We start from the raw sequence: 115,343 nt of genomic DNA, 5'->3' as shown, positions 1-115,343 counted from the left end.
GCACCATCCAGCGGCGCTGAAAACCCAGGTGCGCAAGGTGCAGAGCAGCAGGCTGGAAATGCTAGTCAGCAGCAAGCAGCAGCTCAGCAGCAAACTGGTGGAGGAGCAGCAAGCGGTCAAACTGTAGAGCTGCCGACGATCAAGCTTTCTGAAATTGCGGATATTAAAGTAGTAAAAGATGCAGAATCGATCTCTAGAACGAATGGAAAAGACAGCATCGGTCTGCAAATTGTCAAAGGCTCTGATGCCAATACCGTGAGTGTGGCAGAAGAAGTGACAAAAGAGCTTGAGAAATTCAAAAAAGACAACAAAGGAATCAAAGTAAGCACGACATATGATCAAGCAGAGCCGATTAAAGAGTCTGTCAGCACAATGCTAAACAAGGCAATCATCGGAGCAATCTTTGCGATCATTATCATTATGTTGTTCCTTCGAGATATCAAATCAACATTAATTTCGGTCATCTCCATTCCGTTATCTCTGTTGATTGCTGTTTTATTATTAAATCAGCTTGATATTACATTAAATATCATGACACTTGGTGCCATGACCGTCGCCATTGGACGTGTGGTCGATGACTCGATTGTGGTCATAGAAAATATCTATCGACGAATGGCGTTAAAGGATGAACCGTTAAAAGGCAAAGCACTCGTCAGAGAAGCCACAAAAGAAATGTTTATCCCGATCATGTCTTCGACAATTGTGACCATTGCGGTATTCTTACCGTTAGCATTAGTAGGTGGAATGATTGGTGAACTATTCATCCCATTTGCCCTAACGATTGTGTTTGCTTTACTTGCTTCACTGCTTGTCGCCATTACGATTGTTCCAATGATGGCACACAGTCTATTTAAAAAGAACCTGTACGGCACAGCGAAAAAGGTAAAAGAGCATAAACCAAGCAAGCTTGCTGGCGGTTATAGACGTGTACTCAATTGGACACTGAACCATAAATGGATCACATCAGGAATTGCCATTCTTATGCTTGTTGGAAGCTTATTCTTAGCACCACTTGTCGGTGTCAGCTTCTTACCACAGCAAGCAGATAAGACGGCGATGGTAACATATACACCTGAACCTGGACAAACGAGAGAACAAGCAATCGATGAAACGAAAAAAGCAGAAGAATATTTGATCAAACGTGACCATGTCAATACTGTTCAATATTCACTTGGATCTTCAAATGCGCTTACAGCAAGTGTAGGCGGCAACTCTAACGGTGCGTTATTCTTCGTACAATATGATGAAGACACGCCAAACTTTGATAAAGAAAAAGATAAAGTGGTCAAAGCCCTGCAGGATAAAACGTCTAAAGGGGAATGGAAATCACAAGACTTCTCATCTGCTGGTGCAAGCAATACAGTAACGTACTATGTCTACGGTGACAAAGTAAGCGATATTGAAGGCACAGTAAAAGATGTCGAGAACATCTTAAAAGATGAGAAAAACCTGAAAAATGTCAGCACAAGCTTATCTGAGAAATATGACGAATATACGTTTAATGCAGATCAAGAAAAACTGGCGAAGCTGGGTCTAACTGCTTCACAAATCGCTCAAGCGATTGCTCCTCAAAATAGTGAAACAACACTGACGAAAGTCACAGAGGACGGCAAAGAACTTGATGTGAAGCTTCAAACCGAAAAAGACGAATATAAGAGCAAAAAAGATTTAGAAAATAAAAAGATCACAACACCAACAGGACAAGAAGTCCGGATTGGTGATGTCGTAAAAGTAAAAGATGGTACGACAGCAAATACGGTGACAAAACGTGATGGAAAAATCTACGCAGAAGTGTCTGGTGACATGACAACAGACAACGTCTCAAGTGTGACACAGGATGTTCAGAAGAAAGTCGACAAGCTTGATGTGAAGTCTGGCGTAACGATTGACACAGGCGGCGTAAGTGCGGATATTGAGGAATCCTTTACACAGCTTGGACTTGCAATGCTTGCAGCGATTGCCATTGTGTACCTCGTTCTCGTCATCACATTTGGCGGAGGTCTTGCACCATTTGCGATTCTGTTCTCCCTTCCATTTACGATTATTGGCGCACTCGTTGGATTGTTTTTAGCAAAAGAAACCATCAGCTTAAACGCCATGATTGGATTGCTCATGCTGATCGGGATCGTTGTGACAAATGCCATTGTGCTGATTGACCGCGTCATTCATAAAGAAAAAGAAGGTCTTTCAACAAGAGAAGCTTTACTTGAAGCAGGTACAATAAGATTACGTCCAATCTTAATGACTGCACTTGCGACGATCGGTGCACTGCTGCCACTCGCATTAGGATTTGAAGGCGGAAGCCAGATCGTATCAAAAGGACTTGGCGTGACCGTGATCGGCGGTTTAACAAGTTCTACACTTCTCACATTGGTCATCGTCCCAATCGTGTATGAAATTTTAAGCAAGTTCAGACGTAAGAAAAAGTACGCTGAAGAAGAATAAGAGGGAGCCCCGCTCATTGGCGGGGCTTTCAGCGTCTAGACAAACCCTCATTCCTTGTCAGTCCTGTGCTCCGGTGCTCACGAATGTTCAATTCGCTCCGCTCCGGTGCTCGTCCTTCCTAGACTTCAAAGGTTTTCTATCACGCTGAAAAAAGACAAAGGACTAAAATAAAGATCATTTTAGCCCTTTGTCAATAATCTGGAATCCCCGTTCATTAGCGGGGATTTTTTATGTTGAAATCTGACAAACAGCTTTTCTCATGAGCTCTTCAAATGCTTGGAAAAAGGCATCACGATCGACATGGTCAATCACTTGTATTGACTTTCCATCTGGATGTTCTTCTGTACGTCCTTGCTTTGGCGTCTCGGTATAAACGATCGCGCCCACTTCCTTTGAACGGGTAAATGATGAAGAAGCAAGTGTCATCGTTGTCAGCACGTCCCATAGGTAATAGGTCGAATTCGTTTCATGATGAATGAGCGGTGGACAAAAGGCGTAGCACTGACCAATAAAATCAATTCCAATGTGAGAACGAAGGGAAGCCCAGCGCTGACGCACATCAAGTGTAAGCGGAACTTGATTCGTGCTTTCAAGTGCGACCATTTCAATAGGAAAGCGTTCCTGGAAGACAGTGCTGACAGCATAAGGATCCCAAAATGCATTCCATTCTGCTGTCCCATCATGCTCGGGTTCCTCAACATTGCCTTTTTCAAGAAACGTACCGCCCATCCACACCAATTTTTCAATTTTATTAGAGATTGAAGGATCTTCTTCTAAGGCGCGAGCAAGGTCTGTGAGCGGACCTGTAAAGAGCAGCGTGACAGGTTCTGCTGCCTTTTTAACGGTTTCGATTAAATGAAGGTGTGCTGGAAGCTTGGACACTTTTGTATCCACAATGCCTTTCTCGTTTAGAATAGGTAAGGCATCTACATAAAAAGCATGCATGCGCCACTCTTTCGGAAAAGGATTGACGCCTCTAGAATTTGAAGCAGCGATTTCAATTTCATAGGGGCTAAATCGATCAATGATTTTTTGAGACGCACTGAGAGCAGGCTCTAAATAACAATCAGCAGGAATCACAGACGTCCCGATCACTTTCAGATGTTCCATTTGAAGGAGAAGAAATAACGAGACGAGGTCATCAACACCGCCATCATGATTAAAATAGACAGGCTTTTTCATCGCATACCATCCTTTAGAGCGTTTTCTTTTATCTTATCAGAATGCTTTCTTGTTGAGTGAAATGTGACAGGAGATTTCTCATATTAGCTGGTTGTTCTGTTGCCATTTTCAAATCTCATAGTATAATTAAAGGTTGTTAGTGGTGAAAATAGATTGCATAATGAATATAGGATGATGATGAATGAAACGTGCTCGAATTATATACAATCCGACATCTGGGCGTGAACTCTTCAAGAAGAATTTGCCGCAGGTTTTGCAAAAATTTGAACAAGCTGGCTATGAAACATCTTGTCATGCAACCACATGTGCAGGAGATGCGACACAAGCAGCTGAAAAAGCTGCACAGAGAGACTTTGATTTAATTGTAGCAGCAGGTGGAGACGGCACGATCAATGAAGTCGTCAACGGACTAGCACCGCTTGAAAAAAGACCAAAACTAGGAATCATTCCTGTTGGAACAACAAATGACTTCGCAAGAGCACTTGGCATTCCACGAGAAGGTGTTTTAAAAGCGACAGATGCCATTATTGATGGTGTAGCGAAGCCGCTTGATATCGGTAAAGTCAACGGCCATTATTTTATTAATATTGCAGGCGGCGGCCGGTTAACAGAGCTCACTTATGAAGTGCCTAGTAAGCTGAAGACAATGCTTGGACAGCTTGCTTATTATTTAAAAGGCATGGAGATGCTTCCTTCTATCCGCCCGACAGAAGTCGAAATTGAATATGACGGCAAATTGTTTCATGGAGAAATCATGCTGTTTCTTGTTTCACTCACAAATTCAGTAGGCGGCTTTGAAAAGCTAGCGCCAGATTCCATTTTAGATGATGGAATGTTTGACCTGATTATTTTAAAGAAGGTCAATTTAGCAGAAGCCATTCGAGTAGTCAGCCTTGCACTACGAGGCGAGCATATTCATGATAACAATGTCATCTACGCAAAAGCGAATCGCGTGAAGGTAGATGTAAAAGATAAAATGCAATTAAATTTAGATGGCGAATTCGGCGGCATGCTGCCAGGTGAATTTGAAAACCTGTATCGTCATATAGAATTTATAGTGCCAAAAGCAACAGCTGAAAAAATAGGGTAGAGATTGAACTTGGTTCCTTATGGCGCCAAGTTTTTCTTTGCAAATGAGGTGATAAAATTGGTGAAAATGAAACCGCCTGTTGAAAAGAATGAATACTACAATGTAACCTTCGAAGACTTAACGCACGAAGGTGCAGGTGTAGCGAAAATTGAAGGGTTCCCTGTCTTTGTACCGAATGCCCTTCCTGACGAACAAGGGAAAATCAAAGTCACACGTGTCAAAAAAGGATTTGCTTTTGGACGACTCATGGAGCTGACAAAGGAAAGTCAGCACAGGCAAGATGCGCCATGTCCTATCTACAAGCAGTGCGGAGGCTGTCAAATTCAGCATATGAGCTATGAAGGCCAGCTGCTATTTAAACAGAAACAAGTAAAGGACGTTTTAGAGCGGATCGGCAAGCTTGATATGAGCCGTGTAAAAGTTCATTCTGTACTAGGCATGGAAGACCCTTGGAATTACCGAAACAAAGCACAAGTTCCAGTTGGCGAACGGGAAGGCGGACTTGTTGCAGGATTTTATCAGCAGCGTACCCATGAAATCATCGATATGAAAAAATGTTTGATCCAGCAATCAGAAAATGACGAAGTGGTACAGGCGGTAAAAGACATATGCAATGCGTTTGGCATTAAAGCATATAACGAAGAGCGGCACAAAGGCTGGCTGCGTCATGTCATGGTTCGCTACGGTATTGCAACAGGTGAAATGATGGTTGTGTTTGTCACTAGAACGGCTGACTTTCCGCAAAAGCAGGAGGTGATTGAGCAGATTATAGCACGCTTCCCACATGTTCGGTCAATTGTGCAAAACGTGAATTCAAAGAAAACAAATGTCATTTTCGGAGATGAAACGACCGTTTTATGGGGAGAAGAATACATTTATGACACGATTGGCGACATCAAATTTGCCATTTCAGCCCGCTCGTTTTATCAAGTGAACCCAGCTCAAACAAAAGTGCTTTACGACAAAGCGCTTGAATATGCAGAGCTGCAAGGTGAAGAAACCGTGATTGATGCGTATTGCGGAATCGGTACGATTTCCTTATTTCTCGCCCAAAAAGCAGGCAGAGTATATGGCGTAGAAATTGTGCCAGAAGCAATTGAAGACGCAAAACGCAACGCTGCCTTAAACGGAATCAACAACGTCGAATTCGCAGTCGGTGAAGCAGAAACCGTCATCCCAAATTGGTATAAAGAAGGCATCAAAGCAGATACCCTCGTCGTCGACCCGCCAAGAAAAGGCTGTGACGAAGCACTGCTTGACACCATTTTAAAGATGAAACCAAACCGAGTTGTGTATGTTTCCTGTAACCCCGGGACGCTTGCTCGTGATTTGCGTATTCTTGAAGAAGGCGGGTATGTGACAGAGGAAGTGCAGCCTGTGGATATGTTTCCGCATACGAGTCATGTGGAGTGTGTGGCAAGTCTTGTGATTAATCATTAATGTATTGAAAGACATCCCGATTTCGAGAAAAACATCGATATCAGGATGATGCATAGGCTTTCTGCTGATAGCATCTATGGTCCAAAGATTAAAGCAGCAGTGTTAGAAAAGCGGTATAAAATAATATCTATGAGTAAATAGCCCCCTGTCCTTTATTGGATGGGGGGCTATTCTTCTATGTTCTTTTGATTTTTTTGATCAATCGCAGAGGATATGATATCAAGTCCGATATATAGAAAGCTAACAAAGAAAGATAAAATTAATACACCATTTCCCCATATAGAAACTTCAACTATCTCCATATTTAGTACATATTTAATTGAAAAGTAAATAAGAGCCCACGAAGCAAAAAATTCTAAAATATAAGTTATCCATTTTGGGACCTTCAATAAAAAAATGATTCCCTTCCCTATAAATAAAACTATAAATGACCAAAAAATCACGATAATGCTAACTAACAACGAAAAGGTCATCAAAGAGAAAAATGAATCATAAGTAATGTATTCACCGAAAAGAAAATTCACTCCCAATGAGACTAGATAAAGCATAACAGTTGGAAGGGCAATAACGAAACTTAGGGAAAAAAATATTAGTAAAATAAGAAGAACGGCAGCAATAGCGCCAGGGGCTTCATCTACAACGTTTTTCTTTCTGAAAAAAGTATAGAGTATGATAGACACTAAAAGGAGTATTAAAAAAGTCAATGAAATCACGTAAGAAAAAGACATGAATACCTCCATAAAAAAGCGCTATTAGAAACTAATAGCACTTGTTATTTAGATAAGATTAACGATGAACTTTGCCAAAGTTTTAGCAACATCTTTAGGAGCGCCTATTTTAGTAAAAGCTTTTATGAATTGTTTTTCCGTCCACTTTTCCCCTTTATCCATTATATTTGCGATTTTGGCAGAATTCTTTCTGATCCAAGCAGCAGCCTTTGGATTAAAGGGTTTCAATGCTTTTGACAGTAACCATCCACCAGAACGTAAAGCACCTCTGAAAGCTTTATATGACCACGAAACAACACCTTGAGTAGAAACATCTCCATTTGTTGTAGCTTGAGTTGCTAAAGAATTGGATTGGACAGGGCTGGTACTGTTATTTGTCGCGGCTTGTTGTAAAGAAGTTTTATACACCTTCGTATGTAATGGTCCTGTTGATTTAGCCGGATCTGCTGCAAACGCAGTAGTCGCACCAAGACCGGAAGTTAATAAAGTTGCGCTTAGTAGTACAGGAACAAATTTTTTTCTAAAAGTCATGTTAATTTCGCCTCCGAAAATTTAATGAAGAGGCTGCTTATAAAGCTAGAAAAATCTTGTTGTTTAAGCCTCAATTATAAAATACATCTTAAGAAAATCCAGTGAAATATGTCTTAAATCCGTATAGGTCTTTTATATAGGATAATCACTCCTTTCTACATGTATACAAAAATTGTAACAGCAACCGTATTAAGGATAAATGGTATCTTTGTACTGTATTTTTTGCAATGTGATAAATTCGTGTATCTATTTGATTTTTATGGAAATTGCGGTTTCTTTTCGGTGTGGAATTATTCTGAAAATGATAATATATGTCATTATAGGGAATGGCAAGGAAGGGGATGGCAGGAGTGGAGAAAATTCTTTCTTCTCAAGTTGGTATCTTGATAAATGATTGGTATAGATTTATAAGAACATTCAGCGTGCCGGATGCAGAGATTTTAAAAGAACAGATTGAAAGAGAAATAGAGAACATGGAAGAGGATCAAGATTTACTACTTTATTATCAATTAATGGAGTTTAGGCATCGACTCATGCTTGAGAGTCTTGAGCCTATTGAAATGAATCAACAACGCCCCACTTTACCCAACTTACTCAAAGAAATAGAGAACAAACAACCTCATGTCAAAGGAACGCTTGACTACTATTCAAACTTCTTTAGAGGTATGCACGAATTCCATCACAAGAATTATGTTGCTGCTATAAATTTTTATAAGATTGCTGAAGAACATTTAAAGAATGTACCTGATGATATAGAAAGAGCGGAATTTCATTATAAACTGGCCGATGCTTATTATCGTATTGATCAACATTTCGTATCATTAAATCATTTGGAAAAAGCAAAAGAAATGTATTCAACGAGCGAGTTTTACAAAGCGAAAGTAGTCGGTTGTAATATCAAATTTGGAGCGAATATGTATGACTTATACCGTTTAGATGAGGCAGAATCTTATTATCGGAAAGCCTTGAGTTTGGCTCAAGAGCTTAAAGAGGATACAGCACGAAGAATCATTGGTGTAATACATCATAATATAGGGTTAGTCAAAAAGAGGGCGGGGAAAATTGAAACCGCAGAAAATGAATTTCAAAATTCAATTCAAATTAAAGAACACGCCGAAACGGTTTCGGGAATTAGAACTCTTTATATGTTGTCATGGGTATTCTACGATCAAGGTAAAAAAGATGAAGGAAATCAATATTTTATTTGTGGCATAAATAGAGCCAGCCTCGCAGACGATCAAGAATATATAGCTAAATTAAAAATCATTTATGCACTTTTTGAAGAATATAATCAATTGGAGGTAAAAGAAAGCCTCGGTTATTTAGAAAGTAAACATCTATGGCAAGATGTTGCAGAGTTATCAGAAAAACTTGCAGATTATCATTATCAAAAAGGGAATTTTGAAATGAATAGAGAATATCTAAAAAAGACCATTAAAGCTCAACAACAAATACTAAAAATGGCGGAGGCGTTATGATGAAAAAGTTATTTATCAGTTTAACAATTTTTTCTGTGTTATTCGCTGCCGGTTGGTCACTTGATAAAATTATTACTTCTAACACTTATCATGTAACAGAAAAGGCAATTACAATTTAAAAAGCCCTGCATAGGGCTTTTTTTATTTGAATATCTTTTTCATTAGTTTGCTGGATGCTTTACTTACTGCCCATCGCGTGAACACATTTCTTAGTAAGAACGGCGTTTACGTCTCCTCAAATTTTTGATATTTTATAAAGTGCTGATAGTATTTTGTTCATTTTATACTCCTTTTGCGTTGAATCCTAACTAAAGTATATAATGATAAAAATTGCTGAAAGAATTTACAGAAGGACATGCCCATAAGGCGCTATGTCATGAGAGGAATTGGATGAAAGATGAGTAAAAATTTCTGGCGTGATTTACCACGGCCATTTTTTATATTAGCACCAATGGAAGAAGTGACAGATGTTGTGTTTCGTCATGTTGTGAGTGAGGCGGCGAGACCTGATGTGTTTTTTACAGAGTTCACGAACAGCGAGAGCTATTGCCATCCGGATGGTATTCAAAGTGTGAAGGGGCGTTTAACCTTTACAGAGGATGAACAGCCGATTGTTGCTCATATTTGGGGAGACAAGCCTGAAAACTTTAGACAAATGAGTATTGGAATGGCGGAGTTAGGGTTTCAGGGGCTTGATATTAATATGGGCTGTCCTGTTCCGAATGTCACGCAAAACGGGAAGGGCAGTGGCTTGATTCTTCGCCCAGACGTTGCGGCAGAGCTGATTCAGGCTGCAAAAGCTGGGGGATTACCTGTCAGTGTGAAAACGAGACTTGGTTTTACAGAGGTCGATGAATGGCGCGGTTGGCTCAGACACATATTGGAGCAAGACATTGTGAACTTATCGATCCATCTTCGTACTAGAAAGGAAATGAGCCAGGTGGATGCGCATTGGGAGCTTATTCCTGAGATTATAAAACTGCGTGATGAAGTAGCACCTGATACTCTTTTGACCATCAATGGTGATATTCCTGATCGTCAAACGGGCTTAAAGCTCGCTGAGCAGTATGGAGTGGACGGAGTGATGATTGGGCGCGGGATTTTCCATAATCCATTTGCCTTTGAAAAAGAACAGAAGGAGCATACGAGTGATGAGCTGCTAGGCCTTTTAAGGTTGCATCTTGATCTACATGATCAATATTCATCACTAGGCTTGCGTCCATTCAAGGCACTGCACCGTTTCTTTAAGATTTATGTGAAAGGATTCAGAGGAGCGAGTTTCCTAAGAAATCAATTAATGAACACATCATCAACAGATGAAGTGCGTGCAATGCTGGATGAATTTGAAGCGAGAAATAAAGAACAATAACGATTGAAAAGAGGAGGAGAAGCCCTTCTCTTTTTTCTATGAATAGGACTATTAAACTAGTCGTCTCAAATGGTAAGATAAGATAGAAATAACAATTGGAGGTATTTTATTTGAAATCATTTTGGGATAAAGACAGAGAAAGTGAAGAGACATTTAAGAAAATCAATGAGAAAGGAATTGCAAAAGCGGAAAAGAAGCTAGGCGTCATCCTGCCTGATACATATAAGAAACTTATTCTTGAACAAAATGGCGGTTATACCTTGCATAATGCTTTTCCAACGGACCAGCCGAATGGATGGGCAGAGGATCATGTGTCATTTGATCATTTAAGAGGAATTGCTAAAAATGAAGGCATTATGGATAGTGATTATTTAATAGAAGAATGGGAATTGCCTGAGGGACTTGTGCTGCTTTGTGGGGATGGTCATACGTGGATTGCATTGGATTACAGAGTAACAAAGGAGCATCCGCCCATTCATTACTTTGATCTAGAATATGAGACGGATTTCAAATTAGCGGATTCGTTTGATGAATTGCTTGCTGGGCATTATACTGCTGAATAACATTGAGCAGTCATCACTTATTTCAGAAAAATATTTTGGTGTTTTTTGAGAGAGACAAAAGTGTCTCTCTTTTTTATGAAGCAAAATGAATTATTTCACCACTTCACCCCAAAACTGTACCTGTTATTTTTAAGTCCTATTATTCAATTGGTTCCTTTTCCACTCACTAAATTTTCTGACGATAATATCTACCACAATGTAAAATGGCAGAAAGCTGGAGTTGTCCACTTTGTTATACAAAGGAAACGGGGTGCTGCTTACATAGATGTTAAACATGGCATTTTGCGCAAGGAGGTTATTCCTCAATGTGGTCATGCTGATAAATTTGATATGTCTCGTTTTCACCAATTGAATGATTTCATCTAAATTCTTCGATTCGCCTGATAAAGAAATGATAAATAAAAGGTCATCCTCACCAAATTCAACGATTCCATCTGTTAAGTCTCGCTTACTTCGCAAAACTTGAGATTTCTTATGCAATGACCATAACTGTCGTTGTACATCATTGGCCAAATCGAGCTGAGCTGTTCCTGTACCATAAATATAAATATACGGTGCGCGATCAATCAGTTGATTTAATTGATGAAAGTCCAGCTGTTCCATATATTTCCTTGTCTGCTGGATATCTTGATCGAGCAGCTTCATTAAATCTTGTGTTGTTTCTTCAGTATGATTATTCAATTTCACATAAGACTTTAAGTCACTGTAGCCGTCGAAGCCTATTTTCTTGGCAAGCCGATGGATGGATGAGATGGAAGTATGAGCATAATGAGCAAGATCCTGAATTTTCATTGTCTTCATTTCTTCAAGGTGATCGTGAATCGTTTTAATAATGTGCAGATCATTCTTATTTAAATCTTCGAAGTATTCATTTACCAACTTGTCCAATATCATGCGATGTGCCCTCCAACATGAAAATATTTTCTTCCTGTGAAAATATAATCTAATGTTACAACTTGATTTCTAAATACGTCAAACCTATTGGTTTTTGAAAGCGCTACCTTTACAGTGGTCTTATGGATCAAACAAAGGGGTTATGCTTATGAATGCAATCAAGCGATTTGGCAGTGCTATGGTAGTTCCTGTACTTTTATTCGCATTTTTTGGTATTGTTGTAGGCCTTGCGACTTTATGTAAGAATCCAGCGATTATGGGGGAAATGGCTGCAGAAGATACGATGTGGTATAAGGTTTGGGCACTGATTGAAAGCGGGGGATGGACGATTTTCAATCATATGGAGCTGGCATTTGTGATTGGCTTGCCCATCTCTCTTGCAAAAAAAGCGCAAGCACGTGCTACGCTCGCAGCTTTGATGATTTATCTTGTGTTTAACAATTATATTCATGCTATTTTGACACTTTGGCCGTCCACTTTTGGTGTTGATTTATCGCAAGGTGTCGAGAATGTAGCGGGTGTAAAAGAAATTGCGGGTATACCTACGCTCGATACAAGTATCATTGGTGCGGTTATGATATCTGGAATCGTGATTTGGATCCATAATCGTTTTTATGATCAAAAGCTGCCTGAAATGCTCGGGATTTTCCAGGGGCTTGTATTTGTTGTCATCATCGGATTCTTTGTAATGATTCCTATTGCTTTTATCGTTGCTTTTGTATGGCCCTATGTTCAGCAAGGGATTCAATCTCTCCAAGGGTTCATGTCACAGTCTGGATATATTGGTGTCTGGCTGTTTCATTTCTTGGAAAGGGTGTTAATTCCAACAGGACTTCACCATTTTATTTATACACCTTTTGAGTTTGGTCCAGCGGCTGTAAATGGGGGGTTAAAACCATATTGGATTGCTCACTTAAATGAATTTGCGACCTCAACTTCCGATTTGAAAAATCTTTATCCATACGGATTTTTACTGCATGGAAATATTAAGATGTTCGGCTGTTTAGGGATAGCTCTAGCGATGTATTTTTCTACCCCGAATGAAAATAGAAAAAAGGTTTTGGCATTGGTGTTACCCGCCACATTAACAGCAATATTTGCCGGAATTACAGAACCACTTGAATTTACATTTCTATTTCTCGCGCCTTATTTATTTGTCATACATGCACTTCTTGGAGCCACAATGGTGACAATCATGAATATGTTTGGTGTTGTCGGAATGATGGGTTCCGGGCTTATTGAGATAGCTGCATTGAACTGGATTCCGCTCTCTTCAAATCATGGAGGGGTTTATCTGATCCAAGCAATGATTGGATGTCTATTTACAGCATTGTATTTTGTCATATTTAGATGGATGATTGTGAAATTTGATATTCCATTACCAGGTCGAAAACATGAGGAGGAGACTAGGCTATATACAAAACAAGATTATGAGAATGCTAATAAAAAGGGTCATGACAAAAAGGAAGCGCCCGTTTATGCGTCTGAGTATGAAGAGAAAGCCGTTTATTTCTTAGAAGGCCTTGGCGGTAAAGAAAACATTAAAGATGTGACAAACTGTGCCACGCGTCTGCGTATTACAGTGTTTGACCCTAGCTTGGTGAAAGATAGGGAATACTTTACAAAAAATAAACGGGCACACGGAATGGCTAAGAGTGGTCAAAGCATTCAAATCATTGTTGGCTTAAGTGTACCGCAAGTGAGAGAGTCGTTTGAGACAAAACTTTCATTAGATTGAAAAAGGAGCTGGATATCATGAAAAAAACATTTAATATTACCATTGCTGGAGGCGGAAGTACATTTACACCAGGGATCATTTTGATGCTGTTAGACTATCTAGAGGAGTTCCCAATTCATACAATTAAACTCTATGATAATGATGAAGCTAGACAAAAAACGATTGCAGATGCATGTGAGATTATGTTAAAAGAACGAGCACCAGAAGTGCGATTACTGGCAAGCACGGACCCAGAAGAAGCCTTTACTCAAGTCGATTTTGTGATGGCACATATCCGTGTCGGCAAATATGCAATGCGTGAATTAGATGAGAAAATTCCATTGAAGCATGGAGTCGTCGGACAGGAAACATGCGGTCCAGGCGGAATAGCTTATGGAATGCGGTCCATTCCAGGTGTATTAGAACTTGTCGATTATATGGAAAAATACTCACCTGAAGCTTGGATGTTAAACTATTCTAACCCTGCAGCGATAGTAGCAGAGGCAACACGTAAGCTAAGACCGAATGCCAAGATTTTAAATATATGCGATATGCCAATTGGAATCGAAGAATTGATTGCAAAGAATTTAGGCTTAACTTCACGTAAAGAACTAGAAGTAGATTACTATGGTTTGAATCATTTTGGCTGGTGGACAGATATTAGAGATAAAGCAGGAAATAGCTTAATGCCTGAGGTGATTAAGCATGTAAGCCAGCATGGTTATGCAACAGATGGAACATCTGAACTAGAACAGCAGAAGAGCTGGAACAGCACGTTAAAAAAGGCTAAAGATATTCAAGCACTTGATCCAAAAACGGTACCGAATACGTATTTGAAATACTATCTATTTCCAGATGAAGAAGTGGCACATTCAAATATAGACTTCACGCGTGCCAATGAAGTGATGGAGGGGCGAGAAGCTTTTGTTTTTAGTGAATGTCAGGCCATCATTGATAAAGGGAGTGCGAAGGAAACAAAGCTAACCATCGATGAACACGCTTCCTATATCGTTGATTTAGCAAGAGCCATTGCTTTTAATAAAAAAGAACGGATGCTGATGATTGTAGAGAACAATGGCGCCATCATGAACTTTGACCCAACAGCCATGGTCGAAATTCCTTGTATCGTTGGCAGCAGCGGTCCAGAAAAATTAGTGGTTGGAGAAATTCCTAGATTTCAAAAAAGTCTCATGGAGCAGCAGGTTGGCGTAGAAAAATTAGTAGTAGAAGCATTTGAAGAAGGTTCCTATCAAAAACTATGGCAGGCCATCACATTATCGAAAACGGTGCCGAGTGCTAAAGTAGCAAAAGATATATTAGACGACTTAATTTTGGCAAATAAAGCTTTTTGGCCAGAGTTAACATAACATGAGAATAAGCAATATGGGCGTTACATCGCTCATATGCTTATTTGTTTTTTCAACCATGTATTCCGCTTTTTTTGTGATGGCGACAAAGCGGTTTTCACTGGGTACTAAAAGACCCCCTCGTCAAAAAGGGGGTCATCATTTCCTTACTCTGCACTCTCCTCAACCTCACGGCTATCCTCTGTTTCACCAATATAAATTGGACCGTTTGCGTGGTCGAGTCGGATTGGCCATTCGTATGGAATTTGAAGTCGTTTAGCAATACCTCTCCAGAATTTTGTAGAATCATATTCGAATTCTTGGAAGTCTTTTAATAAGTCTTTGTAAGACGAGCCATCAAATTGAATGAACATGTCTTGAAGGCGCATGAACGCGACATGTCTCACTTCTAATGCTGCCGCAGCTTCCATTTCTTCTTCTGTTGCTTCACCAATGATTGTTCCTGCGGGCGGAAGCATGTCGTATACGTTAAATTCCTCTTCTTCTTCGTGTGCTGCATTGTGCTGTTGATCTGACATTTTTTTCACTCCTTCTAGTTTTCATCAAAATTTTATTCGTGCTTACCTTTATTATCGGAAGAAAATGCGAAATGTGGAATGAAAAAAGAAGCAGATCCACAACACTTGCTTTTTCTTCTTGAATCTTTTATGATCAATTACAGATATAAAAGGTCTATAATAGATAGAAAGGAATGTTCCTATGAAATATTCTAAAGCGACCAACTATGCACTTCATACGATGGTGTTTTTAACTCTTGCGCCGAAGGGGAAAGCAATTGGCGTTGAGCCTCTTGCTAAAATGCAAAATCTTTCACCCACCTATTTATCTAAAATTTTAACAAAGCTTGTAAAGGCAGGATTGATTGAATCAACACCTGGTGCAAAAGGTGGTTACGCCATTCTGAAAAAGAAAGAGGACATTTCATTTTTAGACGTCATTCAAGCGGTAGAAGGTCAAACCAATTTATTTCGTTGTTCTTTAGAACATGATTCTTTCATGCCTCATGATGGTTGTTTGATTGAACAAGCCATGCAGGATGTTGAAATGAAAATGCAGGAAACGCTAAGTCAAAAGCGGTTAGTTGATATCGCTAGCCAAATTGAGCAGACAGAAAAAAATCCATTTTTCAACATGTGATTTTTTTTGAATAAATTATAGATATTAAGAATCTTTAAAGTCTTGAATAAAAAGGAGAGATTTATATGCTATTAGATTGTGCCATTATTGGAGGCGGGCCAGCCGGATTAAGTGCAGCACTTGTTGTGGGGCGGGGCAGAAAACAGGTCATTGTATTCGATGACGAGATGCCAAGAAATCGAGTGACTCAGGAATCACATGGATTTATTACAAACGATGGAATGACACCGTTTGAGATCAGACAAGCGGGAGAGGCAGATATTCAAAACTACCCTCATATCCAAATAAAGCGAAGCAGAATTGTTGAGATACAAAACAATGAGGACAACTTTACGTTACTGACACAAGAGGGAGAAAGATTCGAAGCGAAGAAAATCATATTGGCAACAGGACTTCAGGATATACTGCCAGAGATTAAGGGAATTCATGACGTGTATGGAAAGACGTTGTTTAGCTGTCCTTTCTGCGATGGCTGGGAGCTAAAGGACAAGCCGCTTGCCCTAATTGCTGAGAATCCACGCGCCTTGCATATGGCTAAACTTCTTTCCAATTGGACAAAGGATTTGATCGTGTTTACGAATGGGCAGCAAGCGTTAGCTGAAGAGGAGAAGGCACTGCTATCAGCACATTCTATTCAAGTCATTGATGTACCGATTATGTCAATCGATCATGACAATGGGCAGCTGCACTCTCTCCAACTTGCGAATGGGGAGACAGTGAAAAGAGAAGGGGGTTTTGTCGCAAGTGATTTCAAGCAGTCAGCTCCATTTGCTGAAAAACTTGGCTGCCAAATGACGAAAAATGCGAGCATTGAAACAGATATTCTTGGACGTACAACCGTCAGCGGTGTCTTTGCATGCGGTGACAATTTAGGCGGCCCTGCTCAACTTGTACTTGCAGCAGCTGCTGGAAGCCAGGCAGGAATGGGCGTCATCCATGAACTTGTGCAAGAGGAATTTCAACAAAAAACATCTCTATGAAAAGAGATGTTCAGCGATGAACGGTTTTCTGTTTTGCTAAGACGTGAGCTGCCCATTCAAAAAGTGCGTAGATGACAAAGAAGATAAGGATCCAGCTGCTGGCATCGACCCATACATTGGTGATATGAATGATGTTCGCCTGATCAAGTCCAGTCTGTACCCACATAGTGATCAGTGCTGTAAGGAACACTTGTAAAAACCTTGTTGATGTTTTCAATTGGTCACACCTCCATCTCTTTCCATCATATAAGAAATGACAGTTTATTTCCAATTGTTTTTCCATCAGTTTCAACGGTAAAATAAGAAATAAAATCAATGGAAGGACATGACATGAGCGATCAAACCAATAGTTTTTTAAAAAGTCATTTTCCTGATCTTGTCCTCACACCGTCCCTTTTTTATCAATGGCCTTTTGGGCTTCGCTTTGAAGTGGCAGATTGGTCATTAGGAGAAGAATCAGTTGTATTAGAAAAAGCAGGGGATCGTGCTTTGAAAATTGTCAGATATGCTTTTGATCCAGAAGACGATATTCTGTTTGTCACGGATGTCTATACGCAGCATGAACATGAATTAACGAAGCAAAAGCTCCTAGTTTATCAGAAATATGTCCGCCAGCAAGTACGCAATCGATTGCGTCACGAGCTTTTGACCTATGTTAGACCAGAACTAGATGAGCCACTGACATTGGAGAGATTTACCTTAACTTGTCAGCTGCAAGATATCCGATTACGCCCACTTCTACAAGCCATATGCCAAGAGGATTTCTATGCACCGAATCAAATTATGAACGGGAAGCTTGGTTATGAAATTTATCTCATCAATCTCACAAAACAGATGATTTTCCACTTATATGATGATCGAGGCTGTGATCTTATTGCGGCAGATGCTGAGCGTCTTCGGCCAGTCTATGAGGGCTTACAGCACTGGCTATTAGACTATGATCGTGCTCAGATGGACAGGCTTTTTGCAGTGAAATAAGAAAACCGCACTTTTGACAAGTGCGGTTCTGTTTTATGCTTCTACTTTATTGAAGAATTGTGGTAAATATTCTTTGTGTGCTTCTAGCATCTCATCTAGGATGCTTTTTGCAATCGCATCAGATGGGACTAGCGGGTTGATCGTCATTGCGACAAGTGCTGTGTTGTAATCGCCTGTCACGGCTGCTTCAGCGGCAACACGTTCAAAAGATTTAATTTGAGAAATAAGTCCTTTGACTGCGACAGGCATCTCGCCAACAGCGATTGGTTTAGGACCGTCTTTTGTGATGACACAGTTCAGTTCAACGGCAGAATCATTTGGAATGTCACTGATGGCACCATTGTTGATGGTGTTCACCGGCTGAATGTCGTGCTTGTCGTTATAAATGGATGCAATCAAGTTACAAGCCGCATCACTGTAGTAAGCACCGCCTCGTTTTTCAAGCTGTGGCGGTTTGATATCAAGATCAGGATCTTTGTAAAGCTCGAACAGGTCATTTTCTAGTGCACGAACGACTTCTGCACGAGTTCCTTCATTCTCTGCTGCTTTCTTTTCTTCAGCCAGCATATCACTTGTTTTGTAGTAGTAGCGGTGATATGGACATGGAATGACGCCAAGCCCTTTTAAGAAATCTGCATTCCACGGAATGGCTTGAATGTTGTTCATCGACATGCTGGAGTTTGGATCTGCCATGTCTTCGATGACTTGATCCATGATGCTTTTGCCATCTAAGAATACATTGAGTCCAAAGACCATATGGTTTAATCCAGCAAAGCTGACTTCGACTCTGCTTGCGTCTACATCAAGTCCTTTGGCGATTCCCATGCGAATACCGATTGGCACGTTGCATAAGCCAACGACTTTGCGATGGTTTGAATAGCGAAGAACGGCTTCTGTGACCATACCAGCTGGGTTGGTGAAATTCACAAGCCATGCGTCTGGGCACAGTTCTTCAATATCTTTGACAATATCAAGAATGACTGGAATGGTGCGAAGTCCTTTGAATAGACCTCCTGGACCATTCGTTTCTTGACCAATGACATCATATTTTAAAGGAATGCGTTCATCCTTCATACGTGCTTCAAGAAGTCCGACACGGAATTGTGTTGTAACGAAATCAGCGCCCGCAAGCGCTTTCCGGCGATCTAATGTTAAATGAACCTCGATTGGAAGTCCTGCTTTTTTCACCATTCGTTTTGCAAGATTTCCGACGATTTCAAGCTTTTCTTTTCCTGCTTCAATATCGACAAGCCAAAGCTCGCTAATCGGAAATTCATCGTATCGTTTAATAAATCCTTCTACAAGCTCTGGTGTATAGCTTGATCCTCCGCCAATTGTGACAACCTTTAATCCTTTTGCCATGTGCTGCACCTCCGAATAATGTAACGCGCAATGTTATAATAGAGAAAAGCCAATTCTTTTGTCTGTACATCTATAGCTTATCGTGAGAGCATCTAGTGCGTAAATGACTTCAGCGTCTTTAGGCAAGGGTGCCCTATTTAGAGATTTGTTACATAAAAGAAACACATTGTGACATGCTGTTGGAGAAAGGGGAAGTCAGATGTTTTCAAGTGAGGTCATTTCCAGCTTTAATGAACTAGAAAGCGCTTTATACCGATATATCATGGAAAACAGTGAAAAGGTCGTGTATATGAGAATTCGGGATTTAGCAGATGCTGCCCATATTTCCACCTCGTCTGTCCTTCGCTTTTGCCGAAAAGTGAATTGTGAAGGCTTTTCAGAGTTTAAAGTGAAACTCAAAATGTATTTAGAATCAGAGCAAACTCCTACTTTAAAAAGCACACAGCACTTTCTATATGAATTTATTGAACGCACACTGAAAGGGGACTTTGAAGGGAAAATTAAGGAGGCAGCAAGGCTCATTGCCGATGCAAAAAATGTGCTGTTTATCGGAACTGGCAGCTCTGGTATTTTGGCACAGTATGGGGCGAGGTATTTTTCGAGTCTTGAGAAATTTTCATTTTACATCAATGATCCGTTTTTCCCGATGAATATGCAGTATTTAGACAATAGTGTCACCATTGTGCTGTCTGTATCAGGGGAGAACCGTATTACGATTGATCATATTTCGAAGTTAAAAAGAGAAGGAAGCAAAATCATTAGTATTACAAACAATCAGCACTGTACGATTTCGCGCATTTCCGATTTAAATATTGCTTATTACGTGACAGACGAACGGGTTCACAGAGCCAATATTACGACACAGACGCCAGTTGTGTATATTTTAGAAGCGATGGCTCGTGACATGTTCGCGATGTTAAAGAAAAAGTAAAAGAGCCGCTGCATGAATCAGCCGCTCTTTTTTTTCTGTCTCATAAAAGTGAGGATGGCAATCCCCGAACAGATGAGCACAAACAAACCGCCTAGCAAATACACAGTCCTCGCTCCGAATGCATCTGCAATCAATCCAACAAAGAAAATAGATAAACCGACAGATACAGAAGAAAGGACGTAATGAGCCGAGTACACCTTTGATAAATCTCGGACGGGCGTTTCCGTTTGAAGAATGGTTTGCTGCGAAACATCTCGAATTTGATAAGCAGGCCCCATCAAAATGCAAAGCAGCAAAGCAAGCCACGGCAGGCTATTCAGTGAAAAGACAATAGTCAGCACTGCATAAATGAATGAACCAGCTGCCATAAAGAGAAGAAGCTGCTTTTGAATCAACCGGCTTATCCACGCAGCCAAGAGCCCGCCTAGAATGGCGCCTGTATAATAAGCGGCATTGATAAACCCCCACCAATCTTCACTTTCGTTTAAATCTTGTGTTACAAAGGCAAGCGTAATCGCCCCGATCCACACAGCACCCGCTATATTTTCACACACATCCATAAAGGTCAGGGTGCGAATTGTTTTGTTTGTCCAAATGATCGTCCAGCCATCCTTGAAACTGTTCATCTTATTTGCTTTTCGAACCGTGTCTTCTTGCTTGAGAAGAGGAAAAACAGGGATGAAAAACAAATAAGACAACACAATCATGAAACAAGTAATCCACATTAAATAAAAAGGACCAATCAACAGGACGAGCATTCCAGTAAACGAATAACCGGCGATTTGCACCGTTTGATGAAAAATGGAGGCTGTACTGTTCGCTTTCACAAGCTGATTTGCTGGCACAAGCATCGGCATGATGGCCTGTAATAAAGGACTGATGAATCCACCTGTGATGGAAATGAGAATAAGCGCACCAAACAGCCAGACCATATGCTGCTGAAAGAAATGAAATTGGGCTGTAAACACGATGAGCATCACAAGACGTAAAAGCGGGACCCATTTCAACAGCCGACCCGCTTGAAAGTGAACTGCCAAAACAGGAGAGATGAGCCCAGCTAATAGCTGGCATAGCGTTCTTATTAGCGGAAATAGAGCCGCATAGGCAACAGATTGTGTATCTTGATAGATCACAAACGTGATCGTCATCACAAATAGAATATCACTTAGCATGAGAAGGCTTTTACTGCCTGTATAATACCAAAACTTGTTTCCCATATCCAACCGGCTCCTTTTCAAAAACAAGTTCAGTATAGCATGGTGATGAAGGACCCAGAGGCTTTTCATTGAAAAATACAACTTAAGGATGAGAGGATTGTGATAAGCTAAATGAAAGACATCGCAAGGAAAGGGGTTCAAATCAATGAAAGTACTGCCAGCACATGAATTCTTGAATCAGCACAGCATCCCATATGAGATCAAAACATTTTCTTCCGAAACAGAGAAGGGAGCCGCAAATGTAGCAGCAGCCCTTGGTTTTCGTGAAAGACAAATGATCAAAACATTGATTTTTGAAACAGGGGAAGGGGAGCAGCTGCTTGTGATGGTTGGCGCAGACCAGCATATTAAGTCAGGGAAACTAAAGAAAGCGGCCGGCTCTCGTAATATTAAAATGGCATCACCAGAGAAGGTTCTGGAAGTGACGGGCTACCGAATTGGCTCGATACCGCCATTTTGCTGGCAGCCAGAAGGCTTCCGCACCATCATCGAAGCTTCGTTATTAGAGGAAGAGGTATTAGGCGTTGGAGCAGGCGAATGGGGAAATGAAATCCTCATCACACCAGAACAATTAGTGAAAGCCTCAAAGGCTGTACCGTATGACATTGTTCAACCAGCCGAATAGAAAAAAAGTGCCTGTTTCTTATGCAGGCACTTTTTTAATTTGCAGCAGGCGCCTTAAATGGACCGATATCTTTCATTTGCAGAAAGGCATCCACTGTTCTATTTTCTTCAAGATCATTCGCCCGTTTGCAGATAACAACGGGTCTGACGATTTCTATGCCTTCGATATATACGCGCCCAATCTCTTTCCGCTTGAGACTGCCTTGAACCGCATCACGGGGAACAAGTGTGATCCCATAGCCAGCTTTGATCATTTGAATCGCTTCATGAACACCGCTGAATTGTAAATCAACAGTCGGTTTTTTAATTCCTTTCGAGGTGAAAAGGGAAAAGAGCTTATCTCTTGTGGAGCTGCCTTCTTCACGCATTAAAAAAGGCTCCAGGCTCAGGCGCTCTAGCGGGACGGTTTTTCCGTTTAACGGATGGTCTGCTGGCACAATAAAATCATAGCTTAAATTCGTCAAATGGGAGGTAACGATCTCCTCATGATCCAAATCTTCAATTACAGCGATGGCCACATCTGATTCATATTGAAGCAGGCTGTCTATCACTTGAGCGGAGTTTCCGCTTTTTAATTCGATTTCTGTCTGTGGTGATGACGTTTTAAAAGCAGCGAGCCAATCAGGCAGTAAAAAGTTGAGTGGTACGTAGGTAGAAGCGATGCGGAGGCGCCCCTTTTTCCCATTTTGTAATAGCGTGATCTGATATTCTACTTCCTTTTCAGCCTCGAACACTTGCCGGGCATAAGGATACAGCATCTTTCCCATTTCTGTGAGCGCAATTCCTCGGCCGTTTCGTTTAAAAAGGCGAAAACCGATCTCTCGTTCAATGCTTCTAAGCTGAGCCGTCACAGCTGGCTGTGTCAAAGATAGTGCGTCTGCTGTTTGTGTGACGCTTTTAGTCTCTGCGACCTTTGCAAAAATCCGAAGGGCATGTAAATTCAACTTTGCACCACCTATCAATTATTTTAATGGTTTAATCAAAAACATTCATTAGATTTATTATAAAGCATCCCTTATCGTAAAGATAGCGAAGGGGGAAGGGAAAATGGATCATCGTCAAAAGCAAGTTGTGTCAATATCGCTCATCACAGCATTTGCACTTATTGGGGATTCAATGCTCTATATTGTTCTTCCAGTCTATTGGAAAGAGATTGGTTTATCATCTATTTGGGAGGTCGGGTTACTGCTGTCCATCAACCGATTCATTCGCATTCCGCTAGCGCCTGTCGTTTGGTGGCTCTATCGCTATATCCCAATGAAGACCGGTGTATTAATGGCGATTTTGATCGCGTCAGTGACCACGGCATTATATGGGATGAGTGGTTTTTGGCTGCTGCTGATCTGCCGCTGCGCATGGGGGCTTGCTTGGACGTTACTCCGTATGAGCGGGATGAGGGTTTTGGCTGAAATGGACGAAGGCTCACAAGGACATTTGACGGGTCTTTATAATGGGCTTTACCGGCTTGGCAGTTTATTTGGTATGTTATTTGGCGGGATTTTCGCCAGCTTGTTCGGCTTCCAGTCCATGACGCTTGTCTTTGGTTTACTCACATTGATAGGGTGCGTTTTTTATGTATCTTTGGATGAAATTGAAAAGAGAGAAGGCACGCAGATGTATCATGGCATCAAACAGAAGTGGTTTGCACGAGATGTTGTAAAAGTACTGATAACAGGCATGCTGGTCGCACTTATTATACAAGGTTTATTCGCATCCACGCTGAGTCATGTCATTGAAGCAAAGATCGATCAGGATGAATTTGCTCTATTTGGCTTTGTCATCGGAGCTTCGGCTTTAAGCGGTGTCATTCAAGCAATCAGGTGGGGGTGGGAACCATTTGTCGCACCGAGAACAGGCAAATGGTTTGATCGGCTTGTGATGAAGGAACGAATGCTAAGCTGGATGTTTCTTTCATTTGGAGGGCTCAGTTTTCTTGGGGTCATGCTGAAGGTAAGCGGCTGGTTCCTATTGATGCTGCTTTTGATTCAGCTGCTGGCAACGATTGTAACAACGTTCACCGATACACTTGCCTTTCAAAAAGCCTCTGCTCAAACAGATAAGAACCGCTTTCTCGCAAGCTATTCTTTTGTTCAAGATATGGGTGCTGCTTTAGGGCCTTTGTGCGGATATACGTTGATTCAGTTTTTCGGAACAAACAGTGTCTTTTGGCTGATGCTCATCATAAGCTTAATGCTTGTCAGCATGTGGGCAAGAGGCGGGCAGCTGCATGTTTCTTCTCGTGCAGTGTAAAAAATGAAGCGTTATATAAAAAAACTGCCTCATGCAGCTGATCGCAGAGGCAGTCATATTCTCTTATTCTATGTCTGAATCGTAGGCTTTTTGCGTCAGGTGGCTGACAACCTCTTTTAATCCATTTGGTTTATGGAATTCAACAGGTGTGCTTCCTTTTTCGAAGACGATTTGGTCTGCTTCAACGAGCACGACATATCGATTGTTGACCTTCGCAATATGGATCGAGTGGCCAAAGTCCGCGAGAAGTCCTTTGATTTCTGTTTCACCTAGACGCATTTTCATTGTGATATCAGGGGTTTGTTCCACAATGTGAGAAGCTGCTAGTGTGACCTGTTCTGTATCGAGTGTTTCTCTAATTTCTCGTTTTTCACTCGCTTCCCATATTTCAAGATCCTCTTCGAACTGCTTTAATTCTTCACTTTCATCCTGTAATGTTTCAAATACTTGTTCCTGCACCATATTCATGACCTGTGATTTCATGATTTCGGGCATAGATTCCCCGTATTCGACGAATTTCAGAAAGTCCTCAAAATAACGCGCATGTGAGGATTGGTGAATTTTCACTTCAGCTTCCTCTGTCATGCCCTCTTCTGGCATAAACGGATATTGAATCGATTTCATATTTTTTGTTGTAATGGCCATTTCGACTTTTTTGATCAAGGTAGATGTATCAGCGATAGAAGCCACTTTCTGTTCAAAATCGCATTTCATAATAAAGACAAAGGAGTCATCGAAGTACTTTTTAGGAACGGCAGACGCAACTAAAAAAACGCCGCCTCTGACAGCACTTGTATCTAAATACGTGCGAACAAACTGTTCGCTGCATTCATTAAATACTTCTTTTGTATTGGCAAATCTCGTCTGATGAAATAAATTGTAGTTTGGATTTGAATCGAGTTCATGACCGGGTTCGACAATGAATCGGCCAATTTTGGTCGGTACTTGTTCTGATTTAGGGTGTCTGTCCACTTTTCGTTTGACGATTTTTTTTAGCTCACCATCTAAAAAGTCCTTCAGCTCACTTTGTTCAAATTCCTCTTGATCTAATGTTTGATAATGCTTGAACCGTTTATTTGCTTGTTCATCTTTGCCTTCGATTTCTACGACAAAGAATGATAGAAAACGTATCGTAAAATCCATTGATTGGTCACCACTTTTTCTTCTTCGGATATGTTGAGTATAGAAAAAGGAGTGAAAATCGTCAACGAATGGAGAAATATCGTGTCATTATTTCCCGAGAAATGTTTAGTGAAAAACACTTGATAATAATTATCATTCTTGATAGAATGATAAAAGAAAAGAAGGAACCTGCCAGTTCCTTCATCTCAGAAAAACAACTTATTTTGTTTCAAATGTTTCGCAATCAGTTTCAGCATTGCGAGTCACATCAGTCATTGTGTTTTTACCAATTTTAATGGTAGAAGCTGTACAGCTGTTATCAGCCCAAAAACGGCAAGAGTTCACTTCACAAAGTACGTTTTGTGCCATGGGAATTCACCTCCGTGATTCATATTGAGAATGAAGCAAGCTGCCACTTGAATTCATTCCATCTAGTAGTCTCTTTATAAAAAGAGGCTGTTTGTGCTGATGATGCACATGTTTATCATACCATCTACCCTGATAATATACAATTTAAACTTTGAAAGAGCGAGAATACAAATCTCGCTCTTTTTTTATTTGTAAAAATAGTTAAATGCTAGGTGGCACCATCTCTCATTTCGACATATGAATAGAGTAGATTCAAAACCTGATGTCGGACAAAGTCTGAGGGTACATGTACTGATTTTCCGCATAAAGATAAGGTTTTCAATCAAAAATTTTCATAGAGAGATGAGGGGAGAAGATGAAAGCAGTCATTCTCTGCGGAGGAAAGGGAACGAGAATGAGTGAGGTCACAAAAGCGCTTCCTAAACCACTTGCTATGATCGGAGATCGGCCTATTCTATGGCATATTATGAAAATCTATCAGTATTACGGAGTAGATGAGTTTATCTTATTGCTTGGATATAAAGGAGAGAAGATCAAAGAATATTTTCTGAACTACGACTGGCGGCATCACAGCATGCAGCTGGATATGGCAACAGGAGAAATGAAGCTTTTAGGAAAGTTAGAGAACTGGAAAATCACCTTTTTAGATACGGGTGAGGAGACGATGACAGGCGGACGGTTAAAGCAGGCACAGGACTACATTGGGGATGAGACATTCATGATGACGTATGGTGATGGACTTGCCAATATCAATATGTTTCATCTGCTGAAGCGTCATCAGGATCTTGGGGCTGCTGCGACTGTCACAGGAATTGAAAAGAAGTCACAGTACGGGACGTTGAAGGTATATAACGGGATGGCACAATCCTTCTCTGAGAAGACAGACAGTATCGGGATGATCAATGGAGGATTTTTTGTGTTGTCTCCAAAGGTATTTGACTATTTGACAGACGATGATCAATGCGTGTTTGAAGCGGAGCCTCTTCAAAATCTGGCGAATGATGGAGAGCTTGCGGTTTATGAACACCACGGATTTTGGACAGCGATCGATACGTATAAGAACCTGAAGGAAATCAATGGCATGTGGACAAATGGAAAACAACCATGGAAGGTTTGGTGACGGCATGAGCGGATTTTGGAATGGGAAAAACGTATTTGTGACTGGATGTACAGGACTATTGGGAAGCTATCTCGTCAAGGAATTGATTGATCAAGGTGCAAACGTAACTGGACTTGTGCGTGATCAGGTGCCTCGATCGAATTTATATCAAGGCAGTCAATTCGAAAAGATGAATGTGGTGCAAGGTGCATTGGAGGATATGCAAACGATTGAACGTGCGTTAGGAGAATACGAAATTGATACTGTCTTCCATTTGGCGGCGCAGGCCATTGTTGGGGTCGCAAATAGACACCCTGTTTCTACATTTGAAGCCAATATTTTAGGGACATGGAATGTACTGGAGGCTTGCAGAAGACAGCCGCTGATTAAACGAGTCATCGTTGCATCAAGTGACAAAGCATACGGCGATCAGGAGCAGCTTCCATACGATGAAGATATGCCGTTAAATGGGAAACATCCGTATGATGTATCGAAGAGCTGTGCAGATTTAATTTCTCACACGTATTACAACACATATGGTCTTCCGGTTTGTATTACACGCTGCGGCAATTTATACGGGGGCGGGGATTTAAATTTCAACAGAATCATTCCGCAAACCATCCAGCTTGTGCTAGAAGGAAAGGCACCTGAAATTAGAAGTGATGGGACATTTATTCGTGATTATTTCTACATTGAAGATGCGGTCAAGGCTTATTTGCTGCTAGCTGAGAAGATGGAGGAAAAAGGGCTCGCTGGAGAAGCTTTTAATTTTAGTAATGAAATTCAGCTGACGGTGCTTGAGCTCGTGGATAAGATTTTAAAGGCAATGGGCAGTGAACTGAAGCCGCGTATTTTAAACCAAGGAACGCATGAGATTAAGCATCAATATTTGTCGGCAGAAAAGGCGAGAAAGCTGCTTGATTGGAAGCCTGACTATTCCATTGATGAAGGTTTAGAGAAGACGATTGAATGGTACCGCGAATTCTTTCAAAAATAGAGGTGTAAGTAGATGAACAGCATATATTGTACGGTTCTATCAAGTGGAAGACTTTATCAAGCCATTGCGTTTTTCTTATCATTGAAGCAAGTAGAAGATGATGCTGTCATCAAGACGTTATGTATGGATGATGCTGCATTTGATCTGCTTCATCAAATGAATTTTCCTCATGTCGATCTTGTTCATGTACGGGAGCTCGAAACGCCGGAGCTGCTGGAGAAAAAAGAGGAACGGGATGCCTCGGAATATTGCTGGACATTAAAGCCGATTTGGATTGAGTGGTTATTTGAACAGGAGCAGGCAGAGGGCGTAACCTATCTTGATGCGGATTTATTTTTTTATGAGAGCCCGAAAGCGATTTTTCAACATCAGCCGGATGCCTCTGTTTTACTCTCGAGAGGGGATATTGTGATTCCGAGCTTCGATCCTGAGGAAGTGAAGATGCTTCAGAAGCTTTTAGGACGATATAACTCAGGCTTCCTGTATTTTAAAGGAGATGAAGCCGGCCGGAAATGCCTCAGCTGGTGGAAAGAAGAATGCTTGAAGGAATGCAAAAATGCGCCGGGAGAAGGCAAGTTTGGCGATCAAGGATATCTGGATCATATGCCGAAGCTGTTTGAAAAAGTGGAAGATATTCAAACAAAAGGCGTGAATATTGGTCATTGGAACTATGGGCAGCATTCTTATCGGGAAGAGAATGGACGTATTTTGCTGGACGATGGGCATCCGCTCATTTGCTATCATTTCAGCGGCTTTCGCATCGTGAGCAAGGATGAGATGCAGCAAATTCATGAAAAAGGGAGAAATGATCTGCCGTTTTTCCAAGAAGCCTATCGAAACGTGCTGCGCCATGTGATTGAATCTGTTGAGAAGGTCGATCCGCTGTTTAACGGCTATGCCAAATTGGAGGGGGATGACGCATGAATGAGAAGCCAAAGGTAAGCGTCATTATTCCAAGCTATAATGCCAAAGAGCGTTTAGAAGGGAGTCTTTTTTCCTTAACGCTTCAGGATACGGATATTCCATTTGAGGTGATTGTCGCTGATAATGGGTCAACGGACGGCACGATGGAAATGCTTGAGAACATTGAGGTGAATTTCCCGTTTAAAAAGGTACGTATTCCTGTCAATCAAGGGATTGCCAAGGGTCGCAATCATGCCATTCGCGAGGCGGAGGGAGACCTGCTGATATTCCATGACAGCGATATGCTGGCAGAGCCGCAATTTATTCAAAAGCATGCGGAGGCACATGCTGTTCATGAGGACCTTGTGATTTGTGGTGTATGCTGGAAGCGGATTTATCGTTATTTTTACGAAGCATTTGATCAGGATCATATCAATCGGTTGAAAAAGCAAGGCTTGTATAAGCGGAAAATGAAAGATAAAACGCCTCTTTTATCAATGAAGGAAGTTGAAAATGGTGGATTTCTAGAGAAAAGCTTCGATTTGCAGTCTGAGTTTATTGATATTCTCAAAGACATTTTGCGCACGTATAACTATGATTTAGGCTCTTATGAGCTGCCGTGGCGATTTTTTATTACGAATAACTCCTCTGTCAAACGTAAGCATGTCATGGCACTCGGGATGTTTGATGAAAATATCGTTCGGTACGGGTTTGAGGATTATGATTTAGGAATTCGTCTGCATCAGCTTGGTCTCTCGTTTGAATTGCGAGAGGATATCATGAGTGTGCATCAGGAGCATCCAAGTAATTTAACGTCATTTGATGACATCAAATATAACATTTTGTATATGTGCGAGAAGTACAACAATATTGATGCCATTGATGTCCATTTGGCTTTCTCTGGTCCATTTTCTCACACCGTCACAAATGACATTGTGAAAGAGGTCCGGCAGCTGCGTGAAAATCCGGCATTCGATGGTCTGCTTTCTTATTTTTTAGAGCTGCTTCATTTGATCACAGAGCGGAATGTAGGCATCAAACGCGATAAAAAAGATCAGCTGACAGCAAAGCATGTCCCTTTGAAAAAGCTGTCAGAAGCAGCGCAGCTTGCACGGCAGGAATATGGCTGCACAGTGCTTGTAGAAGCCATTCAAGGGCTGACGAAAGAGCTATTACGCGTTGATTTGTTTCAAGTGGATGTGTTATAGATGGCGTCTTATCATTTTACAACCATTGTGTCGAATACCCATATTTTTAAGCTTTTGGCGCTGATTCATTCGCTTGAACAAACCGCCCATTCATTCAAGTTGTCGGTTTTATGTGCGGACCCTTTGGCTTACAAGGTGTTAAGTGAATTCCCTCATCCGCACGTTCAATATGAACAGCTTGAAGACATTGAAGATGACACGCTGCGAAAGGCAAAAGATGATCGGACGTTCCATGAGTATTGCTGGACGTTAAAGCCTGCTTTTCTGCTCAAAATCCTTGAGTCCTCAGAAGCGGATTATCTCGCCCATTTGGATACGGATTTGTATTTTTATCATGATCCAGAGGCGGTATTTGCAGAGAATCCGCTCGCTCATTTATTTTTGACGGATCATATGAATTCCAAGCGGTTCTATCACTTTTATGAGTTGTCTGGCCGCTTTAATACTGGATTTGTCGGCTGCCGCAACACAGACGTTGCCAAACAGGCGGTCACACAATGGAAGGAAAACTGTCTTGCACACTGTACAGTAGAAATGGATACAGAAAATAAGACTTATGGAGATCAGCGGTATGTTGAAAGATGGATCGATGATTTTGAAGGGGTCCATGTGGTGACATCTAAAGGAGCCAATGCCGCCATTTGGAATATTGAAAACTACAAGTTTTCAGTTGTGAAAGGGGATATGTATCTCGACGAATGTCCACTCTTGTTCTATCATTTTTCTGCCTTTACGATCATTGATGAGAATACCTTTAATCTTAATTGGTATTACTATATGACAGAACAAAATCTAGTGGATCATCTATATATTCCGTATGCCGATTTGGTTCATCAAAAAATTAAACAGGTGCAAAAGGTCTTTCCAGAATTTCAGCAAGGGTTTATTGCAAAGAAGCACGTTCCTGACACGCATTTTTATGAGATATGAAAAAACCGCTCAATAACTGAGCGGTTTTCTCCTTTTTATGATTCATTCCATTTGGAGATGGTTTGATCGCTAGGTAGTAAGAAGGCCAGGATGCCTAATATCGGTAAAAAGGCGACTCCGATCATGGTAGGCGTTAAACCGAAGGCATCAATGAATGAGCCTAGAGCGACTGATCCAATTGCACCCATACCAAACGCAAGCCCAACAGTTAAACCAGACATTGTGCCAATTTTCCCGGGAAATAGTTCTTGAGCATAAACGACTGTGACAGAGAAGCTTGATGTCAGAATGACCCCAATTAGTCCAAGTAAAACATAAGCAAAAACAGGTCCGGCAAATGGCAGCAGCAGGGCAAGTGGAAAGGATGCCAATAAGGAAATTAAAATCACGGTTTTCTTGCCGAAGCGGTCTGCAAGCGGCCCGCCTAAAAATGTCCCTATTGCACCTAGAATGAGAAATAAGAAAATATAAGTCTGTGATTCTTTAATCGTCAATCCATATTGTTCAATCGCATAAAACGCATAGAAATTCGATATCGCATTCCCATACCAAGAGCGGGCAAAGATGAGAAAGACGATAATGCCAAGTGCTGTGAGTGCTGACTTACGATGAATATCAGATCTTGCAGCTTTTGCTGGAGCCTTTTTCGCTTGAGCTCGAATGGTTTGAAGTCTTCCTGCGTACCATCTTGAAATATAAAGAAGGAAACCGACAGCAATCATTCCAACAATCGTAAACCAAGCCACGCCTGGCTGACCGAGAGGGACGAGCATTAATGCAGCGATCAGCGGAGCAAAGGCTTGACCTGTATTTCCGCCTACTTGATAGATGGACTGTGCAAGTCCTCGTCTTGGACCAGCTGCCATGTTGGCAACACGAGAGCCCTCTGGATGGAAAATTGCAGAGCCGAGTCCGATAAAGACAACGCAAAGCAAAATGGTGGCAAAGGAAGGCGCAAACGCAAGCCCGAATATACCGACAGCACTAGAAAATAAAGCAATAGGGAGTGCATAAGGCATCGGCCGTTTATCTGTATACCACCCAATAGCGGGCTGCATGACGGAGGAGACCATATTTAATGTAAAGGCAATCAGCCCTAATTGTGTAAAGGTCAGCCCCATTGAGCGTTCTAAAATAGGGAACATCGCAGGAATAACGGCTTGCAATGTGTCGTTCAGCATATGGCAAATGCCAATAATCAATAAAATGGGGTAAACCGTTGATCCGGTGACAGAATTTTGAGGTTTATCCTTTGTACGAGCAGCAATAGCCAATGAGACTTCCTCCTTTCATTCAACTGTTTTCTATTTTGCATTCTTCTCATTTTATTCATAAGGTGAACTATAAAACAATAGCAAATTGTCATGATTTAGAAAAAAGAGACACAAGTGCTTGTGTCTCTAAAGGGTTATTGATAAAAAGATGCGATCACAGGCTTCATTTTTTGAATGACGAGTCCGCTTCCGCCGCGGTTTTTCACACCTTCAATCATGCCGACGAGGACGTAATCTTCTTTTTTAGGATTAAATGCAAGTAAAAATCCATTTTCAGAACCGTCTGTTGCCCCTTGTTTGCTCTTCAGCTCTGCCGTTCCTGTTTTAGCGGCAATATCAGCTCCTTCAATTTGTAAGGAGTGAGCTGTACCGTTTGGACTGGTCACGACCTGAGTGAGCGCGTCTTTCACTGTGTTTGCCGAGTCTTCTTTGATGATTTGTTTTGGTGATGCTGTTTTTTCATCTTGAACGACTCGAGGATAGACAAGCTTGCCTCCTGTTGCAAATGGAGAATAGGCATGTACTTGTTCAATCGGTGACATGAGTAATTCGCCTTGGCCATAGGCAGAGTCAGCAAGTAAGATGTCCGATTGAATGCCATCGTTCGATACTTGTGCTGGTTTCATTGTAAATGGCATGTGCAAATCTTCGCCAAATCCAAATGCTTTTACTTTTTTCTCGTAGGTGTCTTTGCCAATTTCCAGTGCTTCCTGTCCGAAGTAAATATTGTCTGAGTACACGAGGGCATCGACCATATTTACGTTTTCTTTATCGTGAACCCGTGTAATTCGATAATTGCCCCAAGATTGATCCTTTTGCCATTTCAGTCCATGAATGGTGCGTACTTTATTAGGTTTTGTGACACCTGTTTCCAGCCCGATGGCCGCTGTAATGGTTTTGAATGTAGACCCTGGTGCATACCGGCTCGCATACCGGGCTTGGAATGGGAGGTCTGGGTTTTCGCTGTATGCCTGATATTGTTTAGGTGTGATCCCGTTTGTCATGAGATTGACATCGTAGGAAGGGGTGCTGACAAGCGCTAATAGATCCCCTGATGATGGATTCATGATGGTGACGGCTCCTTTTTCACCTTTCAGCTGTTCATAGGTTTTTTTCTGTAAAGAAGCATCAATGGTCAGCTTCACTGTTTTTCCATCTTTTCGATCTGATTTTTGTAATGTTTCTTCAATGCCTGTTTCATCATGGACGATCAGAATGCTTCCGCCATCTTGTCCGCGCAAGTTTTTGTCAAACGTAAATTCAAGGCCGGTTTTGCCGATGATTTGATCTGCTTTTAATGCCGGATTTCTTTTGATATCATCTGCATTTGCTTTTCCGACATAGCCGGTGAGATGGGCGGCGGCTTCGTTATAAGGATAGTAACGCATTTCCTTCGATTGATAGGTGACGCCTTTTACATCCTTTGGAATCGGCTTTTGCTCTAACATTGATTTGAGCGGGACAAACGTGTCGTCTGTGACCCATGCTTGTTTCAGCTGATTGTCAATCAGTTCTTCGTCTATATCAAACGCCTTGCTGATTTTTTTGATATTGCGTTCTTTTTCTTTCCCTGTTCCGAGTTTACCTGGGATGATGCCAAGTGCGTTTCCACCAGTTGTTTCTGCCAGCGTACGCCCTTTTCGGTCTACAATGTTTCCACGGACAGCAGGGTCTGATTTGACTTTGATAGTATCTCCCTTCTCCATTTGCGGGAAGATGAGATTTGGCTTCCAGTCCACTTTCCACTTGTCATCTTCTTCTGAGAGAACGCCCTTGTAAGAAAGCTTGTGCAGCTTGCCAAAAGACGTTTTCATTGTCACATCATAGGAAAATTGATACCCATTTCCTTTGTCCTGTTTTTCGACGTTGAGCTTTGATATGTTCAGATCATAAGCACCAATTCCGTTAAAGATATTGTCATATTTTTCGGCTAGTTGTTTTTTTGAGAAGTCATTGGCTTTCAAAGACGCACTCGTTACCTCATCAGCCAGCTTCGTAAAGTCTTTCTTCTCCAATTGTTTCGTAAAGGATTCAGCCGCTTTTAAAGCCTCTTTTTCTTTTGAGAAAAGAGTATCTTTTAAGAAAAAGAGAGCAGCTGCTATCACGATGATGCTAAGAAGAGGAATAATGAATTTTTTCTGTTTCCAAAATGATTTTCTTTGATCCTTATACAATGAAAACACCTCAATTTTTGATTAGATCTTCTATATTTTACAGTGATTGCACATGATTTGTATAGTTTCTCCTATGAAAATAGACCAAGGCATCATGTCATGGTATTGGAAATGGGAGTAAAATGACAGCTGTTTTTATGAAAGATATCTTCATTTTTTCATATGATTTAAAGGATTTCTTAAGAGATCATCGAATGTGGAAAATTAGAAAAAATATGACAAGCGCTTTCAATAGGGGGGAATTGTTATCGTTTATAAAAAAGTGAATGTAATTGGACTTATTCTTGGACCGACACTCTTCTTGCTCGTTCTGTTTCTCATACCTGAAGATGAATTGACCTATGCTGCGAGGGTAGTCTTGGGCATTACGGCTTGGACGGCAACATGGTGGGTGACAGAAGCACTGCCCATACCTGCAACATCTTTATTGCCCATCATCCTACTGCCGACACTTGGCGGGCTTTCTATGGAACAGACATCAAGGGCTTATGGAGATCCGATCGTTTTTATGTACATGGGAGGATTTATGATTGCTATTGCCATTGAAAAATGGAACTTACATAGAAGAATGGCCTTACACATTTTGAGGGTGATTGGCACAAGAAGTGATCGCATTGTATTAGGTGTCATGATCGCGACTGCTTTTTTATCTATGTGGATTTCGAATGCAGCGACAGCCCTGATGATGCTCCCAGTGGCACTTGCAGTGATTAAAGAGGTCAAGGCTAATGAAATCTTATCTGGTCCATCTCTTGATCGATTCAGTAAAAGCATCTTATTGTCGGTTGCGTATTCAGCGTCAATTGGTGGTCTAGCAACACTTGTCGGATCTGTGCCAAATGCGGTGTTTGCTGCGATGTCAAAAAAACTGCTAGATCGGGAAATTATGTTTTTTGAATGGTTTTTGTTTGGTTTTCCTGTTGCGATGATTCTGCTCATTCTCTTATTTCTGTATTTGACCAAGGTACAGTTCAAGGTAGAGCACACAGGTGAAATGAGTGTAGCGTTCATTCGAAAGGGATTAGAGAATTTAGGAAAAATGAAACAAGAGGAAAAATGGGTGTTTGTTGTTTTTCTCATGACGGCGTTTTTGTGGATTTTTAAGCTCTTTTTGTTTGGAGGGATCACCGTATCTGATACGTCTATCGCCATTTTCGGTGCCATGCTGTTATTTCTCATTCCAGCAACAAATGGAGAGAGAATATTAGAATGGCAGGATATGAAACAGCTGCCGTGGGGGCTTTTGCTTTTGTTTGGAGGTGGGCTTTCGCTCGCTACGGGCTTTGCAGAAACCAATCTAACGGGATGGATTGGGGAAAATCTACAGCATTTAAATGGGCTTTCGTATATCGTGCTGTTGATCATTTTAACGGGAGCGATTTTGTTTATGACTGAAATTATGTCGAATACAGCTGTTGCCAATATGATTATTCCGATTACGGTAGGGCTTGGGCTTGCGATTGGTATGGAGCCATATGGGTTAATGGCTGCGGCTGCTTTGGCTTCTTCATGTGCGTTTATGCTGCCGATCTCCACACCGCCAAACGCCGCTGTCTTTAGTGCGGACGTGCTGAAAATATCTGATATGGTCAGGGCAGGCTTTTGGTTAAATATCATCAGTATTGTGGCGATTGTCCTTGCGGTGTATTTCTGGCTCCCGATTGTGTTTAAAAGCTGAGCGGGTTAAGAAGATGGCTTTGATCGAATCGAGACCGTCGGTGTTTTTGTTTCTTTTGGCTTCGGTGGTGGTGTGGATTTTTTGATGTGAGTGTCCTTTGGCGTGTAATAAGCGTGTTAGATCCAGACATGGTGGACTCAAATTCAGCCAAAAACAGCGTGATTTAAGCAAAAAAAAGAGACCGGGAAACCCCGTGTCTCTTTTCTAATGTGTTTCATTAAGATGACTTTTTCGTCTTGCATAGGTGAAGTAAACAACGACACCAATGGCTACCCAGATAAGGAAGGCTCTCCAAGTCACCCATGAAAGGGTCGTCGCAAGTGTGATACAAATGACCGCACTGATAATCGGAAGAACAGGCACGAATGGTACTTTAAACGCTGCTTTGACATTCGGGTGCTTTTTCCGTAAAACAATGACGGCAATTGAAATCACTGTAAAGGCTGCAAGTGTACCGATACTCACTAAATTCGCAAGCGTCGATAAATTCACAAAACCTACGATACATGCTGCGACAGCACCTGTCAGCCAAGTGTTGGCAACGGGTGTTTGCGATTTTGGATGAACATTTGAGAAAATTTTTGGCATGAGTCCATCGCGGCTCATCGCAAAGGTTAAGCGAACCTGCGCATAGACCAAGGCAATTAAAACCGTTGTGATCCCAATAATGGCACCGGCTGATATGATACCTGCCACACTATGAAGGCCAACGACTTGAAGAGCAAATGCGACAGGGTCACTGACATTCAGTTTCGTATAGTGAACCATGCCGGTTAAGACAAAGGACACACCAATGTATAAAATGGTACAAACACCGAGCGCCCCGATAATGCCGATCGGCATCGCCTTTTGCGGATTTTTGACTTCTTCAGATGCATTGGCGATCGCATCAAATCCGAGATAAGCAAAAAAGACTGTTGCCGCGCCTGCGATTACTCCTTCAAAGCCCATCGGCATAAAGGGTGTCCAGTTTTCAGGTTTGACGTAAGCAAGGCCTGAAATGATAAAGAGAAGGACGATGGCAATTTTGATTAACACAATGATGTTATTCAGCTTCGTGCTTTCTTTGACGCCTCTTGAGACGATAAAGGTGATGAGTAAAATAATAAGTGCGCCTGGAAGGTTAAAGACGGCACCATCAGCGGCTCCAGGTGCAGCTGATAAAGCCTTCGGTATGTGCAGACCGAATCCACTGAGCAGTGATTGAAAATAGGACGACCATCCACTTGCTACAGCAGAGAGCGCAATGACATATTCAAGCATGAGATCCCAGCCCATTAAGAAGGCGAGAAATTCCCCAAGTGTGGCGTAGGAATACGTATAGACGCTTCCTGACACAGGAATGGACGAGGAGAATTCAGCGTAGCAAAAAGCAGCAAGGGCGCATGCGATCGCAGCCAAAATAAAAGATATAATAATCGCAGGTCCCGCATCCTTTGCTGCCGCAACCCCCGTAATCACAAAGATACCAGTCCCGACCACGCAGCCAATGCCAAGCAAGATTAAATCAAACGTATTTAACGATCGGCTAAGCCGCTTCGTTTGACTTTCAAGCATGAGCTGGTCGAGAGACTTTTTTCGAAATAAAGAACTCATGTTGACCTCCTAATGGATAAATCTTTTCGTAAGACGAATGTTAGTATATGCGTAATTGACAATTTAGTCAATTGGTTGAAAAACGCTTTAAATCACTAAAGTGTTAAACATCACAATCGAATTTGTGCATAAAAAGAGACATCCGCTGGCAGGTGGAAGGCGGATGTGGTGACGGGGGGATCTATGTCTGTTCAGCAAATATTTTTTCATTGAACAGCACACTTGGATGAGTGGGGTAATGGGCGGAGGAGGCAAGGTGATGTGTCTTGGCTTTTTCCAAATCGCCGAGCTGATAATAACAATAGCAAAGCTGGAGATGTGGATACCACGTTTTATACTGTGTGAGTGTGAAGGCTGTTTCGTTTTCAGGAGCCTTCAGCGCCTGCTCATACCAAAAGATCGCTGCCTGATGTTTATTTTGTATTTTTAGATGATCCCCGATCCGGCAGCAAAATTCTGGACGGGGCTGATCGTATAAGAAAGAACGTAATAATGAGGATAAAGCCGCTTCCTCGAAGCCTGCCGCATAATAGCAGTCGGCTAAATATTGGCATGTGCGAATTTCATCCTCAATCCAGCACTGTTTTGTCGCTAAAAATTCATGATAAAAACGAATCGCCCTGACATGCTGCCTGTTATCTCTTAATTCATTGGCAAAGTAAAAGAGATCACGTGGCGTCATGTCCTCTCCTTTTGCGAGCATGTCTTCATAAATTCGAAGATTGCGCCCGGGCTCACCAGTGGTTGTTTTCTTGCGCTTTTGATGTGTGACGGCTATATCGGCTGGAAAGATGTTGCCATACACTTGAAGAAACTCATGTACGGCCCCGTACCACTGAAAGTTCAAGGCACGCTTCACAAGGCGATTTCTTCTATATTTAAAATTCACCCGACCGTCTTGATCAAATCCCACATGATAAAACATTGAGACGGCATCCACCGAAGGATCAAGCGTCTCTTTGAGCTGAAGAAATTTTTGACGGTCTTCTTCTAGTAGAACATCGTCTGCATCAAGCCATAAAATATACTCTTTCGTTGCATGTGAGAAAGCGAAATTGCGGGCTTTTGCAAAGTGCTGAACCCATTCGAAATCAAGTACCTGTGCTGAAAAGGAGTGAGCAATCTCCTTCGTACGATCTGTTGACCCTGTATCAACGATGATCATCTCATCTACAATGTCTTGGACAGAGGAAAGGCAGTCCGCTAACACCTCCTCTTCATTTTTCACAATCATACATAAGCTAATGGTTACCATCTTTAGATCACCTCTTCATAGTGTATCGAGCAGCAAAAGGAAACATTCTTTTCAGCAGCGGGTTTTTTAAAACTAGTTTTCTGCTACCGGCTGATTTAAAATAAAGGGAGAATCTATGTAAGGGCTGATAAAAATGAGTTTATTGAATGTTGAAGGATTATATAAAACATATGGCGAGAAAACGCTGTTTGATCATATTTCTTTTCATATAGAACCAAGGGAACGCATCGGATTGATTGGACCAAACGGAACAGGAAAGTCAACGCTCCTAAAGGTCATTGCAGGACTTGAATCGTTTGAGGAGGGTGACATCACGAAGGCAGGGACACTTGATATCGAATTTCTTGAGCAAGACCCTGAAATGAGCGGGAATGAAACGATTCTTGATTACATTTTTTCTGGAACGGCACCCATGATTCAAACGATGAAGGCATATGAAAAGGCGCTAGCCGATTTAGAGCATGATCCGCAAAATGAAGCAAAACAAGAAGCGCTCATGCGCATGCAAAATCGAATGGATCAGGAAGACGCATGGGATGCGAACCTGTCAGCAAAAACGATTTTGACAAAGCTTGGTGTCAAAGATGTGAGCCGCTCTGTTCATGCATTATCAGGCGGACAGAAAAAGCGTGTCGCGATTGCTAAAAATTTAATTCAGCCCGCGGGATTGCTGATTTTAGACGAGCCAACCAACCATCTCGATAATGCAACGATTGAATGGCTCGAAGGATATTTGAGTCAATACAGCGGTGCTGTCATTCTGGTGACGCATGATCGTTATTTCCTAAACCGTGTGGCCAACCGAATTTATGAATTGAATCAAGGGCAGCTCTATACGTATAAAGGAAATTATGAAGTCTTTTTAGAAAAAAGAGCCGAACGAGAAGCAGAAGCTCAGGTGAAAGAAACGAAGCGTCAAAACTTACTCAGACGAGAACTTGCATGGCTGAGAAGAGGGGCAAAAGCAAGAACGACGAAGCAAAAAGCTCGCATTGGCAGAGCCGAAGAGCTGATGGATCAAAAAGGGCCTGATGCGAAAGGAGAGCTTGATTTCGCTATCGGCTCGCACCGCCTAGGAAAACAAGTCATAGAGGCAGAAGACTTATCAATTTCATTTGCTGGCCAGACCCTTGTGGAGCGGTTTACAGATTTAGTCGTGCCGGGCGACCGGATTGGATTTATCGGGCCGAATGGAGTCGGCAAAACGACTCTTCTTAACTGTCTAGCGGGTAAAATAGAACCGACTACAGGACAATTGACGATTGGACAAACCGTTCGCATTGGCTATTACACGCAGGATCACAAGGAAATGGATGAAGAACTGACCATCATTGAGTACATCAAGGAAACAGCTGAGATCGTCAAGACATCTGATGGCGCCATCGTGACAGCAGAGCAAATGCTAGAACGGTTCCTATTCCCAAGATCCATGCAGCGGACGTTTATTCGCAAGCTGTCAGGGGGAGAACGCCGCAGATTGTATTTATTGAAAGTCTTAATGGAAGAACCAAATGTTCTCTTTTTAGATGAGCCGACGAACGATCTTGATACGGAGACCCTCAGCATTTTAGAGGATTATTTAGAACAGTTTCCTGGCGTTGTTATGACCGTATCGCATGATCGTTATTTCTTAGACCGAGTGGTTCACCGTCTGCTTGTCTTTGAAGGTAATGGCCGCATTTCACACTTCCAAGGTGCTTACAGCGATTACATGGAGCAAGAAAAAGAGGCGAAGCGGACAGAGACAAAGCCTGCTGAGAAACAAGTAGAAGCGGCGCCTAAAAAGAGAAAAAAACTTTCTTATAAAGACCAGCTTGAATGGGACGGAATTGAAGACCGGATTCAGGCATTAGAGGAAAAACACCAGCAGCTTGAAGCAAGCATTGCGGAGGCAGGCAGTGATTTTGGAAAAATTCAAGAGCTGATGGACGAACAAAAAGCCGTTGCTGAAGAACTAGAACAAGCAATGGACCGCTGGACAGAACTATCGCTGATGATTGAGGAATTAGAGAGTCATGACTAAGAAATAAGAAACCTGTAGAGTTGATCTACAGGTTTTTTTGATAAGAGCATTTCGCATAGGCATCATGCTGATGAATGGATTCCTCATTACGACACTCGACTTGAAAGCCCCTGACCCATGGCTGCTCATATAATTCGATGGCCATTAACCTTGTGAGATCTTCTACAAAGCGTGGATTTTCATAAGCCTCTTCTGTCACTTTCTTTTCATCAGGTCTTTTAAGCACAGGATACAGCGGTGCACTCGCATTGGACTCAATGATATGTAAAAGAGCTGCTTTCATGTCGTTAGGGAATGATGCTTGTTCAAACAACTCTACCTGAATGGAAACAGAGCCACGCTGATTATGTGCACCGTATTCACTAATTTCTTTAGAACAAGGACATAATGTGGTGACTTGTGCATCGCAGCCAATATGACAGGTCCATCCATCCTTTTCATGAAAATGAATGTCATATGTGATTGTCGCATGCATCAAACCCGATTTCCCGGTGACTGGGCTTTGCTTTTCCATGTACCAAGGGAAGGAAACTTGAACCGAGGCAGATGACTGATTCATCTGACGGGCAAGCGCTGCTGTCAATGCTTTTAAGCTATTCACATCAAGCGGCTTTCCGCTTTCGTAAAACGAGTGCAGCTGTTCAGTGAGACGGCTCATATGAATGCCTTTTTCGTGAGCTCTCAGGGAGGTACTCAGTGCAAAGTCAGCAGAAGTTATTTGGTCCTGCGGTGCCGTTTTAGACAAAATTCGTACAGGATAAGACACGCGGCAGATGCCGACTTGTTCAAGATGAAAATAAAAGTCCTGCTCCGTCTTTTGGGTGTCAGTCATGTTCTCTTTTTGAGAAGGCTTCGTTCCAAGGCTTGGCGGTACAGATCCGAATTGTTGGTGTCGTTCTTTTTTGGGTGGAAAAGAAAACATGAGATCCCTCCTTTAAATCGTAATAATTCCTATTTATTTTGCATCAAAACACGAGAAAAATCAAGAGTGAGAACATTTACGTTTACGTTAAGGTTATAAAGGTGTATAATAAATCATGAATTGATGAGCAGGAGGCACTGGCAATGGAATGGATGAAAATTGATCAAGTGGCGAAAAGAAGCGGACTGACCAAACGGACGATACGTTTCTATGAAGAGATTGGTTTATTATCAGCACCAAAGCGGACAGAGGGCGGTGTCAGACTTTACTCAGAGGACGACATGGAAGAACTAGAGAAAGTGATGCAGGCAAAAGAGGTACTTGGATTTTCTTTACAAGAGCTTCAATCGTTTATGGAAATAGGAAAGCAGCTTGAGCTGAATAAAGAAGGTTACTTGCTGTCGCTTGATCCGAAGGAACGATTAGAGAAGCTGTTAGATATTGAGGCGCAGCTGTCTGTACAGCATCAATTGATTACAAAAAAGCTTGAAACGATTCAATCTTTTAAAAAGGATCTTGAAGCGATGAAAGAAAGAGCGGCTCATGCAATTGAGCAATTACAAAAATAAACACCTCTGCGTGTTTATTTTATTTTGTCAACATTTGAAGGAAAGGTTCTGATGGAATGAAGGAAGAAGAAGTGTTGAAACAGCGTACAAGTCTGCTTAGGCAGCCGAAAGCCGTCTGGGCTGTTGCCTTTGCGTGTGTGATTTCATTTATGGGGATAGGACTTGTGGACCCGATCTTGCCAGCCATTGCATCACAATTAGATGCATCTCCAAGTCAGGTCTCTCTTTTATTTACGAGCTACTTACTTGTGACCGGCTTTGTCATGTTTTTTACCGGCTTTATCTCTAGTCGGATTGGTGCGAAATGGACGTTATTAATAGGACTTATTTTTATTATTGTCTTTTCTGCTTTAGGCGGTACCTCTTCAACGATTAATGAATTAATCGGCTTTAGAGGCGGATGGGGCATTGGGAATGCCTTATTTATTTCAACTGCCCTCTCTGTGATTGTCGGTGTGTCTGTTGGAGGAAGTGCGAAGGCCATTATTTTATACGAGGCTGCACTAGGTCTTGGGATTTCGGTTGGACCGCTGCTTGGCGGAGAGCTTGGGACGATCTCTTGGCGCGGGCCATTCTTTGGCGTTGCGGTGTTAATGCTTGTTGCTCTTTTAGCCATTACGTTTATGCTCCCGCCGATGCAAAAACCTCAGAAAAAGGTGAAATTATTCGAGGCTGTCGGGGCGTTAAAATATAAAGGGCTATTAACGATGGCATCTGCGGCTTTCTTATACAATTTTGGTTTCTTTGTGCTTTTAGCCTATTCGCCATTTGTGCTTCATCTGGATGAGCATGGTCTTGGTTATGTCTTTTTTGGATGGGGACTATTTTTGGCAGTGACATCCGTCTTCTCAGCGCCGGTCATTCATCGCAAACTTGGGACATTGACTTCCCTTGTGGTTCTGTTTGCTTCATTTGCTGTGATTTTATTCGGCATTGGGGTATGGACTTCACATGTTGTAGTCGTCATCTGCGGAATTGTTATTGCTGGGGGCATCCTTGGCATGATCAATACAGTGCTCACGACCGCTGTGATGGGATCGGCGCCGGTTGAACGTTCGATTGCTTCATCCTCTTACAGTGCTGTGCGGTTTATTGGGGGCGCGATTGCTCCTTGGATTGCCGGAGTACTTGCTGAATCTTACACAGCAAGCACCCCTTACTATGTAGGGGCGGCTGTCGTTCTGTTAGGCATGATCATCCTGCTTCTTGGCCGGAAGCATTTGGTCAATATTCAAGCAGGTCATTAAATAGAAAAAAGCCTTATATCTTCTGAACAGATATAAGGCTTTTTTGTCGTTATAATACTTTTGTCGTCCAAGATTCGCAATTCCAAGTTTCAGTGGCTACATCTTGATAAAATTCAGGTTCGTGAGAGATCAATAAGACGCTCCCTTTGTATTCTTTTAATGCACGTTTTAGTTCTTCTTTTGCATCGACATCCAAGTGATTGGTCGGCTCATCGAGAACAAGTAAGTTGGTTTCTTCGTTGATCAGCTTACAAAGACGGACCTTTGCTTTTTCTCCACCGCTTAAAACAGACACGCGGCTTTCAATATGCTTTGTCGTTAATCCGCATTTTGCAAGAGCGGCTCTGACTTCATATTGCGTGTAAGAAGGGAAGGTACTCCACACCTCTTCAATACAAGTGTTGCTGTTTTGCTCTTTTACTTCTTGCTCAAAGTAGCCAATATGCAGGAATTCTCCGCGTTCCACCTCACCAGAAATTGGCGTGATTTCTCCAAGAAGACTTCGCAGCAATGTCGTTTTTCCGATACCGTTAGCGCCGTATAACGCAATTTTTTGCCCGCGTTCCATTTTCAGATTCAATGGACGAGAGAGCGGTTCATCATAACCAATGACCAAATCTTTTGTTTCAAAAATCAATTTCCCGGAAGTTCGTGCCGGCTTAAAGTGGAATTCAGGCTTTGGCTTTTCTGCTGCGAGTTCAATCATATCCATTTTATCCAGTTTCTTTTGACGGGACATGGCCATATTTCTTGTGCTGACACGTGCTTTGTTTCTTGCAACAAAATCCTTTAATTCAGCGACTTCCTGCTGCTGCCTTTTATAAGCTGCTTCAAGCTGCTGCTTTTTGACTTCGTACACTTGTTTAAATTGATCATAATCACCAACATAGCGCGTGAGCTCTTGATTTTCAACATGATAAATCAAGTTAATGACGCTGTTTAAAAATGGAATATCATGTGAAATGAGGATAAACGCATTTTCATATTCCTGTAAATAGCGTTTCAGCCACTCAATATGCTGCTCATCCAAATAGTTGGTTGGCTCATCGAGAAGGAGAATTTCTGGCTTCTCTAACAGCAATTTCGCAAGCAATACTTTTGTACGCTGCCCGCCGCTCAGCTCCGTCACATCACGGTCCAGCCCAAGATCCGTTAACCCAAGACCTCTCGCAATTTCTTCGACCTTGGAATCAATGATATAAAAATCATTGTTTGTGAGCGCATCTTGAATGACGCCAACTTCCTCTAACAGCTTTTCCAGCTCATCAGGATCGGCTTCACCCATTTTGCCGTAAATGTCATTCATCGCTGCTTCCATGGAAAATAAATAGTGGAATGCATCCTGAAGCACTTCGCGGATCGTTCTTCCCTTTTCTAGTACAGTATGCTGATCAAGGTAGCCGACACGGACATTTTTTGCCCATTCGACTTTTCCTGCATCTGGCTCCAGCTTGCCAGTAATAATATTCATAAACGTTGACTTTCCTTCACCGTTGGCGCCAATTAAGCCGACATGCTCGCCTTTTAATAAACGGAAGGAGACTTCGTGAAAAATGGCTCTGTCGCCAAAGCCATGGCTTAAATCTTTAACAGATAATATCATTTTTTACACCTCAAATAGATTCAAAACGGCTAGTGCCTCTCATGATTATATCGAACTGTCCGGCTCGATAAAAGCATCAAAAGAAAAATTGCGTTTCAAAGCTGATTTTGAGATACTAAAGGATAGATTGAATGAGGATAAAGGAGATCGACATGATAGAAAATTGGGCATTTTTGAAAGAAGCAAAGCCATTTATTCAGGAAAACTTTCAAGCGGCTGGCTTCGAAAAACCAACAGCTATACAAGAAAAAACAGCAGAGTGGATTACGGAGAAGCGTGATGTGATCGCGGAATCGCCTACGGGAACGGGGAAGACACTGGCGTATGTTTTGCCGCTTTTAAATAAAATCGATGTGAATATCAAGCACCCGCAAGTCTTAATCTTGGCACCTTCAAGAGAGCTTGTGATGCAAATTTTTGATGTCGTGCAAGAGTTCAAACAAGGGTCAGATATCAAAGCGGTCTCCTTGATTGGTGGAGCGAACATCAAAAAGCAGCAGGAAAAACTAAAGAAACACCCGAACATCGTTGTCGCAACACCTGGCCGTGTACAGGAATTAATCAAAATCAAGAAACTGAAAATGCACGAAGTCAAAACGGTCGTGCTAGATGAAGCAGATCAGCTTCTTGTGCCAGAGCATATGAAAACGATCCAAGCGATCATTAAATCCACATTAAAAGAAAGACAAATCCTCTGTTTTTCTGCGACGTTAAAAGAGGAAACGGTTCAACTGATTAAACAAATGACGTCTGAACCAGAAGTATTGAAAATTGCCAGAAGTGAGGAAGAAGCGCAGAAAGTAGGACACTATTATCTGTTATGTGATCAGCGTGATAAAGTGAAATTACTGCAAAAGCTATCACGGCTTGAGGACATGCAGGCGCTCGTCTTTGTGCGTGATATTACGAATTTAAGCATTTATGCAGAGAAATTAGCGTATCACCATGTCGACCTTGGTGTGCTTCATAGTGAGGCGAAAAAAGCAGAACGTGCTATCATCTTAAAGGAATTTGAACAGCGTGAATTCCCGCTTCTCCTTGCAACAGATATCGCAGCAAGAGGCATCGACATTGACGATCTGCCGTACGTGATCCATGCCGACCTGCCAAACGAAGAAGGCTATATCCACCGTTCAGGCAGAACCGGGCGCGCAGGAAAAGAAGGGGCTGTCATCAGTCTTGTCACACCTCAAGAGCATGCAATGCTCAAAAAAATGGCGAAAAAGCTGAATCTTACGCTTCAGGAAATTGTTTATAAGCAAGGCCAGCTGCATCTTGCGCCCAAGCAAGCATAAAAAAAGGACCCTTCCACATGGAGGGTCCTTTTTTATTATGAAATTTTGACAAGCTGTTTTCCGACATTTTCCCCTTTAAATAGTCCAAGGAATGCATCAGGAATGTTGTCAAAGCCTTCAATGATTGTTTCTTTATAAGTCAGTTTGTCTTCTTTAACCCATTGTGCGAGATCTCTTGCAGCCTCTTCAAAACGATCTGAATAGTTGGCAACAATGAAGCCTTGCATCAATGCGCTTGTTTTAATGAGTTTTGTTTGCACACGCGGTCCGATGTCCTCGCTTGCGCTAATGTTATAAGACGAAATCGCGCCGCACACTGGAATACGTGCAAAGCGGTTCAAATGATTCATCACGGCATCAGAAATTTCGCCGCCAACATTGTCAAAATACACATCGACGCCGTTTGGACAGGCCTTTGCTATGGCATCATCTAAATCATTTGTTGTTTTATAATTAATCGTTTCATCAAAGCCTAGTTCTTTTAAATAAGCCAGCTTATCATCAGATCCCGCAATCCCAACGACGTGAGCGCCTTTGATCTTAGCAATTTGTCCCACAACGGAACCAACGGCACCTGCGGCTCCAGAAATGACAACGGTCTCGCCTTCTTTTGGCTGGCCAATCGCAAGAAGTCCGAAATAAGCGGTTTGCCCTGGCATGCCTAAAATTCCTAAATAATAGGACAATGGCGCAATGGATGGATCAATTTTAGTCAGAGATTCAGCTTTGGCTGTAGAATATTCTTGCCAGCCAAGGAATCCAAGAACAAAATCCCCTTTTTCAAATTGAGGCGATTTGGATTCAACGACTTCTCCGACAACACCGCCCTGAATCACTTCATTTAGCTTGAATGGAGGTGTATAGGATTTTGTATCCTGCATTCGTCCTCTCATATAAGGATCTACAGAAACATATTTCGTTTGAATCAAGACTTCGCCATCTTGCGGCACAGGTATATCGACTGTTTCAAAATGAAAAACATCTTTTGTAGGTAATCCTTTTGGACGTTTGGCTAATTGAATTTGCTTTTGTTGACTCATGTCAAATCCTCCCTTTCACTTGCAGCCTAGATTTACATTAACATGATGCTTCTTTTCATTCAAAACATACGGTCTTTTTCAAACACATACAAAAAAGCAGCCGCCATCTCATAGATGAGGACTACTTTTTTGGAAGTCAACAGAGAGGAGCGGCGGCAGACAGCCAAACAGCTGATACGCGTCCGCATCACGTTCTTTTAACAAATATTCGTTCGCATTTTGCATGGAGGCTTTCATCATATCGCGCGTCACAAAAGGAAAAAGGATATTCAAGTATGAGGACAACAGGTCTTGTGGATCTTGTTCAATCGACTCGATATCTCCAATGTTAATGATGATTGAAAAGAGATAATCAATGGAGATGCGAAAGTGCTGTTCAGCAAACAATGTAAGCGGCTTTGCTTTTGCTTCTTCAGGATTCCACTTCTGAAAAAGCTGTTTCACCAAATCACTGACAACCCAAGCATTAAACTGCTGCTCCGCTGAAAAGTAATACATCAGCTCTACCTCATTTCTAGCCTCCAGTATAAGAATTGTACAACAAAACAGCAGGAATGAATACAATATTTCAGAAAATTTAGTCATTTTTTCGGGCTTTTTGTCAAAAATAAGCCAATAGGCACGGTTAGTACACAATGTAAAATGGATGTGCTCAAGGAAGGTTTAATGACAAAAGTGACGGGTAAAAGATTCGTAAGACGCTAAAGGAGGAATATAAAATGAAACCTGTTGTAAGAGAGTATTCAAATGATGAGACACTTCAAAGAGATGTAGAGCAATTAAAAGCACTCGGTGTTGCAAGAGAGGACATTTATGTTCTGTCCCATGACGATGATCGTACAGAGCGTATTGCTGGAAATGCAGATGCTAATACGATAGGTCAAAGAGAAGTTGGACTTAAACATGCTGTTGGGAACATCTTTAGTAAAAAGGGCGATGAGCTCCGAAATAAAATCCATGAAATTGGTTTCTCTAAAGAAGAAGCTGAGAAATTTGAAGAACATTTAGATGAAGGAAAAGTCCTTCTCTTTGTGACAGACCATGAAAAAGTGAAAACTTGGGCATAAACGCCAACTGAAAAAAGCCTCTTACTTTCGTAAGGGGCTTTTTTTCATGCCGATATCTCTGAAGGAGAGAACACATCTTTTTTACTATAATAAGAAAAAATAGCAGATTGGAATAAACAGTAAATCATCTAATTGAAAATGCAGATATACCAAAGAAAATGATAGGAAATGAGAAAAGAATAGTCAAAATTTCACAAAAATCCATTCGGGAAATAATCATTGTATCTTTCGATTTTGTTTCAAAATGTAATAAAAATCTTGTGTAATTCAGTAGATAAATTTCTTAGTTCTATTGGTTTATGTTGTATTTTTGTGTAGAAATAAGTGTTTTGAGGTCAAAAAACCACGAAAAATACCTGTATTTTCAATTAGAAAATTCATTTTAATGTTTAGGAAATAACTTGTTGACAAAATAATCTAAAAACAATATATTTGGCTTATTCCAGTCATTATGGAAGTAGTTGTTAAATTTCTGATGGGTTTATTCAAGGCACATTCTAGTGAGAGGTGGTGTCATAAAACCAAGGTACAAGCGCTTTTAAGAGAAAAAGCTTGCTTGGAATATTTCTACTAAAACATAAGAAAACGGTCTTTTACAATGGTAGCCGATCTAAACAGTAGATTGACCTTTCTACTATGATCACTTTGCAAGAGATATTCAAAAGGCGTTATGTTCTTGTCCAAGAGAGAAAGCGGTTTCAATAAGGGCTGTGAGTTGATCGAACGGTGAAGGAGGTGAACTCATATGAAAAAAAGAGACAATAAGCTGAGGCGCTGCAGCTCTCAAATGGCTGCATATGAGGATGCATGCTGAAAAAGAAGAGTGAACATGTGGGATGCTTCTCTCCTTTTTCAGAAAACAGATTTTCCTAAAAAATCCATCTTTCATTTTAACATAAGGTTTTTGGCTTGAAAATGACCTTTGCCCGAAAAGCCGATTTTGAATAGAAGGAGGTCCTGTGATGAAAAAAGCTTTATATCATGAAGACAGTGGGTTGTATCTAGAAAAAATGCGTATGGCATTTCAAGAACATTATGAAAAAAGAACAGATATGTGGTCTACTGATCCATCCTTAACAGATGCAGCCGTGATGTCATTAAAGGCATGGCATTCACGGGAAAAGAATGCACTTGCTTCTGTGCTCGATATCGGGTGCGGGAACGGCCGGGCACTTGAACATTTAAGGGGGCTTTCTGCATATGTCGGTATCGACCTGTATGGGCATGAGGAGTGGGAAGGATTACAGAAAAGAGAAACGGTTCCTGTCCATTTTGTTCATCAAGATTTTATGTCCTGGTCGATGGATCAGGGACGCGGGATGCAGTTTGATTTAATTTTAGATCATGGCTGCTTTCATCACCAGCATCCTGATGATCATGAGCGTTATTTAAAACAGGTCTCCTCTTTGCTTCATGAAGGCGGCGTCTTCTCACTTGTTGTATGGGGAGAAGAGTGGAGAACAGGGTTAATCGGAGAAGATGGCCGTTTCCACTTTTCATTTTCAGACTCTCAGCTTGGAGAAAGAATTTGTTCATCAGGTCTGGAGCTTGTATCGATTACACCATTAAAAGCAAAGGCCGGCATTAGCCAGCATCATGTCATTGCCGTCAAAATCTAGTACAAAGGTGATCACTCAAACCTAGCAGAGGTGTTCATTCTAATAAAGAGCATGCATCATGTAAGAATCGAAAGGCGTTAACATCGTATGAACCAAGATTTCTGCTCCTTTGTACTGGACAAGACCTAGATTGAAACATCGCTAGAAGAGCTGGGAACGGAGACATTCTTGCGACAATCAGGGTCTGAACGATGAGAGGAATCGCACATCCATATTCTTTTTAGGCATGAGTGCCGCTTGAAATAGGAGCACATATGCTAAGGGAGTGCGGACACATATTCATCACTCCATCACTGCGCTATGAGAGTCGATTTGGGTGCAGCGATGAATAGGGGGGAGACAAATGAACAAGTTTGTAGATGAATTACAATCAATGATTCATCATTTTACCTTTCAAGAAAAAAACTATTTGCTCGTGGGGCCAGTGAACCTGCCGATCTCCATTCAACATGAAGAAGTGCCATTTAAATGGTATGCCTTCGCACCTGTTGAAGGGGAGACAAAACCAACGATCGAATCTATTGTCCAAATGAGTACCGCGCAGCAAACCTTTTCCTCTTGTCTCTTATTTGGCGACTTTGAAAATGAGGTGCCGCCGCTAGTGCGCATTCATAGTGTCTGCCAAACAGGGGATGTGTTTGGGTCACTGAAATGTGACTGCGGTCCACAGCTTGCGTTATCGCTGAAGAAAATCACCGATTACGGTAAAGGCATGCTCGTATATATGGCCAATCAAGAAGGGCGGTCAATTGGGCTGATGGCGAAAGCATTGACGTATAAATTACAGGAAATGAAGCTGGATACTTTTGAAGCCAACCGCCTGATTGGCTGCGGAGATGATGACCGGCATTACGAGGAGTCAGCGGCTGTTCTGCACTATTTAAACAAAGGGAAACCAATGCACCTCCTAACGAACAATCCAGATAAAGTCGATTCCATTGCTGCTTACGGTCTTCCTGTATTGCGATTTGATCATACGGTCGAAGCTTCTCTCTATAATGCAGCCTATTTGAAGGCAAAAGCAGCCTCAGGGCATATGGTCGATGAGAAAAAATTAATTAATCAGTAGATGAGTTTACTTTAAAGAAGGCGGGAGAAAAGCGTGAAACCTGAAATCAATTGGATTCAAATCCCAAGCGGCTATGCAACGATTGGAAGTAATGAAGAAGATATGAAAAAGGCATCAGAATTCTGGAAGGACAAGCTTCTCAATCCAACCTACGGCCGTGAGAAAAAATTTCAAAAATGGCTGTACAAAGAATTTCCATCCTATCAGCCGTATATCAATGAATTTTTTATTTCAGATACGGTCGTCACCAATGAATGGTATCAAAGCTACTGTGATGAAACAGGCCAGGCGTACCCGGAGAGCTTAACGAATCAAGAGCTTGGTGGCGGGAAAGATCATCCGGCTTGGGGCATGGATATCGAGGAAGCCTTCTCGTTCTGCCAGTGGCTGAGCGGGAAACTTGGGATAGACGTGTCGATTCCTACTGAAGAAGAATGGGAATATGCTGCCCGGGGAAATACGAGAAATCAATACCCGTGGGGAGATGAGTTTGATCCTTCTTTATGTAATACGTTCGAATCAAATATTGAAAAAACGACGCCTGTCCGTCAATACAAAAAGGGCAGATCCTTATTTGGTCTTTATGATATGGGGGGCAACGTCGAGGAATGGGTCAACACCAAATATCATGTATACGAAGGCGGCATCGAGGTCGTAGATGATTTAACGGAGACGCTTGGCAGTAATTACTACATTTTAAAAGGCGGCTCCTTTGCAAGAGGCGGAGATTTATGCAGAGTCGCCAGAAGACACGGGAAGCATCCAGATCCCGTTTTCCGATTTACTGGTTTTCGTATAGTGACTCGTCAAAAACAACATATAAAGGTGGGAGTGTAAAATCATGCATAGAGGACCGATTACATCTGTTTTATCAACTCAGCAGGACCAAATTGTTTACACTGGCGGCTATGACCGTTGTATTTATAAGTGGAACCGGGCAACAGGAGAAGGAACGTTTATTGGAAGTCACGAGCATATCATTAACTCTTTATCTCTTTCTGAAAACGGAAAGTATTTAGCGAGTGCATCGTCAGACTACACCATTCAATTGTATGATACAGGTACTCATACTCGAATTCGCACCCTGTTTGGTCATGCGGATGATGTAGAAGCCGTCGCCTTTGCCAAACAGGATACCTTACTAGTATCGGTGTCTAGAGATAGAAGGTGCTTAGTGTGGGATATCGAAACAGGAGCTATTTTAAGAGAATTCCATGGACATAGCAAAGATGTATTAGCTGTATGGATACATGGAGATAAAGCTTATACAACAGGTGATGATGGCTACGTTCTTGTATGGTTGTATGATACAGGAGAAATTGTAGGAGAAATTGGTCCGTTTGATTATGAGCTGGACACAATCAGCGGCAGCAATCAAAAAGAAGTGTTCGCACTTGGCAGAGACGATGGCACCGTCATTATTTATGATGCGGTTACTTTACAGGAGAAAAAAATCATTAAAGCCCATTTACAGGGCGTCAAGCGGGTGAACTTTTCTCCAAGCGGCAATTACTTGCTGACAGCAGGCTATGACCATTTAATTAAGCTGTGGAATTATGAAACAGGGGATTTAGTCGATACGTTGCTGCCTCATAAATATCAGTGGGAGCGTTCGCTTGTCTGGACGGAAGATGAGAAATCCATCCTAGGAGCCAGCTTTGGAAAAACGTATTGTGAATGGTCTATTGAAAAGGGAAAAGTTGTATCAGATGAGATTGAAATGGCGACACCATCTATTAATGATATTGCGCTGACTGATGCGGGAGATATCATCACAGCATCAGATGACGGAAAATTCAGAAAGAACGGGATTGAAATCGCTAAATCGACAGGCGTTTTAACAAATGGAGTGGCTGTCGCACGAGATGGAAGCTATTATGCGTGGGGAGATCATGCAAGTCAGGTGCATATTGTTCATGAATCATTACAGCAAATGGTTTCGTTTGATCTCAACACAGGGCCGGTCAACAGTGTGTATTTCCACGAGGAGGATCGGCAATTCTATATTGGAACTTACGGCGGTTATGTACATGTCATTTCGACAGAACATTTAAAGGAAATTGGCCGTTCCAAAGCACACGATTGTGCTGTTAAAGCATTAAAAGTAGAAGGAGATCATATCATCACAGCCGCGGTAGAAGGAACCATCTGTCTTTTAGATAAGAAGAGCTTGTCTTTAAAAGCGAAATATATCGGAGCGACAGAGCTGTTAAATGATGTATTCATTGATAGTAAAAGAGATCGTATTGCCATTGTCAGCCGTGACAAGAATGTGAGATTGTTTGATTTGCATACAGGAAGAATTTTAGACCAGCATAATGAACACCAGTATTCTATTAAATCTGTCTCTGTCACAGACTCTGGCTATATTGTGAGCGGAGATTATTGGGGCTATGTCGTTGTGTGGAATCCAGAGCTAGATGTCAATACCGGCCCAATTAGAATTGCCAAGAATGGGATTAGTGCCATCAGACAATTAGGCAATGATGTATACGCAAGCTCATATGACGGCGGGATTTATCATATTCGAGAAGATGGCACACATACTGAAGTACTGCGCTTATTTGAACAATTTCCGAAAGAAGTAATCTCTCATTAAGAAAAAGAATGTAAGCGGGGGATTCTCATGATAAGTGTTTGCAAGGAACATATGAAAAAAGGCCTGACTGTACTCAATTGTCCGCATGTGCTCCTCATTAATAAATATGAATTACGCAAATGCTGTTTTTGTAAACAACGAGCATCATATAAACTTTTTTATTCCTTGCCTTACTATGATCGATCTGAAAAGAAACGGATGGAAAAAATATAGCACATGAGAATAGAACTCCTTCATTTCCTGAAGGAGTTCTTTCCCTTGAAAGAGAAGAAAGGAGACTCACATGAAAGACGATGTTTTTTATATGAAGCTGGCGATTGCCAACGCAAAGGCAATGAAAGGGCAAACCTCCCCAAATCCGCTTGTCGGTGCAGTCATTGTACAGCAAGGTGAGATTGTTGGGATTGGTGCTCACATGAAGGCGGGCGAACCTCATGCTGAAATTCATGCGCTGCAAATGGCAGGGGAAAAGGCAAAGGGAGCTGACATGTATGTGACGCTTGAACCTTGTTCGCATCATGGGAAAACGGGTCCTTGCACGGAAGCCATTATCAAAAGTGGTGTGAAACGTGTAGTCATTGCGACGCAAGACCCAAATCCGCTTGTCGCAGGTAAGGGGGTTACCATGTTGAAACAAGCAGGGATCGAAGTAGATGAAGGAATATGTAAACAGGAGGCGGATCGCTTAAATGTGCCTTTTTTTCATTTCATTCAATCAGACCTTCCTTACGTCATCTTAAAATCAGCCATTTCGTTAGACGGGAAAATTGCAACATCTCATCTTGAAAGCAAATGGATCACAGGAACAGAAGCGAGGAAAGAAGTGCAGCAATTGCGTCAAGAAGCCGATGCTGTGATAACAGGTGTCGAAACGATTATTCAAGATGATGCAGGTCTTATTGTGAAAGATTCAATGGCGACCCAGCCCATTCGTGTCATTTTAGATTCCACATTAAGGATTCCGCTTCATGCGAAATGTTTAACAGATCATATGGCCGAAACCATTATTTGCACCTCGCACATGTATGATCAGAAAAAGTATGAACAGCTGGTAGATAAAGGGCATCAAGTCTATGTCACAAGCGGAGAGCAGCGGACAAATATTCATGACGTGTTACGAATGCTGAAGGAACGTTCTGTCATGTCAGTTCTCGTTGAAGCAGGAGGAAATGTGAGTGCGTCCTTTTTAGAAGAATCACTAGTCAATGAAGCCGTCATTTATATGGCACCTTTATTAATCGGTGGAAAACATGCACCTACTTTTTTTGAAGGAGAGGGGGTGAAAAAACTAAAAGAAGCGATCCGTCCAGCAGATATTGAATATAGTATGGTTGGAAAAGATATCAAAATGACAATAAAATTCTAATAAATGTAAGACTTTGTGCATCGAGCGCAAGGTCTTTTCAATACTTCTTGATAAAAATAAAAGTGTACATACACCTTTCCAAGGAATGATGAATACGATGGATGGGGGGTGATTCCATGAGAAGATGTAGACAATGCGGAAAGACATATCCAACTCATTCGACAGACCACTACCAAAAAGGAAGCTGGTATGATGCGTATAAGGATGACGGCTGGGAATGTGATAGTTGTAAGAAAGGGAAATCTGGAAAGCCAGGGAAACCAGTGAAAAATCCTTGCTGCGGAAAAGATCCTTGTGTTTGTGTGATTCAAGGTCCGCCAGGCGGGAGAGGAAGAAGAGGCCCAGCAGGTCCAGCAGGTGCAGTGGGTCCAGCGGGTCCAGCAGGCCCGGCAGGAGCAACTGGAGCCACTGGTGTAGGCTTAACGGGCATCGTGGCATTTGATCCAGCGGTAGCCCCAACCTATCCAGTAGGTCAAGTCGTGACATTCGATGGAAGTACGTATGTGGTGAATTCAGCGCCGCCAACAGGTACGCCAGGTACGTCACCAGATTATACATTGTTAGCAGCTGCTGGTGAAACGGGTGCAACCGGAGCAACAGGTACAGGAGCGACCGGTGCAACAGGAGATACAGGTGCGACTGGAGTTACCGGAGCAACCGGAATCACAGGAGCCACAGGAGCAACAGGTACAGGAGCAACCGGTGCAACAGGAGATACAGGTGCGACTGGAGTTACCGGAGCAACCGGGATCACAGGAGCAACAGGTACAGGAGCAACCGGTGCGACAGGAGATACAGGTGCGACTGGAGTTACCGGAGCAACCGGAATCACAGGAGCCACAGGAGCCACAGGTACAGGAGCAACCGGTGCAACAGGTGATACGGGAGCGACTGGAGTTACCGGAGCAACCGGGATCACAGGAGCAACAGGTACAGGAGCGACCGGTGCAACAGGAGATACAGGTGCGACTGGAGTTACCGGAGCAACCGGAGATATCGGGGTCACCGGAGCGACCGGAGTAACGGGAGCAACAGGAGATACTGGAGCGACCGGAGTCACAGGAGCGACCGGAGATATCGGGGCCACCGGAGTCACAGGAGCAACAGGAGATACTGGCGCCACCGGAGATACCGGCGCCACCGGAGATACCGGCGCCACCGGAGTCACCGGAGCGACCGGAGTAACGGGAGCCACAGGAGATACTGGCGCCACCGGAGTCACAGGAGCCACAGGAGATACCGGAGTCACCGGAGCGACTGGAGTAACGGGAGCCACCGGAGATACCGGCGCCACCGGAGTAACGGGAGCAACAGGAGATACTGGCGCCACCGGAGTCACAGGAGCCACAGGAGATACCGGAGTCACCGGAGCGACTGGAGTAACGGGAGCAACAGGAGATACCGGCGCCACCGGAGATACCGGCGCCACCGGAGTCACCGGAGCGACCGGAGATACCGGAGTCACAGGAGCCACCGGAGATACCGGAGCGACTGGAGTAACGGGAGCAACAGGAGATACCGGCGCCACCGGAGTCACCGGAGCGACCGGAGTAACGGGAGCAACAGGAGATACTGGCGCGACCGGAGTCACCGGAGCGACCGGAGTAACGGGAGCAACAGGAGATACTGGCGCCACCGGAGTCACAGGAGCAACAGGAGATACCGGAGTCACCGGAGCGACCGGAGTAACGGGAGCAACAGGAGATATCGGGGCCACCGGAGTCACAGGAGCAACAGGAGCAACAGGAGCAACAGGAGCAACAGGAGCAACAGGAGCAACAGGAGCAACAGGAGCAACAGGAGCAACAGGAGATACTGGCGCCACCGGAGTCACAGGAGCGACCGGAGATACCGGCGCCACCGGAGCGACTGGAGTAACGGGAGCAACAGGAGATACCGGCGCCACCGGAGTTACAGGAGCAACCGGAGCAACTGGATCGAGTGCGATTATTCCATTTGCATCAGGTACCCCTGCTGTCTTGACTACAATTGCAGGGGGTCTTGTCGGAACTTCTAGTTTGGTCGGCTTTGGTAGCTCTGCAACAGGCGTTAGCATACTAGGTGGTATCATCGATTTAACAGGAGCAGCAGGTACTCTTTTAAATATGGCATTCTCTGTACCAAGGGATGGCACTATTACTTCATTTGCCGGATACTTTAGTACTACGGCAGCATTGGCTTTAGTCGGCACGAGTATTACAGTGACAGCTAGCTTATTTGCTTCACCGACACCAGATAACAGCTTCACTCAAGTAGCGAGTGTCACGTTGGCACCACCATTAACGGGGATTTTAACTATTGGTGCTATTTCAAACGGAATCGCTACCGGCCTGAATGTGCCAGTTACAGCAGAAACAAGATTACTGGTTGTTTTCTCTGCGACTGCAACAGGCTTATCTTTAATTAACACTGTAGCAGGCTATGCGAGTGCAGGCTTATCTATCACGTAATTGAAACAGGGATGACTCGATTTGAGTCGTCCTTTTTTGTTTGAATGAATTTTCTCTTAACTTCGTAAGAAAAAATGATATGATTTTCTTAGAGTCTAGTCGATGAATCTACTTGAATTAGGGGTTGTAGCGGTGAGGATGGGCAAAAGGAAAGTCACTTTACAAACGAAAATTTTGGGGTTAATTATCGGGCTTTTGCTTGTTGTCATTGCGTTATTGACCATTTGTTTTGGTTTTCTGCAGACATCAGAAAGGCAGCGGCAAGCTGAACAGCTGGCGGTGCAAACCGCTAGAACAATCTCATATATGCCGCCCATTAAAACATCGGTGGGCACCTCATCAGTGTCTGAGTATGAAGAACAGGCAGTGCTTGAGCAAATGAAGGATCAAGTCAGAGCACATGCCATCTTCATTACCAATCAAAAAGGGAAGGTCCTTTTTCATACGAATCATGAGAATGTAGGAAAAACCATCAGTGTATTTAGAGGAAGAAGTACCCTGCTATTTGGGGGAACCTCCATATCAACGGGTGATTCTAATGGTGAAATCGTTGTCAGAGGCAGTGCCCCGATTATGAAAGAAACAGGCAAGCATGAAGAAATTATTGGCACAGTCACCGTCGAATTTTTAAAAAAGGAAATTGATCAAGCGACAGCCCATCAACTAATCAAGCTTAGCTATATTGCCCTTTTTGTGCTCTTGCCTGGTATATTCGGAGCGATTTTTTTAACAAGAAGTATTCGCAAAGATACATTAGGGCTTGAACCGCACGAAATTGCTTCATTATTTCGAGAAAGAGAAGCGATGCTGCTTGCTATAAAAGAAGGGATTATTGCATTTGACCGCAAAGGCGCGATAACGATGATGAATACATCTGCTGAACACATGCTGCGCGTTTCATCCGAGCTGCCGCTTCATATTGACCAAGTCTTGCCAAAAGCCAATCTCCTTTTCTATTTAAAGGCAGAAACGATTGAACCGAACATCGAAACCGTCGTCAATGATAAAACCTATGTCTTAAATGTGAAAAAAGTGGTCCAGGACAATCGAGTTTTTGGGGGAATTGTGAGCTTCCGAGAGAAAACAGAGCTGACGAAGCTGCTGGATACATTAACAGAGGTCAGCCAATATTCAGAAGACCTGAGGGCACAAACGCATGAATTCTCAAATAAGCTGTACGCCATTTTAGGTTTGCTTGAGCTGAAGCAAGTGGATGAGGCCATCGACTTAATAAAGGAAGAATATACGCTGCAAAACCGTCAGCACGATTTACTCATGAAGCAAATTCGATCTCCTAAAATACAAGCCATCTTACTCGGCAAGTTAGGGAAAGCATCTGAGAAGAAGGTTCATTTCCACATCGATGAAAATAGTTCATTGGAGCCGCTTCCAGCACATTTAAGTCTATCTCACTTTATTATCATCATTGGTAATCTTGTAGATAACGCCTTTGAGGCCGTACTAAATAAGGAGACGCGCGAGGTAAGCCTGTTCATTACAGATATTGGGTTTGATATTATCATAGAAGTATCTGATTCAGGTGATGGAGTAAACGAGGAAGAACTTTCACATATTTTCACAAGAGGCCATTCGTCAAAGGGGGAAGGACGAGGCTACGGGCTAGCGAATGTGAAAGAAGTGTTGGACGAACTTGGGGGCTGGATTGAAGTGACGAACCAAAAAGAAGGCGGTGCCATCTTCACTGCATACATACCGAAAGGCACAAAGGGGGAATAAATGGTGATGAAGGTACTCATTGCGGAGGATGATTTTCGAATCGCAGCCATTCATGAATCTTATATACAACAAATAGAAGGATTTCAAATCGCCGGAAAGGCAAAGAGTGCAAAAGATATGTGGGAGGCGCTCCAAAAGGAACAAGTCGACCTCATCTTGCTTGATGTATATATGCCCGATGAGCTCGGTACAAACCTGTTGCCGCTTTTAAGAGAACACTATCCAGAAATAGATGTGATTATTATCACGGCTGCAACAGAAACGACACTTTTAAGAGATGCACTTCATTACGGAGTGGTTCATTATTTAATCAAACCAGTGACCGCACAAAAGTTTGCGCAAGTTTTAACCGAATATAAAGAGAAGAAAGACATCATCAATTCTAAGGATGAAGTCAATCAAACGATGATTGATTTGTTTTTTGGACAGATGCAAGAAGAGCCAAAAGAAAAGGATGGCAGGGACCTGCCTACAGGGATCAATTCGCTGACTTTGGACAAGGTGAAAACATTGATGGCATCAGAGAATAATGGGATTACAGCGGAAGAACTCGGAGAAAAGATGGGGGCTTCACGCACAACAGCGAGACGGTACGTCGAGTATCTCGTGACAACAGGAGAATGCCGGGCAGAGCTTGCGTACGGAATCATTGGCAGACCAGAACGGAAATATTATCCTGCCATAAAGCAAGCGGAGTCATAAAAGATGAAAAAAGGAATATGCCTTGTCATTATGATCTGTCTTTGTATGACGCTCACCTTTAATGAAAAAAAGGGAGGCGACTCTTTCCTGCAGCACAGCCCATTATATATTGTGGTGTCTGGTGTCCCTGATGGCGGCTTTGACCAAACAGCTCAAGTGATGAAATCAGTGCTCGAGAAAGAAAAGCTGGTGAAGCGGCCGGTGAATATCCTTTATCAAAGAGGCGGAACGGTGGATAAAGGATGGACATATATGATGGAGCGAGATACCAACTATGTTAGTTTGAATTCAAGCTTATTGTTAAGCCGTAATTTGCTTGGCAGCAGTAACATGACAATGAACGATGTCACACCGCTCGCCATTTTGGCAGAAGAGTGGCAGGTCGTCGCAGTCCCAGTGGATTCTCCTTTCTCAAATGGGAAGGAGCTATTAAACTCACTAAAGAAGAAACCCGATTCCTTAAAAATTGGATTTGCCCCAGACTTCGGTAATGATGATCAAATCTCATTCGCACGAGCGGCAGAAATGGCAGGAATTGATCCATACCGCATTCAATTTTTGAAATTTGACAGTGCAGATGATTTATTCCAAGCGCTCATAGATCATGAAGTCGATGCAGCAACTACCACGATTACAGAAGTTCGTCATGATTATGAAAAGAAGAGGCTAAAGCTAGTAGCAACCACAACGAATCAGCGTTTAGCGGGATTTGAAGATGTGCCGACTTGGAAAGAGCAAGGCATCCCGCTCATCTTCTCTCATTGGCGTGGTGTGATGGGCCCAAAGCAAATGAATCAGCATGATATTCGTGAATGGGATCAGCTTCTTCAAAAAATGACACAAACGAAGTCCTGGAAAAAGCAATTAAAGCAAAAGGGCTGGACAAGTCGTTATATGAACAGCAAAGAGGCAAAGATCTTTATGGAGGAGCAATTAAGGCGATATGAGCAGTTTATCCAAGGAGAACAAGCGGTCGAGTGAGACCGCTTTTTTTCATGGAATCCATCAAAATCAAAGTTTGAACAAAATGAACAAAAAGCATTTATCGACCGAAAAAGAATTAAAATTCATAATATTTACTTCAATTTCAACGTCAGATATCATGACAGAAAGGGTTGGAAATGGGATACCAACATTTAATGAAAGCGTATACAGCATAAGGGGTGAACAAAGTGTTAGCAATCTTAGGATTTCTTATGATGGTTGTATTTATGGTTTTGATTATGACGAAACGTATGTCTGTTTTAACGGCATTGGTGTTAACACCAATTGCATTTGCTCTTATTGCAGGTTTTCATTTTACTGAAATTTCAGACATGATTGTCAAAGGTGTGCAGCAAGTCGCGCCGACAGCGGTCATGATTATGTTTGCGATTTTGTACTTTGGCATTATGATTGATGCTGGTTTATTTGATCCAATGGTGGCGAAAATTTTAAACATTGTCAAAGGTGATCCATTAAAAATTGTCGTCGGAACAGCTGTCCTGACCATGCTTGTTGCACTTGATGGTGACGGGACAACAACGTACATGATTACAACAACAGCGATGCTTCCGTTATTTACGCTGCTTGGCATCCGTCCGATTATTTTAGCGGGGATTGCCGGAGTTGGCATGGGGATTATGAATACGATTCCATGGGGAGGTGCCACACCTAGAGCGGCGAGTGCACTTGGCGTTGATCCTTCACTTTTATTTGGCCCGATGATTCCAGTCATTGGTGCAGGGGTTTTGAGCATGATTGTGGTGGCATACTTTCTTGGGAAGTCTGAAAGAAAACGTCTTGGTGTCATTGAGCTCGACCAGCCGATTCATGCAAATGAAATGGCAGCGGCACTACAGGATGACATCAAGCGGCCGAAACTTTGGTGGTTTAACTTGACGCTTACGTTGTTATTGGTGCTCCTTCTTGTCTCAGGAAAAGTCAGCTTAACGGTTCTATTTGTTCTTGCTTTCTGTGTGGCGATTATCGTGAACTATCCGAACCTTGAACAGCAGCGTGAACGGATTGCGGCTCATTCAACCAACGTCTTAGCCATTGCTTCCATGATTTTTGCGGCAGGGGTTTTTACAGGCATCTTAACTGGAACGAAAATGGTCGATGAAATGGCGATTTCGATTGTATCTGCCATTCCAGAGCAGCTTGGCGGCTTCATTCCAGTCATTGTTGCGTTAACGAGCGGGATATTTACGTTCTTTATGCCGAATGATGCATACTTTTATGGGGTCCTGCCGATCCTATCAGAAACAGCGGCAGCATACGGTGTTGATAAAATCGAAATCGCGAGAGCTTCTATTATTGGTCAGCCGATTCATATGCTAAGCCCACTTGTTCCATCGACTCATTTACTTGTTGGACTTGTTGGGGTATCACTGGATCAGCATCAGAAGTTTGGCATGAAATGGGCTGTACTTGCAGTCGTCACCATGACGGTCATGTCGATACTTATTGGGGCCATCTCCATTTGGTAAATAAAAGAGTGTCTGCTACTTGAGCAGGCACTTTTTTTAGGTCATATTGCCGAGCAGGCTCGATTCGTTTGCCCTATACAAAGACACTCTTGTTCCTCCAAAAGATATATTTTTGAAAAATACTGACACTTTTACTGTTTTTTTCTTTATAATGCAAATCAACGAAGGGAGAGGATAGCATGTCCAACCGAAAAGGCACGATTCTTTTTACTGCTGTATGCCTCATAGCAGGAAGTTTGTCGATGGTGAGCCCAGCTTCAGCTCATGCAGATACCCCTTATTTTGGAAAGAGTTATGAACAGCCGGCCTCAGTGAAGAAGCTATACCCTGAACCTGACGAGACGTTCGACACCCCTGCCTTTCAGAAAAAAGGAGAAGCCTTTACGACACAAGAAGAGCTTCAAGAATTCTTACGTGATATTGTTCGCAAAAGTCCTTACGCTACGCAGAAACAGATTGGAACATCCATTGAAGGACGGTCCATTTCAGCTCTCTACTTTACAAAGGATCGTCATATCTCTCCACTTTCAAAAAAGCCAACGATCTGGCTTCAAGCACAAATACACGGAAATGAACCAGCCTCCGGTGAATCTGCTCTCGTCATCGCAAAACGATTAGCAGGTGAACAAGGAGAGCGTATACTCAATCATGTGAATATGATCATTGTCCCGAGAATCAATCCTGATGGTTCTTATGCGTTTGACCGCAGGCTTGCAAACGGAACGGATGGAAACCGTGATCATATGACATTAGAATCTCCAGAGCTCACAGCCCTGCATCAAGAATTTAATCGGTATGCACCAGAAGTAGTCATTGATGCCCATGAATACGATGTGGGACAAAAGCAGTTTGATGATATCGGCTCAGCGGGTGCCCTCAAATATCACGATTTACTGATATTATCAGGCAAGAACTTGAATATTCCAGAAAGCATCCGGCTCACGTCAAATGAATTATATGTGAGCGGCGTCCGTGAAACGCTGACAAATCAAGGATTTTCGAATGATTTATATTATACAAGCACAAGAGGAAAGGATGGAAAGATCGATCTCTATGAAGGCGGAACGGATGCACGAATTGGCCGAAATGCCTTGGCGCTCTCGCCAGCGCTATCCTTTCTTGTAGAAAGCAGAGGGATTGGAATTGGAAGAGAGGATTTTACCCGCCGCGTCGCAGCACAAGTCACCACACATGAAAAAATCATTGAAACAACGGTGAAGCATGCTAAGCAGGTGAAGCAGCAAATGGTGACGGAGCGACTGAAGCTGGTGAAAAAAGGACTTCAATCAAATGATGACGATCAAGTGGTTATTCAAGATGATTTCAAAGCGCCGATGGATGATTCGCTTGAAATGGTGGATATTGAAAAAGGACAGACCATCAATGTCCCTGTACGCTTTCACAGTGCGAGCGATGCTGTTCCTGTCATGTCGAGAGAACGACCGACAGCTTATCTCGTTTTACCTGGGCATGAAGGGGTAGAACGGAAGCTACAAACTTTAGGGTTAAAAAGTGTCACATTGCCTGTCGGCGTGAAAGTACCGGTACAAGCCTATCAAGTAACAAAACGAGACGAAAAGAGCAAAACAGATATTCAGCTTGAAACAAAACTCACCCAAAAGAAACGTCAGCTGCCAAAAGGGACAAAGGTATATATCACGGCGCAGCCGCAAACGAATTTATTGTCAATTGCCCTTGAACCAGAATCAAAAGACAGCTATATGTCATCTGGGTTTATTGCTTCAAAAGTGGGCGATGAACTGCCAGTGTACCGGTTCTTGCTATCTCAAAAGACGTTAGGCATTAAATAAAAAAGGGCTAAAATAAACATCATTTTAGCCCTTTGTCTACAATCTAGAAGCGGCACAGTGCGTGCCGCTTTTTTATTTTCGTCCAGCTCGTATTTCATCAGCCATGCCTTCATATGGTGCTTCGGCGATAATGGTTTCGTCATTTACACCTGCATGATGGATATACGTAATGTCCGCAAATTCTGGAACAACATATTTTGGATAGGTTTCGTATTTTTCACGAGATTCTTTCATGAGATCGATATAGTCATTTTGATAGCAAACTGTGATATCTGGACGTTCATGCACCCATTTTGGGAAGAAGATGACGCCATGCATGCGTTTTTCTTCAGGCATAAAGTTCAGAGAGACGTCTGTCCCAGTTGGTTCTGTCCAAGAAACTTTGTAAACGCCTTTTGTCAGCTTCACAATATTCACTTCTTGATCACGGACCCAGCGGCCTCCAACCATTCCGCTATGAATGCGGTAATCAATGGTGTGATCGTTTTTAATGTAAATCTCATATTCCCAGCCATTTTCATACGTATAAATCATATGAAGTCCAACGAATTGATCCATGTTTATTCCTTCTTTCATTAGAATGATGTTATTTCAAACATGTCATGATTTACATGTTTATTTTAAAGTCTATGGTATACTATTGTCAAAGAATAAGCGTTGGAGGCACATTATGAGAGTTTTAAAATATGCCATTCTTGGTTTACTAGATCAGTGTGAGCTGACGGGATATGATATAACCAAACATTTTAAGGATTCCCTTGGACAGTTTTGGAGCGCGAAGCACAGCCAAATTTACCCTGAGCTGAAGCGTCTCACAGAAGAAGGGTTTATTGAATTTGATATTCGTATACAAGGAAAGAAGCTGGAGAAGAAGGTCTATCAAATCACAGAGGCAGGGAAAGCAGAATTGCATCAGTGGTTAAGGACAAAAGACCCGATACCAGAAACAACAAAGGATGAATTCATGCTCAAAACATTTTTCATCTCTTCCATGGACAACAAAGAAGCGGCTGACTTGTTTACACATCAACTGCTAGAGCGCACCAAAAAAATAGACATGCTAGAACAGAAGCTGCACGCTTTAACGGAGGAAGACCCTGCCGCTGAATCGCTTCATTCAGCGCAATTTGGGCATTACTTAGTGCTGACAAGGGCAATTGAAAGAGAAAAAGGCTATGTCCGCTGGCTCGAGCAGACCCTTAAACGGATTGATTCATCCGCGCTCTAAGGACAATGGTCGGATGATATGATAAAAAATGGTTTGAAACCAGTGAATTTATTAATAGAAACCGCTACAATGGATATATTCGTATTAAAGTGAGGCGAGTATGTTTGAGTAATCAAGAAGCGTTGTGGAATGAAGCAGAAGCTTTTATTTCTTTATGCTATGAAGAATTAAGCAAGTCAAATGAAGAGAAAGCAGCACGTCTGCATGAAATAAAACAAGAAATTGACTCTGAAGGGATGTATACTCACACACAAGAGGAATTGGCGCACGGGGCGAAAATGGCGTGGCGCAACAGCAACCGCTGCATTGGCCGTTTGTTTTGGTCAACCCTGCAAGTTCACGACTGCCGGCATGTGAAGACAGAAGAAGAGGTGAAAGAGGCACTCTTTCATCATATTGAGTATGCGACAAATGGTGGGAAAATCAAACCATCCATTACGATCTTTTCTCCAGAAAATCATTCGCAAAAGGAAGTCGTCATTTATAATCATCAGCTCGTTCGTTATGCAGGCTATGAGACGGAGTATGGCATCATCGGCGACGAGGCATCTCTTGAATTAACAACGTTGTGTGAAGCCCATGGCTGGAAAGGGGAAGGCACGCATTTTGATATACTGCCTCTCATGTTTCAGCTAAAGGATCAGCCGCCAGTTCTGTATGAGCTTCCGAAAGAAATCGTCCAAGAAGTCGAGATTACCCATCCTGAATATGAAGGATTTCGTGATTTAGGATTGAAATGGTACGCCGTTCCGATTATTGCTGATATGAAATTAGAGATTGGCGGTATTCATTACAATGCGGCACCGTTTAACGGATGGTATATGGGTACAGAAATTGGCGCACGTAACCTAGCCGATGAAAATCGCTACAATATGTTGAAAAAAGTTGCTTCTATTTTAGGAATGGACACGACAAAGAATGCGTCGCTTTGGAAGGACAAAGCCATTGTTGAGTTGAATGTGGCGGTTCTCCATTCTTACCGAGAAGCAGGGGTGACCATTGTTGATCACCATACAGCAGCACATCAATTCAAACAGTTTGAAAAGCAGGAAGAAAAGGCTGACCGCAAGCTGACTGGGGACTGGACATGGCTGATTCCGCCAGTATCACCAGCTGCTACCCACATCTTCCACAAGCATTACGACAATACCATTGTGAAGCCGAATTATTTTTATCAGGAAAAGCCCTACCATGGGACAGAAAAAGCCTAGCGAGAGCTAGGTTTTTTGATTACCTTATTCGAAAATCCTTATAATGAGCTAATTCAGTGAGCGGCTCCATCTGCATATCTGTGACCTTTGAAAAAGGGCTTCCTTTTCGAACGGTCTTTAAGAAATCAAGCACCTTTTGCTGCTCACCCTCTACCTTTAACTCGACATGACCTTCATCTGTGTTGCGTACCCAGCCTTTCATCCCGCGATTGACGGCTTCTCCTTGAACAAAATAGCGAAAACCGACTCCCTGCACCCGTCCTGCGACAATGGCATGATAATGAATCAATGTCATCTCTCCTTTTTTCTCATCGTACCATAGCATGTAACTGACCTTCACGCATCGACTATGATTTAATTGTCTAACGATGTAAAATAATAGGCATGAGACAACCAAAGGAGATGGTCATCGTGGGACAGAAGAGATATGACATAGTAGGAATCCAAGTAGGACAACCCATCACGACCTATGCGAACGGAAAAGAAATCAAAACAGCCATCAACAAAAAGCGTATTCATGAGCCTGTGTATTTGAGTAAGGTCAATTTTGAGGGAGATGGCCAAGGTGATTTGGTTCATCATGGAGGATATGATAAAGCAGTCTGCGTCTTTCCATATGATCATTATGCTTACTTCGAGCAATTTTTAGGGGTTACATTACAGGAAGCTGCGTTTGGCGAAAATCTGACAGTGCGCAAGCTAGTCGAGACGAAGGTGCGTATTGGCGATGTCTTTCAACTTGGAGAAGCACTTGTTGAAGTGAGCCAGCCAAGACAGCCGTGTGTGAAACTATCTTTTAAGCACGCTAACATGAAGCTTGTCAAGGAAGTACAGCAAACGGGGTATACCGGCTTTTATTTACGGGTGCTGAAAGAAGGCATAGTGCCGCCTGATGGTTCTCTTGTATTAGTAGAAAAAGCGCCCCATCACATTACAGTCCATGAAGTGAACGAAGTCAAATATCGTCAAACAAGTCCAGAGAGGCTGAAAGCCGTTCTTGAAGTAGATGCCTTAGCAGATGTGGTGAGGAAGTCTTTAGAAAAACGAGTTCAGCACATTTAAAAAAAGCCGTACATCTTATACTGATGTACGGCTTTAAGCGTTTATGAGCTAGGTTTCTTTTGCTCAAGAAGATTTGCAAGGAAATATGTTTTTAAGCTTTGAAGCTTTCTTCCTTCATGCTTGGTCACACCAAGCTTCTTTAATTCTTCGACATACCAGCCTTTGCTACCATAATGCATGATAGAAAACTCCTTTCAATTGAAACTGCCTGCATTGTAACATCTCAAAAAAGGACGTGAAAAGTGTGCAGGGGTTAAGAAATGAAAACTGATTCTATCTGCCTATGATCCATGTATATGCTGGAAATAATCATTTATGAATTTGGCGGGTTGAGGGTAACGATGATCATGCCGACCGTCATAATCATGATGACAATACCAAGATAAGTCATCATGGATTGTTTTTTCTTAATACCTACAACCGTTAAGATGATACTTTCTATCAAAAAGATAACTCCTATGATGATGAACCACATATCAAATAAGACCCCTTTCGCATATCTTTGCCTATTTTACCACAGGCATTTTTGTTTAGTCGTGACAGATTCGTGAAAGGGAAACGAAAAAAACCCCTCCAGTGAAGAAGGGGACCTGCTGGCTTACAGCTTCGTTAAAATAATGGGTTCGTCTTTTGTGATCACAATAGTATGTTCAATCTGTGCCACTAGGCTTTTATCTGGTGTTTTAAATGTCCAGCCGTCATCAGTCTGATAAATCGATTCAGCATTTGTTGAAATAAAAGGTTCGAAGGCGATCACTGTGCCATTCTTAAACAAAGCATTATCGAATGGATCATAATAGTTCAAAATATGGTTGGGTGCTTCATGCAGACTTTTCCCGATGCCGTGTCCTGTTAGGTTTTTAATGACGGTAAATCCTTGTTCTTTGGCTGTATTGTAGACTGCACGGCCAATTTGATTTTGTCTTTTACCGGCCTTTGCATGCTTTAATCCTTCGAGGAACGCATCCTCTGCACACTGGCATAATGCTTCAAGACGAGCATCACCTGTACCTAATACGAATGAAATGCCGGTATCGGAATAATAGCCGTCCAGCTCTGCTGAGATATCAATATTGATGAGGTCGCCCTCTTGTAAAATGGTTTTTTCACTTGGAATACCGTGTGCAACTTCATCGTTCACGCTGATACAAGTCGTCCCAGGGAAGTCATATTCCTTTTCAGGCGCCGAATTGGCCCCATGCTCTTCTAATATTTTTTTTCCAATCAAATCTAATTCTTTTGTAGACATGCCTGGTTTCGCTTGGCTTTTCATTTCTTCTCTTGCCAAAGCGACAATTCGACCGACTTTTTTTAAGGCTTCTAACTCATGATCATGTTTGACAATCACTGTTCATTCCCGCTTTCTATAACTTCATTCTATTCAATAGCTTACCACATTTTACGCGAAAAGAGTAAAGAGCGGAATGTCAAATGAATGTGGACAAATTGGTATAGATAACTAGATGTGCATATGATATATTTTTTATGAACATCATGAACGTTTGGTCATGATGAAGACAAAGGGGGAGAAGGCAAATGGTGTTTCAGTTTTTTCAAAAGCTAGGCAAATCATTTATGCTTCCAATCGCTGTGCTTCCGGCAGCAGGGATTATTTTGGCTATTGGGCGGGAGGATGTATTCGATATCCCGTTTATTCATGCGGCAGGGAATGCTATTTTTGCAAACTTGGCTTTAATTTTTGCAATGGGTATAGCGATCGGCATTGCAAAGGATGGTAATGGGGCAGCGGCATTATCAGGTGCGATCTCTTATTTTATTTTATCAGCTGGTACAACGTCGATTAACTCAACGAACAATATGGGGGTATTGGGCGGTATTTTATGCGGGCTATTGGCAGGGTATGTGTACAATCGCTTCAAGGATACAAAACTGCCGGAATACTTAGGGTTCTTTAGCGGAAGACGGCTTGTGCCGATTATGACCGCACTTTTCACCATTCTATTAGCAGCCGTTTTCGGATATGTCTGGCCTCCGATTCAAAGCGGGATCAATGGTTTAGGGGAATGGATTTTAAGTCTTGGTGCGACGGGTGCAGGGCTGTTTGGTTTCTTTAACCGATTGCTCATTCCATTAGGGCTTCATCATGTGCTGAATAACTTATTTTGGTTTCAATTCGGGGAATTCAGCGGGGCAACAGGGGATTTAGCGCGATTCTTTAAAGGAGATCCAAGTGCGGGTGTCTTTATGACCGGGTTCTTCCCAGTGATGATGTTCGGTCTGCCAGCGGCATGTCTAGCCATGGTTGTGACCGCAAAGCCTGAAAAGCGAAAAGCTACAGCTGGCTTGATGATTGGGATGGCGCTTACGTCATTTATTACAGGGATCACTGAACCAATTGAATTTTCATTTATGTTTTTATCTCCACTCTTATATGGTGTCCATGCTGTGCTAACAGGTCTTTCGCTCTTTATTGTGAACACCATTGGAATTCATAGCGGCTTCGCCTTTTCAGCAGGAGCGATTGATTACGTTTTAAGCTTTGGCATCGCACAAAAACCACTCATGCTGCTCGGAGTTGGGGTGCTTTATGGCATTGTGTACTTTGTCGTTTTCTATTTCCTCATTAAACTGTTAAAGCTCAAAACACCAGGCAGGGAAGATGATGACATTGAAGATATTGCAGCCGATGATACGAAGACGGCAGGTGCGAGTATGCTTGTAGAGGGACTTGGCGGCAAAGACAATATCACCACGATTGATCATTGTGCCACTCGTCTACGTTTAACAGTAGAAGATACACATTTATTAAATGAAGGCACATTGAAAAAAGCAGGTGCCAAAGGGGTACTGACTTCAGGGAAAACCTCCGTACAAATCATCATTGGAACGAATGTAGAATTTGTCGCAGATGATCTCCGCAAGGAAGTCGATCGAGATTGAAAAAAGCGTTCAGCCAGGTCAAATGGGCTGAACGTTTTTTTGTTTGCGCTGTTCGATCACCAGCACAATACTGATGACAACAAGTAAAAACCAAGAACTGATTTTCCCAAGATGTACGAGAGACCAAGCGTGCTGTTGATTTGGATATTGCCATGCTCCTAAAAAGGTGGTGACATTTTCGGCAATCCAAATGAAGAAACCAATCAGCAGAAATGAGACGACAAGCGGCATTCGAAAGGTAGAAGAGCCAACCTGAAACGAGACGGACGTTTTTCGAAACACGACAACAAGCAGCAATGTCAGCCACCACCTGAGATCATAGAACCAATGATGCGTAAAGAAATTGAGATAAATGCACAAACTGATCCCGATTGAAAAAAACGGATGGGGCCATGAAGCCATCTGCACTTGAAGCCGGGACAGTGCCTGATAAATATAGCTTGCTACACTCGCATACATAAACCCGCTATAGAGCGGAACCCCAAAGACCTTCGTATAAGCTTCTTCAGGATAGGACCAAGAACCCATATGTACTTTATACATTTCTAAGCCAATTCCAATGAGGTGAAATAGACAAATCACCTTCAGTTCATTCAATGTCTCCAGCCGAAGCGTCAGCATGAGAATCTGTGCCAGGAGGCAAAGCAGTAGAATGAAATCATACCGGTGAAGAAAAGGAATAGCCACCATCTTTGATAGGACAAGCGCCGCAAAGATCATGACAGGGAATAGACACGACATCGCCTGTAAGTAAGCAAAATGGAATAATGTTTTCATACAAAGTTAAACCCCTTCTTATTGTCTGAAATGACTTAGACGGTTTTAGCAAGGGAAAAGTTTACCTCACATAGATATTCATGAACAATTTGTGAATATATATGTGAAAAAGATCACAAATTAGAAACGGCATAGTACAATAAGATCATAAAGAGAATGTGAAATATTTCACATAAATTAAAAGGAGGCATCATCATGTTTACAAAATTCTTACAAACGAATGTATGGGCAGCGGTTATCCTTTTGGCAGCAAGACTTTATATCGGATGGACTTGGCTGACATCTGGTATAGGAAAACTAACAGGCGGATTCGATGCATCAGGATATTTACAATTTGCGATAGCTGAACCTGTTGTCAAAGATGGCCATCTAGTGTATCCGTTCTATGTATGGTTTTTAGAAAATGTCGCTTTGCCGAATGCGGGACTATTCAGTGCCATGGTCATGTGGGGAGAAATCTTAGTAGGTCTAGGATTAATCGTTGGATTGTTCACAACAACCGCAGCCTTTTTCGGAAGCGTGATGAATGTCTCTTTCTTACTAGCTGGTACCGTCTCTGTCAACCCGCTTCTCTTGCTCATTGCCATCGTCATCATGACAGCGAAAGGGAATGCAGGCAAATTTGGACTTGATTATGTCGCAGGTCCAGTCTTGAAACGAACAATGAAAAGAAAGCCGCATTTAGAAGTGGCTTCATAATAAAGAAAAAGCATCCTCAGCTTCTGCTCAGGATGCTTTTTTATTTAGGAATCGGCTTTCATCAGGTTAATATGCAGGACGGTGAGTTTATGCTGATTTATATCTGGGTCATGGCCGACGATAAATTCAAGCTCATAATCTCCAGTTCGATACACGTATTTTTTCTCTTTTGTCTGAGGGATGGTGCTGACCGAATCCGCTGGTCCAAGTTGTTTCTTTAATAGGGAAGGGGTCATCCCGCCGATATTCGTTTCTTTTTCTACATTTGTACCGAAATAACGGATTTCGTCAATTTTGCCTTTTGCATCATAATGAAAAGCAAATCCCGGATTCCCCATTTCAGCATGATACAAATCAAAGCTGCTGTGACCTGTTTCTGGATATGGATTTCCTAGTTTATGATGAACGTCTTTTTTTGTTTGAACACCAATTTTTAGTCCTTCTGCATAGTACGGCATTTGTCCTTTATGTGCCAGCTCATACACGTTGTTTAATGTGGTTTTCGGACCTTGAGGAACGGATTGTTCTACTGCTGTTTTGGTCATGGCGTGTGCTGAGACCGCAGGGCTGAAACCAATTAGGGCGGACGAAGCGAGTGAAGCAGTCACGACAAAAGCGGTTGTTTTTTTCAAGATAAATCCCTCCTTCTTCTTTCTATACCCGGTGCAATAGCGGTCAAACGTGAAAAGAACCAGCTGATCAGGGATCGGCTGGTTCTTAAAATGAGAAAGTTATTTTGATGAAGAGCTGGATTCATCTTTGGCGGAAGAGGAATCTTCTTCATCCTGTACTTTCTTTGTATAGTCATATTGATTGCGGTCAATCGGTGTAAAGCCTTTAGGCTTGTAGAAACGGAGTAAATCTTCGGTGACGATCTTATCAGATGTCTCCAGCATCTTTTTCACCGTTTCATTTTCTTGTGATGCTTTATCAGTCGGCTCAATTTTCTCGCCTGTTTTGTTGCTGTAATAGTTATTGCCTACTTTTGTGTAGTCCTTAGAGACGAAGTCACCGTTTCTAAATGGCACAAGCTCTTTGAAGTTCTTCGATAAGATATCAGAACCAGACATTAAATAGTTCTTCGTATCATCGCCGAGCAGGTGCAGAAGGGTTGGTGCGATATCGACTTCTCCAGAGTATTTATGAATCTGTCCGCCTTTTACCCCTGGTACATGAATAAAGAGCGGCACACGCATGAGCTGCGCATTTTCATAATCTCCGATTTTTTGTCCTGTCACTTTTTCCATCGCTTCATTGTGATTTTCAGAAATGCCGTAATGGTCTCCGTACATAATGACGACTGTATTGTCATAGAGACCTGATTTTTTCAAGTCGTTGAAGAACTGTTCAATGGCTTCATCTAAATAATGAGCCGATTGGAAATAGTTATTGACGACAGAGTCTCCGAAGTCACCAGGTTCGAAATCGGTATCACCTTCATCCATTCCAAATGGGAAATGGTTCGATAACGTAATGAATTTCGAATAAAACGGCTGCTTCAAGTTTTCGAGCATTGGCATGGATTCTTTGAAGAAAGGTTTGTCTTTCAGCCCATAGTTCTTCGTATCTTGCTCATTCATATCGTAGTACTCAGAATCGTAAAATCTGTCATATCCAAACGACTTAAACATTTCATTGCGGTTCCAAAAGGTTTTCGTATTGCCGTGGAATTCTGCTGACGTGTATTGATCCTTCTTCAAGATGCCAGGAAGTGCTTGATACGTGTTTTGCGCTTTGTTAATAAAAACAGAGCCCTGTGATAATGGGAATAGCCCAGTATCCATCATAAATTCAGCATCAGACGTCTTTCCTTGTCCTGTTTGATGGAAGAAGTTATCAAAGTAAAACGTTTGGTTGTCGTGTGCCAATGAATTAAGGAATGGCGTCACTTCTTTTCCGTTTACTTTGTAATCAATGACAAAGTTTTGCAGAGATTCAAGAGAAATGGTGATCACGTTCATGCCTTTCGCTTTCCCGTAATACGCCGGGTTAGGATCAGCGCTGTTCGCTTTTAAATAGTTCTCTACATCTGTCACGTCATTTGAATTTGCCAGAGCACGCTGGCTGTTTGATTTCACATTTTGAATGGCATCAAACACAGTAAAGTTATAAGCACCTAAATATTTAACTAAATAATTGCGGTCAAACGATCTTGATAAAAGCTCTGGTCGATCAATCTCTGCGGCGACTAAGTTCATCACAAAGATCACAACAGAGGACACAAGGACGAGTCTAAACGATTTTGACTTTTGAACAGGTACAGTAGCTGTACTTGTTTGCTGCTGCTTTTTCATGCGGACTGCGAGTACGATCAAAATGATTGTATCCATAAAGTAAAACATATCAGTCCAACGCATGAGTGAAAATGCACTATCACCTAATTGTCCGCCATTCGTTCCTGCCTGCATCACGGTAGGCAGCGTGATAAAGTCATTGAAGAATCGATAGTACACGATGTTTGCGTATAGTAAAAAAGACATGAAAAAATGAATCACAATGATAGCGGCAGGCTGCCATTTTTTCTTGAACAATAAAGCAAAGCCAAGAAAGAACAAGCTGGAGCTAATAGGATTCACGAAAAGCAAAATATGCTGAAGCACATTTGATATACCAAGTTTAAATTCAATTAAATACGCTGAATACGTTTTGAGCCAAAGTAAGATGGCTGCAATAACAAAGAAGCCGAGGCCTCGTTTTTGAATAAATGTTTTCATAAAAACACTCCTTTTCTCCGATACACGGAAGAGGCGGAACGAAAGAAAACGAACCATTAGAATATACCATGAAATGCTCAAATAGAAAAGTGTTAACCGGAGAAGAGCGTCAGCAGCCTGTCCGAGCAATAAAAGGGAAGAAAACGAAAATATTCGCTCTTCGAAAAACTTTTTATGAAATTCATCCTATTATTAACAGAAAATTCAGCAATTTCCCAGTTGCTATATCAATAAAACAGGAAAAAAGACACAAGTCTAAAGAATTAATTTGGTTTCTACAATGATGATTTAGAGAGTATTTCCAGTGTTTCTTAATGTTTATGCAGGTTAAGTAAAAAAAATGAGAAAAAGAATGGAGGAGGAACATGGATGAAATTTCCTGTGATGAGATATATCAATATATTTTTTTGTTTCATCAACATAATGTTTTCGATGTGTTTTGTAAGGGTTTTATTTATTTTAATGAATGAACAAATTATCTAAATATACTTAAGTGAACATTTCGAGACTATAAACTTTTAAATTGGGGTCGATATAGACTTTGACAGGAAATCTTCCATTGAAAGGATTGATAGTATATGACTGTACGAGCAGAGAACCTCGTTCAGAACTGGTTTCCGAGTGAGGACGGAAATGCAGCAGAGCGTAAAGAACTCATCAAATTGATGGAGCAGATTGTTTCAGGGGTCGATCACCTGAAAGATCCGAACCGTGCACACCTAAAGGGTGAAAAGAATCGTGGAGAAGATTTTTACCAAAAGCTCACTGAAACAAGTCAAATTCCGGTGAACGGCCAACAAGCGGAACTTGTGAATGAAGAATTACTGAAGCTTTTACATAACCATCCATACCACACAAAGTATTTCTTCACGAACATTTTGCCAATGGCAAGTACACCAGGAATTCTAGGCATGCTGACGGCCATGCTGGTAAATGGAAACAACCTATGGGATGTTTATGGACCAGCAGGAGCGGAAGCTGAGGTCAGAGTGGTCTCAATGATGTCTAAGCTCATCGGATATGATCCAAGTGTGAGCGGGGGATATACAACATGGGGAGGTCAGGGAGCCATTTTCTCAGGACTACGTTTAGCGATTGCAAAAGTTGCGCCGGAGTCACTGCGAAAAGGTGTCCCGCAAAATCTTTATGCGTTTTGTTCTGATGCTGCACATTACAGCTTATATAAGTCAATGGAAGCAACAGGACTTGGCACAGACAACTTGATCAGAATTAAGACGAATAAAGATCATTCGATGGATATGGAAGATTTGCGTTGTCAAATGGAACGTGTTGCACAAAATGGCGGAATTCCCGTTTATATTGTCGCAACAACCGGAACAACAGATGCCATTGCAATTGATGATGTAAAAGGGGTACGTGAAACAGCAGAAGCCATTGCTGAGGAGTATGGTCTACAGGTGCCGCATATTCATGCGGATTCAGCGCTTGGCGGATTCTTTGCTTTCTTTAATGAGTATGATGTAGCTGAAAACCCGCTGCAATTCTCAGACGGTGTTCTTCGTATGCTAAAAGAAATCAAAGCGAAATTCCAGCATCTTTCTCTTGCTGACACGATGTGCTTTGACTTTCAAAAGCTCGGCCAAACACCTTACACATCTAGTTTATTCTTAGTGAAAAATGCTGCTGACCTAAAGCGTTTAGATCTGGAAGAACAAGAGACACCATATGTTGGTCATAGAGGCTACGGCGAATACCATACGGGTTATACACTGGAATGCTCAAGAATGGGAAGCTCTATCAGTATGCTGAGTGTGCTGTTAACGTTTGGAATTGAAGGCTACCAGCGCTTGCTCGGTCAATTCCTAGAGGTGAACCTTGCCTTCAGAGAAGCACTCAGTCAAGAAATTCCGCAAGCAGAAGTCGTGAATGATGACAACGTCGGAATGGCTACATTATTTAGAATTTACCTAGACGGCTCACCGCGCTTTCAAGAAGAAATTTCAGGCGAAGCGACTGCAATGGAAATTGAGCGGAACAATGAATTGAACAAAATGCTGTTTGAAAAGCTTGGAGAGAAAAGAGACGAAATGTTCTTTGGCGATACAACGAAGTTTTTACTTGTAAATGCAAAAGAAGGACAAGAATTCTATCTAAGTGTTAGTAAGTTTTTTGTCATCTCACCTTATACGTTACCAGAGCATATCCCACATATCGTATCTTATTTAAAAGATGTGATCGCATCTGTTTGTGGACAATTTGAACATGTACATGCTTAAATCAAATCTGAGAGTGGAGATGTAGGAAAAAATGGCGAAACAAAGGAAATTTGGAGGATACACGATATCCTCTAAAATCATGTCAGTCGTTGTCGTAACATTACTTGCAACCGTTGCACTATTCGTTTTAACATTTTATCTAGTCAGCCAGGATTTATCATCCCAGTTATTAAAGCAATTTGATTATCGATTAACAACAGATATTGATACTGCAAAGAAAGAAATCGATAATTTGGATGGAAACGTTCTTGGCATTAGCGGGAAGGATGATCCCCTTTATGTGGAGGTCAAAAAGAAATTCAAGGAGCTTCAAGAAGATCATACGCTTGAGAACTTATACGTGCTATCTAATAAAGGCGGCAAAGAAAGAATTATTATATTAACTGGGGAAGAAAATGATTTTGATCAAGATTATGCCTTTTCAGATGAGATGAAACAAGCACTTTCTGAAGATAAAATGATCAAAAGTGATATTTACAAAGACTCATTTGGTACACATAAATCAGTCTTTTTGCCAATCAAGGATTCAGGCGGTGAGCTGACAGGGATTTTAGGAATTGATTTAGATGCGTCTGTTGTGCCTGAAACAACGAAGAAGCTGACGATCTATATCACGGTTGCATCTGCTATTGTGCTCATCGGTGGGTTGTTTTTCTCCTTTATCATGGGCAGAAGAATTGCGAAACCAGCACGTTCATTGATGGAATCAGCGAACCGAATTGCTGACGGTGATTTAACTGGAATGGTAGAGGTTGAAAGTAAAGATGAGATCGGTCAACTTGCCGCATCCTTCCAAAAGATGCAGGGGCGGATCAAAGAGCTCATTGCGAAGATCTCAAACTCATCTAGTGAAGTGTCGAAAATGTCCTCACAGCTTCGCACCGTAACGAATGAATCGAGTCAAAGTGCGCAGCAAGTGTCAGAAGCCATGACGAATATGAGTGAAGGAATCAATGATTCTGTCGCAAATATTACGGATTGTACAACATCCGTTGCAGAGATCGATACTCAAATCGAAGGTGTCACAAAAGAAGTCGATGAAATGAAATCTGTTTCATCTGACGTACAAGAGCAGTCAGAATCTGGTCAAAAACTAGTGAATCATGTGCTTGAGCATCTGAATATGTTACATGACAAGATGACCAACTCAAAGCAGGCAGCAGAAGAATTACAATCTCATTCAACGGAGATTGAAAGTGTCATCTCGATTATTACGGACATTTCAGCGCAAACGAATCTGCTTGCACTGAATGCTTCAATTGAAGCGGCACGTGTTGGAGAAGAAGGAAAAGGGTTTGCTGTTGTGGCAGATGAGGTGCGTAAGTTAGCTGAGCAATCAGCGGATGCGGCTAAAACCGTTTCAGACCTCGTCATCGGCACACAGGAAAACAGTCAGCGTGTTCTTGAAAGCGTAGAGGAAAGCAGTAAAGCAGTGGAAGAAGGACGTGAACAAATGGAAGGCACGTCACAAAACTTCGCTGTGATTTACGACGGCGTATCTCAGTTTTCAAGAAGAACGAACAATTTGCTTGCTTCTATTAAGCAAGTAGAGCAAGCATATCAAACGATTTCTACATCGATTGAACAAATTTCGGTTGTATCGGAAGAACACGCCGCCAGCTCTCAAGAAGTAGCGGCAGCAACAGAACAGCAAAGTGCTGGCATGCAGCAAATTTCAAGTGCGATTGAACAGCTCTCTGATATGTCAGAGGACTTAGCACAGATGGTTTCTACCTTCAAAATTGACAATAAATAACGAGAAAGCTGACTCTTGTGAGAGAGTCAGCTTTTTTGCTATGCTTAATCAAATCGTTTCAGACGAAAGGAGAAACGCCATGGATTTTGCGCAGAGATTATCAGAAGAACGGATTAAAAAAGCGATGGATCACGGGGCTTTTGAAGGATTATCTGGCTTTGGGAAACCCCTGCCTAAAGATGATGCTGCTCATGTACCTGAAGAACTCAGAATGGGCTACAGGATGATGAAAAATGCTGGCTTTGCTAGGGAAGAAACAGCACTGAAAAAAGAACTCATGACCGTCAAAGAGCTGCTTCACTCCAGTATAGACGGAGAGGAAAGAAAAAAACTTTCTCTCATATGTGAAGAAAAACAAAAACGCCTGGATGAACTCGCATCTAAGCGTCAAACTTTTGCCCGTCCAGCCTCCTCCTTTTATAAAAACAGGGTCTACGAAAAATTAACGGAGCATAAAAAAAGATGATGACACGCTGCCTCTCCTGAGCACATTGAGGGAGCTTTTTTTATGAAAGCGCTACATTTTGTTGTTGACTACATGTATATACAAATATAAAATAAGAAACAAACATGTATATACAAGTTTTTTGGTTCTTTTTTCTTATAAAAAACGATCTCGGAGGGGATAGCATGGCTGATTATCAGGCAGCAGCAGATCAGATTGTGAAAGCCATCGGCGGCAAAGAAAATATTGATCAAGCGACACATTGTGTGACAAGGCTGCGCTTTGTACTGAAAGATGAAGGAAAGGTTGACGAGAAAGCACTTGAACAAATAGAAGAAGTGAAGGGATCTTTCTCAGCGAACGGTCAATACCAAGTTGTGATCGGCCAAGGGGTCGTCAATCGGGTATATGCCGAAATGGTGAAACAGACAGGCATTGGGGAAGCCACAAAAGAGGACGTTAAGCGTGCCTCTGATCAAAAATTAAATCCATTGCAGCGTGCTGTGAAAACGCTTGCGGATATCTTTATTCCGATTCTTCCTGCCATCGTCACAGCCGGTTTATTAATGGGGATTAATAATATTTTAACAGCTCCAGATATTTTCTTTGATCAAAAATCGATTGTGGATGTGTATCCGGCATGGGCTGATTTAGCGAATATGATCAACTTGATTGCAGGCACTGCCTTCACATTCCTGCCCGCATTAATCGGCTGGTCAGCAGTGAAGCGGTTTGGAGGAAATCCGCTCTTAGGGATGGTCCTTGGGCTGATGCTTGTACACCCAGACTTATTAAATGCGTGGGGCTATGGAGCGGCTGAAAAATCTGGTGAGATTCCTGTCTGGAATTTGTTTGGACTTGAAGTGCAAAAGGTAGGCTATCAAGGGCAGGTTCTTCCGATACTCGTTGCCTCGTATTTACTAGCGAAGCTCGAATTATTTATCACAAAACGGACACCTGAAAGTATTCAGCTGTTAGTGGTTGCACCGATTACGTTATTAGTCATTGGCTTTTTATCCTTTATCGTCATTGGACCTGTTACATTTGCGATCGGAAACGTTTTAACATCTGGACTTGTGGCTGTATTCCAGCAATTCGCAGCACTTGGCGGTCTATTATACGGCGGATTGTACGCTGCATTAGTGATTACAGGGATGCACCATACGTTCCTCGCTGTCGATATTCAATTGATTAATTCCAAACTGCATGGCACATTTCTATGGCCGATGCTCGCACTGTCTAATATCGCACAAGGATCAGCCGCACTTGCGATGATGTTTGTTTTAAAAGATGAAAAGCAAAAGGGGCTCTCACTGACATCAAGTATTTCCGCTTACTTAGGAATTACCGAGCCAGCGATGTTTGGCGTCAACCTGCGCTATCGATTCCCATTTATTTTTGCACTTATTAGCTCTGGTTTAGCTGGTATGTTTATCGCCTCTCAAGGGGTGCTGGCAAGCTCAGTTGGTGTTGGAGGCATTCCAGGAATCTTCTCCATTATCCCGAAATATTGGGGCGCATTTGCGATAGGGATGGTCATTGTACTCATCGTCCCGTTCATTGGAACCCTTTTGTATGCAAAGCTAAAAAAGAAGAAAGATGTTTCACAAGAACTTAACTAGTGGTGGTGAAGGAAATTGAAACAACAAACAAACGAACCGTGGTGGAAAAAAGCGGTGGTCTATCAAATTTATCCGAAGAGCTTTTTAGATACAACGGGCTCAGGTACAGGCGATATCAATGGTGTGACAAAAAAGCTCGATTATATTAAAGAGCTGGGGGCGGATTGTATTTGGCTCACGCCAATGTATGAGTCTCCGCAGCATGACAACGGCTATGATATTAGTGATTATACAAAAATCCATGACATGTACGGCACAATGGCGGATTTTGAACACATGCTGAAAGAAGCCCATGATCGAGGTATACGAGTCATCATGGATTTAGCCGTCAATCATACATCCATTTTCCATGAGTGGTTTCAAGCATCACGCGAGTCAAAGAATCATCCTTATCGAGATTATTATATTTGGAAGGAGCCTAAAGCAGACGGATCACCGCCGAATGATTGGCAGTCAAAATTTGGCGGTCCGGCATGGGAGCTAGATGAAGCAACGGGAGAGTATTATCTTCATTTATACGATGTCACACAGGCGGATCTTAATTGGGAAAAGGATGAGGTGCGCAGGCAAGTATATGACATCATGCATTTTTGGTTTGAAAAAGGAATTGATGGATTCAGGCTGGATGTCATTAACAACATCTCGAAAGATCAACGCTTCTTAGATGACGCCGGACAGTCTGTGCAAGGAGACGGCCGGATGTATTATACGGATGGCCCAAGAATTCATGAGTTTCTGCATGAAATGAATCAAGAGGTTTTTTCGAAATATGACAGCATGACAGTCGGGGAAATGTCTTCAACGAATATCGCAGACTGCATTCGGTATACAAGACCGGATCGGCAGGAGCTGGATATGACGTTTAATTTCCATCATTTAAAGGTCGATTATCCAAACGGAGAAAAATGGGCCCTCGCACCATTTGATTTTCATGAATTGAAGTCGATTCTGTCTGAGTGGCAGACGAAAATGCATGAGGGCGGCGGCTGGAATGCGCTCTTCTGGTGCAATCATGATCAGCCGCGTATCGTCTCAAGGTATGGTGATGATGACACGTATCATCAGCAATCAGCGAAGATGCTGGCGACTACCATTCATCTCATGCAAGGGACTCCGTATATTTATCAAGGTGAAGAAATTGGCATGAAGAATCCTCGTTTTGAGGACATATCGTCTTACCGTGATATTGAATCACTTAATATGTATGAAGCCATGCTTGAAAAAGGGAAATCAAAGGAAGAAGCACTCGCCATTTTACAGGTCAAGTCAAGAGATAATGCGAGAACACCGATGCAGTGGACCTCAGAAAAGAATGCAGGTTTCTCAAAAGGAACACCTTGGATTGAGCCAGCCAATAACGACATTTCAGTAGAAGCTTCATTAAAGGATCAGTCGTCTATTTTCTATCATTATCAAGCGCTTTGCAGGCTGCGTAAAGAACTTGATGTGATCACATATGGAAGCTTCACTTTACTCTTAGCAGAAGATCCGAAGGTTTTTGCTTATGTCAGAGAAAGCCATGAGGAGAAGCTTCTTGTGATCAATCATTTTTATGCAGGGGAGGCGGACTTTACGCTTCCTGATGAGCTCGTGCAGGCTATAGATGAGATGGAGGGGCAAGTGCTGTTATCCAATTATGAGGATGTACCGGCAGATATGAAGGGATTTACGTTGCGTCCATATGAGTCAATCGTTTATCATTTAACCAAACGCTAGAAAATGGGGCGGAGGGAAAATGAAAGAGAATAAGTTTCGAGTGATTTATGATCAGCTCGCAAGACGAATTGAACAAGGTGATTGGCAGGATAAAGGCATTCTGCCATCAGAGCATGAGCTATCCTTGATGTACGATACGTCCCGTGAGACGGTAAGAAAGGCATTAAATATCCTTGTGCAAAATGGCTATATCCAAAAAATCCGCGGGAAAGGCTCTGTCTTGCTGAATCGTGAGAAAATGCAATTCCCAGTCTCGGGTCTCGTCAGCTTTAAAGAGCTTTCCCAAACACTTGGCCGAAAGACAGTTACGACGGTTCACGAATTTGGTTTAATCAAACCGGATCAGTATATTCAGTCTCAGCTGAAAATAAGTGGACAGGAGGATGTCTGGGAAGTCATCCGCTCTCGCAATATTAGCGGAGAAGAAGTGATTTTAGACAAGGATTACTTTTTGCAAAAGCATGTGTCAGTCTTGTCGAAGGACATTTGTGAAGGATCAATCTACGAGTATATTGAAGGAGAGCTCGGTGTATCAATCAGCTATGCCCAAAAGGAATTTGTGGTAGAGCCATGTACAGAAGAAGACGCCAAGTATCTTGATTTGAACGGGTTTGACCATGTCGTCGTCGTGAAGAATTACGTGTTCTTAGAGGATACAAGTTTATTTCAATACACGGAAAGCCGTCACCGATTAGACCGCTTCAGATTCGTCGATTTTGCAAGAAGAGAAAAAGTGGACAGAGCATAGGCTCTGTCCATTTCAGGTTTTGGGAGAAGGAGAGAGATAGACGACGAATAGATCACCCTTTTTAGGAGGAAAGATGATTAGATTAAATAGACCACTAAAATTAAGAGATTTAGAAATATTCAGCGTGATGAAAGATCATCAGATTTTATGTTATGTCATCATTGAAGATACGCGAAAACCGTTTACGGAAGAAGACAGAAAGCTAGACCCATTATGTTATATGGATGAAGAAGATATACAAGCGATTTTGAATGTGTTTCATATTTCCATTATCAATGATGAGAAATTAAGTGAAGAGGATTTAACGATGGTAAAAGGTTTTTTTGCTGATTTAGTAAATAATACGAACTTAACGAATTTTATTACGAGAGATTATGTTTTAAAGAATTTATATGATGTCGAGGATGAAAATGACATGATGTTCTTTAATAGAATGCTTCGGCATATAGGGTCAGATGATGTGAAAGAATTTGACGACCGCAATTGGATCTATTTATCTCAAGATTAATGACTATTCCATGAAAAAAGGACAGAGCATAGGCTCTGTCCTTTTCCTTTAGGATGATACATTTTTTCTTGTACGCTTGCGCTGGTAGTAATAAAGGATACCGCCTGCGGCGAGCATGAGCACGCCAATCAGTACAGCTGTATACATCATAGTGGCTGTATTCGGCAGTGTGCCGCCTGGTAGGCCGGTTCCATCTTGGTTTGGATCTGTACCTGTACCTCCGCCTGGTGCTGATGTTTCGCCGTCTCCACCAGTTTGATCTGGGGTTGTTCCAGCTGCTTCATTTTGATTGAGGACGGTGTATTCGCTGAAGTGCTCAGTTTGACCTGATACGACTCCATTTTCGAACGATCCGTTACTTGTTTTGGCGTAACGATTCTTCTCGCGATCCACATAATACACACCAGGTTTTTTCGCCTTTTGAGGCTCGTCTAGTGTAAAGGATAGTGTGACAGGGTCTTTAAAGGTCGAAACCTTTTTCTTGTCTTGTTTGATTTGGAAATCATACGTATCCGTTAATGCGTTTTTCACTTTATCCGTCTTTGTCATCCATATATCTGCGCTTTTCTCTGACAAATTGGAGAGCGGCAATGCGAGTCCCACTTTGTCATGATAGATGGTGACGTTTGGATCTTGCTCTCTTTTCTTCAGCTCGGCTACTTGCGCTTTTGATAGAGACAATTGAACGTTTTCCGCTTTGCTTGCTTTGTCTAAATAGAGAAATGCTTTGTTTGTATGCTGCACATACGTTTGGAATTTCTTATCATCTTGAATGTCATAAGCGCCTTTTCCTTTCACGCGAGGAAGGAACACTTCTTTCACCCTGTGATCGATGACAGGCGAAATCTGCCCGTCTGCCTTTTCAATTTGCTCTTTGAAGATTTCATAGTCGACATACCCTAAGTCTTCGCCGTGAGAGGCTTCTGTAAAGACGCTGTAGCCGTCGCCGCCTGTGCCGACAAATGCGTTTGTGGCTACGCGGTATGTTTTCTCATCATCAATGTCTGTCAGTTGACCCTTTTGGTCTTTCAATTTCACATCAATCAGCCTGCTGCCAGCTGGTTTACTGAGTGTAAACGTATATTCAATGCCAGCTACATGAGGGAATGCACCTCCGCCTTCCTCAATGCCTGACAGCCCCTGTTCGAGTGTTTTTTTAATTTGACTGCCTTTTAAATCTGCGACATAAAGTGTATTTCCGAAAGGCATCACCGTTAAAATATCACCTAAAGTGATATCTCCTTTTTCAATGCTGCCTCGAATACCGCCGCCGTTTGTGATGGCAAGGTCAGCATCGGCAGATTCTTGTGCTTTCTGCAGCATGCCGTCGGCAATAAAGTTCCCAAGATTCGTTTCCTTCGCACGGACGTGCTCGCGTTGTCCGTCTAATAGGACATCTGTATAGCCGACTTTTTCTGTTTTTAAATCTTGAATATCTGCTTTGTACCCATCAAGGATCGCTGTTGCATCTGCATCTTCTTTGACAGAGTCATCAATAGAGATCAGGTCAAAAGAAGATTCTTTTGGCTGTACGACGCCTTTTTTGTCAAAGGCTACGTCTACTTTCCCTAAAAATTGTCCATAGTCTTTCACCTGAGCGACAATTGTAGGTTCTTTTTTATTGATGACCTTTAATTTTTCAACAAGTGTGTGCGTGTGACCGCCAATGATTAAATCAATACCGTCAACTTTTTGAGCCAGCTCAAGGTCACGATTGTAGCCAATGTGTGTTAACGCAATGATTTTATTGATTTTTTCTTCTGTTTGAATGGTGTTGACTGTTTCTTTTGCTTTCTTGTACGCATCTTTAAATTGAATGTTAGGACCGCTGCTGGATGTAATGGCTGTGTCTTCAGTCGTTAAGCCGAATACGGCCACCTTTTCACCATTAACATCAAGCAGGATGTAAGGGTAGATCCCGGCTTCTTTTTTCTCACCAGCTTTAAATGAGGCTGGTTTTTTCACTAAGTCGCTCAATTGTTTTTCCTTCGAGACATCCACGTTTGATGACACAATCGGGAATTGAGGCTTTTCAAATTGATGACGGTTTTTCGGATCGACATCTGATGCATCACCTGTCAGAAATTGACGTAGTACAGAAGGACCTTTGTCAAATTCATGATTACCAAACGTCATGGCATCGTATTTCATTAAGTTCATCAATTTCAGATCGGCAAGTCCTTGCCATTTTGTGAAGTATAGGTCACCAGAGAAGACATCTCCAGCGTCCAATAAAATATTGTTCTTGCTTTCAGCACGGATTTCTTTGATCTTTGTTGCGCGTCTTGCCGCATCATCAAGGTGTGCGTGTGTATCGTTCGTATGCATGACTGTTAAATTCCAGTTGTCTGATGAAGGCGGTTCTGTTGTGCCATCCTCTTTAAAGGCTAGCTTGTACACACCAAGACCATCTGTGCTTGCGTTACGAACAAAGTCTACGCTGCTTGATTTCTCAGCAAACGGTTTGGCTAAAAGAGAAGATTCAAATGTTAAAGTTGCGCCTTTCACCGGTGCAATGGCCCAGTTTTGATCTGCACTTGGGTTGATGGTTTTTTGTTCGATAATATAATCCATCAGTACTTGGCGGTTCTCATCTGCTGAGGCAAGCACCACTTTATCTTGGGTCAGATGCGGAAAGCCTCCGCCGCCAGAAGCACGATAGTTATTTGTCACGACTAAAAATTCTTGATTGTCAGAGACTGTTTTCCCGTTGTAAGACAGGTTTTTGATGCGGTTTGCATTGGCGTTGACCAGTGTGCCTGTTGTGCTGTATTTAGCAGGCTGCGTCACATCGACTTGGTATGTCACACCATCTATTACATCAAAGTTATACGAGCGGTATTCCTCGTTTAAAATCGGCTGTTCTTTTGAAACGTTCGGTTTGATCTGATTAAACTGTCCGGCAGACATTTCTAACCAGTCTTTCACTTCACTGCCTCTCAGTTTCACAATCTGCACAGTGTTATCGTAAAGGTAGAGATCGCCGATGTTCTTAATCGCTAAATCTCCTTTTGCGATATTTGTATAATAATTTACACCGTTTCGTCCGCCTGCTTTAAACGGCGCACCTGCAGATAGAATCGGTAAATTTTGATACGCAGTGTCCTTCATTTTTTCTTGTGCATACCATTTTTGGGCATCTGTCACAATTTGAATCGAAGGGTCATCCATCACTTGAGCGAAAAAGCTATTAATGTCTGCTTCTGTATTGCCAACAGGCTTTCTCACGTAATCAAGTGTGTTTTGATGCGTTGTTTGAATGGCATCTTTTACTGTGCTTTTCTGAGATGATACTCCGGCAACAGATTCGATCTTGCCTGTTCCGTCGGTGACCTTCCAGCTGCTGCCGTCAGGCTCTAGTGTTAAATCAATGACTCCGAGGTAGCTGCCCCAGTTTTTTGACATGACGACTGGGATGCCGTTGATGGTTCCTTTTGAGACATCGAATTTGTCAACGCCGTTATATTCAGCGCTTGGGAATGTGCCATGCTGGTGCCCAGATACAATGGCATTGATGCCTTTTGTTTTCGTGGCAAGGTCAAAGATCATATTTTCTGATCCTTTAGGTGAAGCTGTTTTTTCAATTCCTGTATGGGCAAGAGCGACAATGACATCTGCGCCTTTCGCCTTCATTTCAGGAATGGTTTCATTGGCAGATTCGACGATGTCCTGCACTTGGACTTGTCCATCTAAATGCTTCTTATCCCACGTCATAATTTGTGGTGGAACAAATCCTATGTAACCAACTTTCACAGTTTGTGAGGCTCCGTTTGCATCTTTAAAGGTTTTATCTTGGATCACGTAAGGTGTAAAACGGTGTTCTCCATTTAGCTTTTTGACGTTCGCATTGACAATCGGGAAGTTGGCGCCCGCAATGGTACCGTCAAGGAAAGATAATCCGTAGTTAAATTCATGATTGCCAAGTGTTCCTGCATCGTATTTTAGTTTGTTGAGTGTATGAATAATGGGGTGAACCTTTGTTTGATTGATGATGCTGTCTTTCTCATGTTTGTAAACGTATTCTCCAAGAGGGGTTCCTTGAATCAGGTCTCCGTTATCAACAAGGAGTGTATTTGGATTTTGTGAACGGTGCTTGTCAATCAGCTCGGCTGTTTTTGCCAAGCCAAATTCATTTGTTTCTTTGTCGCTGTAATAATCATAATTCATCATGTTCGCATGAACATCGGTTGTGGCTAAGATGCTGACCTTTACGGCTTTGCCGTTTTCTGTTTCTGCATGAGTAGGTACTGCTGGGAGAATGAGACTAATCATCATAATGGAAGTGAGCAGAATAGACAGGTTTTTCCTTCGTTTAGACCTATGTGTTTGCTTCTTCACCTGATCTCCGCCTTTCTAATTTTTTTGACCACAATACCTATTGTAGAAATGTTTCGTTAACTTTTGTAGTTATTTTTTGCAGATTATTGTAAAGATAACATAAATCATACGAATTACCTTGTTAAGGGAATGCGAATGAGTCGAATTGCTTATTTTTATCATAAGGGGTTTTCTGATAGGGATAGGATGTTTCATTTCAACATGCCCGGGTATAGTGTGTAGTGTAAACGATAATCAAGCAGGAGGGTTTCTACATGGGTAAGAAAATTGCAGTTGTATTAACAGATTACTTTGAGGATGTTGAATTCACCGAGCCTGCAAAAGCCTTTAAAGATGCAGGTCATGAAATCACAGTGATTGAAAACGAAAAAGGAAAAACAGTGAAAGGGAAGCAAGGAGATGCAGAAGTGAGAGTGGATGCGTCCATTGATCACGTGAAGCCTGAAGACTTCGATGCACTTCTCATTCCTGGCGGTTTCTCACCAGACATTCTGCGTGCAGATGATCGTTACGTCCAATTCACTAAAACATTTATGGATGAGAAAAAACCAGTATTTGCGATCTGTCACGGACCGCAATTGCTTATTACAGCGAAGACGCTGGAAGGAAGAGGCGCAACTGGCTATACATCCATTCAAGTAGATATGGAAAACGCAGGCGCTAAATTTAAAGACGAAGAAGTTGTCGTTTGTCAGGATCAGCTTGTGACAAGCCGTACACCTGATGACATTCCAGCATTTAACCGTGAATCATTAAAACTGCTTGAGAAATAAACCGCAGTTATGACAGGATAAAAAAAGCCAGCACCTTAAGGGGTGCTGGCTTTTTCTGCGCATGATGTAAGGAAACTGCGTGCAGACCGCAAAGCAGCTTCCTGATGCACCATTATTTTCTTAAGTTTTTTAGCTCGCTTGCGATGGCTTGCATTTCACTTGGGCTGAATGAAGATTTTTTCATCACCATTTGGTGAAGAAATTCGATATCTTCGTACTTGTCTGGACTGAAGTCCTCGGCTTTGATGACTCCAATGTTCAGCATATTTAACTTTTGCGAAATGTCTTCAATCAGCTGATTGACTTCAGCCGCTTTTTGCTCTGACAAGGGCGGCACGTCCTTTCCTGCATATATGTCGAATAATATGTCTATTTTAACAGAAATGCAAAAGAATAAAAGGGCTATTAAGATGACACGGAGATGTTTTTCTCCTTTTTCTCCTGCTTAATCTTATCAATGATTCGTTTGGATTCAAATACGACAACCCCTGATAAACCGATGAGCCCGATTAAGTTTGGAATGGCCATCAGCCCATTGAGCATATCTGCTACACCCCAAACGAAGTCATTTTTAAACACGGCACCGAAAAAGACAGCAATGACAAACACGATGCGATAATACATGACGTACGAATCCTTCGCCAAATATGTAAAGCATTTTTCGCCATAATAGGACCAGCCAATGATGGTGGAATAGGCAAACAAGAGCAGACCGATTGCCACAATGGTTGAGCCAACTGGACCGAGGAAATGAGCAAAGGATAACGAGGTCAGCGCATCACTTTTCACTGTTAAATACATATCTGCCATGACAATGGTAATGCCAGTGATAGAACAAACAATGATTGTATCGATAAACACTTGCGTCATAGATACGAGAGCTTGACGGGCAGGCATATCCGTTTTCGCAGCCGCAGCAGCAATTGGTGCTGACCCAAGACCTGCTTCATTGGAAAATACTCCTCGTGCCACACCCCAGCGAATGACAGTTCCAATTGCACCACCTGCCACGGCTTGACCCGTAAAGGCATCTGAGAAAATAAGACCGACTGCGCCTGGAACGAGATCAGCATTCATGACAAGAATGATCAGACCGCAAATGACGTAGAATAAAGCCATGACTGGTACAAAAATAGATGTGACCCGGCCAATGCTTTTAATTCCGCCTAAAATCACGAGTGCCGTAAAAGCCGTAATGATGATACCTGTTACCCATGTTGGAATTTGAAAAGTAGAATTCATGACTCCTGAGATGGAATTAGACTGTACCAGGTTGCCGATCCCAAAGGCAGCACTGGCGCCGAAAACAGCAAATAGAACCCCTAGCCATTTCTGTTTCAATCCATGCTCTAAATAATACATAGGTCCGCCAGACATTTCGCCTTTTTCGTTTTTGATCCTGTATTTAACTGCAAGAACAGCTTCTGCAAACTTAGTGGCCATTCCGAAAAATGCAGCAAACCACATCCAGAATACCGCACCCGGACCACCCGCTATAACTGCCGAGGCCACACCTACGATATTCCCTGTACCGACAGTTGCAGCAAGAGCCGTCATTAACGCTTGGAAATGAGAAATATCTCCTTCTGACATTTTGTCTTGTTTAGAAAAAGCGAGCTTTAAAGAATAAGGAAGTAATCTAATTTGAATGAATAGAACGCGAAAGGTGAGGTATATTCCAGTACCAACAATTAAAATCAATAGGGGAGGCCCCCACAAAAAATTGTTCATCGTCGTGACAAACTGCTCAATTATTCCCATCTAATATCCCCCTTTGTTTGTGTAATTCTCCTAAAGTTTCTCCTGTTTTTGTGTAATTTGTCAATGGCGATGAGAGCTTTTCTTGCAAAGTTTCCAAAAGAAAAAGGGCTTGATATGATAGAGAAAAGGTTTTCGAAAAGAACTCTTAGGGAAAAGATAGGAGGAGAATGAAGAATGATTCATGTGTTATTCGTGTGTCTTGGCAATATTTGCAGGTCACCGATGGCAGAGGCCATGTTTAGAAAAAGAGTAGAAGATGAGGGGCTTAGCGAGCACTTTGTGATTGATTCAGCAGGGATTGGCGGCTGGCATCAAGGAAGTCCTCCGCATGAAGGAACGCGAAAGCTGCTTGATGAAAAAGGCATCAGCTATGAAGGAATGACTGCAAGACAAATCATGGAGAAGGATATCACCACATACGACTATATCATGGCGATGGATGCAGAAAATGTAGGGGCACTTCGCAGTATAGCCGGCTATGGGAAACATCACTTTATTGGCCGTCTTCTTGATTTTGTAGAAGACGACGATCGAGATGATGTGCCAGATCCTTATTACACTGGGAACTTTGAGGAAGTCCATGAATTAATTGAAACAGGAATTGACCGTTTTTTGACGTATGTAAAGAAAGAGAACCACCTTTAACTGAAAGGAGATCAGACGAGATGGAAGAAAAAAATCAAATCGTGCTCCGAGGAGCTGTCATAGGAGCAGCTTGCGGCGCATTGCTGACTTTATTTCATCGGCCAACGAGAATTGCACTCAAAGACAAATGGAATGACTGCCAGCAAAAGCTGGATGAATACCGCCAGGAGCCAGGCAGAATATCGGCTTGCATGAAAGAAAAAATGGAAGAAACGAAGCAGCTGATGCGAACAGTCTCAGATGATTTGTCATTTTTAAATGAACAGGTCAATCAGTTAAAGGAAACAACCCCAAGGGTATTAGAAATTATTGAAGAAACAAAGGATCACTTTCAATCGAAACAGACAGATTGATCATTGGAGATGAGGCGTATGGGTTTTATTAAAGCGTTAATTGAACGCTTTTTGCTGCATGAAGGACCGGCAAAATCTGCTGAGCTTGCGTATTTCTTTTTGCTTTCATTATTTCCGTTTCTCATCTTCGTGCTGACACTGGTTGGGTATTTGCCGCTGACGTCAAAGGATGTCCTGAGCGTCATTTCTGGTTATGCGCCAGAAGGAGCGCTTTCGATGATTGAATCCATTGCCGATCAGACGCTGAATAATCGTAACGGCGGGTTATTATCGTTCGGGATTATTGCCGCCCTTTGGTCAGCATCTAACGGCATTAATGCCGTCGTCAGAGCTTTTAACCATGCTTACGAAGTTGAGGAGAATCGTTCCTTCATTCTCGTACGTTTAACATCGATTATCTTAACGATCGCGATGGTTTTGACCATTATTTTTGCCTTGATGCTGCCTGTCTTTGGAAAAGAACTTGGTTTATTTGTCGCTAAATTAGTCGGGCAGTCAGATGCCTTTCTCACCGTATGGACTGCGATGAGATGGATCATTAGCCCGCTGATTTTGTTGATTGTTTTTACATCCTTGTACTATTTTGCTCCAAACATTAGGCTGAAATTGAAATTTGTTCTGCCAGGTGCCATTTTTGCATCGATTGGATGGATTTTGGTCAGCATGCTGTTTTCATTTTACGTAGGCGAGTTTGCCAACTACAGTGCGATGTACGGAAGCATTGGGGGAATCATTATTTTAATGATCTGGTTTTATTTAACCGGCATCATGATTATCCTTGGCGGCGAGCTCAATGCGCTTTTACATAAACGTAAAATCGTACCAGGCAAGCTATAAAGAAATCCGGGCATCCTAAAGAAGAACGAACAAGTTCAATCTGAATGGATGGGGGAAATCACATATGTCCAAACAATCGAAAAAAGGCGGAAGCAATACGAAACAAAACAAAGGTCATCAGCCTAAGCACAAAACAAGCGGCAGTGCGAACGGGCAAAATGGATATCACTAAATGAAAAAACTCCTCTGCATAGCGCAGGGGAGTTTTTTTCATTTAGAAATGGATGCATTGGAACTTTCAACCACTGCTGCCGTTCGCCCAAATCGAACGCAGAAAAACACGAATAATATCACGATGCTGACAAGGTAAAGTAAATTCATTCCTTCAAACGTTTGCACAAAGATTCCACCGAGAACAGGCCCGAGAATACTCCCCGCACTAAACGCCATCCCGCACATCAAATTTCCAGCAGGAAGCAGATGCTTTGGCAATAAGTCGGTCATATAACTGATGCCAAGTGAGAAGGTAGAGCCTACAGCCATTCCGGCAATAAAGAAACAAATCGCAACAGCCAAAACCGATTGAATGAAAATTCCTGCTAGTAGGAAAAAGAAAGACCCGACGAGTGTGACACATAAAATGATGCGGCGCCTGCCAAACCGGTCGCTGAGCATCCCGAGAGGTAGCTGAAAGACAATACTTCCAATGGCAAACGCAGGTAAAATAAACGCCACTGCATCCACTGTTACCCCGCTTCTAAGTGCATACACAGGGAAGTTGCTATTGAGTGTCGTTTCTAAAAAGCCATAGCAAAACGGCATCATAAAGGCGACCCAGCCAAATTGAAAGGCTTTCTTAAAGCGCTTCAAACTGTTTGTCTGCTCTGACGTCTGCACTTCGCCCGTATCTGGATATGTATTTTTCAAAACAAAAACAAGCAGCCAAATACATAAACTAACGGCACCAGAAACAATGAAAGGTAAAGATGGGTTGATTTCAATGAGTGGTGTTAAAAAAGGTCCAGCGGCAAAACCGAGTCCAAAGGATAACCCATACAATGAAATATTTCGCCCGCGATTTCTCGATGACGACGCATAGGTCACCCACGTCTGTGTAGAGAAATGCAGCATATGATCACCAATCCCGATCATGAGCCGCAGGAAGAACCAGACGACATAAGATTCAAAAAACACAAAGCTAAACAAGCTTAAAAAGACAGCAGCGCCCCCAATGACAATTAACGGCTTAAACCCAAACCGGCGAAGCGGCGCTTCCATAAAGGGAGATGCTAGCAGCACGCCAAGATATAAGCCTGTGGCATGCAGACCGTTTAACGTAGGAGAAGTGCCGGCATGTTCAAAAATAATCGAAATGACAGGCAATAATGCTCCCTGCGAAAAACCAGATACAGATACAAGTAAAATTAAAATCATAAAGTGAATTCTCGACATAAGAAGCTCCTTACAAGTTCATATTTTCATCGTACAATGGAACCATAGGGGTTTCAATAGAAAGGTGGAAAAGGAATGAAACTGATATACGAAACGGACCGGTGGATTGCGGGAACAGATGAAAAGCAGCTGTATATCTCAGGAAAAGAAGAAATGGGGTACAGGCCATCTCAATTGTTCACCTCAGCTATTGCAGGCTGCTTTGGAGAAATGCTCATTCATGTATGCCGGAAAAAGCGAATATCCTGTGAAGGGCTGTCGATCACACATGAAACGACAAGAGCAGGAGCTGTAAACAAAATCTCCCGTATTCATTTACATATCATTTTTGAACACATCAATACATCTAAAGAACAAATAGATAAAGTCATCACAATTGCTTTGAAGCATTGTTCGATGGTGCAGTCTGTGAAAGGAAGTATTGAGGTCACCTTCTCACACGAACGAATCTAAATGTATATGATGCCGGCACTCACGAAAGAATAACAATCAGACATATGTAAAGGAGAATGGCTGTATGAATCGTTTGTTTCTTGTGATTGTCGCAATTGGTGTGCCGCTATCGGTCATTGGCAGTTTTCTTCATTTCCCGCAGGTCATCATGTTTGCCGTGTATTGTATCGCCATTATTGGTCTTGCTAGTTTTATGGGAAGAGCCACAGAAAGTCTTGCCATCATAGCGGGCCCAAGAATTGGCGGGCTTTTAAACGCCACATTTGGAAATGCGGTAGAGTTAATTATTTCATTTTTTGCATTAAAGCAAGGACTGACAGCTATTGTACTTGCTTCATTAACTGGATCAGTTATCGGAAACTTACTGCTTGTGGCGGGGCTGTCTTTTTTCGTTGGCGGATTAAAATATAAGCGCCAAGTGTTCAATGTCCACGATGCAAGGCACAACTCGGGCTTGCTCATGTTTGCCATTATTGTGGCGTTTGTCATTCCAGAAGTGTTTTCGGTGGAGATGGCTGAGGATAAACAATTTGTTTTAAGCATTGGAATTAGCATTGTGATGATTTTGCTTTATGTCGCAGCGCTCTATTTCAAACTGGTCAGCCACCGCGGAGTCTATGTTGCCAAGCTGGAGAGCATGGACGGGGAAGCGGAGACGGAAGAAGAAACACCTGAATGGTCTGGTAAGTTTGCCACTGTGATTTTGCTGCTTGCGACGATTGCCGTTGCGTACATTTCAGAGCGCCTCGTCCATACATTTGATACGGTGGGAGAACAATTTGGCTGGAGTGAGCTGTTTATCGGAGTCATTATTGTGGCCATCGTCGGAAATGCCGCAGAACATGCCTCAGCTGTCATCATGGCGTATAAAAACAAAATGGATGTCGCGGTGGAAATTGCTTTTGGCTCAACGCTTCAGGTTGCCATGATGGTCGCGCCAATCCTTGTCATCAGCTCTCTTTTTTTCAATAAGCAGATGCCGCTCATTTTCTCTTTACCAGAGCTCATTGCGATGGCATCCGCTGTGTTACTCACGGTCATTTTATCAAATGATGGTGATACAAACTGGTTTGAAGGCGCCACATTACTTGCTGCCTATTTCATTATGGCGATTGGATTTTTCCTTTTATAATCTTTTGTGGATAAGGGACGTCTTTGCGGAAAATACTATGGAAAAATGAATGAGAAAGAGTGATGATATGAAAAAGATGCCCCGCATCATGTTTGTTGTTCTCTTATCCTTAAGTTTTCTATACAGCTTTCCAGCGGAGGCGGCGAAGCCATTTAAGGTGCCATCGTCTGTCGCTAGTATCTCAAAGGAGAATACGTATCCGAACGCGTCACAGGATCAGCCCCTGCTCCAGCCGAGCGAGCTGACAGCTGAATTGTTCAAAACAACGAATGTACCGATTGAAAATACCCATTTGATCAAAATGCTGAATGAATCCAGCATTTCAGGGACGCCATTAGCGGTTGGATACCGCGCGACCATTTTCCTTGGAAGATGGGCACTGAGCTACGATTCAAACGAAACGGTTGCCAACTGGGAATACAAAAAAGTGAATATGAACCATATTGATAACAGAGGCGGCAACAAAACTGCCATTGGAAAATACGTTCAAAAGCAGCAAGTGAAAGTGAGCGGCGGGCTCACAGCAAAGGTGCCAAACCCGGAAGATGTGAAAACATTGATGATGCAAAAAGCCATTCAAAAAACAAAGCTGCCCCTCGCTTTTGACACAGTGATTGGCGCAGGAACAAAACGAGATCAGTCGTACCATGTATCTCCGAAAAAAGCAGCTTCGCTTCATGCCTATGCACCAGCGATTAACGAAAAAGGAAAGGTGACATACGGAGAAGTGTACCTTGTGCTCAAAGGAAATAAACGCAAACTCGTCGTAAAAAACGTGACCTCACAAGGAATCGGCGCTTGGATTCCTGTTCAGGATCACCTGACGTTTGGGTTTCAAGGGATGAATTAACATAGTAAAACCCCCTCTTTCACTATAGAAGAGGGGGTTTAATTTGTCGTAAAGTTATTAATGTCAGGCGTGATATAAAACTCTATGATGGCCGAGAAAAATAATAGTATAGTTACTAGCACAAGCCCTGTACAAGTAATTTTACATATATTTTTAAAATTTATTTTCTTCTTTTTATCAAACAATAAAAGGATGGCCTCTTTCAGAAGGATAAAACCAATACCACCAGAAATCATAATAGCCATCAATTCGCTTATACCATGAGGTAAGATGAGAAGTAATGATTGTAAAGGATGCATTAAATACGGAATCGAAATTTTAAAAGCTCCACCAATCATTAATCCATTGATAAACAATATGTATACACTAGATAAACCAAAAGTAACCATTCCAACTATCATCATGATACATATAGATAAATTTTGAAAGAAATAATCAAAAAAATGACGTTGATCATTTATTCTAACAATATCCTCTGAATAATCTCCGTTTGTCATATAAAATCCCATGACCATTCCAATTGTTATGAAGAAAATAGAAGGTAAAATAAGCACTTTTAAAGCATGGTAAAAATCTTTTAAGTAACTCTTAATTGCTTTACTCATCAGTAAACAGCTCTTTTAAATTTTCTGTCGTCACGTTTGTTAATTGCTGATTCCGAAGAAGATATGTAGAGTGACTGAGCTCTTCAACAAAATCTAAAGTATGTGATGAAAAAAGCACACTTCCAAATTGAAGAAATTCTTTTAGCTTCTGAACTAATTTAATACAACTAGATGGATCTAGCCCATTAAAGGGTTCATCTAAAATAAGTAATCGAGGTTTTAATAAAAGAGCAAGTGAAATAGCTAATTTCATTTTCATTCCTTTAGAATAGTCTCTAATTAATTTGTTGGACAGGTAGTCAAGTTCAAAGAATGAAAGCATAGTATTGATTTCTGTTGAGTCTAACTTTTTGTTGTAGAGTCTAGAAACAAAATTGATATACTCGGATGCAGTTAAGTATTCATATACAAGAGAATCATCAGGTACAAAGAAAAGGTGACTTGAATAATGACGATCCTTAGGTTGCTTATCTAAAAAGCGGATAACGCCATCATCAGTTAATCGTATGCCACAAATGATCTCAAATAGAGTCGTTTTTCCTGCGCCGTTTTTTCCTATAATACCAACAGAATCATGTGGCTTAACATGAAGAGACAAATCATGGAGAATGGATTTGTTGTTAATTTGGACATGAATATTATCTAACTTTAACATTTTACTTCCCCTTTTTACTTACTTAAATTAAGAAATTGTATCTTAAGACTAGAGATTTTCAAAATAATAAAAATAAATATCAAATAAATCAATGTAGAGATAATAAAAGCAAGGTAATGCTGTTTATCAAATATGATTAGCATCAGTCCTTCCAGCAAAAAACAAAATAGAATTAGCAAATTCGCAGTCATTTTTGCTTTGCTTGAAGGAAGATTACTTACAAAATTTCTTTTAAATTCTGGATAACTAATGCTTGATAAGAAATAAATACAATTGAATAAGATCATTTGTGTTATTGCCATAACACAAATGAAAATAAAGAAAGGGAAAGACATTTGAAATATGATTGCAGCTATTGTAAAAAGGATAATGAACAGCGTGATATTAATTGAACTAGAGAGAATAATGTGACTTCGTACGATGAATTTGGGATGAATCCCAGTCAATTTCAGAAGTTGAAAACGTGCACCATGAAAATCGATGCTTGCGAGAAAGCAATATGTATCTGATAACATTTTAACAATGGCAGCTGACAGAATGATAAAAACTAAACTCTCATTAGCATTCATAAATGTTGGTATTCTATAATAAAGCAAATATAAAATAAGTATGATAGAAAATAGCGAGCTAAATAAAGGCAAGTATGTCATAATAATTTCTTGTTTTCTTTGTCTTTTGATGTAAGCAATCATTAACTGGATGAGAGACAGCTCCTTTCTTTCATGAAAGGAAAGGTGAGAAATCATTGTTTTAACCTTTCTTTTTTTTGAATTTTCACCAATGAAATGTGCTCTTACCCCATTAGAAAAAGAAGTTCGAATCAATAACATAACGATGATTAATAATGAAATTTGTAAAAAAATGATGAATTTATCTTGGAAAATTGTTGGTAAAACCGCAAAAGGCATTTGGGATATCCAGTTGAAAAACCAATTAAGCATTGAATGAGATTGGAAATCTATTTTGTTGGATAAAAAAATAACAGCTAATATAGACAAAACAAAAATTCTCAGAATTGAAAAAAACAATTGGTATGCTGTCGCAATATAACGGTACCCAATGACAGATAAGTAGAAAACCGCAAATTTCATTATATAAAGAAAGCATACAGAGTTAAGTGTAAATACAATGCCTAAAAAAACCGAACCTATTTGTGAATAATGATATAAAAAAATTGTTGGAATAAGAATTGAAGAGATTAAAACCTCTTTCAAAAATGTGGTTTCAAAATATTTTGCTAGTAACAACTCGTGAAAAGAAAGTGGTGATACAATTAATAATTTCAGGTCATTTTTTGTAGATGTTTTATAAACAGTATTTGTAATGGATTGCTGAATTCCTGTTAATAAAAAAGTAATGATGAAAAAAGTTGATATGTAAAAGATCTCGTTATGTGAAAATAAATGATTGGTATATAATTGAGTCATTATAGTGGTAAAAACTGCGCTGAATAAAAGAATGACGGATAGAGCGACATAAACAAATAAGTCATTCTTTATTTTTAATTTTGGAAGTCGATAGTAAAAAAAAGATTTTTGTCTAAAATAAATATATGTTAGTACATTTCTCATTAGAAAAATGAATCTCCTTTATCTAAAAATATGAGTTATATCACTTCCGAAAAATATAATACATACCTCAATGATTACGAAAATTATCGCAATAGCAATTAATTTTTTTATTTTCATGTTGATTAGTACATGAAAGCCACATATTAACAACATATATCTCCAGATATTAAAGGGATTTATGATAAAGATGGCAAGGGCTGTTAGAAAATGATCGTACTGAGATATATTGGTGTTATCTAAAAATGGAAAGAATAAAAGGCTGATGGCAAAAAAGATTTTTGGCATTTGACTAAATCCATAAATTGAAATGGTCGTTTTGAAACTGATTTCTCTATCTAACATAAAAGTATTTAATAACAAATAGATGGTAAAAGAAGTAATGAAAAAAGTCATTAATGAAAAAAAACTCATACCTAAAGCTATTAAATATAACCACTTGCTTTCCACATGTTCAAAGCGTTCAAAAATGACTTGAATATAAAGTAAGGGTATTAAAGCAGAAAATAATAATGGAAGAGCTATGTTAGGTTTTTTATTAAGAGAGTACATCAATTCTAATGGCTGATAAAAAATCTTGAAAAATCTCATAACGTAAGAACAACCTTTCATTAAAAGAGGAGAGAATCCTCTCCTCTTTGTTAAATCTAGTATACTACCAGTTTATTGCCTGTTTTGTTCCCCACTTTGCGACAGCACCTCTAATAAGTGGGTAAGCAATTGCTCCCCAGCCATACGTAGCACCAGCAAGTCCTATTATCGTTAGAATTCCTAAACCATTATTTACAGCATTAACTATTTCCGTTGCTGTTCCAATAGTTAAAAAAAATTTCGTGGCTACTTCAAATATCAACGTCTACACCCCCTTTCATGACTTTTTGTCCTTTTTGTTTCTTACCTCACTTCTATAAAAGTCAATAACATTAAATAATAACCAAGCAAGGAAAAGGAAATAGATAATTTTTGTAAAGTGAGAGAAGTTGTTAAAGATAAACCCCATAGTAATAAATGGTATGATCATAAATCCAAAATACTGTTTCCACCATATTTTAAAAATAATAACACCACCTAACTTTTATATATAAAATTATGTATTATTTCTCGTAATCACTATAATAGAACTAGACAAAGGAGTAGTAAACCTTTTTTGTTAAATTTTACACAAAAATAGAATATTTAACTTTACTCTATTAAGATACGTTTTTCCTAATTTGAATATAAAGTTTTGCTTTCAAAAGATATTATGAGTTTTAAATAAAAAAGCCATAACATAAGTTTATTTAAATAAACTTATGTTATGGAAAAATTTCCTTTTATTCCCCTAAATCCACATTATGATAAACCTGCTGCACATCTTCAAGCTCTTCTAATACATCGATTAGTTTCTCGAATTGTTCTTTAGATTCATCATCTAATGTCACTTCATTTTGAGGAAGCATTGTGATTTCAGCGACAGTAAATTCTTCGACGCCGGCTTGTTTGAATGCTTCTTGTACTTGATGGAATTGATCTGGTTCAGCGTATACAATCACTGTTTCATCTTCTTCCATGATGTCACGTACATCAACGTCTGCTTCCATTAAAAGCTCAAGCGTTTCTTCTTCACTTTTTCCTTCGACACCGATGACAGCTGTTTGGTCAAACATGTAGGCAACAGAGCCGCTTACGCCCATGTTTCCACCGTTTTTCCCGAATGCCGCACGAACATCTGACGCTGTGCGGTTCACGTTATTGGTAAGGGCATCAACGATCACCATTGATCCGTTTGGACCAAATCCTTCGTAGCGCAGCTCATCGAAATTCTCTTCCGCACCGCCTTTGGCTTTTTCAATGGCACGGTCTACAATGTGTTTTGGGACACTATATGTTTTTGCACGTTCTAGGACAAAACGAAGTGCTTGGTTTGATTCTGGGTTTGGCTCACCTTGTTTGGCAGCCACATAGATTTCACGCCCGAATTTTGCGTAAATACGACTTGTACTGGCATCCTTTGATGCTTTCTTTTCTTTAATGTTGTTCCACTTACGACCCATCTTATTCACTCTCTTTCACTTAGAAAATACACAGTATGAGGGTCCCCATGCTGCATGAAATCATTCTGTTTTCTATTATACATGAATCAGTCAAGAGGATAGAAGTAAGAGGGCTGAAATGAAGAGATTTCTTAGCTGATGTGTCCAAGCTGTTCAAGCGTTTCATGCTGCTTGTGAGATCTCGTCAGCTCGTCGCACCGAATGAACCTGCCATCTAATAACGTGAAAAGAGCCATGACATCAATTAAACCCCGGTCCCCGCTTGCGAGTTCCACATGTACAGTGTAACGAAAACACCCTTGCTGCGTATCTTCATCAAATAACACATCATGAAAAGCGGGGATCTCAAGCTGTTTTGTCAATCCTTTTAATGTGGATAGATGCTTTTTAAACTCATCAAGTGTCGAAACCTTTCCATCAGTCACTTGCTGATAATCAGGTGAAAAATAAGCCTCCACTTTTTCTATATTGAATTTGATTAATACCTCTTCATACATCTCTTTAATAAATGATATCGCTTCTTTTTTTGTCATGAATCAACATCCTCTCTTTATGTTAACCAGTTAACTATAATCCATTATAATTAACTGGTTAACAAAAAACAATCAAAAAAATAACCCCATCATAAATGAGGTTATTTTGCAGGCTGGGGATAAACGAGATCTTCAAGCAATTTGACATCATGCTGATGAAGTTGTTTGATCATTTCTTTTCGGACAGCGAGGGCAGCATCGAAGTATTTTTCGTCTTCGACCATTCCTTTCACTGTGATCTCAATCCCGCGGTTCAGCTTGTTCAGGCCCATAATGCCATGGACTTGAAACGGTTCAATGGCATGTTGAAATTCATCTTTTTTGAGAAAATCATGATGCATCTGATTTAAATTGTCACAGGCCGTTTCGAGTGCTTGAAAGGCTGTATCTGGGTTTTGATTCGCACTAATTAATACAGACTCCGTAATCCGCATGTAGTGCATGTTATAGTTTTGAATTTGCCGGATGTCTCCGTTAGAGATGGTTAACAGCTTGCCGCTCCATTCTCTAATTTGCAGAGAGCGGAGACCAATCTCTTCAATCGTTCCATTAAAGAGGTTATTCACTGTCACATAATCCCCTTTATGAATCTGACGTTCATAGATCAGAAAAATGCCTGCTAAAATATCGCGAATCAGTGTCTGGGCGCCAAAACCGATGACGATCCCAGCAACACCAGCACCTGCAAGGATTTTTCCGAAATCATGAAAGAAGAGAGAAATGACATACATTACAAAGCAAATTGAAGCGGTGTATTTTGTAACAGATTTGACCAAGCTCTCGATCGTTTTTTTCTTCTTGTCCTCTATAAACTCCGTTCGTTTAAAGAAAATTTGAAGCGCTTTGTTAATCATAAAGACGGCAAGCCAAAGAACGAGTCCCACAAGGAGAATTTCAATGTATTTGTTCTTGACTATTGTCAGAAAAGTATCGTCCATCTATCGGTTACCCCCTGGCTGTACGAGAAGTAAAATCAACATCTTGATAATAGCTGTTTTTCACAAGAACATTCGGACCGAGGCATTGTACGCTTGGACAATGGCAATTCAGCTCTTTTGCTAATTTTGTGTCCATCCAGCGTGAATAAGCAGATTGCAATGTATCAGTAGCAATGTTTCCAAGCGGCGGTGTATCGCCAAAGTCTGTCACAATAATATTCCCATCAAAAATATTCACATTCAAACGTGAGCGGCCGTCAGGGTCATTTCGTACCGTGACATGTTTCTCCTGACGCAATCGCTTGAGGAGGCGCTGATCTTCTTCATCTGTGCTGCAAGAATAAAATGGCAGGGTGCCAAACAGCATCCATGTGTCTTGATCACGAATATCAAGCAGCTGATGAATCGCATCACGCATTTGCGGAAGCGACAATGATTCAAGGGCGCTGGCAAAATCACTTGGGTACATTGGGTGAACTTCGTGGCGCTGGCATTTCATTTCCTCCACGATTTGCCGGTGGATGTGTTCAATATATGGAAGCGTGCGCTTATTCAGCATGGTTTCAGCAGATACGGTAACACCTGCTTTGACAAGTGCCCGGCTATTTTCAATCATGCGGTTAAATAATTTCTCGCGCTGCTCAAAGGTTGGTTTTCTGTCCATCATCGCAAAACCGACCGTTGCAAACTCTTCGACAGTTCCCCAGTTATGTGAGATGTGAAGGACATCTAAGTATGGAATAATTTCTTCATATCGCGCCAAATCAAGTGTTAAGTTTGAATTGATCTGTGTACGGACGCCGCGTTCATGGGCATACTTTAATAAAGGGACGACATATTCCCGCACAGATTTGAGAGAAAGCATAGGCTCTCCGCCTGTAATACTGATTGAGCGCAGAAGCGGAACTTCATCTAAACGGCGAAGCAGTAAATCAAGCGGCAGTGCATTCGGGTCCTTAGGCTGTAAGGTATAGCCGACCGCACAGTGCTCACATCTCATGTTACACAACGTCGTTGTTGTAAATTCGATATTTGTCAGCTTCATCTCTCCGTAATCCTGCACATCGAGATAGGCTTCCCAAGGGTCGTATGCAGGTGTAATCGGACGAAGTGCTGTTTTTTGGTTCATGGTATCTATCTCCTTTTCATTCGGGCAAACGTAGACCCGCCAACAGTTAATTTTAAGCCCCATCACCGTTATACGCAAGTGGGGCATCATTGATTTACAAGGGGAAAAAAGATAAGCTAGAAACAAATGCTAAAGGGAGTGTATCTATGGGCAAGGCAGCAGACAGCAAAGAGCAGCAGGTTGATTATTTAAAGAACCGATTAGATATGTTTATGAATGTGATTGATTCATTAGATCCTGAATCAACAGATGTTGAGGATATAGACAGACTGATCCAGATGATTGACGACCTAGAAGCGAAATATGAACGGTTTAAAAGCGATTGGAAGGAAGAATAGCTCGCGCAGTGCGGGCTTTTTTCTTTAATTTGGCAGGTGAATCAGTGTATGAGTCTCGGTCTTATTCTGCACAATAGAAGAAAAACCGGGAAGTGACGTAAATGAAAAAATACATGCTCATCTGTTTATGTGCGCTTTTTGTATCCATGCCTCTCTCAGAAGCGGAAGCCGTGTCTAATAAGCCCGTCCATTGGGGATTTGCGAAAAGCAAAGAACACAAGCCAGCAGATGCGGGTAAAGAATTGAACGTCCTTTTAAAAAAGTATGATGCCTTTTATTTAGGAAACACGAAAAAGAAAGAGATTTATTTTACCTTCGACAATGGCTATGAAAATGGGTACACGCCGAAGATCTTAGATGTGCTGAAAAAACATCAAGTACCAGGCACCTTTTTTGTGACAGGGCACTTTGTAAAGGATCAGCCTGAGCTCGTCAAACGTATGGCAGAGGAAGGTCATATCATTGGCAACCACTCCTATCACCATCCAGATTTAACAACAAAGAGTACGAAAGAAATCAAAGAAGAGCTGGACCGTGTCAATGAAGCCGTGTACAAAATCACTGGAAAACAAGACAACCTCTATCTTCGTCCGCCGCGCGGTGTATTCAGTGAAAGAGTGCTGAAGGAAACAAAAGAGCTCGGCTACCAAACCGTTTTCTGGTCAGTAGCGTTTGTGGACTGGCATATTCATCATCAAAAAGGAAAACAGTATGCCTACGATCAAATGATGAAGCAGGCGCACCCAGGTGCCATTTACTTACTTCATACCGTCTCAAGAGACAATGCAGAGGCATTGGATGATGCCATCACGGCCCTGAAAAAACAAGGTTATTCCTTTAAAAGCCTAGACGATCTCATGCTTGAAAAAGTATGGCATCTCCCTCATCTATAGAAAAAAGCTTGCAGAAGACCTGCGAGCTTTTTCTTTATCCTTCTCTTATTTTACACTGAAACAAAATCGGATGATGGCGCGTGAAAGAGTCAATCAAGCCCTCACCGAAAATCGTGATACTTTGCTCCCAAGGATGTCCTAGCAAGCCCCAATGCATCTCCTTTGATAAAAAGAAATCATAATCCCCGTTAGGAAGCACAGGCACTGTCCATTCTCCAAATACATCTTTTTCAAATGAGCCGTATGGTGTGATCCAGTAGCATTCGTGCTGCCAATCGAGTGCCAGCATATATTCGTCTGTTCTCATATGCTCCTGAAAAGCAAGTAATGCTTTCTCTTCAAGGTCTTCCTCCGCATGTAGAAGGGAAGGGTCCTCAAAATAAACAGAGATATCATATGTAATATAAGGAGATGGTACGTGGAATGAGGGAAAACGAGAGATGCTTGGATTAAATTTGAAATCTCGATAGAACGTCTTCCATACCAGCTTTAGTTCTTGATGAGTCAATGGAATCCAGTTTTCCACCTTAACCGCCCCCAAGCTATTCTCTCAACAAATTATTTGAAAATGCGGAACCACCCTTTATGCTTAAACCACAAAAGCATACCCGAGACGAGCAGACCCATGAAAATCAGCACCCCAAAATAGCCATACTTCCAGTGTAATTCAGGCATGTTATCAAAGTTCATTCCGTACACCCCAACAATAAAGGTCAGTGGGATAAAAATGGTCGACACAATGGTCAATGTCATCATGATCGCATTCATTCGATTGGAATTCAGCGTCTGATAGCTGTCTCGTAAATCGGCCGTCATATCACGGTTTGACTCGACGATCTCGGTTAGTTTCAAAAGGTGATCATAAATATCATTGAAATATGCTTGCCGGTTCGTATCGCTTCTCATCGTATTTGTGTTGACAATACGATATAAAAGGTCCCTCATCGGGATAATCGTTCTTCGCAGCTTGAGCAAATCGGATCGAATTCCGAATACTTCGTTCATCAGCGTTCCATATGTTTTATGACCTTCTTCATCCTCAATTTCATTCAGCCTGTCCTCAATTTGATAAATGATTGGGAAATAATCATCGGTAAGCTGATCAATCAGCATATAAGCAATATGCTCAGGTCCGCTATTTCGGGTTTTGTCAGATTCTTTGAGCTTTCGAATGACACGATCAATGTATGGCGCTTCCTTCAAATGAAAGGTCACGATATAATTGTCACCGACAAACAGATCGATTTCCTCAGATCGAAGCGTCTTTTGATTCAGGGCATGAAGCACGAAAAATAAATATCCTTCATAAAAATCAAGCTTCGGCCGCTGTAAATAATGGAAGCAATCCTCAATCGCAAGCGGATGGAACTGAAAGTATTCCTTCAAAAGCGCTGCTTCCTTTTCCGTTGGCGCATGGAAATCAATCCAGTACCAGGCGATATCGGGGCTTGAAAGCTGCTGTAATGTTGCATGTTCAATCAAGTCGCCGTTTTTTGTCACTGCAATTTTTTTCAGCATGTGCACCCCTCCAGACTTGCATTATATCATGAAGCAGCACCGGTGAACTTATACGTGTTCTGCATAAAAAAGCCGATCTCATTACTGAGATCGGTCCAATGTGCGTGTATGATTGATGGGTAAAACCGAGAATTAAGGACGACGGAAGTTGACGAAACCACCGTTACGGTCGAACCAGCCTCTAAACGCCCAGTTGATGTAGCCGCCGTCACCTTTGTTTGTGAAAGATCCATTTTCAAATACCCAAACTCCGTAAGTAATGCTTCCGTATTTCACAGTAGCAAACGTTTTGACTCCGTTGAAACGAGTCTCATAACCTTGGCTTAAGTTAAATACCATGACATTGTATTTTGAGCCCGCAGCATAGAAAGCAGACTCCATTAGTCCTTTGACAAAGCCTTCACGGTTTGTGTTAGCATTTGCAGCATTGATTAATGCATTAGCTATACCAAGTACGTCAAAGTTAATATTAACGTTTCCTGCGGTTGTAGATGCTTTACTTTCAACAGCTTTGTTTAAAACAGTTTGCTGAACAGTAGTTGAAACTGGAGTAGTTTTTTGTTCAGCAGCGTCAGCGAATACTGGTAGTGTCGAAGAAACAGCAGTGGCAAGGGCAACAGAAAGAATGGTTTTTTTCATTGGTCGGATCTCCTTTGTTTTTAAATTTTGGGTCTTTCTTTTCGTAAAAAGTGAAACTAGGTGAAGCCGGTTATCAATGAGGTAAAATATGGTCCTGCAAGATAAAACAAATGATTGCCTAATCAGCTAATTCCTTTGTTCACCTCCTTGATATGTCATAATTATACAAATGTTTTCGGAATAGAAGATATCACCCAGAGGTTCTATTTCTAATTTAAGGTAAATGATCCTAAAATATTGAAGGATGCTGTCGTATTTTAGCTGAATTCGACTAAAAATGTTTCTTCATCCAAAAGGAAAATGACCGTAAATAAGGAAGATATAACTGATAAATTCTTGTACTCTTTATGTTTAAAAGTATTCAATATGGAGAATCATTCATGCAAAGTGAAACAATCGCATCTGCGTGTTTGCAGAAAGGAAGAGGAAAACATGTGGGAAAAAGAGCTGGTGGTGGAGCCGCCGTATCATTTCGATCAAGTGCTCAGACGCTTATCAAGTGATCCATTAAAAGCAGTCGATTTGAATAAACGAGAAATCAAAGTACCAATTAGGTTAGAACAAAAACCATACGTTGTCGTCGTTCAAGCCACCGGAACAAAAGAAGCGCCCACGTTTCGGGTGCAAGGAAAAGGTCCTGAGGAACCTCTCATATGTGAGGTGAAGCGGATATTTGGCATGAAGCATCAATTACACGCTGTGCATGAGCATTTTTCTCAAACGAATTTAGCGTCCATATTTGAGCGTCATGTCGGGACACCGCTCATGCTGGATTTTCATTTATATCATTGTTTGATGAAATGCATCATTCATCAGCAGCTCAATCTGGCGTTTGCTTATGAGCTCACGAAACGGTTTGTTCATACGTACGGCGAGCAAATAGAAGGCGTTTGGTTTGATCCTTTACCGGAAACCATCGCCTCACTTGAAACAGAGGATTTGAGAAAGCTCCAATTTAGTCAGCGGAAAGCGGAATATGTCATTGATGTATCGAAGCGAATTGTGAGCGGCTCTCTTTGTTTAGAAGAATTACACGATTTAACTGATCTGGAGGTGGAAGAACGTCTTCTTCCGATTAGAGGAATTGGCCCTTGGACAGTTCAAAATGTGCTCATGAATGGGCTTGGAAGACCAAATCTCTTTCCGATGGCAGATATCGGTATTCAAAACGCCATCAAGCGGCACTTTGACCTGCCTGAAAAGCCGACAAAAGAAGAAATGGCAGCATTAAGCAAGGAGTGGACCCCGTATTTAAGCTACGCTTCTTTATATTTATGGAGAAGCATTGAGACAGATAAATAAATGAAAGGGATTTTCTCTCTTTGTCCAAGTCATGATATACTAATGAGATGGAATAAAATGAAGACAACCTATCAAGGGTTCAGATAGAACGGAGAGAATGAAGTGAAGGAAAAACAGCAAGGTGCCCTTTTACAAAAGGGACAGCAGTTCCCGCTTACCATTAAACGCCTTGGCATTAATGGGGAAGGGGTCGGTTATTTTAAAAAGCAAGTGGTCTTTGTCCCGGGTGCGCTTCCAGGCGAAGAAGTGGTTGTGGAAGCAACGAATGTCCAAGCAAAATATGCAGAAGGTACGGTTAGAAAAGTCCGAAAGCGCTCCGAGCATCGAGTGAAACCGCCATGCCCAGTATACGAGCAGTGCGGAGGCTGTCAGCTACAGCATTTGGCATACGAGCAGCAGCTAAAGGAAAAACGAGATATTGTCATTCAATCAATAGAACGACATACGAAGCTATCAGTTGAAAAACTAGATATTCGACCAACGATCGGTATGGAAGATCCGTGGCACTACCGGAACAAAAGCCAGTTCCAAGTAGGGCGTTCTCACAGCGGTGACATCATTGCTGGGCTTTATGGACTGAACTCTCATAAGCTTGTACCGATCAAGGAATGTATCGTGCAGCATCCAAATACGAACAAAACAACGGGCGTTGTCCGCAAAATCTTAGAGAAATTCGGTGTATCGGTCTACAATGAACGGACAAGAAAAGGCGACGTACGCTCAATTGTCGTGCGTGTCGGCTTTGAAACAGGGGAAGTACAAGTCGTCCTTGTCACATCGAAACCTGAATTTCCAAAGAAAAAAGAAATCGCCGAAGCCATTCAAAAACGTCTGCCAGAAGTGACGTCCATTATGCACAATGTCAACGGTGAAAAAACGTCGGTCATCTTTGGCCATAAGACATCTCACCTAGCTGGCAACATGGTCATTCAAGAATTTTTAGGAGACGTCTCCTTTGAACTGAGTGCACGTGCTTTCTTCCAATTGAATCCGAAGCAAACGCTAAAGCTTTACGACGAAGCGAAAAAAGCGGCCAAACTGACTGGCAAAGAAAAGGTTGTCGATGCGTATTGCGGCGTTGGAACGATTGGGATGTGGCTTTCAGATGGTGCCAAAGAAGTACGAGGAATGGATGTCATCAAAGAATCGATTGATGATGCCAAGAAAAATGCCAAAAAACACGGCATGAAAAACGCGACCTATGTGACAGGAACAGCGGAACATTGGCTGCCAAAATGGGTCAAAGAAGGCTTCCGTCCTGACGTCATCGTCGTGGACCCGCCAAGAACAGGCTGCGAGCGCACCTTCTTAGACACTGTCAAACAAGTCAAACCAAAACGTCTTGTCTACGTCTCTTGCAACCCATCCACACTAGCAAAAGACCTTGAATACATGTCAAAAGACTACAAAATCGAATACATGCAGCCAGTGGATATGTTTCCGCAAACGGCGCATGTGGAGACAGTTGTATCAATGGTTAGAGTATAAAAAGTGAAGTGAATAAAGACTGTCCGTGATTTGAATACTGGTGTCTAGCTGGTAGGATGATCACGGATTTTTTTATACTGATCCATAGGTGTCGATCAGAGTAAACCATATAAAGGAGATAGAGGAGGATGAAAATGAGTCAATTCGATATTCTAACAAAATACATACCGCTGCTTCAGGAAGATCATATTGGAGAATGGGTAATCGATCAAGAAAATGATGGCACAGCTGAACATCCGATTCAGATGCCCTTTGTGAATTATTCCGAAACGGTTCGTCACTTGATCGAAGATGTTTATACCTTTGCAAAACAACATCAAGAGCTGGAGCTTACCCGCTACAGAGAGATCCTCAAAGAAAATGGGATTGAAGGTGGACCGAACGATATGGAGAATGTGGACATTTCAAATTTAAATGCGCAGTGTGTGCTTGCTCTCATGATGGGGGTTGTAAGAGCCGAACGGTTTAGCGAGGGTGCCATATTCAATTTCTTTAAAAGTGGAGATATTGTAAAGTGCCTGAAAAGATTGGATTGTTTGGGGTAAATGAATAAATTCAAGGGGTGATGGCATGTGCTCCGCTCTTATCAGAAAGCATTCTTTTAAAAGTGAATCGAAAACCTTCGTTTTAGGCACTATTTGAAAATAGTGCTTTTTTGTTTCTACTGAAGCGAATCGACATTTTTAAATTCTTCAGTTGACTTTCCCCTTTACTGAAAGGTTTATACTTTGATCAGATCAACAAAACGGAGGAGATGCAGGATGTTCAAGATCGGCGATTTTTCTATGTTAAGTAAAGTGCCTGTTAAAACCTTAAGATATTATGACCAAATTGATTTATTAAAGCCTAAGCAGATTGATCAAGATTCGGGATACCGATATTACTCAGCTGAGCAGCTGCTTGAGGTCAATCGAATTTTTCTGTACAAGGAATTGGGCTTTACGTTAAAGCAAATGGCTCAGCTTCTTCGGGAAGATATTTCGGTAGAGCAGATTCAGGGCATGTTTCTGCTGAAAGAAAGTGAGATTCAGCAATTGATCGAGAGAGAACAACAGAAATTAGCGCGTATTAAGGAGCGGATGCACCTCATTAAACGAGAGGGGTGTGTTGAAAAAGAACAGGAGGTCATTATCAAATCTGTTGAAAGCAAAAGCATCATGTCTTTTCAATCCAACGGAACTGTTGACGAAATTCCTTCATTCTTTCAAACGTTTCATCATTTATTACTTAAAAATCAACAAGAATCGATCTCGGGACCACAAGTGGTGCTGTGGAGGGAATCAATGGAAAAAGAAAGTGAGTTCGAATTTGAGGTGGGGTATTCCGTCAAATCGTTAAGGGGCACTCTTCCTCAAGGAATCAAGATACGTACGTTACCTGCAGAAGAAACCATGGCGACACTGTTATTTCATTCACATTCTCCATCCGCACAAACTGCTTGTATTGACCTGGCGACATGGATCGAAAATAATGGATACCGCGTGAAAGAAGACCAGCCGGGCCGAGAGATTTATTACCCTTTGTCTGAAAATGAAGAAGGCAGACTCATTGAAATTCAAATTCCTATTAAAGATGAGATCAAATCGTAAACTTTGCCCAAAGGAGAAACGTCACGATGAAAAATAAAACCGTTGTCTATTTACTTGCATTAGCAGCCTTTTTAATTGGAACGATCGAATATATCATTACAGGCATTATCCAGATGGTCGCAGATGATTTACATGTCACGACGTCTGCTGCTGGATTATTGGTCACGTCTTTAGCGCTCTCAGCAGCAATCGGCGCACCGATTGTCATTGCACTCACAATCAATATGGACCGCAGAAAAATATTATCATGGATGCTGATCATTTTTATTTTAAGTAATTTCATCACAAGTGTCAGCCATTCGTTTGAAATGGTGATGATGACAAGGATTTTACAAGGAATCAGTGGGGGGACTGCTATTGTAGTGGCAATGGCTGTTGCGACTCGTCTTGTAGAACGTGAAAAAAGAGGAACAGCCATTGGCATCATTTTAATGGGATTAAGCAGCTCCTTGGTTTTAGGTGTTCCAATCGGGACATTTCTAAGCAGTATGATCGGATGGAAAGCATTATTCGCAACCATTGGATTGATCACGCTTATTCCGCTGATTGTTGTGTATAGGCGAATTCCGTCTATGAAAGAACAAGAACCGGTGACACTTGGTATGCAATTATCGATTTTAAAAGATAAGCGAATATTACTTGCGGTGGCAGTGACGCTATTCTATGTAGGTGGATATTCCACGTTATTTACCTATTTAACGCCCTTCCTGCAAGCATCAGCAAACCTTAGTATCACAGAAATCAGTGGCATTTTATTACTAGCTGGAATATGCAGCTTTTTGGGCTCCAGCCTTGGAGGGATTGCAGCAGATAAAAAGGGCCCAATATTCACGATTTTCTCTGGAATCATTCTGCAAATCATCATGCTCATGCTGCTAGCATTTGTCACAGGGAATCTCGTGGTCATGGTGGCTGTCATCATGATATGGATGATCGCTACATGGAGCACATCACCAGCTCAGCAGCTATATCTTGTAACACTTGTACCAAAATCTCCTGATATCGCATTAAGTGTCAATACATCATTTATTCAATTCGGATTTGCCTTAGGCTCTGGTGTAGGAGGGATTGTGTTAAGCGAAACATCTATATTAAACCTAAGCTGGATCAGTGCTGGAACCGTTTTTCTCGCTTTACTCATGACCATTCTAATGGTGGCGTTTGACCGATTTTCTCAGCGTAAGAGTTTAAAGGTGATCGAGCAAGGAAGCTAACTTAAATTCAATTTTGTATAGAAGGAACTACTTATTTCGGGTAGTTCCTTTTTGATTTGAAGAATGAACCAGTGAAGTTGTTTATTTGCTACAATAGGAGTCAATATCCAAAGAATGAAGGCATCAACAAATTTCTTTTAAAAACGATGAATGTCTAACAAAAGAACTGCTAGACGAGGAGAGAAAATAGAATGCAAATAAGTGAGGATATCATCAATCGAAAAGGCGCTCGAAAGGGGACTGATATCCCTCGTGACGTCTGGACCCTTTTGAATCAGGGAGAGATCGAAAGTGTGAATTTAACTGAATGGCTGGCTGTCAATCAATCATATGACGCTAATACAGCATGTTTTGCCGTCCGTTGGTTTAGACCATTATATAGACGATATTTCATCTGAGATCACTAAACAAAAAGCTGAATCAGGAATGAAAGCAATTCGTCTCATCGGTCAATTGTTAGATGAAGTGCTACACGAAGAGAATGAGGAAAAACAAGCGGAAGTACTACAGGCATTTGCTCACCACGTATCTGATAGCGTTCGCTGTTGGGCTGCTTATATGAACAAACAACACTTATCAACTCTGGAAGAGAAACTTGCGTACATTCAGCCATTTGCAGCTGATCATCATTTTGGTGTACGAGAAATTGCGTGGATGTCAGTGAGAGAAAGCCTCAGTCATCAGCTTGATCAAAGTATAGAATATTTAACAGAATGGGCAAAAAGCGGGGATGAAAATATTCGCCGGTTCTCTGTAGAGTCGATCCGTCCTAGAGGGGTATGGACAAAGCATATTGAGTTATTAAAACAAGAGCCAGAGAGGGCACTGCCTATTCTAAATTTACTCAAATCCGATCCATCAACATATGTTCAAGATTCTGTAGGAAACTGGCTCAATGACGCTAGTAAAACACAGCCAAATTGGGTCATGAACCTTTGCGAACAGTGGTCTAAGGAATCTGATACAAAAGCGACTAGCAGAATTATCAAGAAAGCGAAGAGAACGATTTGTGAAGGGGAATCTGTGAATAAGAGCTTGAACTGAAATCCTTTTTTGAGGGGATTTCTATCTATAAATCATTCAGAAAGAAAAGTCTCAAAGCGAGCTCAGTAAACAGATTGCCCCATTTCGTGGGATATAGTCTCTTCAATTCTGCATTCTATATATATCTTATCCTCTCATTGTCATACTTTTGAATGAAATTGACTCAATAGAATTGACGCAAGAGCCATGAATAGGTGAAGATGAAATAAACTGTAAGATAAAGGGAGACAAATGATGATACATATCGTATTTGGGGCAGCACCTGCCGGTAGTTTAAAACAAGCATTACGTGAAATGAAGCAAGATCAAGTAAATAATATTATCGCCTTTGATGACATTTATTCGATTGGACCCCTTTTGCATTTGCATGAACATGAAGGACAGGAGAAGCGTATAGAGTGGCTGCGTAACGTGATATCAAATGAATTTGGCTATTTTGATGACATGGTCAACGATCAGCATAGAATGCTTCAACAAATAAAAGATATAAAAGATGGTACGCGTATCCTCATCTGGACAGGCAGTAATGCACATGAGCAAATTGGTTTACGATATGCCATCTATTTATTAAAAGAGAAAAACATTGAATTGACTCTACTCAATACAACGACTGCATTTGATCAGCTGTTCAATACAAATACAAGACGAATGGATATTCGCCATGCCGGGGAAATTACAACTGAAAAATTGAAGGTTTTGTACAGATGTAAAGAGCACATTCACGCAGTATCAAAAGAAGAAAGAGAGAAATTACAAAACGAATGGCTTTCATTTGCTAAAGAAAATCATACGCTGCGGATATGGCAAAAAGGAAAAACGATCAGTGTACCAGAAGATGAATTTGATGCTTATTTAGTGAAAATGGCTAAGCGGCTTCATCAGTCCGAGCCAGAAGAGGAGTACATCGTAACTCCACGCTTAATAGGAGAAGTCATTGGTCATTTAGATCAGTATATCGGTGATGATTTTATCGAGTATCGGATAAAGAGATTAATTGATCAAGGCATTTTTGACATGATAGGACGACGAACTTCCATGCGTTATTACTCAATTAAACTGACAGAATTCGGTCAGCACTTCAAAAAATGGGTGTGCTGCCGTGAATTTGAGGATCATCCTTTTGTGAAAATTGAAGGAGATTACGGTGGTGAACCTTTTCATTGTGGGTATTGTCAATGTCATCTAGAAAGAGATGATATACCAATGAGCGATACACTTTTC

General features: G+C 41.7%; 105 protein-coding genes and 2 pseudogenes (2 of these 107 cut by a window edge). 64 read left to right on the top strand and 43 right to left on the bottom strand.

All coding sequences use genetic code 11. From position 1 onward, the window contains the following. A protein-coding gene (locus C6347_RS16965; protein ID WP_106071885.1) for an efflux RND transporter permease subunit crosses the window boundary here: on the top strand, nt 1-2,445 show its 3' portion. 780 nt of this gene lie to the left of the window's left edge; 2,445 of the gene's 3,225 nt are visible here — the last part of the coding sequence; the start codon falls outside the window, past its left edge; it ends in the stop codon at nt 2,443-2,445. 228 nt (nt 2,446-2,673) lie between these two features. Here C6347_RS16965 and C6347_RS16960 read toward each other — a convergent pair whose 3' ends face one another. Further along, nucleotides 2,674-3,627: a nucleoside hydrolase gene (locus C6347_RS16960; RefSeq protein ID WP_060595715.1), complete on the bottom strand. Its 954-nt coding sequence runs from the start codon at nt 3,625-3,627 to the stop codon at nt 2,674-2,676. A gap of 181 nt (nt 3,628-3,808) precedes the next feature. On the opposite strand from C6347_RS16960, the gene C6347_RS16955 reads away from it, so the two are divergent. Further along, complete coding sequence (locus tag C6347_RS16955) at nt 3,809-4,717, top strand: diacylglycerol kinase (RefSeq protein ID WP_034664632.1); 909 nt, start codon at nt 3,809-3,811, stop codon at nt 4,715-4,717. 60 nt (nt 4,718-4,777) lie between these two features. Continuing rightward, nucleotides 4,778-6,157 (top strand): 23S rRNA (uracil(1939)-C(5))-methyltransferase RlmD, encoded by a 1,380-nt coding sequence (rlmD, locus tag C6347_RS16950; protein ID WP_106071931.1) that lies wholly within the window; start codon nt 4,778-4,780, stop codon nt 6,155-6,157. Nucleotides 6,158-6,324: 167 nt separating this feature from the next. Here rlmD (C6347_RS16950) and C6347_RS16945 read toward each other — a convergent pair whose 3' ends face one another. Beyond that, nucleotides 6,325-6,885, bottom strand: a complete 561-nt coding sequence (locus C6347_RS16945; protein ID WP_106071884.1) for a hypothetical protein — start codon at nt 6,883-6,885, stop codon at nt 6,325-6,327. A gap of 48 nt (nt 6,886-6,933) precedes the next feature. Then, nucleotides 6,934-7,416, bottom strand: a complete 483-nt coding sequence (locus C6347_RS16940; RefSeq protein WP_060595717.1) for a hypothetical protein — start codon at nt 7,414-7,416, stop codon at nt 6,934-6,936. A gap of 341 nt (nt 7,417-7,757) precedes the next feature. On the opposite strand from C6347_RS16940, the gene C6347_RS16935 reads away from it, so the two are divergent. The 3 genes and pseudogenes from C6347_RS16935 to C6347_RS16925 all read left to right on the top strand — a co-directional run. Next, on the top strand, nt 7,758-8,894 hold the full coding sequence (locus C6347_RS16935; protein ID WP_258182081.1) for a Rap family tetratricopeptide repeat protein: 1,137 nt from the start codon (nt 7,758-7,760) through the stop codon (nt 8,892-8,894). Nucleotides 8,895-9,291: 397 nt separating this feature from the next. Further along, a complete protein-coding gene (locus tag C6347_RS16930; protein WP_106071882.1) occupies nt 9,292-10,263 on the top strand; it encodes a tRNA dihydrouridine synthase in 972 nt (323 codons plus the stop codon). A 110-nt stretch (nt 10,264-10,373) separates the two neighbouring features. Then, nucleotides 10,374-10,823, top strand: a pseudogene (locus C6347_RS16925) (SMI1/KNR4 family protein); the annotation flags it as partial. A gap of 132 nt (nt 10,824-10,955) precedes the next feature. On the opposite strand, the gene C6347_RS16920 reads toward C6347_RS16925, so the two are convergent. Then, complete coding sequence (locus tag C6347_RS16920; protein ID WP_106071881.1) at nt 10,956-11,720, bottom strand: MurR/RpiR family transcriptional regulator; 765 nt, start codon at nt 11,718-11,720, stop codon at nt 10,956-10,958. 148 nt (nt 11,721-11,868) lie between these two features. On the opposite strand from C6347_RS16920, the gene C6347_RS16915 reads away from it, so the two are divergent. Both C6347_RS16915 and C6347_RS16910 read left to right on the top strand, forming a co-directional pair. Further along, nucleotides 11,869-13,458, top strand: a complete 1,590-nt coding sequence (locus tag C6347_RS16915) for an alpha-glucoside-specific PTS transporter subunit IIBC (RefSeq protein WP_106071880.1) — start codon at nt 11,869-11,871, stop codon at nt 13,456-13,458. 17 nt (nt 13,459-13,475) lie between these two features. After that, nucleotides 13,476-14,804 carry a 6-phospho-alpha-glucosidase gene (locus C6347_RS16910; protein WP_106071879.1) on the top strand — a complete coding sequence of 443 codons (1,329 nt, stop codon included), beginning with the start codon at nt 13,476-13,478 and terminating at the stop codon, nt 14,802-14,804. A gap of 146 nt (nt 14,805-14,950) precedes the next feature. On the opposite strand, the gene C6347_RS16905 is transcribed toward C6347_RS16910, so the two are convergent. After that, on the bottom strand, nt 14,951-15,322 hold the full coding sequence (locus C6347_RS16905; protein ID WP_034664610.1) for a hypothetical protein: 372 nt from the start codon (nt 15,320-15,322) through the stop codon (nt 14,951-14,953). 181 nt (nt 15,323-15,503) lie between these two features. Between C6347_RS16905 and C6347_RS16900 the strand changes: the two genes are divergently transcribed. Both C6347_RS16900 and C6347_RS16895 read left to right on the top strand, forming a co-directional pair. Then, nucleotides 15,504-15,941, top strand: a complete 438-nt coding sequence (locus tag C6347_RS16900; protein WP_106071878.1) for an Rrf2 family transcriptional regulator — start codon at nt 15,504-15,506, stop codon at nt 15,939-15,941. 65 nt (nt 15,942-16,006) lie between these two features. Next, complete coding sequence (locus tag C6347_RS16895) at nt 16,007-16,921, top strand: NAD(P)/FAD-dependent oxidoreductase (protein WP_106071877.1); 915 nt, start codon at nt 16,007-16,009, stop codon at nt 16,919-16,921. 10 nt (nt 16,922-16,931) lie between these two features. Here the strand turns inward: C6347_RS16895 and C6347_RS16890 are convergent, their stop codons facing one another. Further along, complete coding sequence (locus tag C6347_RS16890) at nt 16,932-17,138, bottom strand: hypothetical protein (protein WP_060595723.1); 207 nt, start codon at nt 17,136-17,138, stop codon at nt 16,932-16,934. Between the two features lie 113 nt (nt 17,139-17,251). Between C6347_RS16890 and C6347_RS16885 the strand changes: the two genes are divergently transcribed. Then, nucleotides 17,252-17,899 (top strand): DUF3885 domain-containing protein, encoded by a 648-nt coding sequence (locus C6347_RS16885; RefSeq protein ID WP_066031191.1) that lies wholly within the window; start codon nt 17,252-17,254, stop codon nt 17,897-17,899. A 33-nt stretch (nt 17,900-17,932) separates the two neighbouring features. On the opposite strand, the gene C6347_RS16880 is transcribed toward C6347_RS16885, so the two are convergent. Beyond that, nucleotides 17,933-19,261 carry a 6-phospho-beta-glucosidase gene (locus C6347_RS16880; RefSeq protein ID WP_034664592.1) on the bottom strand — a complete coding sequence of 443 codons (1,329 nt, stop codon included), beginning with the start codon at nt 19,259-19,261 and terminating at the stop codon, nt 17,933-17,935. 199 nt (nt 19,262-19,460) lie between these two features. Between C6347_RS16880 and C6347_RS16875 the strand changes: the two genes are divergently transcribed. Continuing rightward, nucleotides 19,461-20,192: a MurR/RpiR family transcriptional regulator gene (locus tag C6347_RS16875; protein ID WP_060595724.1), complete on the top strand. Its 732-nt coding sequence runs from the start codon at nt 19,461-19,463 to the stop codon at nt 20,190-20,192. A 17-nt stretch (nt 20,193-20,209) separates the two neighbouring features. Here C6347_RS16875 and C6347_RS16870 read toward each other — a convergent pair whose 3' ends face one another. Continuing rightward, entirely contained in the window at nt 20,210-21,409 is a 1,200-nt protein-coding gene (locus tag C6347_RS16870) for an MFS transporter (protein ID WP_106071876.1), read from the bottom strand. 145 nt (nt 21,410-21,554) lie between these two features. On the opposite strand from C6347_RS16870, the gene C6347_RS16865 reads away from it, so the two are divergent. Next, entirely contained in the window at nt 21,555-22,034 is a 480-nt protein-coding gene (locus tag C6347_RS16865) for an aminoacyl-tRNA deacylase (protein ID WP_034664582.1), read from the top strand. Between the two features lie 34 nt (nt 22,035-22,068). Here the strand turns inward: C6347_RS16865 and C6347_RS16860 are convergent, their stop codons facing one another. Further along, nucleotides 22,069-22,977, bottom strand: coding sequence for a LysR family transcriptional regulator (locus tag C6347_RS16860; RefSeq protein WP_106048673.1), 909 nt, complete (start codon nt 22,975-22,977; stop codon nt 22,069-22,071). Between the two features lie 103 nt (nt 22,978-23,080). Here C6347_RS16860 and C6347_RS16855 point away from each other — a divergent pair, with 103 nt between their 5' ends. Next, nucleotides 23,081-24,283, top strand: coding sequence for an MFS transporter (locus C6347_RS16855; RefSeq protein ID WP_106037195.1), 1,203 nt, complete (start codon nt 23,081-23,083; stop codon nt 24,281-24,283). Between the two features lie 63 nt (nt 24,284-24,346). Here C6347_RS16855 and C6347_RS16850 read toward each other — a convergent pair whose 3' ends face one another. Continuing rightward, on the bottom strand, nt 24,347-25,426 hold the full coding sequence (locus C6347_RS16850; protein ID WP_106071875.1) for a DUF3900 domain-containing protein: 1,080 nt from the start codon (nt 25,424-25,426) through the stop codon (nt 24,347-24,349). 198 nt (nt 25,427-25,624) lie between these two features. Beyond that, nucleotides 25,625-25,774 carry a DUF1540 domain-containing protein gene (locus C6347_RS16845; RefSeq protein ID WP_003213883.1) on the bottom strand — a complete coding sequence of 50 codons (150 nt, stop codon included), beginning with the start codon at nt 25,772-25,774 and terminating at the stop codon, nt 25,625-25,627. Nucleotides 25,775-26,129: 355 nt separating this feature from the next. On the opposite strand from C6347_RS16845, the gene rfbF reads away from it, so the two are divergent. From rfbF to C6347_RS16820, 5 genes are read left to right on the top strand one after another with little or no spacing between them, the layout of a single operon-like run. Further along, nucleotides 26,130-26,894: a glucose-1-phosphate cytidylyltransferase gene (gene rfbF / locus C6347_RS16840; protein WP_106071874.1), complete on the top strand. Its 765-nt coding sequence runs from the start codon at nt 26,130-26,132 to the stop codon at nt 26,892-26,894. A 4-nt stretch (nt 26,895-26,898) separates the two neighbouring features. Next, entirely contained in the window at nt 26,899-27,870 is a 972-nt protein-coding gene (locus C6347_RS16835) for a GDP-mannose 4,6-dehydratase (protein WP_025092661.1), read from the top strand. Between the two features lie 12 nt (nt 27,871-27,882). Further along, nucleotides 27,883-28,794 carry a putative nucleotide-diphospho-sugar transferase gene (locus C6347_RS16830; protein ID WP_060595731.1) on the top strand — a complete coding sequence of 304 codons (912 nt, stop codon included), beginning with the start codon at nt 27,883-27,885 and terminating at the stop codon, nt 28,792-28,794. After that, on the top strand, nt 28,791-29,981 hold the full coding sequence (locus tag C6347_RS16825; protein ID WP_060595732.1) for a glycosyltransferase family 2 protein: 1,191 nt from the start codon (nt 28,791-28,793) through the stop codon (nt 29,979-29,981). The genes C6347_RS16830 and C6347_RS16825 overlap by 4 nt, the downstream gene beginning before the upstream one ends. Then, the gene (locus C6347_RS16820) at nt 29,982-30,911 is read left to right on the top strand and encodes a putative nucleotide-diphospho-sugar transferase (protein WP_106037192.1); all 930 of its coding nucleotides are present in this window, start codon (nt 29,982-29,984) and stop codon (nt 30,909-30,911) included. A gap of 35 nt (nt 30,912-30,946) precedes the next feature. Here the strand turns inward: C6347_RS16820 and C6347_RS16815 are convergent, their stop codons facing one another. Both C6347_RS16815 and pbp4 read right to left on the bottom strand, forming a co-directional pair. Then, nucleotides 30,947-32,185: an MFS transporter gene (locus C6347_RS16815; RefSeq protein ID WP_034664564.1), complete on the bottom strand. Its 1,239-nt coding sequence runs from the start codon at nt 32,183-32,185 to the stop codon at nt 30,947-30,949. Nucleotides 32,186-32,319: 134 nt separating this feature from the next. Beyond that, entirely contained in the window at nt 32,320-34,359 is a 2,040-nt protein-coding gene (gene pbp4 / locus C6347_RS16810; RefSeq protein ID WP_106071873.1) for a penicillin-binding protein PBP4(5), read from the bottom strand. A 262-nt stretch (nt 34,360-34,621) separates the two neighbouring features. Between pbp4 and C6347_RS16805 the strand changes: the two genes are divergently transcribed. Beyond that, on the top strand, nt 34,622-36,037 hold the full coding sequence (locus C6347_RS16805; RefSeq protein WP_060595735.1) for an SLC13 family permease: 1,416 nt from the start codon (nt 34,622-34,624) through the stop codon (nt 36,035-36,037). 204 nt (nt 36,038-36,241) lie between these two features. Here C6347_RS16805 and bcaP read toward each other — a convergent pair whose 3' ends face one another. Together bcaP and C6347_RS16795 are read right to left on the bottom strand one after the other, a co-directional pair. Continuing rightward, a complete protein-coding gene (gene bcaP / locus C6347_RS16800) occupies nt 36,242-37,633 on the bottom strand; it encodes a branched-chain amino acid transporter BcaP (protein ID WP_106048674.1) in 1,392 nt (463 codons plus the stop codon). 181 nt (nt 37,634-37,814) lie between these two features. Continuing rightward, nucleotides 37,815-38,888, bottom strand: a complete 1,074-nt coding sequence (locus C6347_RS16795) for a tetratricopeptide repeat-containing glycosyltransferase family 2 protein (RefSeq protein ID WP_106071872.1) — start codon at nt 38,886-38,888, stop codon at nt 37,815-37,817. A 133-nt stretch (nt 38,889-39,021) separates the two neighbouring features. On the opposite strand from C6347_RS16795, the gene C6347_RS16790 reads away from it, so the two are divergent. Then, on the top strand, nt 39,022-40,911 hold the full coding sequence (locus C6347_RS16790) for an ABC-F family ATP-binding cassette domain-containing protein (RefSeq protein ID WP_060595738.1): 1,890 nt from the start codon (nt 39,022-39,024) through the stop codon (nt 40,909-40,911). A 25-nt stretch (nt 40,912-40,936) separates the two neighbouring features. Here C6347_RS16790 and folE2 read toward each other — a convergent pair whose 3' ends face one another. Continuing rightward, a complete protein-coding gene (gene folE2 / locus C6347_RS16785; RefSeq protein WP_066031185.1) occupies nt 40,937-41,833 on the bottom strand; it encodes a GTP cyclohydrolase FolE2 in 897 nt (298 codons plus the stop codon). A gap of 143 nt (nt 41,834-41,976) precedes the next feature. Here folE2 and C6347_RS16780 point away from each other — a divergent pair, with 143 nt between their 5' ends. Together C6347_RS16780 and C6347_RS16775 are read left to right on the top strand one after the other, a co-directional pair. After that, complete coding sequence (locus C6347_RS16780) at nt 41,977-42,402, top strand: MerR family transcriptional regulator (protein ID WP_060595739.1); 426 nt, start codon at nt 41,977-41,979, stop codon at nt 42,400-42,402. Between the two features lie 56 nt (nt 42,403-42,458). Further along, on the top strand, nt 42,459-43,649 hold the full coding sequence (locus C6347_RS16775; protein ID WP_066031184.1) for an MFS transporter: 1,191 nt from the start codon (nt 42,459-42,461) through the stop codon (nt 43,647-43,649). A gap of 49 nt (nt 43,650-43,698) precedes the next feature. On the opposite strand, the gene C6347_RS16770 is transcribed toward C6347_RS16775, so the two are convergent. Next, the gene (locus C6347_RS16770) at nt 43,699-45,252 is read right to left on the bottom strand and encodes an ABC-F family ATP-binding cassette domain-containing protein (protein WP_024426645.1); all 1,554 of its coding nucleotides are present in this window, start codon (nt 45,250-45,252) and stop codon (nt 43,699-43,701) included. Nucleotides 45,253-45,404: 152 nt separating this feature from the next. Here C6347_RS16770 and C6347_RS16765 point away from each other — a divergent pair, with 152 nt between their 5' ends. Further along, nucleotides 45,405-46,547 (top strand): DEAD/DEAH box helicase, encoded by a 1,143-nt coding sequence (locus C6347_RS16765; protein WP_066031182.1) that lies wholly within the window; start codon nt 45,405-45,407, stop codon nt 46,545-46,547. Between the two features lie 35 nt (nt 46,548-46,582). Here C6347_RS16765 and C6347_RS16760 read toward each other — a convergent pair whose 3' ends face one another. Both C6347_RS16760 and C6347_RS16755 read right to left on the bottom strand, forming a co-directional pair. Beyond that, nucleotides 46,583-47,587, bottom strand: coding sequence for an NADP-dependent oxidoreductase (locus C6347_RS16760; protein WP_060595742.1), 1,005 nt, complete (start codon nt 47,585-47,587; stop codon nt 46,583-46,585). Between the two features lie 108 nt (nt 47,588-47,695). After that, nucleotides 47,696-48,085 (bottom strand): YfmB family protein, encoded by a 390-nt coding sequence (locus C6347_RS16755; protein ID WP_060595743.1) that lies wholly within the window; start codon nt 48,083-48,085, stop codon nt 47,696-47,698. Nucleotides 48,086-48,306: 221 nt separating this feature from the next. Here C6347_RS16755 and C6347_RS16750 point away from each other — a divergent pair, with 221 nt between their 5' ends. The 12 genes from C6347_RS16750 to C6347_RS16695 all read left to right on the top strand — a co-directional run bounded on the left by C6347_RS16750 (nt 48,307) and on the right by C6347_RS16695 (nt 64,478). Next, nucleotides 48,307-48,654 (top strand): YflT domain-containing protein, encoded by a 348-nt coding sequence (locus C6347_RS16750; RefSeq protein ID WP_060595744.1) that lies wholly within the window; start codon nt 48,307-48,309, stop codon nt 48,652-48,654. A gap of 962 nt (nt 48,655-49,616) precedes the next feature. After that, a complete protein-coding gene (locus C6347_RS16745) occupies nt 49,617-50,273 on the top strand; it encodes a class I SAM-dependent methyltransferase (RefSeq protein ID WP_106037189.1) in 657 nt (218 codons plus the stop codon). A gap of 343 nt (nt 50,274-50,616) precedes the next feature. Continuing rightward, a complete protein-coding gene (locus C6347_RS16740; protein ID WP_106071871.1) occupies nt 50,617-51,342 on the top strand; it encodes a GTP cyclohydrolase II in 726 nt (241 codons plus the stop codon). Between the two features lie 33 nt (nt 51,343-51,375). Continuing rightward, on the top strand, nt 51,376-52,179 hold the full coding sequence (locus C6347_RS16735; RefSeq protein WP_106031354.1) for a formylglycine-generating enzyme family protein: 804 nt from the start codon (nt 51,376-51,378) through the stop codon (nt 52,177-52,179). Nucleotides 52,180-52,183: 4 nt separating this feature from the next. Further along, nucleotides 52,184-53,941, top strand: a complete 1,758-nt coding sequence (locus C6347_RS16730) for a WD40 repeat domain-containing protein (protein WP_106031353.1) — start codon at nt 52,184-52,186, stop codon at nt 53,939-53,941. Nucleotides 53,942-54,224: 283 nt separating this feature from the next. Then, the gene (gene ribD, locus C6347_RS16725) at nt 54,225-55,307 is read left to right on the top strand and encodes a bifunctional diaminohydroxyphosphoribosylaminopyrimidine deaminase/5-amino-6-(5-phosphoribosylamino)uracil reductase RibD (RefSeq protein ID WP_060595748.1); all 1,083 of its coding nucleotides are present in this window, start codon (nt 54,225-54,227) and stop codon (nt 55,305-55,307) included. A 116-nt stretch (nt 55,308-55,423) separates the two neighbouring features. Beyond that, entirely contained in the window at nt 55,424-57,757 is a 2,334-nt protein-coding gene (locus C6347_RS16720) for an exosporium glycoprotein BclB-related protein (RefSeq protein WP_181185480.1), read from the top strand. Nucleotides 57,758-57,895: 138 nt separating this feature from the next. Further along, nucleotides 57,896-59,494: a sensor histidine kinase gene (locus C6347_RS16715; protein ID WP_106071870.1), complete on the top strand. Its 1,599-nt coding sequence runs from the start codon at nt 57,896-57,898 to the stop codon at nt 59,492-59,494. 3 nt (nt 59,495-59,497) lie between these two features. Beyond that, nucleotides 59,498-60,196, top strand: coding sequence for a response regulator (locus C6347_RS16710; protein WP_066031780.1), 699 nt, complete (start codon nt 59,498-59,500; stop codon nt 60,194-60,196). A 3-nt stretch (nt 60,197-60,199) separates the two neighbouring features. Beyond that, nucleotides 60,200-61,177 (top strand): tripartite tricarboxylate transporter substrate-binding protein, encoded by a 978-nt coding sequence (locus tag C6347_RS16705; RefSeq protein WP_066031176.1) that lies wholly within the window; start codon nt 60,200-60,202, stop codon nt 61,175-61,177. A 191-nt stretch (nt 61,178-61,368) separates the two neighbouring features. Beyond that, nucleotides 61,369-62,667: an Mg(2+)/citrate complex secondary transporter CitM gene (citM, locus tag C6347_RS16700; RefSeq protein WP_060595755.1), complete on the top strand. Its 1,299-nt coding sequence runs from the start codon at nt 61,369-61,371 to the stop codon at nt 62,665-62,667. 179 nt (nt 62,668-62,846) lie between these two features. Continuing rightward, nucleotides 62,847-64,478 (top strand): M14 family metallopeptidase, encoded by a 1,632-nt coding sequence (locus C6347_RS16695; protein WP_106071869.1) that lies wholly within the window; start codon nt 62,847-62,849, stop codon nt 64,476-64,478. Nucleotides 64,479-64,550: 72 nt separating this feature from the next. On the opposite strand, the gene C6347_RS16690 is transcribed toward C6347_RS16695, so the two are convergent. Continuing rightward, entirely contained in the window at nt 64,551-65,036 is a 486-nt protein-coding gene (locus tag C6347_RS16690) for a phenolic acid decarboxylase (protein WP_106037184.1), read from the bottom strand. A 112-nt stretch (nt 65,037-65,148) separates the two neighbouring features. Between C6347_RS16690 and C6347_RS16685 the strand changes: the two genes are divergently transcribed. Both C6347_RS16685 and C6347_RS16680 read left to right on the top strand, forming a co-directional pair. Continuing rightward, entirely contained in the window at nt 65,149-65,706 is a 558-nt protein-coding gene (locus C6347_RS16685) for a PadR family transcriptional regulator (RefSeq protein WP_034665213.1), read from the top strand. A 104-nt stretch (nt 65,707-65,810) separates the two neighbouring features. After that, on the top strand, nt 65,811-66,917 hold the full coding sequence (locus tag C6347_RS16680) for a nitric oxide synthase oxygenase (RefSeq protein ID WP_060595757.1): 1,107 nt from the start codon (nt 65,811-65,813) through the stop codon (nt 66,915-66,917). A 19-nt stretch (nt 66,918-66,936) separates the two neighbouring features. Here the strand turns inward: C6347_RS16680 and C6347_RS16675 are convergent, their stop codons facing one another. Then, complete coding sequence (locus tag C6347_RS16675) at nt 66,937-67,206, bottom strand: acylphosphatase (RefSeq protein WP_034665208.1); 270 nt, start codon at nt 67,204-67,206, stop codon at nt 66,937-66,939. 122 nt (nt 67,207-67,328) lie between these two features. Here C6347_RS16675 and C6347_RS16670 point away from each other — a divergent pair, with 122 nt between their 5' ends. Then, on the top strand, nt 67,329-67,979 hold the full coding sequence (locus tag C6347_RS16670) for an MOSC domain-containing protein (RefSeq protein WP_060595758.1): 651 nt from the start codon (nt 67,329-67,331) through the stop codon (nt 67,977-67,979). Nucleotides 67,980-68,020: 41 nt separating this feature from the next. On the opposite strand, the gene C6347_RS16665 is transcribed toward C6347_RS16670, so the two are convergent. From C6347_RS16665 to map, 3 genes are all read right to left on the bottom strand, one after another. Beyond that, nucleotides 68,021-68,158 carry a YflJ family protein gene (locus tag C6347_RS16665; protein WP_003214303.1) on the bottom strand — a complete coding sequence of 46 codons (138 nt, stop codon included), beginning with the start codon at nt 68,156-68,158 and terminating at the stop codon, nt 68,021-68,023. A 134-nt stretch (nt 68,159-68,292) separates the two neighbouring features. Continuing rightward, a complete protein-coding gene (locus tag C6347_RS19520; RefSeq protein WP_003214360.1) occupies nt 68,293-68,454 on the bottom strand; it encodes a hypothetical protein in 162 nt (53 codons plus the stop codon). A 123-nt stretch (nt 68,455-68,577) separates the two neighbouring features. After that, nucleotides 68,578-69,327 carry a type I methionyl aminopeptidase gene (map, locus tag C6347_RS16660; RefSeq protein ID WP_044139748.1) on the bottom strand — a complete coding sequence of 250 codons (750 nt, stop codon included), beginning with the start codon at nt 69,325-69,327 and terminating at the stop codon, nt 68,578-68,580. A 191-nt stretch (nt 69,328-69,518) separates the two neighbouring features. Between map and nagE the strand changes: the two genes are divergently transcribed. After that, nucleotides 69,519-70,880 carry an N-acetylglucosamine-specific PTS transporter subunit IIBC gene (nagE, locus tag C6347_RS16655; protein ID WP_223250510.1) on the top strand — a complete coding sequence of 454 codons (1,362 nt, stop codon included), beginning with the start codon at nt 69,519-69,521 and terminating at the stop codon, nt 70,878-70,880. An 18-nt stretch (nt 70,881-70,898) separates the two neighbouring features. On the opposite strand, the gene C6347_RS16650 is transcribed toward nagE, so the two are convergent. Beyond that, nucleotides 70,899-71,657: a DUF817 domain-containing protein gene (locus C6347_RS16650; RefSeq protein ID WP_106061768.1), complete on the bottom strand. Its 759-nt coding sequence runs from the start codon at nt 71,655-71,657 to the stop codon at nt 70,899-70,901. Nucleotides 71,658-71,852: 195 nt separating this feature from the next. Between C6347_RS16650 and C6347_RS16645 the strand changes: the two genes are divergently transcribed. Beyond that, nucleotides 71,853-72,356, top strand: coding sequence for a DoxX family protein (locus C6347_RS16645; protein ID WP_066031172.1), 504 nt, complete (start codon nt 71,853-71,855; stop codon nt 72,354-72,356). Between the two features lie 44 nt (nt 72,357-72,400). Here C6347_RS16645 and C6347_RS16640 read toward each other — a convergent pair whose 3' ends face one another. Both C6347_RS16640 and ltaS read right to left on the bottom strand, forming a co-directional pair. Next, the gene (locus tag C6347_RS16640; RefSeq protein ID WP_060595763.1) at nt 72,401-72,988 is read right to left on the bottom strand and encodes a YjgB family protein; all 588 of its coding nucleotides are present in this window, start codon (nt 72,986-72,988) and stop codon (nt 72,401-72,403) included. 99 nt (nt 72,989-73,087) lie between these two features. After that, nucleotides 73,088-75,070, bottom strand: coding sequence for a lipoteichoic acid synthase (gene ltaS / locus C6347_RS16635; RefSeq protein WP_034665184.1), 1,983 nt, complete (start codon nt 75,068-75,070; stop codon nt 73,088-73,090). A 578-nt stretch (nt 75,071-75,648) separates the two neighbouring features. Here ltaS and C6347_RS16625 point away from each other — a divergent pair. The 7 genes from C6347_RS16625 to C6347_RS16595 all read left to right on the top strand — a co-directional run bounded on the left by C6347_RS16625 (nt 75,649) and on the right by C6347_RS16595 (nt 84,102). After that, a complete protein-coding gene (locus tag C6347_RS16625) occupies nt 75,649-77,307 on the top strand; it encodes a pyridoxal phosphate-dependent decarboxylase family protein (protein WP_106071867.1) in 1,659 nt (552 codons plus the stop codon). A gap of 31 nt (nt 77,308-77,338) precedes the next feature. Beyond that, complete coding sequence (locus C6347_RS16620; RefSeq protein ID WP_034665174.1) at nt 77,339-79,063, top strand: methyl-accepting chemotaxis protein; 1,725 nt, start codon at nt 77,339-77,341, stop codon at nt 79,061-79,063. Nucleotides 79,064-79,142: 79 nt separating this feature from the next. Then, entirely contained in the window at nt 79,143-79,529 is a 387-nt protein-coding gene (locus C6347_RS16615; protein ID WP_106071866.1) for a DnaJ family domain-containing protein, read from the top strand. A gap of 164 nt (nt 79,530-79,693) precedes the next feature. Next, the gene (gene treP / locus C6347_RS16610) at nt 79,694-81,130 is read left to right on the top strand and encodes a PTS system trehalose-specific EIIBC component (RefSeq protein WP_034665169.1); all 1,437 of its coding nucleotides are present in this window, start codon (nt 79,694-79,696) and stop codon (nt 81,128-81,130) included. Nucleotides 81,131-81,145: 15 nt separating this feature from the next. Further along, nucleotides 81,146-82,846: an alpha,alpha-phosphotrehalase gene (treC, locus tag C6347_RS16605; protein WP_060595767.1), complete on the top strand. Its 1,701-nt coding sequence runs from the start codon at nt 81,146-81,148 to the stop codon at nt 82,844-82,846. A gap of 19 nt (nt 82,847-82,865) precedes the next feature. Beyond that, on the top strand, nt 82,866-83,594 hold the full coding sequence (treR, locus tag C6347_RS16600) for a trehalose operon repressor (RefSeq protein WP_060595768.1): 729 nt from the start codon (nt 82,866-82,868) through the stop codon (nt 83,592-83,594). Nucleotides 83,595-83,667: 73 nt separating this feature from the next. Beyond that, on the top strand, nt 83,668-84,102 hold the full coding sequence (locus C6347_RS16595) for a hypothetical protein (protein ID WP_060595769.1): 435 nt from the start codon (nt 83,668-83,670) through the stop codon (nt 84,100-84,102). A 48-nt stretch (nt 84,103-84,150) separates the two neighbouring features. Here C6347_RS16595 and C6347_RS16590 read toward each other — a convergent pair whose 3' ends face one another. Further along, complete coding sequence (locus C6347_RS16590; RefSeq protein ID WP_060595770.1) at nt 84,151-88,440, bottom strand: multifunctional 2',3'-cyclic-nucleotide 2'-phosphodiesterase/3'-nucleotidase/5'-nucleotidase; 4,290 nt, start codon at nt 88,438-88,440, stop codon at nt 84,151-84,153. A 254-nt stretch (nt 88,441-88,694) separates the two neighbouring features. On the opposite strand from C6347_RS16590, the gene C6347_RS16585 reads away from it, so the two are divergent. Continuing rightward, on the top strand, nt 88,695-89,213 hold the full coding sequence (locus C6347_RS16585) for a type 1 glutamine amidotransferase domain-containing protein (RefSeq protein WP_060595771.1): 519 nt from the start codon (nt 88,695-88,697) through the stop codon (nt 89,211-89,213). Between the two features lie 112 nt (nt 89,214-89,325). Here the strand turns inward: C6347_RS16585 and C6347_RS16580 are convergent, their stop codons facing one another. Together C6347_RS16580 and C6347_RS16575 are read right to left on the bottom strand one after the other, a co-directional pair. Beyond that, nucleotides 89,326-89,541, bottom strand: a complete 216-nt coding sequence (locus C6347_RS16580; protein WP_003214000.1) for a DUF1128 domain-containing protein — start codon at nt 89,539-89,541, stop codon at nt 89,326-89,328. A gap of 77 nt (nt 89,542-89,618) precedes the next feature. Then, entirely contained in the window at nt 89,619-90,974 is a 1,356-nt protein-coding gene (locus tag C6347_RS16575) for an alanine/glycine:cation symporter family protein (protein WP_060595772.1), read from the bottom strand. A gap of 174 nt (nt 90,975-91,148) precedes the next feature. Between C6347_RS16575 and C6347_RS16565 the strand changes: the two genes are divergently transcribed. The 3 genes from C6347_RS16565 to C6347_RS16555 are packed head-to-tail and all read left to right on the top strand — an operon-like array spanning nt 91,149 to nt 92,809. Further along, nucleotides 91,149-91,619, top strand: a complete 471-nt coding sequence (locus tag C6347_RS16565; protein WP_034665148.1) for a low molecular weight protein-tyrosine-phosphatase — start codon at nt 91,149-91,151, stop codon at nt 91,617-91,619. 20 nt (nt 91,620-91,639) lie between these two features. Further along, nucleotides 91,640-91,972 (top strand): YtxH domain-containing protein, encoded by a 333-nt coding sequence (locus C6347_RS16560; protein ID WP_060595773.1) that lies wholly within the window; start codon nt 91,640-91,642, stop codon nt 91,970-91,972. Between the two features lie 18 nt (nt 91,973-91,990). Next, nucleotides 91,991-92,809 carry a YihY/virulence factor BrkB family protein gene (locus tag C6347_RS16555; protein ID WP_034665141.1) on the top strand — a complete coding sequence of 273 codons (819 nt, stop codon included), beginning with the start codon at nt 91,991-91,993 and terminating at the stop codon, nt 92,807-92,809. Nucleotides 92,810-93,019: 210 nt separating this feature from the next. Here the strand turns inward: C6347_RS16555 and C6347_RS16550 are convergent, their stop codons facing one another. Further along, nucleotides 93,020-94,201, bottom strand: a complete 1,182-nt coding sequence (locus C6347_RS16550; protein WP_106043726.1) for an MFS transporter — start codon at nt 94,199-94,201, stop codon at nt 93,020-93,022. Between the two features lie 75 nt (nt 94,202-94,276). On the opposite strand from C6347_RS16550, the gene C6347_RS16545 reads away from it, so the two are divergent. From C6347_RS16545 to C6347_RS16535, 3 genes are all read left to right on the top strand, one after another. Beyond that, nucleotides 94,277-94,654 (top strand): OsmC family protein, encoded by a 378-nt coding sequence (locus C6347_RS16545; protein WP_106037179.1) that lies wholly within the window; start codon nt 94,277-94,279, stop codon nt 94,652-94,654. A 64-nt stretch (nt 94,655-94,718) separates the two neighbouring features. Then, nucleotides 94,719-95,786 carry a calcium/proton exchanger gene (gene cax, locus C6347_RS16540; RefSeq protein WP_060595776.1) on the top strand — a complete coding sequence of 356 codons (1,068 nt, stop codon included), beginning with the start codon at nt 94,719-94,721 and terminating at the stop codon, nt 95,784-95,786. A gap of 67 nt (nt 95,787-95,853) precedes the next feature. Then, nucleotides 95,854-96,636, top strand: coding sequence for a YfkD famly protein (locus tag C6347_RS16535; protein WP_060595777.1), 783 nt, complete (start codon nt 95,854-95,856; stop codon nt 96,634-96,636). A gap of 38 nt (nt 96,637-96,674) precedes the next feature. Here the strand turns inward: C6347_RS16535 and C6347_RS16530 are convergent, their stop codons facing one another. The 9 genes from C6347_RS16530 to yfkAB all read right to left on the bottom strand — a co-directional run bounded on the left by C6347_RS16530 (nt 96,675) and on the right by yfkAB (nt 104,097). After that, nucleotides 96,675-97,241 (bottom strand): stage II sporulation protein M, encoded by a 567-nt coding sequence (locus C6347_RS16530; protein WP_060595778.1) that lies wholly within the window; start codon nt 97,239-97,241, stop codon nt 96,675-96,677. Then, nucleotides 97,234-97,896: an ATP-binding cassette domain-containing protein gene (locus C6347_RS16525; protein ID WP_060595779.1), complete on the bottom strand. Its 663-nt coding sequence runs from the start codon at nt 97,894-97,896 to the stop codon at nt 97,234-97,236. The genes C6347_RS16530 and C6347_RS16525 overlap by 8 nt, the downstream gene beginning before the upstream one ends. Before the next feature lie 14 nt (nt 97,897-97,910). Next, nucleotides 97,911-99,467: a hypothetical protein gene (locus C6347_RS16520; protein WP_106037178.1), complete on the bottom strand. Its 1,557-nt coding sequence runs from the start codon at nt 99,465-99,467 to the stop codon at nt 97,911-97,913. An 18-nt stretch (nt 99,468-99,485) separates the two neighbouring features. Next, nucleotides 99,486-100,055 (bottom strand): YIP1 family protein, encoded by a 570-nt coding sequence (locus C6347_RS16515; protein ID WP_159049986.1) that lies wholly within the window; start codon nt 100,053-100,055, stop codon nt 99,486-99,488. A gap of 64 nt (nt 100,056-100,119) precedes the next feature. Continuing rightward, on the bottom strand, nt 100,120-100,317 hold the full coding sequence (locus C6347_RS16510; RefSeq protein WP_024425263.1) for a hypothetical protein: 198 nt from the start codon (nt 100,315-100,317) through the stop codon (nt 100,120-100,122). A 460-nt stretch (nt 100,318-100,777) separates the two neighbouring features. Then, entirely contained in the window at nt 100,778-101,497 is a 720-nt protein-coding gene (locus C6347_RS16505) for a YebC/PmpR family DNA-binding transcriptional regulator (RefSeq protein ID WP_012009270.1), read from the bottom strand. Between the two features lie 131 nt (nt 101,498-101,628). Continuing rightward, nucleotides 101,629-102,030 carry a nuclear transport factor 2 family protein gene (locus C6347_RS16500; protein WP_060595781.1) on the bottom strand — a complete coding sequence of 134 codons (402 nt, stop codon included), beginning with the start codon at nt 102,028-102,030 and terminating at the stop codon, nt 101,629-101,631. A gap of 101 nt (nt 102,031-102,131) precedes the next feature. Further along, nucleotides 102,132-102,968: a mechanosensitive ion channel family protein gene (locus C6347_RS16495; protein ID WP_060595782.1), complete on the bottom strand. Its 837-nt coding sequence runs from the start codon at nt 102,966-102,968 to the stop codon at nt 102,132-102,134. Between the two features lie 7 nt (nt 102,969-102,975). Beyond that, on the bottom strand, nt 102,976-104,097 hold the full coding sequence (gene yfkAB, locus C6347_RS16490; protein ID WP_060595783.1) for a radical SAM/CxCxxxxC motif protein YfkAB: 1,122 nt from the start codon (nt 104,095-104,097) through the stop codon (nt 102,976-102,978). A gap of 146 nt (nt 104,098-104,243) precedes the next feature. Here yfkAB and C6347_RS16485 point away from each other — a divergent pair, with 146 nt between their 5' ends. Beyond that, nucleotides 104,244-104,435 (top strand): SE1561 family protein, encoded by a 192-nt coding sequence (locus C6347_RS16485; protein WP_044139757.1) that lies wholly within the window; start codon nt 104,244-104,246, stop codon nt 104,433-104,435. A 101-nt stretch (nt 104,436-104,536) separates the two neighbouring features. Beyond that, on the top strand, nt 104,537-105,328 hold the full coding sequence (gene pdaA / locus C6347_RS16480) for a delta-lactam-biosynthetic de-N-acetylase (RefSeq protein WP_106037176.1): 792 nt from the start codon (nt 104,537-104,539) through the stop codon (nt 105,326-105,328). Nucleotides 105,329-105,362: 34 nt separating this feature from the next. Here the strand turns inward: pdaA and C6347_RS16475 are convergent, their stop codons facing one another. The 3 genes from C6347_RS16475 to C6347_RS16465 all read right to left on the bottom strand — a co-directional run bounded on the left by C6347_RS16475 (nt 105,363) and on the right by C6347_RS16465 (nt 107,485). Beyond that, nucleotides 105,363-105,854 (bottom strand): DUF2716 domain-containing protein, encoded by a 492-nt coding sequence (locus tag C6347_RS16475; protein WP_106031332.1) that lies wholly within the window; start codon nt 105,852-105,854, stop codon nt 105,363-105,365. 32 nt (nt 105,855-105,886) lie between these two features. Next, complete coding sequence (corA, locus tag C6347_RS16470; protein ID WP_060595785.1) at nt 105,887-106,846, bottom strand: magnesium/cobalt transporter CorA; 960 nt, start codon at nt 106,844-106,846, stop codon at nt 105,887-105,889. A gap of 132 nt (nt 106,847-106,978) precedes the next feature. Next, nucleotides 106,979-107,485: a hypothetical protein gene (locus C6347_RS16465; RefSeq protein WP_060595786.1), complete on the bottom strand. Its 507-nt coding sequence runs from the start codon at nt 107,483-107,485 to the stop codon at nt 106,979-106,981. A gap of 432 nt (nt 107,486-107,917) precedes the next feature. Between C6347_RS16465 and C6347_RS16460 the strand changes: the two genes are divergently transcribed. From C6347_RS16460 to C6347_RS16430, 7 genes and pseudogenes are all read left to right on the top strand, one after another. Next, nucleotides 107,918-108,787, top strand: a complete 870-nt coding sequence (locus C6347_RS16460) for a DNA-3-methyladenine glycosylase family protein (protein ID WP_060595787.1) — start codon at nt 107,918-107,920, stop codon at nt 108,785-108,787. Nucleotides 108,788-108,889: 102 nt separating this feature from the next. Further along, a complete protein-coding gene (rlmD, locus tag C6347_RS16455) occupies nt 108,890-110,275 on the top strand; it encodes a 23S rRNA (uracil(1939)-C(5))-methyltransferase RlmD (RefSeq protein WP_060595788.1) in 1,386 nt (461 codons plus the stop codon). Between the two features lie 134 nt (nt 110,276-110,409). Further along, nucleotides 110,410-110,820 (top strand): DUF6508 domain-containing protein, encoded by a 411-nt coding sequence (locus C6347_RS16450; RefSeq protein ID WP_060595789.1) that lies wholly within the window; start codon nt 110,410-110,412, stop codon nt 110,818-110,820. A 216-nt stretch (nt 110,821-111,036) separates the two neighbouring features. Next, on the top strand, nt 111,037-111,864 hold the full coding sequence (locus C6347_RS16445; protein WP_060595790.1) for a MerR family transcriptional regulator: 828 nt from the start codon (nt 111,037-111,039) through the stop codon (nt 111,862-111,864). 26 nt (nt 111,865-111,890) lie between these two features. Next, nucleotides 111,891-113,078 carry an MFS transporter gene (locus tag C6347_RS16440; protein WP_060595791.1) on the top strand — a complete coding sequence of 396 codons (1,188 nt, stop codon included), beginning with the start codon at nt 111,891-111,893 and terminating at the stop codon, nt 113,076-113,078. A gap of 191 nt (nt 113,079-113,269) precedes the next feature. Next, a pseudogene (locus tag C6347_RS16435) lies at nt 113,270-114,122 on the top strand (DNA alkylation repair protein). A 234-nt stretch (nt 114,123-114,356) separates the two neighbouring features. Continuing rightward, nucleotides 114,357-115,343 carry the 5' portion of a DUF1835 domain-containing protein gene (locus C6347_RS16430; RefSeq protein ID WP_106031328.1) on the top strand. 198 nt of this gene lie beyond the right edge of the window, so the window shows 987 of its 1,185 coding nt (coding positions 1-987); it begins with the start codon at nt 114,357-114,359; its stop codon lies beyond the right edge, outside the window.

This window comes from Bacillus sp. NMTD17 (genome assembly GCF_002998735.1).
In the GTDB taxonomy this organism is placed as follows: Bacteria; Bacillota; Bacilli; order Bacillales; family Bacillaceae; genus Bacillus.
This window is presented reverse-complemented; position numbering and strand designations above follow the sequence as displayed.

Coding starts and splice junctions, on each gene's coding strand:
- bcaP (WP_106048674.1), bottom strand. CDS start 37,633: ATGAGTTCTTTATTTCGAAAAAAGTCTCTCGACCAGCTCATGCTTGAA.
- C6347_RS16730 (WP_106031353.1), top strand. CDS start 52,184: ATGCATAGAGGACCGATTACATCTGTTTTATCAACTCAGCAGGACCAA.
- treP (WP_034665169.1), top strand. CDS start 79,694: ATGGCTGATTATCAGGCAGCAGCAGATCAGATTGTGAAAGCCATCGGC.
- C6347_RS16930 (WP_106071882.1), top strand. CDS start 9,292: ATGAGTAAAAATTTCTGGCGTGATTTACCACGGCCATTTTTTATATTA.
- C6347_RS16915 (WP_106071880.1), top strand. CDS start 11,869: ATGAATGCAATCAAGCGATTTGGCAGTGCTATGGTAGTTCCTGTACTT.
- C6347_RS16560 (WP_060595773.1), top strand. CDS start 91,640: ATGGAAGAAAAAAATCAAATCGTGCTCCGAGGAGCTGTCATAGGAGCA.
- C6347_RS16545 (WP_106037179.1), top strand. CDS start 94,277: ATGAAACTGATATACGAAACGGACCGGTGGATTGCGGGAACAGATGAA.
- C6347_RS16695 (WP_106071869.1), top strand. CDS start 62,847: ATGTCCAACCGAAAAGGCACGATTCTTTTTACTGCTGTATGCCTCATA.
- C6347_RS16460 (WP_060595787.1), top strand. CDS start 107,918: ATGTGGGAAAAAGAGCTGGTGGTGGAGCCGCCGTATCATTTCGATCAA.
- C6347_RS16485 (WP_044139757.1), top strand. CDS start 104,244: ATGGGCAAGGCAGCAGACAGCAAAGAGCAGCAGGTTGATTATTTAAAG.
- C6347_RS16895 (WP_106071877.1), top strand. CDS start 16,007: ATGCTATTAGATTGTGCCATTATTGGAGGCGGGCCAGCCGGATTAAGT.
- C6347_RS16920 (WP_106071881.1), bottom strand. CDS start 11,720: ATGATATTGGACAAGTTGGTAAATGAATACTTCGAAGATTTAAATAAG.
- ribD (WP_060595748.1), top strand. CDS start 54,225: ATGAAAGACGATGTTTTTTATATGAAGCTGGCGATTGCCAACGCAAAG.
- C6347_RS19520 (WP_003214360.1), bottom strand. CDS start 68,454: ATGTGGTTCATCATCATAGGAGTTATCTTTTTGATAGAAAGTATCATC.
- C6347_RS16715 (WP_106071870.1), top strand. CDS start 57,896: ATGGGCAAAAGGAAAGTCACTTTACAAACGAAAATTTTGGGGTTAATT.
- C6347_RS16765 (WP_066031182.1), top strand. CDS start 45,405: ATGATAGAAAATTGGGCATTTTTGAAAGAAGCAAAGCCATTTATTCAG.
- C6347_RS16870 (WP_106071876.1), bottom strand. CDS start 21,409: ATGGGAAACAAGTTTTGGTATTATACAGGCAGTAAAAGCCTTCTCATG.
- C6347_RS16520 (WP_106037178.1), bottom strand. CDS start 99,467: ATGAGAAATGTACTAACATATATTTATTTTAGACAAAAATCTTTTTTT.
- C6347_RS16625 (WP_106071867.1), top strand. CDS start 75,649: ATGACTGTACGAGCAGAGAACCTCGTTCAGAACTGGTTTCCGAGTGAG.
- C6347_RS16845 (WP_003213883.1), bottom strand. CDS start 25,774: ATGGCACAAAACGTACTTTGTGAAGTGAACTCTTGCCGTTTTTGGGCT.
- C6347_RS16865 (WP_034664582.1), top strand. CDS start 21,555: ATGAAAGTACTGCCAGCACATGAATTCTTGAATCAGCACAGCATCCCA.
- C6347_RS16665 (WP_003214303.1), bottom strand. CDS start 68,158: ATGCATTATGGTAGCAAAGGCTGGTATGTCGAAGAATTAAAGAAGCTT.
- C6347_RS16780 (WP_060595739.1), top strand. CDS start 41,977: ATGGAATGGATGAAAATTGATCAAGTGGCGAAAAGAAGCGGACTGACC.
- C6347_RS16440 (WP_060595791.1), top strand. CDS start 111,891: ATGAAAAATAAAACCGTTGTCTATTTACTTGCATTAGCAGCCTTTTTA.
- C6347_RS16615 (WP_106071866.1), top strand. CDS start 79,143: ATGGATTTTGCGCAGAGATTATCAGAAGAACGGATTAAAAAAGCGATG.
- C6347_RS16530 (WP_060595778.1), bottom strand. CDS start 97,241: ATGAGTAAAGCAATTAAGAGTTACTTAAAAGATTTTTACCATGCTTTA.
- C6347_RS16940 (WP_060595717.1), bottom strand. CDS start 7,416: ATGACTTTTAGAAAAAAATTTGTTCCTGTACTACTAAGCGCAACTTTA.
- C6347_RS16830 (WP_060595731.1), top strand. CDS start 27,883: ATGAACAGCATATATTGTACGGTTCTATCAAGTGGAAGACTTTATCAA.
- C6347_RS16575 (WP_060595772.1), bottom strand. CDS start 90,974: ATGGGAATAATTGAGCAGTTTGTCACGACGATGAACAATTTTTTGTGG.
- C6347_RS16505 (WP_012009270.1), bottom strand. CDS start 101,497: ATGGGTCGTAAGTGGAACAACATTAAAGAAAAGAAAGCATCAAAGGAT.
- C6347_RS16515 (WP_159049986.1), bottom strand. CDS start 100,055: ATGAGATTTTTCAAGATTTTTTATCAGCCATTAGAATTGATGTACTCT.
- C6347_RS16900 (WP_106071878.1), top strand. CDS start 15,504: ATGAAATATTCTAAAGCGACCAACTATGCACTTCATACGATGGTGTTT.
- cax (WP_060595776.1), top strand. CDS start 94,719: ATGAATCGTTTGTTTCTTGTGATTGTCGCAATTGGTGTGCCGCTATCG.
- C6347_RS16595 (WP_060595769.1), top strand. CDS start 83,668: ATGATTAGATTAAATAGACCACTAAAATTAAGAGATTTAGAAATATTC.
- C6347_RS16650 (WP_106061768.1), bottom strand. CDS start 71,657: ATGAAAACATTATTCCATTTTGCTTACTTACAGGCGATGTCGTGTCTA.
- C6347_RS16955 (WP_034664632.1), top strand. CDS start 3,809: ATGAAACGTGCTCGAATTATATACAATCCGACATCTGGGCGTGAACTC.
- treR (WP_060595768.1), top strand. CDS start 82,866: ATGAAAGAGAATAAGTTTCGAGTGATTTATGATCAGCTCGCAAGACGA.
- C6347_RS16790 (WP_060595738.1), top strand. CDS start 39,022: ATGAGTTTATTGAATGTTGAAGGATTATATAAAACATATGGCGAGAAA.
- C6347_RS16880 (WP_034664592.1), bottom strand. CDS start 19,261: ATGGCAAAAGGATTAAAGGTTGTCACAATTGGCGGAGGATCAAGCTAT.
- C6347_RS16945 (WP_106071884.1), bottom strand. CDS start 6,885: ATGTCTTTTTCTTACGTGATTTCATTGACTTTTTTAATACTCCTTTTA.
- ltaS (WP_034665184.1), bottom strand. CDS start 75,070: ATGAAAACATTTATTCAAAAACGAGGCCTCGGCTTCTTTGTTATTGCA.
- C6347_RS16850 (WP_106071875.1), bottom strand. CDS start 25,426: ATGGATTTTACGATACGTTTTCTATCATTCTTTGTCGTAGAAATCGAA.
- C6347_RS16525 (WP_060595779.1), bottom strand. CDS start 97,896: ATGTTAAAGTTAGATAATATTCATGTCCAAATTAACAACAAATCCATT.
- C6347_RS16750 (WP_060595744.1), top strand. CDS start 48,307: ATGAAACCTGTTGTAAGAGAGTATTCAAATGATGAGACACTTCAAAGA.
- C6347_RS16885 (WP_066031191.1), top strand. CDS start 17,252: ATGAGCGATCAAACCAATAGTTTTTTAAAAAGTCATTTTCCTGATCTT.
- C6347_RS16960 (WP_060595715.1), bottom strand. CDS start 3,627: ATGAAAAAGCCTGTCTATTTTAATCATGATGGCGGTGTTGATGACCTC.
- C6347_RS16550 (WP_106043726.1), bottom strand. CDS start 94,201: ATGTCGAGAATTCACTTTATGATTTTAATTTTACTTGTATCTGTATCT.
- C6347_RS16760 (WP_060595742.1), bottom strand. CDS start 47,587: ATGAGTCAACAAAAGCAAATTCAATTAGCCAAACGTCCAAAAGGATTA.
- C6347_RS16770 (WP_024426645.1), bottom strand. CDS start 45,252: ATGATATTATCTGTTAAAGATTTAAGCCATGGCTTTGGCGACAGAGCC.
- C6347_RS16565 (WP_034665148.1), top strand. CDS start 91,149: ATGATTCATGTGTTATTCGTGTGTCTTGGCAATATTTGCAGGTCACCG.
- corA (WP_060595785.1), bottom strand. CDS start 106,846: ATGCTGAAAAAAATTGCAGTGACAAAAAACGGCGACTTGATTGAACAT.
- C6347_RS16585 (WP_060595771.1), top strand. CDS start 88,695: ATGGGTAAGAAAATTGCAGTTGTATTAACAGATTACTTTGAGGATGTT.
- C6347_RS16835 (WP_025092661.1), top strand. CDS start 26,899: ATGAGCGGATTTTGGAATGGGAAAAACGTATTTGTGACTGGATGTACA.
- C6347_RS16620 (WP_034665174.1), top strand. CDS start 77,339: ATGGCGAAACAAAGGAAATTTGGAGGATACACGATATCCTCTAAAATC.
- C6347_RS16720 (WP_181185480.1), top strand. CDS start 55,424: ATGAGAAGATGTAGACAATGCGGAAAGACATATCCAACTCATTCGACA.
- C6347_RS16775 (WP_066031184.1), top strand. CDS start 42,459: ATGAAGGAAGAAGAAGTGTTGAAACAGCGTACAAGTCTGCTTAGGCAG.
- C6347_RS16755 (WP_060595743.1), bottom strand. CDS start 48,085: ATGTATTACTTTTCAGCGGAGCAGCAGTTTAATGCTTGGGTTGTCAGT.
- C6347_RS16445 (WP_060595790.1), top strand. CDS start 111,037: ATGTTCAAGATCGGCGATTTTTCTATGTTAAGTAAAGTGCCTGTTAAA.
- C6347_RS16645 (WP_066031172.1), top strand. CDS start 71,853: ATGTTTACAAAATTCTTACAAACGAATGTATGGGCAGCGGTTATCCTT.
- C6347_RS16685 (WP_034665213.1), top strand. CDS start 65,149: ATGAGAGTTTTAAAATATGCCATTCTTGGTTTACTAGATCAGTGTGAG.
- C6347_RS16500 (WP_060595781.1), bottom strand. CDS start 102,030: ATGACAAAAAAAGAAGCGATATCATTTATTAAAGAGATGTATGAAGAG.
- C6347_RS16705 (WP_066031176.1), top strand. CDS start 60,200: ATGAAAAAAGGAATATGCCTTGTCATTATGATCTGTCTTTGTATGACG.
- folE2 (WP_066031185.1), bottom strand. CDS start 41,833: ATGTTTTCTTTTCCACCCAAAAAAGAACGACACCAACAATTCGGATCT.
- C6347_RS16795 (WP_106071872.1), bottom strand. CDS start 38,888: ATGGTAACCATTAGCTTATGTATGATTGTGAAAAATGAAGAGGAGGTG.
- C6347_RS16935 (WP_258182081.1), top strand. CDS start 7,758: ATGGCAGGAGTGGAGAAAATTCTTTCTTCTCAAGTTGGTATCTTGATA.
- C6347_RS16555 (WP_034665141.1), top strand. CDS start 91,991: ATGGGTTTTATTAAAGCGTTAATTGAACGCTTTTTGCTGCATGAAGGA.
- C6347_RS16905 (WP_034664610.1), bottom strand. CDS start 15,322: ATGTCAGATCAACAGCACAATGCAGCACACGAAGAAGAAGAGGAATTT.
- rfbF (WP_106071874.1), top strand. CDS start 26,130: ATGAAAGCAGTCATTCTCTGCGGAGGAAAGGGAACGAGAATGAGTGAG.
- C6347_RS16910 (WP_106071879.1), top strand. CDS start 13,476: ATGAAAAAAACATTTAATATTACCATTGCTGGAGGCGGAAGTACATTT.
- C6347_RS16855 (WP_106037195.1), top strand. CDS start 23,081: ATGGATCATCGTCAAAAGCAAGTTGTGTCAATATCGCTCATCACAGCA.
- C6347_RS16690 (WP_106037184.1), bottom strand. CDS start 65,036: ATGGATCAATTCGTTGGACTTCATATGATTTATACGTATGAAAATGGC.
- C6347_RS16465 (WP_060595786.1), bottom strand. CDS start 107,485: ATGAAAAAAACCATTCTTTCTGTTGCCCTTGCCACTGCTGTTTCTTCG.
- C6347_RS16535 (WP_060595777.1), top strand. CDS start 95,854: ATGAAAAAGATGCCCCGCATCATGTTTGTTGTTCTCTTATCCTTAAGT.
- C6347_RS16450 (WP_060595789.1), top strand. CDS start 110,410: ATGAGTCAATTCGATATTCTAACAAAATACATACCGCTGCTTCAGGAA.
- yfkAB (WP_060595783.1), bottom strand. CDS start 104,097: ATGAACCAAAAAACAGCACTTCGTCCGATTACACCTGCATACGACCCT.
- C6347_RS16820 (WP_106037192.1), top strand. CDS start 29,982: ATGGCGTCTTATCATTTTACAACCATTGTGTCGAATACCCATATTTTT.
- C6347_RS16825 (WP_060595732.1), top strand. CDS start 28,791: ATGAATGAGAAGCCAAAGGTAAGCGTCATTATTCCAAGCTATAATGCC.
- C6347_RS16495 (WP_060595782.1), bottom strand. CDS start 102,968: ATGGACGATACTTTTCTGACAATAGTCAAGAACAAATACATTGAAATT.
- C6347_RS16875 (WP_060595724.1), top strand. CDS start 19,461: ATGTTTTCAAGTGAGGTCATTTCCAGCTTTAATGAACTAGAAAGCGCT.
- C6347_RS16740 (WP_106071871.1), top strand. CDS start 50,617: ATGAACAAGTTTGTAGATGAATTACAATCAATGATTCATCATTTTACC.
- C6347_RS16745 (WP_106037189.1), top strand. CDS start 49,617: ATGAAAAAAGCTTTATATCATGAAGACAGTGGGTTGTATCTAGAAAAA.
- pdaA (WP_106037176.1), top strand. CDS start 104,537: ATGAAAAAATACATGCTCATCTGTTTATGTGCGCTTTTTGTATCCATG.